At 55.4% G+C, this 114,746-nt stretch carries 102 protein-coding genes, 1 tRNA gene and 1 pseudogene (2 of these 104 cut by a window edge); 68 read left to right on the forward strand and 36 right to left on the reverse strand.

From position 1 onward, the window contains the following. Window positions 1-983 carry the 5' portion of a methyl-accepting chemotaxis protein gene (locus tag ACFIOZ_RS06705; RefSeq protein WP_386082907.1) on the reverse strand. It extends 658 nt beyond the left edge of the window, so 983 of the gene's 1,641 nt are visible here — the first part of the coding sequence; it begins with the start codon at window positions 981-983; its stop codon lies off the left edge, out of view. Between the two features lie 254 nt (window positions 984-1,237). On the opposite strand from ACFIOZ_RS06705, the gene ACFIOZ_RS06710 reads away from it, so the two are divergent. From ACFIOZ_RS06710 to ACFIOZ_RS06735, 6 genes are all read left to right on the forward strand, one after another. After that, window positions 1,238-2,221 carry an ABC transporter ATP-binding protein gene (locus tag ACFIOZ_RS06710; RefSeq protein WP_386082908.1) on the forward strand — a complete coding sequence of 328 codons (984 nt, stop codon included), beginning with the start codon at window positions 1,238-1,240 and terminating at the stop codon, window positions 2,219-2,221. Further along, window positions 2,218-2,991 (forward strand): ABC transporter permease, encoded by a 774-nt coding sequence (locus ACFIOZ_RS06715; protein WP_386082909.1) that lies wholly within the window; start codon window positions 2,218-2,220, stop codon window positions 2,989-2,991. The genes ACFIOZ_RS06710 and ACFIOZ_RS06715 overlap by 4 nt, the downstream gene beginning before the upstream one ends. Before the next feature lie 44 nt (window positions 2,992-3,035). Next, window positions 3,036-3,869, forward strand: a complete 834-nt coding sequence (gene queF, locus ACFIOZ_RS06720; protein ID WP_386082910.1) for an NADPH-dependent 7-cyano-7-deazaguanine reductase QueF — start codon at window positions 3,036-3,038, stop codon at window positions 3,867-3,869. 46 nt (window positions 3,870-3,915) lie between these two features. After that, window positions 3,916-4,476: a nitroreductase family protein gene (locus ACFIOZ_RS06725; RefSeq protein WP_386082911.1), complete on the forward strand. Its 561-nt coding sequence runs from the start codon at window positions 3,916-3,918 to the stop codon at window positions 4,474-4,476. 2 nt (window positions 4,477-4,478) lie between these two features. Then, window positions 4,479-4,988 carry a YiiD C-terminal domain-containing protein gene (locus ACFIOZ_RS06730; RefSeq protein ID WP_386082912.1) on the forward strand — a complete coding sequence of 170 codons (510 nt, stop codon included), beginning with the start codon at window positions 4,479-4,481 and terminating at the stop codon, window positions 4,986-4,988. Between the two features lie 98 nt (window positions 4,989-5,086). Further along, window positions 5,087-5,174, forward strand: a tRNA-Ser gene (locus ACFIOZ_RS06735). A 209-nt stretch (window positions 5,175-5,383) separates the two neighbouring features. Here the strand turns inward: ACFIOZ_RS06735 and ACFIOZ_RS06740 are convergent. Further along, a complete protein-coding gene (locus tag ACFIOZ_RS06740; protein WP_386082913.1) occupies window positions 5,384-5,551 on the reverse strand; it encodes a hypothetical protein in 168 nt (55 codons plus the stop codon). Window positions 5,552-5,638: 87 nt separating this feature from the next. Between ACFIOZ_RS06740 and ACFIOZ_RS06745 the strand changes: the two genes are divergently transcribed. Next, entirely contained in the window at window positions 5,639-5,890 is a 252-nt protein-coding gene (locus ACFIOZ_RS06745; protein WP_386082914.1) for a type II toxin-antitoxin system RelE family toxin, read from the forward strand. 49 nt (window positions 5,891-5,939) lie between these two features. Next, window positions 5,940-6,302: a helix-turn-helix domain-containing protein gene (locus ACFIOZ_RS06750; protein ID WP_386082915.1), complete on the forward strand. Its 363-nt coding sequence runs from the start codon at window positions 5,940-5,942 to the stop codon at window positions 6,300-6,302. A 255-nt stretch (window positions 6,303-6,557) separates the two neighbouring features. On the opposite strand, the gene ACFIOZ_RS06755 is transcribed toward ACFIOZ_RS06750, so the two are convergent. Beyond that, a complete protein-coding gene (locus ACFIOZ_RS06755; protein ID WP_386082916.1) occupies window positions 6,558-7,361 on the reverse strand; it encodes a CLCA_X family protein in 804 nt (267 codons plus the stop codon). Window positions 7,362-7,454: 93 nt separating this feature from the next. Here ACFIOZ_RS06755 and ACFIOZ_RS06760 point away from each other — a divergent pair, with 93 nt between their 5' ends. Beyond that, on the forward strand, window positions 7,455-8,141 hold the full coding sequence (locus ACFIOZ_RS06760) for a type 1 glutamine amidotransferase domain-containing protein (RefSeq protein ID WP_386082917.1): 687 nt from the start codon (window positions 7,455-7,457) through the stop codon (window positions 8,139-8,141). Window positions 8,142-8,215: 74 nt separating this feature from the next. After that, a pseudogene (locus ACFIOZ_RS06765) lies at window positions 8,216-8,529 on the forward strand (glutaredoxin); the annotation flags it as partial. Window positions 8,530-9,517: 988 nt separating this feature from the next. Here ACFIOZ_RS06765 and ACFIOZ_RS06770 read toward each other — a convergent pair. Together ACFIOZ_RS06770 and ACFIOZ_RS06775 are read right to left on the reverse strand one after the other, a co-directional pair. Then, the gene (locus tag ACFIOZ_RS06770; protein ID WP_386082918.1) at window positions 9,518-10,849 is read right to left on the reverse strand and encodes a M20/M25/M40 family metallo-hydrolase; all 1,332 of its coding nucleotides are present in this window, start codon (window positions 10,847-10,849) and stop codon (window positions 9,518-9,520) included. An 80-nt stretch (window positions 10,850-10,929) separates the two neighbouring features. After that, complete coding sequence (locus ACFIOZ_RS06775; RefSeq protein ID WP_386082919.1) at window positions 10,930-11,814, reverse strand: LysR family transcriptional regulator; 885 nt, start codon at window positions 11,812-11,814, stop codon at window positions 10,930-10,932. A 156-nt stretch (window positions 11,815-11,970) separates the two neighbouring features. Here ACFIOZ_RS06775 and ACFIOZ_RS06780 point away from each other — a divergent pair, with 156 nt between their 5' ends. From ACFIOZ_RS06780 to ACFIOZ_RS06805, 6 genes are all read left to right on the forward strand, one after another. Beyond that, window positions 11,971-12,936 carry a TAXI family TRAP transporter solute-binding subunit gene (locus tag ACFIOZ_RS06780; protein ID WP_386082920.1) on the forward strand — a complete coding sequence of 322 codons (966 nt, stop codon included), beginning with the start codon at window positions 11,971-11,973 and terminating at the stop codon, window positions 12,934-12,936. Between the two features lie 21 nt (window positions 12,937-12,957). After that, complete coding sequence (locus ACFIOZ_RS06785) at window positions 12,958-14,868, forward strand: TRAP transporter permease (RefSeq protein ID WP_386082921.1); 1,911 nt, start codon at window positions 12,958-12,960, stop codon at window positions 14,866-14,868. Beyond that, a complete protein-coding gene (locus ACFIOZ_RS06790) occupies window positions 14,865-16,271 on the forward strand; it encodes an acyclic terpene utilization AtuA family protein (RefSeq protein WP_386082922.1) in 1,407 nt (468 codons plus the stop codon). Before ACFIOZ_RS06785 ends, ACFIOZ_RS06790 begins: the two co-directional genes overlap by 4 nt. After that, entirely contained in the window at window positions 16,258-16,614 is a 357-nt protein-coding gene (locus tag ACFIOZ_RS06795; protein ID WP_386082923.1) for a hypothetical protein, read from the forward strand. The genes ACFIOZ_RS06790 and ACFIOZ_RS06795 overlap by 14 nt, the downstream gene beginning before the upstream one ends. Before the next feature lie 151 nt (window positions 16,615-16,765). Then, window positions 16,766-17,989 carry a YbfB/YjiJ family MFS transporter gene (locus tag ACFIOZ_RS06800; RefSeq protein WP_386082924.1) on the forward strand — a complete coding sequence of 408 codons (1,224 nt, stop codon included), beginning with the start codon at window positions 16,766-16,768 and terminating at the stop codon, window positions 17,987-17,989. A gap of 75 nt (window positions 17,990-18,064) precedes the next feature. Next, entirely contained in the window at window positions 18,065-19,528 is a 1,464-nt protein-coding gene (locus ACFIOZ_RS06805) for a sodium-dependent transporter (RefSeq protein ID WP_386082925.1), read from the forward strand. A 4-nt stretch (window positions 19,529-19,532) separates the two neighbouring features. On the opposite strand, the gene ACFIOZ_RS06810 is transcribed toward ACFIOZ_RS06805, so the two are convergent. Genes ACFIOZ_RS06810 through ACFIOZ_RS06820 form a run of 3 tightly spaced genes read right to left on the reverse strand, consistent with a single transcriptional unit; the run spans window position 19,533 to window position 22,491 of the window. Beyond that, window positions 19,533-20,642, reverse strand: a complete 1,110-nt coding sequence (locus tag ACFIOZ_RS06810) for an LBF_2804 family protein (RefSeq protein WP_386082926.1) — start codon at window positions 20,640-20,642, stop codon at window positions 19,533-19,535. 58 nt (window positions 20,643-20,700) lie between these two features. After that, a complete protein-coding gene (locus tag ACFIOZ_RS06815) occupies window positions 20,701-22,002 on the reverse strand; it encodes a Y-family DNA polymerase (protein WP_386082927.1) in 1,302 nt (433 codons plus the stop codon). A gap of 45 nt (window positions 22,003-22,047) precedes the next feature. Continuing rightward, entirely contained in the window at window positions 22,048-22,491 is a 444-nt protein-coding gene (locus tag ACFIOZ_RS06820) for a LexA family protein (RefSeq protein WP_386082928.1), read from the reverse strand. Between the two features lie 170 nt (window positions 22,492-22,661). On the opposite strand from ACFIOZ_RS06820, the gene ACFIOZ_RS06825 reads away from it, so the two are divergent. After that, entirely contained in the window at window positions 22,662-24,065 is a 1,404-nt protein-coding gene (locus ACFIOZ_RS06825) for a hypothetical protein (RefSeq protein ID WP_386082929.1), read from the forward strand. A 170-nt stretch (window positions 24,066-24,235) separates the two neighbouring features. After that, entirely contained in the window at window positions 24,236-25,501 is a 1,266-nt protein-coding gene (gene glyA, locus ACFIOZ_RS06830) for a serine hydroxymethyltransferase (RefSeq protein WP_211593790.1), read from the forward strand. A gap of 154 nt (window positions 25,502-25,655) precedes the next feature. Here the strand turns inward: glyA and ACFIOZ_RS06835 are convergent, their stop codons facing one another. After that, entirely contained in the window at window positions 25,656-26,246 is a 591-nt protein-coding gene (locus ACFIOZ_RS06835; protein WP_386082930.1) for a FlgO family outer membrane protein, read from the reverse strand. A 4-nt stretch (window positions 26,247-26,250) separates the two neighbouring features. Continuing rightward, window positions 26,251-26,916 (reverse strand): hypothetical protein, encoded by a 666-nt coding sequence (locus ACFIOZ_RS06840; RefSeq protein WP_249325070.1) that lies wholly within the window; start codon window positions 26,914-26,916, stop codon window positions 26,251-26,253. A 301-nt stretch (window positions 26,917-27,217) separates the two neighbouring features. Between ACFIOZ_RS06840 and ACFIOZ_RS06845 the strand changes: the two genes are divergently transcribed. The 3 genes from ACFIOZ_RS06845 to ACFIOZ_RS06855 all read left to right on the forward strand — a co-directional run bounded on the left by ACFIOZ_RS06845 (window position 27,218) and on the right by ACFIOZ_RS06855 (window position 30,891). Continuing rightward, window positions 27,218-28,222 (forward strand): OmpA family protein, encoded by a 1,005-nt coding sequence (locus tag ACFIOZ_RS06845; protein ID WP_386082931.1) that lies wholly within the window; start codon window positions 27,218-27,220, stop codon window positions 28,220-28,222. A 439-nt stretch (window positions 28,223-28,661) separates the two neighbouring features. After that, window positions 28,662-29,624, forward strand: coding sequence for an HAD-IIB family hydrolase (locus tag ACFIOZ_RS06850; protein WP_386082932.1), 963 nt, complete (start codon window positions 28,662-28,664; stop codon window positions 29,622-29,624). Window positions 29,625-29,670: 46 nt separating this feature from the next. Further along, window positions 29,671-30,891: a glycosyl transferase gene (locus ACFIOZ_RS06855; RefSeq protein WP_211593760.1), complete on the forward strand. Its 1,221-nt coding sequence runs from the start codon at window positions 29,671-29,673 to the stop codon at window positions 30,889-30,891. Window positions 30,892-31,015: 124 nt separating this feature from the next. Here the strand turns inward: ACFIOZ_RS06855 and ACFIOZ_RS06860 are convergent, their stop codons facing one another. Both ACFIOZ_RS06860 and htc2 read right to left on the reverse strand, forming a co-directional pair. Next, a complete protein-coding gene (locus tag ACFIOZ_RS06860; protein WP_386082933.1) occupies window positions 31,016-32,629 on the reverse strand; it encodes a methyl-accepting chemotaxis protein in 1,614 nt (537 codons plus the stop codon). Between the two features lie 149 nt (window positions 32,630-32,778). Beyond that, window positions 32,779-34,395, reverse strand: coding sequence for a methyl-accepting chemotaxis protein Htc2 (gene htc2 / locus ACFIOZ_RS06865; protein ID WP_386082934.1), 1,617 nt, complete (start codon window positions 34,393-34,395; stop codon window positions 32,779-32,781). Window positions 34,396-34,592: 197 nt separating this feature from the next. Between htc2 and ACFIOZ_RS06870 the strand changes: the two genes are divergently transcribed. The 7 genes from ACFIOZ_RS06870 to ACFIOZ_RS06900 all read left to right on the forward strand — a co-directional run bounded on the left by ACFIOZ_RS06870 (window position 34,593) and on the right by ACFIOZ_RS06900 (window position 40,262). Further along, entirely contained in the window at window positions 34,593-35,459 is an 867-nt protein-coding gene (locus tag ACFIOZ_RS06870; RefSeq protein ID WP_386082935.1) for an MBL fold metallo-hydrolase, read from the forward strand. A gap of 29 nt (window positions 35,460-35,488) precedes the next feature. Next, the gene (locus ACFIOZ_RS06875; protein ID WP_386082936.1) at window positions 35,489-35,953 is read left to right on the forward strand and encodes a YeeE/YedE family protein; all 465 of its coding nucleotides are present in this window, start codon (window positions 35,489-35,491) and stop codon (window positions 35,951-35,953) included. Between the two features lie 11 nt (window positions 35,954-35,964). Further along, complete coding sequence (locus tag ACFIOZ_RS06880) at window positions 35,965-36,411, forward strand: DUF6691 family protein (protein WP_386082937.1); 447 nt, start codon at window positions 35,965-35,967, stop codon at window positions 36,409-36,411. A 127-nt stretch (window positions 36,412-36,538) separates the two neighbouring features. Continuing rightward, a complete protein-coding gene (locus tag ACFIOZ_RS06885) occupies window positions 36,539-37,240 on the forward strand; it encodes a response regulator (RefSeq protein WP_386082938.1) in 702 nt (233 codons plus the stop codon). Then, window positions 37,237-38,556: an ATP-binding protein gene (locus ACFIOZ_RS06890; protein ID WP_386082939.1), complete on the forward strand. Its 1,320-nt coding sequence runs from the start codon at window positions 37,237-37,239 to the stop codon at window positions 38,554-38,556. The genes ACFIOZ_RS06885 and ACFIOZ_RS06890 overlap by 4 nt, the downstream gene beginning before the upstream one ends. A 27-nt stretch (window positions 38,557-38,583) precedes the next feature. Then, the gene (locus ACFIOZ_RS06895; protein WP_386082940.1) at window positions 38,584-39,249 is read left to right on the forward strand and encodes a c-type cytochrome; all 666 of its coding nucleotides are present in this window, start codon (window positions 38,584-38,586) and stop codon (window positions 39,247-39,249) included. Further along, entirely contained in the window at window positions 39,246-40,262 is a 1,017-nt protein-coding gene (locus ACFIOZ_RS06900; protein WP_386082941.1) for a c-type cytochrome, read from the forward strand. Before ACFIOZ_RS06895 ends, ACFIOZ_RS06900 begins: the two co-directional genes overlap by 4 nt. A gap of 55 nt (window positions 40,263-40,317) precedes the next feature. Here ACFIOZ_RS06900 and dsbG read toward each other — a convergent pair whose 3' ends face one another. From dsbG to ACFIOZ_RS06915, 3 genes are all read right to left on the reverse strand, one after another. Continuing rightward, entirely contained in the window at window positions 40,318-41,097 is a 780-nt protein-coding gene (gene dsbG, locus ACFIOZ_RS06905; RefSeq protein ID WP_386082942.1) for a thiol:disulfide interchange protein DsbG, read from the reverse strand. A gap of 80 nt (window positions 41,098-41,177) precedes the next feature. After that, window positions 41,178-41,993 carry a prolipoprotein diacylglyceryl transferase family protein gene (locus ACFIOZ_RS06910; protein WP_386082943.1) on the reverse strand — a complete coding sequence of 272 codons (816 nt, stop codon included), beginning with the start codon at window positions 41,991-41,993 and terminating at the stop codon, window positions 41,178-41,180. A gap of 134 nt (window positions 41,994-42,127) precedes the next feature. After that, window positions 42,128-43,918, reverse strand: coding sequence for a sugar phosphorylase (locus tag ACFIOZ_RS06915; protein ID WP_386082944.1), 1,791 nt, complete (start codon window positions 43,916-43,918; stop codon window positions 42,128-42,130). 210 nt (window positions 43,919-44,128) lie between these two features. Here ACFIOZ_RS06915 and nrdR point away from each other — a divergent pair, with 210 nt between their 5' ends. From nrdR to ACFIOZ_RS06980, 13 genes are all read left to right on the forward strand, one after another. After that, a complete protein-coding gene (nrdR, locus tag ACFIOZ_RS06920) occupies window positions 44,129-44,608 on the forward strand; it encodes a transcriptional regulator NrdR (protein WP_386082945.1) in 480 nt (159 codons plus the stop codon). Further along, complete coding sequence (gene ribD / locus ACFIOZ_RS06925) at window positions 44,605-45,780, forward strand: bifunctional diaminohydroxyphosphoribosylaminopyrimidine deaminase/5-amino-6-(5-phosphoribosylamino)uracil reductase RibD (RefSeq protein WP_386082946.1); 1,176 nt, start codon at window positions 44,605-44,607, stop codon at window positions 45,778-45,780. Before nrdR ends, ribD begins: the two co-directional genes overlap by 4 nt. A 124-nt stretch (window positions 45,781-45,904) precedes the next feature. After that, entirely contained in the window at window positions 45,905-47,071 is a 1,167-nt protein-coding gene (ribBA, locus tag ACFIOZ_RS06930; protein WP_386082947.1) for a bifunctional 3,4-dihydroxy-2-butanone-4-phosphate synthase/GTP cyclohydrolase II, read from the forward strand. A gap of 18 nt (window positions 47,072-47,089) precedes the next feature. Beyond that, window positions 47,090-47,578 carry a 6,7-dimethyl-8-ribityllumazine synthase gene (gene ribE, locus ACFIOZ_RS06935; protein WP_386082948.1) on the forward strand — a complete coding sequence of 163 codons (489 nt, stop codon included), beginning with the start codon at window positions 47,090-47,092 and terminating at the stop codon, window positions 47,576-47,578. After that, window positions 47,575-48,069, forward strand: a complete 495-nt coding sequence (gene nusB / locus ACFIOZ_RS06940) for a transcription antitermination factor NusB (RefSeq protein WP_101145129.1) — start codon at window positions 47,575-47,577, stop codon at window positions 48,067-48,069. The genes ribE and nusB overlap by 4 nt, the downstream gene beginning before the upstream one ends. Before the next feature lie 36 nt (window positions 48,070-48,105). Then, complete coding sequence (gene thiL, locus ACFIOZ_RS06945; protein ID WP_386082949.1) at window positions 48,106-49,095, forward strand: thiamine-phosphate kinase; 990 nt, start codon at window positions 48,106-48,108, stop codon at window positions 49,093-49,095. Next, window positions 49,092-49,565 (forward strand): phosphatidylglycerophosphatase A, encoded by a 474-nt coding sequence (locus ACFIOZ_RS06950; RefSeq protein WP_280111010.1) that lies wholly within the window; start codon window positions 49,092-49,094, stop codon window positions 49,563-49,565. The genes thiL and ACFIOZ_RS06950 overlap by 4 nt, the downstream gene beginning before the upstream one ends. Window positions 49,566-49,702: 137 nt before the next feature. Beyond that, on the forward strand, window positions 49,703-50,959 hold the full coding sequence (locus ACFIOZ_RS06955) for a DUF945 family protein (RefSeq protein WP_386082950.1): 1,257 nt from the start codon (window positions 49,703-49,705) through the stop codon (window positions 50,957-50,959). A gap of 140 nt (window positions 50,960-51,099) precedes the next feature. Next, on the forward strand, window positions 51,100-53,640 hold the full coding sequence (gene lon / locus ACFIOZ_RS06960; protein ID WP_386082951.1) for an endopeptidase La: 2,541 nt from the start codon (window positions 51,100-51,102) through the stop codon (window positions 53,638-53,640). 162 nt (window positions 53,641-53,802) lie between these two features. After that, the gene (locus tag ACFIOZ_RS06965; protein WP_386082953.1) at window positions 53,803-55,971 is read left to right on the forward strand and encodes a methyl-accepting chemotaxis protein; all 2,169 of its coding nucleotides are present in this window, start codon (window positions 53,803-53,805) and stop codon (window positions 55,969-55,971) included. Between the two features lie 169 nt (window positions 55,972-56,140). Then, complete coding sequence (locus ACFIOZ_RS06970; RefSeq protein ID WP_386082955.1) at window positions 56,141-58,300, forward strand: methyl-accepting chemotaxis protein; 2,160 nt, start codon at window positions 56,141-56,143, stop codon at window positions 58,298-58,300. Window positions 58,301-58,502: 202 nt separating this feature from the next. After that, a complete protein-coding gene (gene ilvD, locus ACFIOZ_RS06975; RefSeq protein ID WP_386082957.1) occupies window positions 58,503-60,347 on the forward strand; it encodes a dihydroxy-acid dehydratase in 1,845 nt (614 codons plus the stop codon). 55 nt (window positions 60,348-60,402) lie between these two features. Then, the gene (locus tag ACFIOZ_RS06980; RefSeq protein WP_386082958.1) at window positions 60,403-61,458 is read left to right on the forward strand and encodes an oxidoreductase; all 1,056 of its coding nucleotides are present in this window, start codon (window positions 60,403-60,405) and stop codon (window positions 61,456-61,458) included. Between the two features lie 199 nt (window positions 61,459-61,657). On the opposite strand, the gene ACFIOZ_RS06985 is transcribed toward ACFIOZ_RS06980, so the two are convergent. Together ACFIOZ_RS06985 and nudE are read right to left on the reverse strand one after the other, a co-directional pair. Then, window positions 61,658-61,996 (reverse strand): hypothetical protein, encoded by a 339-nt coding sequence (locus tag ACFIOZ_RS06985; protein ID WP_386082960.1) that lies wholly within the window; start codon window positions 61,994-61,996, stop codon window positions 61,658-61,660. 203 nt (window positions 61,997-62,199) lie between these two features. Further along, window positions 62,200-62,841, reverse strand: coding sequence for an ADP compounds hydrolase NudE (gene nudE / locus ACFIOZ_RS06990; protein WP_386082961.1), 642 nt, complete (start codon window positions 62,839-62,841; stop codon window positions 62,200-62,202). A 77-nt stretch (window positions 62,842-62,918) separates the two neighbouring features. Here nudE and yrfG point away from each other — a divergent pair, with 77 nt between their 5' ends. The 6 genes from yrfG to ACFIOZ_RS07020 all read left to right on the forward strand — a co-directional run bounded on the left by yrfG (window position 62,919) and on the right by ACFIOZ_RS07020 (window position 68,736). After that, window positions 62,919-63,611, forward strand: a complete 693-nt coding sequence (yrfG, locus tag ACFIOZ_RS06995; protein ID WP_386082962.1) for a GMP/IMP nucleotidase — start codon at window positions 62,919-62,921, stop codon at window positions 63,609-63,611. Beyond that, a complete protein-coding gene (gene hslR, locus ACFIOZ_RS07000; RefSeq protein ID WP_386082963.1) occupies window positions 63,608-63,997 on the forward strand; it encodes a ribosome-associated heat shock protein Hsp15 in 390 nt (129 codons plus the stop codon). The genes yrfG and hslR overlap by 4 nt, the downstream gene beginning before the upstream one ends. Before the next feature lie 66 nt (window positions 63,998-64,063). Then, entirely contained in the window at window positions 64,064-64,939 is an 876-nt protein-coding gene (gene hslO, locus ACFIOZ_RS07005) for an Hsp33 family molecular chaperone HslO (RefSeq protein WP_386082964.1), read from the forward strand. Between the two features lie 301 nt (window positions 64,940-65,240). Continuing rightward, window positions 65,241-66,797 carry a phosphoenolpyruvate carboxykinase gene (locus ACFIOZ_RS07010; protein ID WP_386082965.1) on the forward strand — a complete coding sequence of 519 codons (1,557 nt, stop codon included), beginning with the start codon at window positions 65,241-65,243 and terminating at the stop codon, window positions 66,795-66,797. Between the two features lie 153 nt (window positions 66,798-66,950). Further along, entirely contained in the window at window positions 66,951-67,448 is a 498-nt protein-coding gene (gene msrB, locus ACFIOZ_RS07015; RefSeq protein WP_386082966.1) for a peptide-methionine (R)-S-oxide reductase MsrB, read from the forward strand. 52 nt (window positions 67,449-67,500) lie between these two features. Beyond that, the gene (locus tag ACFIOZ_RS07020; RefSeq protein ID WP_386082967.1) at window positions 67,501-68,736 is read left to right on the forward strand and encodes an alpha-hydroxy acid oxidase; all 1,236 of its coding nucleotides are present in this window, start codon (window positions 67,501-67,503) and stop codon (window positions 68,734-68,736) included. 319 nt (window positions 68,737-69,055) lie between these two features. On the opposite strand, the gene ACFIOZ_RS07025 is transcribed toward ACFIOZ_RS07020, so the two are convergent. Further along, window positions 69,056-69,916 carry a LysR substrate-binding domain-containing protein gene (locus ACFIOZ_RS07025; protein WP_386082968.1) on the reverse strand — a complete coding sequence of 287 codons (861 nt, stop codon included), beginning with the start codon at window positions 69,914-69,916 and terminating at the stop codon, window positions 69,056-69,058. Window positions 69,917-70,037: 121 nt separating this feature from the next. Between ACFIOZ_RS07025 and ACFIOZ_RS07030 the strand changes: the two genes are divergently transcribed. From ACFIOZ_RS07030 to ACFIOZ_RS07050, 5 genes are all read left to right on the forward strand, one after another. Continuing rightward, the gene (locus ACFIOZ_RS07030) at window positions 70,038-70,268 is read left to right on the forward strand and encodes a DUF1127 domain-containing protein (RefSeq protein WP_386082969.1); all 231 of its coding nucleotides are present in this window, start codon (window positions 70,038-70,040) and stop codon (window positions 70,266-70,268) included. Window positions 70,269-70,347: 79 nt separating this feature from the next. Further along, window positions 70,348-72,705: a Tex family protein gene (locus ACFIOZ_RS07035; RefSeq protein ID WP_386082970.1), complete on the forward strand. Its 2,358-nt coding sequence runs from the start codon at window positions 70,348-70,350 to the stop codon at window positions 72,703-72,705. Window positions 72,706-72,853: 148 nt separating this feature from the next. Continuing rightward, entirely contained in the window at window positions 72,854-74,497 is a 1,644-nt protein-coding gene (gene gshA, locus ACFIOZ_RS07040) for a glutamate--cysteine ligase (protein ID WP_386082971.1), read from the forward strand. Next, the gene (locus ACFIOZ_RS07045; protein ID WP_386082972.1) at window positions 74,494-74,994 is read left to right on the forward strand and encodes a disulfide bond formation protein B; all 501 of its coding nucleotides are present in this window, start codon (window positions 74,494-74,496) and stop codon (window positions 74,992-74,994) included. The genes gshA and ACFIOZ_RS07045 overlap by 4 nt, the downstream gene beginning before the upstream one ends. A gap of 27 nt (window positions 74,995-75,021) precedes the next feature. After that, window positions 75,022-75,888 carry an alpha/beta hydrolase gene (locus tag ACFIOZ_RS07050; protein ID WP_386082974.1) on the forward strand — a complete coding sequence of 289 codons (867 nt, stop codon included), beginning with the start codon at window positions 75,022-75,024 and terminating at the stop codon, window positions 75,886-75,888. Window positions 75,889-76,090: 202 nt separating this feature from the next. Here the strand turns inward: ACFIOZ_RS07050 and ACFIOZ_RS07055 are convergent, their stop codons facing one another. From ACFIOZ_RS07055 to ACFIOZ_RS07115, 13 genes are all read right to left on the reverse strand, one after another. After that, window positions 76,091-76,504 carry a RidA family protein gene (locus ACFIOZ_RS07055; RefSeq protein WP_211593739.1) on the reverse strand — a complete coding sequence of 138 codons (414 nt, stop codon included), beginning with the start codon at window positions 76,502-76,504 and terminating at the stop codon, window positions 76,091-76,093. Between the two features lie 11 nt (window positions 76,505-76,515). Further along, window positions 76,516-76,923, reverse strand: a complete 408-nt coding sequence (locus tag ACFIOZ_RS07060) for an acyl-CoA thioesterase (protein ID WP_211593738.1) — start codon at window positions 76,921-76,923, stop codon at window positions 76,516-76,518. A gap of 14 nt (window positions 76,924-76,937) precedes the next feature. Beyond that, complete coding sequence (locus ACFIOZ_RS07065; protein WP_386082975.1) at window positions 76,938-77,618, reverse strand: ABC transporter ATP-binding protein; 681 nt, start codon at window positions 77,616-77,618, stop codon at window positions 76,938-76,940. Next, window positions 77,611-78,363 carry an ABC transporter ATP-binding protein gene (locus tag ACFIOZ_RS07070; protein WP_386082976.1) on the reverse strand — a complete coding sequence of 251 codons (753 nt, stop codon included), beginning with the start codon at window positions 78,361-78,363 and terminating at the stop codon, window positions 77,611-77,613. Before ACFIOZ_RS07070 ends, ACFIOZ_RS07065 begins: the two co-directional genes overlap by 8 nt. Beyond that, window positions 78,356-79,420: a branched-chain amino acid ABC transporter permease gene (locus tag ACFIOZ_RS07075; protein ID WP_386082977.1), complete on the reverse strand. Its 1,065-nt coding sequence runs from the start codon at window positions 79,418-79,420 to the stop codon at window positions 78,356-78,358. Before ACFIOZ_RS07075 ends, ACFIOZ_RS07070 begins: the two co-directional genes overlap by 8 nt. Continuing rightward, window positions 79,413-80,333: a branched-chain amino acid ABC transporter permease gene (locus ACFIOZ_RS07080; RefSeq protein ID WP_386082978.1), complete on the reverse strand. Its 921-nt coding sequence runs from the start codon at window positions 80,331-80,333 to the stop codon at window positions 79,413-79,415. The genes ACFIOZ_RS07075 and ACFIOZ_RS07080 overlap by 8 nt, the downstream gene beginning before the upstream one ends. Before the next feature lie 63 nt (window positions 80,334-80,396). Then, entirely contained in the window at window positions 80,397-81,539 is a 1,143-nt protein-coding gene (locus tag ACFIOZ_RS07085; protein ID WP_386082979.1) for an ABC transporter substrate-binding protein, read from the reverse strand. A gap of 41 nt (window positions 81,540-81,580) precedes the next feature. Beyond that, entirely contained in the window at window positions 81,581-83,269 is a 1,689-nt protein-coding gene (locus ACFIOZ_RS07090; protein ID WP_386082980.1) for a benzoate-CoA ligase family protein, read from the reverse strand. A gap of 126 nt (window positions 83,270-83,395) precedes the next feature. Next, a complete protein-coding gene (locus ACFIOZ_RS07095) occupies window positions 83,396-84,529 on the reverse strand; it encodes an acyl-CoA dehydrogenase family protein (protein ID WP_386082981.1) in 1,134 nt (377 codons plus the stop codon). Then, window positions 84,529-85,341, reverse strand: coding sequence for an enoyl-CoA hydratase family protein (locus tag ACFIOZ_RS07100; protein WP_386082982.1), 813 nt, complete (start codon window positions 85,339-85,341; stop codon window positions 84,529-84,531). The genes ACFIOZ_RS07095 and ACFIOZ_RS07100 overlap by 1 nt, the downstream gene beginning before the upstream one ends. A gap of 24 nt (window positions 85,342-85,365) precedes the next feature. Further along, window positions 85,366-85,833 (reverse strand): MarR family winged helix-turn-helix transcriptional regulator, encoded by a 468-nt coding sequence (locus tag ACFIOZ_RS07105; protein ID WP_386082983.1) that lies wholly within the window; start codon window positions 85,831-85,833, stop codon window positions 85,366-85,368. Beyond that, window positions 85,830-86,573 (reverse strand): SDR family NAD(P)-dependent oxidoreductase, encoded by a 744-nt coding sequence (locus tag ACFIOZ_RS07110; RefSeq protein ID WP_386082984.1) that lies wholly within the window; start codon window positions 86,571-86,573, stop codon window positions 85,830-85,832. The genes ACFIOZ_RS07105 and ACFIOZ_RS07110 overlap by 4 nt, the downstream gene beginning before the upstream one ends. After that, window positions 86,570-88,855: a bifunctional salicylyl-CoA 5-hydroxylase/oxidoreductase gene (locus ACFIOZ_RS07115; RefSeq protein WP_386082985.1), complete on the reverse strand. Its 2,286-nt coding sequence runs from the start codon at window positions 88,853-88,855 to the stop codon at window positions 86,570-86,572. The genes ACFIOZ_RS07110 and ACFIOZ_RS07115 overlap by 4 nt, the downstream gene beginning before the upstream one ends. Window positions 88,856-89,245: 390 nt before the next feature. Here ACFIOZ_RS07115 and rsd point away from each other — a divergent pair, with 390 nt between their 5' ends. Then, window positions 89,246-89,734, forward strand: a complete 489-nt coding sequence (gene rsd / locus ACFIOZ_RS07120; RefSeq protein WP_386082986.1) for a sigma D regulator — start codon at window positions 89,246-89,248, stop codon at window positions 89,732-89,734. A 182-nt stretch (window positions 89,735-89,916) separates the two neighbouring features. Next, complete coding sequence (locus ACFIOZ_RS07125; protein ID WP_386082987.1) at window positions 89,917-90,207, forward strand: hypothetical protein; 291 nt, start codon at window positions 89,917-89,919, stop codon at window positions 90,205-90,207. A 125-nt stretch (window positions 90,208-90,332) separates the two neighbouring features. Here ACFIOZ_RS07125 and ACFIOZ_RS07130 read toward each other — a convergent pair whose 3' ends face one another. Next, on the reverse strand, window positions 90,333-93,404 hold the full coding sequence (locus ACFIOZ_RS07130) for an efflux RND transporter permease subunit (RefSeq protein ID WP_386082988.1): 3,072 nt from the start codon (window positions 93,402-93,404) through the stop codon (window positions 90,333-90,335). Then, window positions 93,388-94,506: an efflux RND transporter periplasmic adaptor subunit gene (locus tag ACFIOZ_RS07135; RefSeq protein WP_386082989.1), complete on the reverse strand. Its 1,119-nt coding sequence runs from the start codon at window positions 94,504-94,506 to the stop codon at window positions 93,388-93,390. Before ACFIOZ_RS07135 ends, ACFIOZ_RS07130 begins: the two co-directional genes overlap by 17 nt. 257 nt (window positions 94,507-94,763) lie before the next feature. Between ACFIOZ_RS07135 and ACFIOZ_RS07140 the strand changes: the two genes are divergently transcribed. Next, window positions 94,764-95,738 (forward strand): malate dehydrogenase, encoded by a 975-nt coding sequence (locus tag ACFIOZ_RS07140; RefSeq protein ID WP_008957639.1) that lies wholly within the window; start codon window positions 94,764-94,766, stop codon window positions 95,736-95,738. Window positions 95,739-96,191: 453 nt separating this feature from the next. Here the strand turns inward: ACFIOZ_RS07140 and ACFIOZ_RS07145 are convergent, their stop codons facing one another. Beyond that, window positions 96,192-96,848: an HAD family hydrolase gene (locus ACFIOZ_RS07145; protein ID WP_386082991.1), complete on the reverse strand. Its 657-nt coding sequence runs from the start codon at window positions 96,846-96,848 to the stop codon at window positions 96,192-96,194. A 226-nt stretch (window positions 96,849-97,074) separates the two neighbouring features. Here ACFIOZ_RS07145 and rppH point away from each other — a divergent pair, with 226 nt between their 5' ends. Then, on the forward strand, window positions 97,075-97,566 hold the full coding sequence (gene rppH, locus ACFIOZ_RS07150; protein WP_088701249.1) for an RNA pyrophosphohydrolase: 492 nt from the start codon (window positions 97,075-97,077) through the stop codon (window positions 97,564-97,566). 88 nt (window positions 97,567-97,654) lie between these two features. Beyond that, window positions 97,655-99,916: a phosphoenolpyruvate--protein phosphotransferase gene (gene ptsP, locus ACFIOZ_RS07155; protein WP_386084007.1), complete on the forward strand. Its 2,262-nt coding sequence runs from the start codon at window positions 97,655-97,657 to the stop codon at window positions 99,914-99,916. A gap of 15 nt (window positions 99,917-99,931) precedes the next feature. Here ptsP and ACFIOZ_RS07160 read toward each other — a convergent pair whose 3' ends face one another. Beyond that, window positions 99,932-100,732: an NRDE family protein gene (locus tag ACFIOZ_RS07160; RefSeq protein ID WP_386082992.1), complete on the reverse strand. Its 801-nt coding sequence runs from the start codon at window positions 100,730-100,732 to the stop codon at window positions 99,932-99,934. Between the two features lie 201 nt (window positions 100,733-100,933). Between ACFIOZ_RS07160 and ACFIOZ_RS07165 the strand changes: the two genes are divergently transcribed. From ACFIOZ_RS07165 to ACFIOZ_RS07200, 8 genes are all read left to right on the forward strand, one after another. Next, entirely contained in the window at window positions 100,934-102,190 is a 1,257-nt protein-coding gene (locus tag ACFIOZ_RS07165; RefSeq protein ID WP_386082993.1) for a response regulator, read from the forward strand. Between the two features lie 152 nt (window positions 102,191-102,342). Then, the gene (gene lgt / locus ACFIOZ_RS07170) at window positions 102,343-103,137 is read left to right on the forward strand and encodes a prolipoprotein diacylglyceryl transferase (RefSeq protein WP_386082994.1); all 795 of its coding nucleotides are present in this window, start codon (window positions 102,343-102,345) and stop codon (window positions 103,135-103,137) included. Between the two features lie 470 nt (window positions 103,138-103,607). Next, a complete protein-coding gene (locus ACFIOZ_RS07175; RefSeq protein WP_386082995.1) occupies window positions 103,608-104,426 on the forward strand; it encodes a thymidylate synthase in 819 nt (272 codons plus the stop codon). Further along, complete coding sequence (locus ACFIOZ_RS07180) at window positions 104,423-104,962, forward strand: dihydrofolate reductase (protein ID WP_386082996.1); 540 nt, start codon at window positions 104,423-104,425, stop codon at window positions 104,960-104,962. Before ACFIOZ_RS07175 ends, ACFIOZ_RS07180 begins: the two co-directional genes overlap by 4 nt. A 20-nt stretch (window positions 104,963-104,982) precedes the next feature. After that, a complete protein-coding gene (locus tag ACFIOZ_RS07185; RefSeq protein ID WP_386082997.1) occupies window positions 104,983-105,828 on the forward strand; it encodes a ProQ/FINO family protein in 846 nt (281 codons plus the stop codon). Between the two features lie 264 nt (window positions 105,829-106,092). Continuing rightward, window positions 106,093-107,154, forward strand: coding sequence for a porin (locus ACFIOZ_RS07190; protein ID WP_386082998.1), 1,062 nt, complete (start codon window positions 106,093-106,095; stop codon window positions 107,152-107,154). A 224-nt stretch (window positions 107,155-107,378) separates the two neighbouring features. Continuing rightward, the gene (locus tag ACFIOZ_RS07195; protein ID WP_386082999.1) at window positions 107,379-108,404 is read left to right on the forward strand and encodes a porin; all 1,026 of its coding nucleotides are present in this window, start codon (window positions 107,379-107,381) and stop codon (window positions 108,402-108,404) included. 515 nt (window positions 108,405-108,919) lie between these two features. Beyond that, window positions 108,920-110,251, forward strand: coding sequence for an undecaprenyl-phosphate glucose phosphotransferase (locus tag ACFIOZ_RS07200; protein ID WP_386084009.1), 1,332 nt, complete (start codon window positions 108,920-108,922; stop codon window positions 110,249-110,251). Between the two features lie 41 nt (window positions 110,252-110,292). On the opposite strand, the gene ACFIOZ_RS07205 is transcribed toward ACFIOZ_RS07200, so the two are convergent. Continuing rightward, complete coding sequence (locus tag ACFIOZ_RS07205) at window positions 110,293-111,201, reverse strand: glycosyltransferase (protein ID WP_386083000.1); 909 nt, start codon at window positions 111,199-111,201, stop codon at window positions 110,293-110,295. A gap of 448 nt (window positions 111,202-111,649) precedes the next feature. Between ACFIOZ_RS07205 and ACFIOZ_RS07210 the strand changes: the two genes are divergently transcribed. The 3 genes in view from ACFIOZ_RS07210 to ACFIOZ_RS07220 are tightly spaced (each overlapping or abutting the next) and all read left to right on the forward strand, a layout consistent with a single transcriptional unit that may run on beyond the window. Next, window positions 111,650-112,480, forward strand: a complete 831-nt coding sequence (locus ACFIOZ_RS07210) for an ABC transporter permease (protein WP_386083001.1) — start codon at window positions 111,650-111,652, stop codon at window positions 112,478-112,480. Then, complete coding sequence (locus ACFIOZ_RS07215) at window positions 112,470-113,843, forward strand: ABC transporter ATP-binding protein (RefSeq protein ID WP_386083002.1); 1,374 nt, start codon at window positions 112,470-112,472, stop codon at window positions 113,841-113,843. Before ACFIOZ_RS07210 ends, ACFIOZ_RS07215 begins: the two co-directional genes overlap by 11 nt. Further along, a protein-coding gene (locus tag ACFIOZ_RS07220; RefSeq protein ID WP_386083003.1) for a glycosyltransferase crosses the window boundary here: on the forward strand, window positions 113,840-114,746 show its 5' portion. Its footprint extends 2,672 nt past the window's final position; only the first 907 of its 3,579 coding nucleotides appear in the window; the start codon lies at window positions 113,840-113,842; the stop codon falls past the right edge of the window. Before ACFIOZ_RS07215 ends, ACFIOZ_RS07220 begins: the two co-directional genes overlap by 4 nt.

Below are 114,746 nucleotides of genomic sequence, written 5' to 3' on the forward strand. Positions count from 1 at the left end.
GTTTGTTGCAGCGCAGCTGCTTGTTGCTCCGTGCGTGAAGAAAGCTCCTGGTTGCCTAAGGAAATTTCACCGGCGTTATTGTCAACAGCGCTGCTGGTGGCCTGAATCTCCTGCATGGTTTCGCGTAGCTTGTCGCGCATTACTTGAATATCGTGCAGCAAGCTACTGGTGTCATTTTGGTGGAGGGTGACTGGCGCGGATAAGTCGCCCTGAGCAATACGGCCGACGACGTCCGCAGCATAGCTAGGCTCGCCGCCTAAACGGCGCAAAATTAAAGACACCATGCTCCAGAAAGCAAGGGTGACTAATATGCCCGCCACAATGCCGACTATCACTGTTTCAAGCAGCTCGCTCAGAATAGCGCTGCTAACATCGCCCATAAAAACCCCGCTGGCGATATAGACATCCCAGGGGGTGTAAGCTTCTGAGTAAGTGCGCACTAAAGGCATTGCATCGTTGCCCCGCGCAAAATTAGAGTAGTAATCAGTAATGCCACTGCCTGAACTGCGCGTGTTATCCAGTATGCTGCGAAAAATAAGCTGACCTTCTGGGTCTGTAACCTGGGATACGTCTTCCCCGTATGGGCGACGGGGGTGGGCGAGCATTTTAAGGTCACCGCTAAACGCAAATAGATAATTGTCTTCTTCACCGAAACGCACATCGCGAATGGTGTCAAAAGCGAGGGTTTTAGCTTCACCCAGCGTGATATCACCCTGCTGAGCCAGCATGTCAAAGTGTTCCATGGTAGAAACGGCGATATCCACGGCGGTGACCATGCGTTGCTCGCGTTCGGTGTACAGCAAGGCACGACTTTGCCATGCATTAACGACAATCATGACCGCAAGGATCAGCCAGAGCACAATAACGCCAAGCAGGCGCTGACGGCGTAGTGGTAGGGCGGCTAGGCCTTTCTTGGCTTGGGTTGAAGCGGCCGAACGTGGAGTGGTTAAAGCCATTGGGGGGTGAGTAGTGGTGGCGTTCATTATGTGTATAGTTCTCTTGTGTGTTTTCTTGATTCCCTTGTATGCCAAGCGGTGATTATCCCTACATAGCATGGAGGTAATACTAAAGTATTAGTCAGTGGGCTTCTGCCCTAAAAGCGTGGCGAAGTGTCATTTAATGTATACATGGCTATATATCCATAGCGCGCTAGCTTGAAAAACATACGATTGCCCCGATATCCATCCTTCTAATGCACTTTTCCGTGCTTCTTATTTTTTGCTGACAGGACATATTTATGGCCGAACCGGCATTGTCGATCCGTGGCCTTACCAAGGTGTATGGCAACGGCTTTCAGGCGCTTAAAGGTATTGATTTAGACGTCCAGCAGGGCGATTTTTTTGCTCTTTTAGGGCCCAATGGCGCCGGTAAATCCACCACCTTGGGCGTTGTCTGTTCGCTGGTGCAAAAAACGGCGGGGAAGGTCTCCATTTTTGGCATCGATGTGGATAAAGACTTCGCCAAAGCCAAGTACCAGTTGGGTGTCGTTCCTCAAGAGTTCAACTTCAATCAGTTCGAGAAAGTGCTTGATATCGTGCTGGCTCAGGCAGGTTATTACGGTATGACCAGTCGCGAGGCTTTACCCCGCGCCAAGCAGTTGCTGACCGACCTTGGCCTGTGGGAAAAACGCAACGGCAGCGCGCGGATGCTTTCGGGTGGAATGAAGCGCCGCCTGATGATCGCCAGGGCGCTTATGCATCGCCCCAAATTGTTGATTCTGGATGAGCCAACCGCCGGGGTGGATATTGAGCTAAGGCGCAGTATGTGGGAGTACATGCGGCGCATTAACCAAGACGAAGGCACCACGATTATTCTCACCACTCACTACCTGGAAGAGGCTGAGAGCCTGTGCCGTAATGTGGCGATTATTAATAACGGCGACATCGTGCGTAATACCAGCGTGCGAGAATTACTGGCTGAGCTCGATACCGAGACATTCCTAATCGATTTGGCTGCGCCCGTTTCAGAAGTACCTAACATTGAAGGCTTTGAACTGCGCCAGCTCGAACCTACACAACTTTCGTTAATGGTGCATCGCGGTCAGCGCTTAAATGATGTGTTCAGCGCGTTGAGCGAGCAGGGTGTTCAAGTGGTTTCCATGCGTAACCGTGCCAACCGCCTTGAAGAGATGTTTGTGTCGATGGTGGAAGGTAGTGGGCAAGGCGCGATTGATCAGCGCGAAGCGAGCCCCAGCGTTAAAAGCAAGGAGGCGCGCGCATGAATATGACACAAACGTTGATTGCACTGTGGACGTTAGTGCTTAAAGAAATCAAGCGCTTCACGCGGATTTGGCCGCAAACGCTGCTGCCGCCCTCCATTACCATGGCGATGTACTTCATCATTTTCGGTAATTTGATTGGTTCGCGGATTGGCGATATGGACGGCTTCAGCTACATGGACTTTATTGTTCCTGGGCTGATCATGATGTCAGTGATCACTAATAGTTACTCCAATGTGGCATCGAGTTTTTTCTCGAACAAGTTTCAGCGCTCCATTGAAGAGATGATGGTGTCGCCGATGCCCAATTGGGTGATTTTGTCCGGCTTTATATTAGGCGGTATGGCGCGAGGCTTGGGTGTGGGGCTAATTGTGACGGTGGTTTCGCTATTCTTTACCCGCTTAACCATGGAGCACCCACTACTCACAGTATTAGTTGTCGTGCTCACTTCTGCGTTGTTCTCTATTGGTGGTTTTATTAACGCCTTGCTGGCCAATAAGTTCGACGATATCTCCATCGTGCCGACCTTTATCCTTACCCCGCTGACGTATTTGGGCGGCGTGTTTTACTCGATCTCAATGCTGCCTGATTTCTGGCAGGGCGTTTCCATGCTCAATCCGATTTTGTACATGGTTAACGTCTTCCGCTACGGTTTTCTAGGCGTCTCGGATATTCCCGTCGGTTGGGCGCTCGCTGCTATTTTTGCCTTTATTATCGTGCTATTTGGTATAGCGTTGACGATGCTGGAGCGCGGTAAGGGAATCCGCAGCTAAACCCATGACCGCCAGATTGAGAATAATTAGGGAGTTTTGACGCCATGGCACATCGACCTGATACTTTAGAGCACGCGCCTTTAGGGCGTGATTCCGCCTACCCTGAGCAGTATGACGCAGGGCTGTTATATCCGATTCCCCGTGCGGCCAATCGCACACCTCTGGGGATAGAAGAGGGTGACTTGCCGTTTGTAGGCGAAGACGAGTGGCACGCCTTCGAAGTCTCCTGGTTGAACAGCCGTGGCAAGCCCATTGTGGCGGTAGCACGCTTTCGTTTGCCAGCCGCCTCACCCCACCTGATTGAGTCTAAGTCCTGGAAACTCTATCTCAACAGCTTCAATCAAACTCGTTTCTATAGTCGTGAGGACGTGATGAAAACCCTCGCCCACGACTTAGCCGCTGCAGCGGGTGCCGAGGTGAGCGTTGAGTTGTTTGATGTGGATTCCCCAGAACTTTCAGCACGGCCCCTGCCGGGGGAGTGCCTGGACGATTTAGATATCGCGGTAAGCGATTACACCCCTAGCAGCGCTCATCTAACGGCAGGGAAGGAGATTGTCGAGGAGACACTCTACTCGCACCTGCTGAAATCTAACTGCCCCGTTACTGGCCAGCCAGACTGGGGCAGCGTGCTGGTACGTTATAAAGGGCCTAAAATCGACCGCGAAGGGCTGCTGCGTTACCTCATTGGGTTTCGTCAGCATCAGGATTTTCACGAGCACTGCGTTGAGCACATTTTCAGCGATATTATGGCTCAGGCAAAACCCAGCCAATTACTGGTGCTGGCGCGCTATGTGCGTCGTGGCGGGTTAGATATCAGCCCTTGGCGCGCAACGCCTGGGTTAACGCCTCCCACGCCGCTGCGTCTAGCAAGGCAGTAAATGACTGCGCTACAGTAGCTACACACGATTGGACTTGGAGTCATTAATGGACGCACTCACGCTTCTGCACGAACGCAGCTCAATGGGCAAGTTGATGGAGCCCGCGCCCAGCGCAGAGCAGCTCAGCGCTATTTACCAGGCGGCTTTACGTGCGCCCGACCATAAAGAGCTGCGGCCCTGGCGCTTTATCGAGTTTAGCGGGGAAGGGCGTGAGCGCTTGGGCGAACTATTTGCTGAAGCAGAGTTTCAGGAAGACCCCAGTGCCAATGACGAAACGCTTAACTCTGCCCGCAAAAAGCCACTACGGGCACCGATGATTATTGCCGTGATCGCCAGAGTCACGCCAGAACTGGAAAAAGTGCCCAAAATGGAGCAGGTGATCTCTGCCGGATGTGCCGCTCATGGCATTCTGCTGGCGGCCCACGCCTTAGGATTGGGGGCTATGTGGCGCAGCGGCAAGTACGCTTTTGACCCCGTCGTGCGCAAAGGCTTAAGTTTGGACGAAGATGATGAAGTCGTCGCGTTTATCTACCTGGGTACCCTGGCGGGGCGCCACAAACCCGTGCCGCAGCATAGCGTTGCCGATTTTGTAGAGCGTTGGGATTAGTCATGAAAGTGTTGCGTCAACCTGGTGTGCCGCACCCACGTTTGCCGCTGCCGGTGGGACAGCCGGAAGACTTGGCTGCTTTTCAGCAGTGGCTGAGTGACGCCATCCCCATGGTGGGATCGCTGGGCATTAACGAGGTATCCCGCCAAGGTGATGCACTCACTTGGGAGCTATCATTACAGCCTAACCTTAACGACAAAGGCACCGGCTTCGGGGGCGCGCTCACAGCGCAAACAACGCTGCAAGGCTGGTGCTGGGCAACGTTATGGTTGCGTGAACAAGGCATCAACCGGGATGTCGTCGTGGCTGAGGCCACTCAGCGCTTTCTTGCGCCGGTAACAAGGGACTACCGCTTGGTATGCACCCCATCGGTACCGGAAGCTCCCGCCCAGCTTGCCCACACGCTCGCTGAGCGAGGAAAAGGACGCATAGCGCTAACCCAGCAGCTCTATTGTGGTGAAACACTCTGTTTGGAAGCAAATGGTAGTTACGCCGTTTTGGCGGCGCCTTAGCTGTAAGGCCTGAAAAGGCTTGCTATTTCGAGGCTTAGCCAATAGTATATGCGCCGTTCTGTCGCGAAAGGTTCAGCCTTTCAACAGCGCCAAAACGCGGAGGGGTGTCCGAGTGGTCGAAGGAGCACGCCTGGAAAGTGTGTAAGCCGCAAGGCTTCGAGGGTTCGAATCCCTCCCCCTCCGCCACAGAATTTTAAAGGCCGTCAAGCACTTAGCTCGACGGCCTTTTTCGTTTTTGGCTCTCAGGGACTAGCTTCGGGAATGCTCCAGGTCTAATTGCTTCTCAATTGCGTTGGAAATATCTGAGCCGTGGCTGCGAATTCACTTACCATAACGCTGTTGGATCATGATGATCGTCGCGTGGCCAACGTGGTTAGAGATCCAGTGCAGCGGTACTACTCCCAGGGAAAGCAGTTGGCTGATGAGAGTGTCCCGGCACTGGTGGGGCCGCGGTAGCGAACGCCGGTGTATTGCAGGTGGGTTCTCCAGAAGCGCTCGCGGATAGCGTTCTCGTAGAAGGGCGAGCTATTGGATCCAACTGGCGAGTTAGCCTCACTGCTCATCTATGGCGATATTGACCTTCTTTGGGGTTTCTTAGCTTATAGCTACAAAGATTCGATATTTATTCGCTGTTGGCTATAATGCTAATAATGAAGACGATCACCTACCGTAAAAGTGCGCTAAAGGTGCTGCAGCGAATGCCGCGGCCTGAGTCGAAGCGCATACAAGGTAAAATCAAGGCCTACGCGGAGAACCCTGAAAGCCAACGCAATAATGTGAAGGCGTTGAAGGGGAGCGATTATATTCGCCTGCGGGTAGGCGATTGGCGGGTGATCATCGACGAGCGTGGCGATGTGTTGGACATCATTAACATCGGTGCCCGTGGTGCTATCTATCAATAAAGCATCAGTAAAGCATCAATAACGCACCCGACAATGAACAGGAGGCTACATGAGCGTACCTCAGATTATTCAAACGCCCACTGGCGAGCGGCTGGTGGTACTGCCCGAGCAGGAGTACCACGCACTGCTTGCGCGGTTGGAAGACCAGGACGATATCGACGCTGCCAACGCGGTGATGGCTCGTAGGGAAGAGTCATTTCCCGAAGCGATTGTAGATGCGCTGCTCGACGGCGTGGCACCCGTGAAAGTGTACCGTGAATACCGTGGCCTGCGCGCAGGTGAACTGGCGGAAAAAGCAGGGATCAGCCAGGGGTACCTTTCTGAAATAGAGTCAGGAAAGAAGAGAGGCTCGTTGAGTGTGCTGACCCGCCTTGCTGCCGCGTTGAGTGTGGAGTTGAGTGACCTTGCATAAACGCCACAGAATTTAAAAGGCCGTCAAGCACTTAGCTCGACGGCCTTTTCGTTTTTGGCTCTCAGGGATTGTCTTGGAAAAAGTGAGGGAAGCTGTTTAAAAAGGCAATACGCCGCTGAAGCCGACACCGAGTACGGCAACGATAACAACAACGATAACGACGATAGTGGTAGTAGACATATTCTCTTCCTTTGAGTAGTGAACGTTGCTATAGCGTAGTCACGATTGTGCTTTTTCGCACATGGCTGTTGGTAATCAGTTCCGAAAACAACTTTCTGATGAAGCTTTAGCTGCCAACGCCTTCCCCAGCCCACTAAAATAGTCACTGAACGCTGTATTGATCTGTTCCCGTTGTGGGCCCCGTGGGTAAAGACCTCTTTCCGCTTCAGGAGAGGCCTTGGTGCCTTTGACTAAGAAATGGTTGGTAATAGTTGCATCTTGCACAAAGGCCTCGAAAGCGCGGGCGCAGAGCTCTTCGGGTTTGCTGTAGTAGAGCTGACCGAGTTTTTTATCCACTTGCGCCGAGCGCTGGAACAGCTCGCTGGGCTGATCGCCTGTTGGCTGCAGCAGAATAGCCTTGAAGCACTCCATCAATAATTGATTAAGCGGGAGGGGGATGGGCGCCGCATCGGCGAGCCAGGCGGTAGAGGCGAACATGCCGACTGGTGTGTCGCGAAAACACTTACTGGTGATGTAGTGATCGAAAGCATGAAACCACTCATGAGCGATGCTGCCGGGGCCAGCGTTTTTAGCCAGCGCAAAACTGCGTTGGCTGGGGTCGTAGTGTGCAGAAACACCCGGTCGGCCACCGCTGCCGTACTGCAGCGCGATTGAGCCGCGCAGGGAAATCAACGCCTCTGTTCCCTGTAGTATCACCATGAGATCGCACAGTGCATCATGAAACAGCTCTGCGGCCCGGTCACGCTCAGCGTTGGTGACCCAGCGGCCAATCTCAATAGAGCGAAAATCAAACTGACGCCGGATCAGAGCAAAACTGCTGGCTTGCCCCTGACGATGGTCAGGGCCAGAGCGATAAAAATCCCGCGCTTCAATGCTCACTTGTCGTTTCTCCTTGTATTCCGCCATCCAGACCCCCACTAACTAACCGTAACGCATTTTAATTGCTTCAATTTCCACCGCCAGGAGAGAGATATGAGCAAGCGTATTTTAGTGGTATTGACGTCTCACGATCAGTTGGGCGATACCGGCAATAAAACCGGTTTTTGGCTTGAAGAGCTGGCAGCCCCTTATTATGTCTTTAAAGATGCGGGTGCTGAAGTCATCTTGGCATCACCCAAGGGTGGTCAGCCGCCGCTGGATCCTAAAAGTGACGCAGACGATAGCCAAACCGATGAAACGCGCCGCTTTAAGCAAGATGAAAAAGCTAACGCGGAGCTTGCCGCTACCCATTGCTTGAGCGACATGAAGGCCGATGATTTCGATGCGGTATTCTACCCTGGGGGCCACGGCCCGCTATGGGATCTCGTTGACGATGTGGACTCTATTCGCTTGATCGAAACCTTTATCGCCCAAGGCAAGCCGGTTGCCACGGTTTGTCACGCGCCGATTGTCCTGGTTAATGCCAAAGACAGCGCTGGCGAGCCGTTAGTAAAAGGCCGACAAGTAACGGGCTTTACCAACGGCGAAGAAGAGGCCGTTGGCTTGACCAATATCGTGCCGCACCTGGTTGAAGATGCCTTGCAAAAGCGCGGTGGGATTTATAGCAAAGCAGATGATTTTACTCCTTACGTACGTGAGGATGGCCAACTGATTACCGGCCAAAACCCGCCTTCCTCAACGCTGACGGCTGAGACGCTGATGGCGTGGCTCTCGAAATAACGCTCCGCTATGACTAACGCGTTTGATGACAACGGCGAGGTTTTCTTCGCCGTTTCTATTTTGGGGCTGGTGAAATGTTCCTTAACTACGACCTGCTGGCTCAGTGCTATGTCCCTCACCGCTATGTATACCCCTAGTCAGAAACCCTGGCAGGGGTACTAATGCTAGCTGGTACATGCTTTGGCTAGCAGCTCCGCTGCGCTGTTTATCGGCGCGGTGGGCGTTAAAGCCGTGTATGTGGATAAGTGTGAGTTGAAATGCGTCTGCGTTGGTGGAAGCAGCAATGTGCCCCTAGGGGGGCGCTGACAAAAATATCGTCATGGTATTGATGGTGCGGTGGATGCCACTAAAATGTGGTTGTAAAAAATGTTGTAAAAAAATTGCCTAGCTAAAAGGCTGTTTAAGATCCAAAAAAACTTTTAAAAACAATTTATTTTCTGCTACATATCACAGGTTAGATAAACGCTCTGCTATAAAGCGCACTGTGTGCACACAGCGAAAGGAACTCGCGATAGGGAAGAACAAGCAAGGATTGCTTGTATAGCACAAGGATGCACAAACAGGATGTTTGTGGTGCAAGATCAGGGATGACCTGATGAAAACCCGGCCAAGGATTGGCCGGGTTTTTTTTGACATCAATGACAGTTTAATTAAACTCTTATAAAGCTTTTATTAATTTTTTTATGCTTGTGGTGCATGCTAGTGATGATAGAAAGTCTGTGTTACAAACAACTACTCCTTTCTATAATAGGGTCGTCTGCATGAAAACGCTTCCTTCAACAAGCATAGTGATAATAAAGCGAGCTTAATTCATTCATGGGTGTTTCAACTGCCGTTTGGCAGTTTAGGCAGCGTATGGTGGCGCTGTTCTTGCCGGTGCCTTCCAAGCGGAAGCGATTAAAAAACGGGTTTTTGGGTGACTCTGAGTTACCGCAATGACGACAGATGACATCCAGTCCGTTGACTTTGTTGATAATTATAATGTCGCGCACGCTGACCTCCTATCAGTAGGTTGTTGATGGTTCAGGCGTGGTAACGTCCGTGTAGAGCAGTATCGTTACCGATACTTATAAAAGTATAGCGCTGCTGAGCATAAGCGCCATATAAATATATCGAATATATGTGGGTTAAATTAGTGTATTTAATCTAAGTAAAAAAAGATAATTTTTTTCGTTTTGATAACATAGGTTAGATAAATAAAGTGTTTTAAGGTTCACTGTGGGTGCACATCATAAGGAAGTGGCAACAGGGAAGATCGAGCTAGGAAGGCTTACGCTCATGGAAGCACAAACAGGATGTTTGTGAAGACGAATCAAGGAAGGTTTGATAAAGCCCCAGCCAGGGAATGGCCGGGGCTTCTTTTTTATACGCTTGTTTTAGTTTTTGCCTTTCTTCTTGTTTTTCTTGCTGTGATTGCTTTGGTTACTTGTTTGGCTCTCGCTACTCTCGTCGTTATTACTATCATCCTCACTGTCAGGTTTGTCGCTGCCTTGGTGAGTGAGCGGGCTCGCCTGGTCTAAGCGCGGGTGGTTATCCAGGAATTCACGCTGTAGGTCAGGTATGGCATCCAAGGCTTGCAAGGTATGGGTGAGGGCGTGAATAGCCGCCAGCACGTCCTGGGTATGGCCTGTTTCTGAGATAGTGTGCATATTGCGGATGGGAAACCCAATCGAGGTGGCAGCACTGTCGATAGAGGCCAGTACGCCCGCCATGCCATCGGTGCCCGTATCAACACCCACAATATCGCGCTGTAGCGGAATATCCTGCTCTTTAGCGGCAGTGGCGATAATGCGGTTGAGCTGTTCGCTGGCAATAGAGCCCACCGCCATGGTGAAGCCTTTGCCCATCTCTAGCGGCTGCATGCGCTTATCGCCAATACCGGGCGCAGCCACATAGTCGTGGTTTACGTCCACGCCAATCAAGGCATCCGGCTTCATTTCACCCGCCATCACGCGGCTGCCGAAACGGCCAATCTCTTCGTAGCTGGCAATAGCAAACAGCACGCGGACATTCTTGGTGCCGCCTGCTTCGGCGATCAAACGCGCTACTTCAGCCGCTACAAAACAGCCCAGGCCGTTATCCAGGTAAGCGCCGTAGAAAGTATTGGGACTAAAGCCCGGACGAATAGGGCGGTCAAAGATAATTGAGTCGCCGGGGCGAACACCCAGGTTCAACACCTGCTGCTTTTTATTGTCGCCGTGGATCTGGAGGTCCAGGTAGATCTGCTCTTTTTTCAGGCCTTTGCTACCATCGCGCTGGGCAGGGTCAGAAAAGTGGATCGCACCCAGGGCTTCTACCGTGCCGCCTTCAATGCAGCGATAGCTGCCGGGCGCGTCGGGGTCTTCGCTAAATAGCTTCACTTCATGGCCGATAAGCACGGTGGGCAGAAAGGAGTCTGTATTGATCCAGATCTTGCCGTCTTCGCCAATTGAGCGCACCTGCATACGGATTTTGTCCGCATGGCCGATGATCATGACCTTGAACATATCGTCCCGGTCAGGGTGGGTGTCCAACACAACGCCCGCGTTGCCCTTAAACTGGTGAAGGTGCCAGCCTTTAGGGGCGAAAGATTCGAAATGTGGCTTCAGCACGCCATATGTCATCGCGGCTTCGAGCCCTACTGGGCTGGGAGCTGCAAGGATTTCGCGCATTAGTTTGAACTGCGCGTCGGGCATCGGCTGTGTCCAGGGTTTTGCACTATCGCTCATCGTTGTCGCTCACTCATTTGAGGTGGATGTTAATCACCTCTAGTCTGCCAGATTCCTATCTCTTGTGTAGAGAAAACCCCTCAGGGGTGATCATGTATCAGTTGACGCAGAGCACTCGTTGCGGCGGAAGGAGGATGGCGTCGACTTAATATAATACCCAGCTCACGGCGTATGGTTGGCTCGACCAGAGGGCGGTGTTCAATGCCGTCGGCGGCGATCTGACGAAAACTGAGAGAGGGCAGCACGCTAATGCCTAACCCTGCCGCTACCATCCGGCCTACCGTGGCGATCTGGCGCGCATCGCATAAAATATCCAGCCGCTCTCCCACGCTCTGCATAATACGGTCAATATCCTGGCGTGAGCTGGAAAGGCGATTAATGCCAATAAATGGATACTCAGCCAGCTCTCTCCAGGCCACTGTCGATTGTGCCAGCAGCGGATGCCCGCTGGGGCAAACGGCCACATAGCTATCTTCAAGAACGGGTTCAAACGTCAGGTCATCTGCATCGCTTGGCGGCACTGAAAGCCCCAGGTCAGCTCGGCCTTCGCGCACCATTTGATTGATCTGTTCGGCCAACACATCGTGCAGGCTGAGGTTGATACGTGGATAGGCTTCATGAAAACGCTTAATAACTCGAGGAAACAGACCCGCTGCAAGGGTGGGCAGGGCGGCGATAGTCACCTTGCCACGCTGTTTTGAAAACTGGTCGTTAAGATCCTCAAAAGCTTCATTCCAATCATTCAATAGCCGCACGGCGACCGGCAGAAAGGCTTCGCCTTCCGGTGTCAGGGCAAGCTGGCGGGTAGTGCGAGCAAACAGCGCACCGCCCACACTCTCCTCAAGTTTGCGTAACGCGATGGAGATCGCCGGTTGGGAAAGATGTATCCGCTCGCTAGCCTCTGCAAGGCTGCGGGAATGGGCGACGGCTACAAAAACACGCAACTGCTGGATGCTTGGATTCATTTAGAAAGTAAAACATAAATTAAAAACTATTCAATATACAAAACATAAAAGGCAGACCATGCTTGTTTTGTCGCATGCAAACAGTGTCGCCATCACTGTTTTTAAGAAAGTCGACCTACAACAACAATAGTTCGCTGAGCGAGCTTTGGAGACACAATGAAAACGCTACTTACTGCCATGGTGGCCAGCGCCGCGGTGCTAGCCGCTGCTACCTCTAATGCCGATGAGCGCCTGTTGATTGGCTCTACCTCAAGCTCATCCAGCCACTACAGCTATTTTGTCGCGGTTAATCAGATTATTAATAACCAAGTGGAAGGGATCAGCTCTTCGGTTGCCGAAACCGGTGCCACAGTGGATAACCTGCGCCGTTTAGGGCGTGATCAAATTGATATGGGGCTGGTAACCACCAACACCGGCTATCACGCCTACGCCGGTGAGGAAGATTTTGAAGGTCGCCCCGTCGATAACCGCCTACTGTGGGTCTACACCGTGGCGCCGCAGAATGCCGTAATGCGCCAGGATGCAGGGGTGGAAACCTTCGCTGACTTAAACGGTGTGCGCTTCAATCCAGGCATTACAGGGTCAGCCACCGAGAAAACCACCGAAGCGGTAATGCGCGCACTTGGCATCGAACCGGATTATGTACGTGGATCCACCACCGATATGGTCGACGCCATGAAAGATGGCCGAGTGATGGGGTCGGTAAAATCGGGGGTCGGAGAACGCCTGGATGGCTCCTCCATGGATATTGCCACTTTCACACCGATAAGCGTGCTGTCGCTTGATCAAGAACAGGCCGACACACTGCGCAGCGAAATGCCCGACGTAGCCATTGTCGATGTCCCTGAAGGGGCAGCAGAGGGTCTTCCCGCTTACACCACTTGGGCCTTTGGGGTTGCCGTGCACGCCCATCCGGATATGGATGAAGAGACCGCCTATCAAATCGTCAAAGCCGTAATGGAAAATCCAGAGCCTCAGGTTAATGCGTTTGCGGCCATGCAGGATGCGGATATGGCGAAGATGACGTTGGAGGTCGGCACTGTGCCACTTCACGCCGGTGCTGCGCGTTATTTCGAAGAGCAGGGGTATGACATCCCCGATGCCTTGCAGCCTGTTCAGTAAGGCCAGTCGGAGAAGATGATCATGCGTGAGACACTCACCAAAGGTTTAGCGCTCCTGCTGGGTGGGCTAATCCTTTATACCTCCGCCACTGGGCCGTTCGAGAGCTTGATTCAGCGGAGCCTCTTTCTCGCGCTGGTCATCCTGCTAGGGCTTGCCGTTTATCCATTAGGGCAAGGCAAGCGCTGGCGACCGCTTGGCATCGCTATTGATACCTTGTTGGCGGTTGGCGTGGTAGTCGCCTGCAGCTATGTGGCGTTCAATCACGAACAAATTCTGGTTGAGCTTCCTTGGGCAACACACCGCGATATGCTACTGACCGGCGTACTCCTAGTGGCCATTCTGGAGCTGTCACGGCGCGCCATCGGCGTGATCTTTCCACTGTTGGTGTTAGTAGGGTTGGCTTATGCGTGGCTGGGGGCGGCAATCCCAGGGCCGCTTGGTCACCGGGGCTTCGATCTTTATTACATGACCGAAACCATCTACCTCGGTGACTTAGGCGTTTGGGGCATGCTGGTGGGCGTTGCCGCGACGACCATTGCCGCTTTCGTACTGTTCGGTTGTTTGCTGCTGCACACGGGGGGCGGTAATACCTTTATGGATCTGGCGCTGCGTATTAGCGGCCACTCGCCGGGCGGTGCTGCCAAAGTGGCCACCGTGGCCTCCGGGCTATTCGGTATGGTCAGCGGCAGTGCGGTGGCCAATGTCGCCACCACGGGCAACTTCACCATTCCCATGATGAAGCGCTTGAACTACCCACGTCCCTTCGCGGCTGGAGTAGAAGCGGTGGCCTCGACCGGCGGTCAAATCGCACCGCCGATCCTGGGCGCTGCGGCATTTATCATGGCGGAAATCCTCGGTGAGAGTTACCTGCGTATCGCCTTGGCGGCTTTGTTGCCAGCGATTCTTTTCTATCTCGGCGTGTTTGTCACTATCCACTTGGTCGCCAAGCGCCGCCAACTGCAGGTTGTGCCCGATGATGAGCTGCCAAGCTGGTCAGATGTGATACGCCCTGAACGTATCATTCCCATTCTGGCTGCATTAGGCGGGCTGTTTTACGGCGTGCTTAGTGGCCGCTCGATTCAAATGTCGGCGTTCTACGGCATCTTGATGACCGTGCTAACGTTCGTGCCTTTTGCGCTCATGGCAAAGATGCCGCTGTGCGAGATCCTCGGCAAGCTGGTGGCAGGCTTAGTCGATGCAGGTAAAGGCATGGTGATTATCGGCGTGCTATTGGCCGGGGCGCAGATTCTGGTGGCGATGATTGGTATGACCGGCATCGGTGTGACCTTAGCCAGCTTGATCGTCACGGTGGGCGGAGAGTCGCTGTTCCTGGTCGCCTTTATCGTCGGCGGCGTGTGCCTGATTTTGGGCATGGGGATTCCTACCACGGCAGCGTATGTTCTGGTGGCATCAGTACTGGCGCCTGCGCTCACCACCATCGGCGTTGAGCCGTTGATTGCCCACCTGTTCGTTTTCTACTTCGCCACCCTGTCGGTGATTACTCCGCCCGTATGTATTGCGGTGTTCGTGGCCTCAGGTATTGCCGACACCAACTGGCTGCCTGCGGCGGTTGAATCAGTGCGCTTGGCGGCGGCTATCTATGTCATTCCCTTCCTACTGCTTATCTACCCGGCCTTGGCGGGGTTTGGTTCTGCCCTGGATGTCGTCCTGGCCAGCTGCCAAGGGGTCGTGTTTGTGATGGCGTTTGCCGCACTGATGTCCCGGGTAGCCATGACGGGTAAGCGCGTGGTCGATGTCGTGGGGCTGATCGCGGTGATTGGACTTGCGCTGACACCCGGCTGGCTCACCACGCTGGCGGCGCTAGTCCTGATCATTGGGCTATTTATACGCCGCCGCTCGCTGCTGAGAGACGAGCTGGAGTCTGTCGCGGGCGACCACCCCTCTCTTCAAGCCAAGGAGACCCAGCTATGAGCTTTCTATTAGGCAGTGGGGCGGGCTTTTCCGGTGACCGTACCGATGCGGCCGTGGCGGTGGTGGCAGAGTTGATCAAGCGACAGCAGCCCTCCGCTTTAGTATTTGAAACCCTGGGCGAACGGACATTAGCGGCAGCTCACCGCGCGATGCGTGATGATCCCGAAAGCGGGTTTGAACCGCTGTTAGACGAGCTGCTGGCGCCGGTGCTGCGCGACTGCCTGGATCACGACATTAAGATTTTAGGCAACTTTGGTGCGGCGAACCCTAGTGGTGCTTGTCAGGTAATTACTGACTTGGCTAAGCAGCTTGGGCGCGCGAATGTCCGCATTGCCCAGGTGCACGGTGACGATATCCGCCAGCAGCTACATAGCTTGGACTTACAGCGCTGGGAGGCCGAGCGGCTGGATATGCCGCACGAGGACGCCTTGATCTCCGCCAATGTCTACCTGGGTGCCAAAGCGCTGGCTGAGGCGTTAGTCATGCAGGCGGATGTAGTGGTCACCGGCCGTGTTGCTGACCCAGCGCTGTTTTTAGCGCCGCTGATGCACCACTTCGATTGGCGTTGGGACGATTGGGATCGCCTGGCTTGCGGCATGATGGCGGGGCATTTAGCAGAGTGTGGCGCCCAGGTGAGCGGCGGCTATTTTGCTGATCCGGGTTTCAAAGACGTCCCTGGGCTCGCCACGGTGGGCTATCCGATTATTGAAGTGGAGCAGGATGGCAGCCTAATGATTACCAAGCCCGCCAACACCGGCGGCTGTGTTACCGAGCAGACGGTGAAAGAGCAACTGCTTTATGAAGTGCATGATCCGGCGAATTATCTAACGCCGGATGTCACGGTGGATCTTTCCCACGCCGAGGTGCGTCAGTTGTCACCCAACCGCGTGGCGGTGACGGGAATTCGCGGCAAGCCTGCGCCCGAGCGACTCAAAACCACCGTGTGCTATGAAGGCGGCTGGCAGGGCGAGGCTGAGATCTCCTATGCCGGCCCCAACGCCTTGGCAAGGGCACAGCTTGCTGCCCAGGTACTGCGTGAACGGTTGGCGTTTCGCGCCCCTGCCGAGCTACGCACTCGCTTGGATATCATTGGCTTGGCTAGCGTATTTGATAGCGATAGCGGTGAGCTTCAGCTTAGCGCATCAGCGTCTGCCTGTGGTGATTATCGGCTGCGGCTGGCGGCCGAGCACAGCGAGCGGCGCTGGGTAGCCCGCGCCACCCAGGAGCTATTGGCGCTGTATTGTGCCGGGCCCGCGGGTGGAGGCGGCGTGCGGCGCCAGTTCCAAAGGCGGGTGTTTACCGCCTCTTATTTGGTAAAGCGTAGCGATATTCATCCCCATGCCAGCCTGTTTGAATCACCGCCCTTCGGGGAACGCAGGAGTGAACGCTATGTTGCACGCTAAACCAACGCAAACAGCGATGCACCCGCCTGCCTCTGTCTCTCTTCACCAACTCGCCCATGCGCGTGCCGGGGATAAGGGGGAGCGTCTTAATGTGGCACTGTTTGCCTATGATCCCGACGACTACACGACCCTGCTGGAACAAGTAACCGAGGAGCGCGTGCTGGCGCTGTTTGCCCACCGCGGTGCCAGCCGAGTGAGGCGCTACCCCTTGCCTAATTTGGCGGGCATGAACTTCGTGATTGATGACGTTCTGCAGGGCGGTGTTAATGGCGCGCTCAATTTGGATGGGCATGGCAAAACACTATCGTTTTTGCTGCTAAGCATGGAGGTTCATGCGAGCTAGACCTTTTTAACCTTGCCCCTCGACTTAGGTGGTCATGACCCGCTGCCCGAAAGGCCTTACTATGACGATAAAATACGCACGCTAATTAACATAACGTCCGCTGAGCCGTCGTTAAAGAGCCGTCATTAAAGAGCCGTTCGGGAGCAGCCCCATGACCGTAGCAACGCTAGGTGCCCAGCGCTTCAAAGTGCTGTTGGCGGGCGTTTTTAGCCAAATACTATGTGTAGGCATTGCGCGCTTTGCCTATACCCCATTGTTACCGGTGATGCAGCAGCAGACCTGGATGGGGGATGCTGATGGCGGCTGGCTGGCCGCGGTTAACTACGCGGGCTATATGCTGGGGGCAGTGCTGGCCGCCTCTATTCACACTGTTTATATCAAAGACACACTATTTCGCTGTGGGCTAATCCTGGCTGTCATCACGACGGCGGGTATGGCGCTTACCGAGAACTTCTGGGTTTGGGCGGGGTTGCGCTTTCTAGCGGGGCTTTCAAGCAGTGCGGCCATGCTATTAGCGTCAGGGCTGATTCTTCACTGGTTAATCCAACATCGCCAGCGCGGCGAGCTGGGAATTCATTTTGCCGGCTTGGGGTTAGGCATGGTGGTCGCGGCGGTGGCCGTGGAGATGATGCTCCAGCTCTCCTTTAGCTGGCAGACTCAGTGGTGGGGGTTTAGCCTGCTGGGTGCCGTGCTGCTGGTGCCTGCCTGGCGCTGGCTGCCGCGGCCGGAAAAGCCACTAGCGGGGGCTCACACGGCCACTGGCCGAACCGCTACACCGCCAACGCGCACGTTTATGCGCTGGATGCTCGCCGCCTACTTCTGCGCCGGTTACGGCTACGTCATCAGCGCTACCTTCTTAGTGGCTATTGTCGAGCGTGAACCACTGCTGGCGGGGATGGGCAACTGGACGTTTGCCCTGGCCGGTTTAGCCGCCGCTCCTGCTGTCATGCTATGGGATTTAATCGCCCGTCGGGTGGGCTATTTAGGGGCGTTGATGATCGCTATGGGTATTCAAGTCGTAGGGATTGTGCTTCCCGCCATTACCGCGAACGCAGCGGTAGTGCTACTAAGCGCGGTACTTTATGGCGGCACCTTCCTTGGCTGCGTCAGCTTGGTGCTGACAATGGCGGGCAGGCTCTATCCCGCTAGTCCTGCGCGGTTAATGGGGAAAATGACGCTGGCATACGGTGCCGCCCAGATATGCGCCCCGGCGTTAACCGGTATGTTGGCGGAAGCCTCTGGCCATTATGGCGTTGGACTATGGCTGGCGGGCGGTTTTGTAACGCTTGGCGTCGTGCTGCTGGCCTGCTTGCGCCGGGTTGATCAAACCGCTCAGCGCTTGGATGCCGCGGCCAAAGCCACGGTCTACGCTTAGAAGTTGGGGCTTAGTGGGCTTTGGCCGCAAAATCCTCTAGGATAGGCGGCTTTTTCAGACAGGATAACTGCGCAAATGACCACTTCTGGGCAACCTCGCACCCAGTGGCTAGGCCGCTGGGGATTTATATTGGCAGCCACCGGCTCGGCGGTGGGGCTGGGCAATATCTGGAAATTTCCCTATATGACGGGGGAGTACGGTGGCGGCGCCTTCGTACTGGTTTATCTGGTATGCATCCTGGTCGTAGGGGTGCCGATCATGATGGCTGAAATCGCTTTTGGACGGCGTGGCCGCGGTAGCCCAATCGATGCTGTCCGCCGAGTAGTGAACGAGTCCGGACGTTCATCGGCCTGGTCGCTGTTTGGTTGGATGTCCATGTTGTGTGGCTTTATGATCCTGTCGTTTTACGTGGTCGTGGCGGGCTGGTCATTCTCCTACCTCTGGAAAATGCTCACCGGCGGCTTAAGCGGAGGCACTGTGGAGGAACTGGCGGCCGTGTTTGGCGCCAATAATGCCAACCCCTGGAATCTCGGTTTCTGGAGCTCGCTGGTAACGCTAGCAACCATGGTCATTGTCGGTAAAGGTGTGCAGGAGGGGATTGAGAAAAACGTCCGTTGGATGATGCCAGGGCTGGTGATCATGCTGGTGGTGCTGATTCTGTTTGGCGCATTCTCCGGTGGTTTTGGCGACGCCTTTGCGTTTCTGTTCTCGTTTAACACGGGCAGCCTATCCAGCGAGGGGATGCTGGCCGCGTTGGGACATGCGTTTTTTACGCTTTCGCTGGCTGCTGGCGCGATCATGACGTACGGCAGCTACTTGCCCAAAGACGCTTCCATTGCCCGTACGACGCTCGGGGTTGCCTTGGCGGACACGGTGGTTGCGCTCATGGCGGGGCTGGCTATTTTCCCGGTTATTTTTGCTAATGGCATGGATCCAGGGGAAGGCCCTGGGCTTATCTTTATGAGTCTGCCCATTGCGTTTCAAGCGATGCCGCTGGGCACGCTGTTTGGCATTCTTTTCTTTATCATGCTCTCTATGGCTGCGCTCACCTCGTCGATATCCATGGTCGAAGCGACCATTTCATGGCTATGCGATAACAAAGGCTTCTCGCGGCGTTCGGCGGCGTGGAGCACAGGCATTGTGCTGTGGTTGATCAGCACTGCGGCGATGCTCTCGTTTAATGTGGGCGCCGACTGGACGTTGGCGGGTAAGACGTTCTTTGACTGGCTGGACTACCTGACGTCGCGCTGGCTGATGCCGCTGGGTGGTCTGGGCACGGTCGTGATGGCGGGCTTTGTGCTCAACATCAATATCATGCGCGATGAGCTTGGCCTTAACCTGCGCCTTTATGCGCTATGGCTGCTGATGGCTCGCTATGTCAGCCCGCTCGGTATTCTGGTGATTTTTGCCAACGTGCTAGGGCTTTATAGCGTGACGTTTTCAGTGCACTGGCCTTGGCTCTTGGCGATTCTGGTCGCCATGGTGGTGCTGGGCGAAACGTTAAGCCCGCGGCTGCGCCAAGCGCTGAAAACAGCGTAATACGCTACGGCACTTGCCCCGATAACAAACGCTGCTGCTGAGCTTTGACCTCATCGCTGCGCAGCGGCGTTTGGCAGGTTGCAAACACCTCTGTTAAGAACCGCTTGCGTGAGCCTTTGTAGGTGCCGCTCAGTAGCGTCGCCTGGGTAAGTGCATTAATCAGCGCTTTACGTGACTCGCCCGTAAGTTGCGCGTAGTCCTGTAGCGCGGCTGGCCAATCAACGTCGATCGCCTGTGGTTTATCAGGCAGGCTATTCAGCAGGCGAGCCAATAGCAGCACCAGGTTGGGGTGGGGGTGTTGGTTGCGCATAATAAGCTCGCCAACCCCCTGGGCCACTAGGCGTCGGGTGTGTTCATCGCTGTTTGTTAGCGTTTCCATCAAGTGCTTAACCAGTGCGGGGCCACGGGCCTGTAAATAAGCTTCTTGAATAATGCGTGCGGCAATCCAGGCGTTCCATACGGCGTATAGCGGCCCGGTTAATAGGGGTAAAAAACCGCGCAGCGTGAGTCGCCCCAATAGTCGACGCAGTAGTAAACGCAGTAGAAAGCTACTTAAGCTGATTTTTAAGCGATATAGCAGTGCTCTAAGTGTTAGCTTCCAGCCATGCAGGTAGGCGTGGGGGTCTACGCCATAAATAAGACTACCAGGGCTGGGGTACTCCAGCGCCGACCGAGAAACGCCGTGAACGGTCAACTGAATATCGGGTTCAAGAGTATCTGTTTGACCGTAGCGTAGTCCCGCCAAACGGGTAATGCTCGCCACGCCGCGCAGCGCATTCCAGTATAAAAAGCCGATTTCCAGAGCGGTAATCAAGCCTGCAACGGCCAGATAGCCGCCCCAGTAGGGGAGTTGCTCCCTAAGGCTCATGGCTTCCCAGTGGTTAGTGGCAAACTCACGCATCCACCATTCGGCGCTGCCAATCAGCGTGCCGGAAATCAAACCAGCGAGCGCTGCCCAGGCAATGATCCAGCGCCGTGCCCGCTTCAAGGCCTGAGGGTCGGGGGAGTCAAGTGCCGGGTGGCGGGATAAATAGCCCTGTACATAGCGGCTAGCCCAGCGCTGCGCTAGGTCGGGGGATGGGGCGTACTCTTTATCTGGCCGAGTGAGAGACATGAAAAAAAGCGCTTCCTGCGTTGGCGTCCGTTAAATCCGATAAACGCTAGGGTAACGGTTACGTACGCGAACTACACGCATCGATAGCGCCTGGGTGAGTGCCTACTTTCATAAGTTCATCCCAGCGCGTGGTATAGCGGTCTGAGCGATGGGCGCAGCGTAACTGCCAGGCGGCTGGCGCATTTGTCATGCCAAAGCTGATTGTGCCCTGCCCCAAGCGCTGGTTGATTTGATCAATGGTTGCCATCAGCACCGGGTGGCGATCACGGGCAGGTTGATGCAGTAACGACATTTGGTACTGTTCGGCATCTACTAAATCCAGCAGCATCACACCGGCCTTCATAAATTGGTAGCGGGGGCGATGAATCAGCTCAAGACCTTGGCGGACAGCATCAAGGATCACCCGGGTGTCGTCGCTGGGTGAGGGCAGGGCGATCAGCTTCTGCGGGAAGTATTGCAACTGATCGCGACGATGGCGGTTAGTGTTGAGAAATACCATCACCGCACGGGCTAAACTGCGCTGCTCGCGAAGTTTTTCAGCGCTGCGCTGGGCGTGACGGCGCAGCGCGTTACGCACCTCTGCAAACACACCGGTTGGTTGGCCGAAAGAGCGGGAGGTCATAATGCGCTCTCGGGGCTTGTCTAGCGCGTTCATCGCCAAACAGGGTACGCCGCGTAACTCAAGCGCCGTACGCGCTAGTACCACCGAGAAGCGTTTGCGGAGCTGTTTTTCATTGCTTTCACGCAAGTCCCAGGCGGTGTTAACGCCGCCAATGGCCAAACGCTCGGCAAGCCTGTGGCCGACGCCCCATACGCTGCCTACCGGTGTACGTCTGAGCAACGCCTCCGTGGTGTGATCCTGCCCATTAAGTAAGCAAACGCCTTGGTAGAGAGGGTCTTTTTTGGCAAGATGATTGGCCAGTTTGGCGAGCGTATGGGTGGGTGCCAGCCCAATGCACACCGGCAAGCCCAAGTGGCGGCGTATACGCTGGCGCAGGTGTCGCCCCAGTGCCTCACACTGCTTGCGGGTAAAGCCTTCTAAATAGACGAACATCTCATCTATCGAGTAGGGGGCCACCTCCGGGCAGGCATCGCGTAGTAGTTGAGTCAGCCGCCTAGACATATCGCCGTAGAGCTCGTAGTTGGATGAAAGCAGGTGAATCTCTCCGCGCTGGCGTAGCCCTTCAAGCTTAAAGGCTGGCGTGCCCATGGGAATATCCAGCGCTTTCAACTCCGCTGAACGGGCGATCACGCAGCCGTCGTTGTTTGACATCACCCCAACAGGCCTGCCTTCCAGTGCGGGCTGAAAAACCCGCTCGCAGCTTACGTAGAAGTTGTTGGCATCGATTAGACCGATCATCGCCACCCCTCATCTCAAATAGGCCAGTTAGCGCAAAGAAGCGTGTCAACGTACATATTCGTGCACAACGGCACGCACTACGCCCCAAAGCTGGCAGTCGCTGCTTTCAAGGGGCAGCGGGGGGTAGTTTGGGTGACTCGAACAGAGGTGCGGTGTGCCCCGGTAAAGCGCGTAGCGTTTAACCAACGCCTCGCCCTCCAGCATAGCGACCAAAATATGCCCCAGGCGCGGCTCAATACTGCGGTCAACAATCAGCAGGTCGCCTTCAAAAATACCCCAGCCTTCCATGCTGTCGCCGGTGGCGGTGACATAAAACGTCGCAGTGGGGTTTTTAACCAGGCGTGTATTGAGATCCAGCGTGCAGGGCTCGTAATCCTGAGCAGGCGAAGGAAAGCCGCTAAAACCAGCGCGGCCCATAAAGGTTAAATAAGGCAGCGGCTGAGAGCTTAACGGCAAGGCTGGCGTAAAGTGAGTTGACTGGCCCGGCATCGTCGGCATCCTGATTCTTAAGATATTGTATAAATATACAGTATTTTGGGAGGCGAAGGAAAATGCAAAGTAAGCAAGGGGCTTTAACGAAGCCTCCGAACAACTCGCTTGGTAACTCACTTTTATTAGCTTAATGATATGCTTAAGGTATCTTACAAGGAGATCATGGCATGCATTCCTTCGGTGATTCCCGGTGCCTTATCATCGGGCTTTCGACTCTTTTGCTTTCGGGCATGGTGAATGCGTCGCCCGAGCAACTTGAGGCGGATCTTCGTGAACGCATGATCGGCGAGGGCGATAGGCTCACTTTTAGCCGTATTTATGAAGACAGTGAACAGCAACGCTATATTGCCGAGGATGTAGCCATTACTCACGCCAACGGCGATGTGATTACCCTCGAGCGCTATAGCGTCGAGGGAGCTTATGAGCACCCCGACCAAGTAGTGATGGAGAGCATAGCCTTGATAGAAGCCGGGCAAGCCGCTCCACTATTCAGTATCGCAACGTTAGTGTTGCCCCAGCCATCCCGGGCGGTGTTCTCTTCTGAAGATTTTGATCAGGCGGTGGAGAGTGTCTCTTTCAACGCCGTGACGGCTAGCGATATCACGCTACGGATAGAAGACGGTGCGGCAGAGAGTGCTTTAACAGAGATTAGTCATACTCCTCTGGAAGGTTATATTCACATTGATGACGTCACTCTGGAAGGGTTGAGTCGCAGCACTTTAGAGCTTTTGGACATAAAGGGGATCAGTGCAGAATTCAAGGATCTAGAGAGAGACATCACCTCTGAGCTCGCGCTAACGAATCTTCGCATTGAACAACTGGTCGGGCTAGACAACCCAGGGACAGAGAGTATCGAGCACGCTGAGCTGAACGGCTTTAGCCTGACGGGCGACAACTGGCAAGTACTGCTTGAGCGGCTCTGGGTTAACGGCAGCAGCTATACCGGCGATGCGGGCTTTGAGGGGGCTTATTTCGATGTGGCCGAACTGATTCACCTTGTGCCCTCTGCCGAGCGCGAAGCGATTCAGAGTCTGAACAATGTACTCACAGGCGGCACTGGGCAGCTACGGGCAGAAGGGCGCAGCCACTCCCACTGGGAAGAGGCGGATGAGGGCAACCGGCTGATATCAGACGGATCCTTGACGTTAAGCGGTGCTGCCGGGCTTGAGTTCACCATGAACCTTCCTGTCACGCTACCGAAAGGGGCGACTATCGAGCAGGCAACACGCAACCCCGAACTGTTAGAGTCGGCAACATTGCATGGCGGCAACGTAGTTATTGCTTACTCCGATGAAGGAATGTTGCCGCGCTTAACCGCTGAAATAGCTGCCCAGCAGCGCATTACCGAAGAGCGGGTGATCTCCCAGGCCGTGGCCCAAGCCCAGCAGTTTGGCCAACTGCTAGGCCCGCAAGTCACCAAATTAATGACCGGTATGGTTGATATCATGGCGGGATATTCCCAACAGCTAACCGTCAACTTGGCGCTACCCAACCCGTTTACCCTTGATCAACTGATTATGAATCCTATGGGCAGTGCTGAGCAGCTGAGATTTACTTTCCAATTAGAGTAGCTCTTCTGTCAGCCTGGTTGTCCACTTGGTCAGTATTTAATGGCCAGGGCAACATGAAGCACACTCATGTACGACCTGACGCGGATGCGATGAAAGTCGCGTCAGGCTGCGTTATGATAGCGCCCTCGCTTCTCCCATGATGATCCTTTCTCGTTACGAGGTTCCCGCCGATGTTCAGCCGTGATATGACAATTGCCGGATTCGATGATGTGCTGTTTGATGCCATGCAGAAAGAGGTGGCGCGCCAGGAAGCCCATATCGAACTGATCGCTTCCGAAAACTACGCCAGCCCCCGCGTACTTGAAGCTCAGGGCAGCCAACTGACCAACAAATACGCCGAAGGTTATCCTGGTAAGCGCTACTACGGAGGTTGTGAATTCGTTGATATCGCTGAGAACCTGGCCATCGATTACGCCAAAGAACTATTCGGCGCTACCTACGTAAACGTTCAGCCCCACTCGGGTTCGCAAGCTAACAGCGCGGTGTTCCAGGCGCTCGTTAAGCCCGGCGATACGATTTTAGGTATGAGCCTGGATGCAGGTGGCCACCTAACCCACGGTGCCAAACCTAATTTCTCGGGCAAGCACTACAATGCCATTCAGTATGGCTTGAATGAGCAAGAGCTGATCGATTACGAGCAAGTGGCCCAGCTTGCCCGTGAGCACAAACCCAAAATGATCATCGCCGGCTTCTCAGCCTATTCACAAATCGTTGATTGGGCCAAGTTCCGCGAAATCGCCGATGAAGTGGGTGCTTACTTACTAGTCGATATGGCTCACGTCTCAGGTCTGGTTGCTGCGGGCGTTTACCCCAGCCCCTTGCCCCATGCCCACGTGGTCACCTCCACTACGCATAAAACTCTGCGCGGCCCCCGCAGCGGCGTGATTCTCTCAGCGGAAAACGACGCAGATATTGAGAAAAAGCTGCAGTCAGCGGTTTTCCCCGGTGGTCAGGGCGGCCCCTTGATGCACGTCATTGCCGCTAAGGCAATCTGCTTTAAAGAAGCCATGGCGCCAGAGTTTAAAACCTACCAGCAGCAGGTAGTTAAAAACGCCAAAGCCATGGCCAAAGTGTTTATTGACCGCGGTTACGACATCGTCTCTGGTGGCACCGAAGACCACCTTTTCCTGCTTTCACTGATTAAGCAGGGCGTAACGGGTAAAGATGCGGATGCGGCGCTGGGTCGCGCCCATATCACCGTGAACAAGAATGCTGTGCCTAACGACCCGCAAAGCCCGTTTGTTACCTCCGGCCTGCGCATTGGCACCCCAGCGGTGACCACTCGCGGCTTCGGTGAGCAGGAGTGCACCGAGCTAGCCGGCTGGATCTGTGACATTCTTGATGTACTGGCCAAAGGCGAAGATACCAGCACCGTCGAAGCCCAGGTGCTGGATAAAGTTGCCGAGGTCTGCGCGAAACTGCCGGTTTATAAGTAAATTGGTTGTTAGCTAATTTTAAGAAGGCCCTGTGAATTGCAGGGCCTTCTTTATTTGAATTCAGCTTTCACAGCGATAAATTTGAGTATTGCGTTAAAAATACCAAGCAGCCAATAACACTACTGGCTGTATAGTAGGGGCACGCTAGGGAGTATCACCACCCCCCTTGGCCCTCTAACAAGCTGCGGGTGTTGTTATTGAGCGGCAGCCGGAAATCGGCGCTGCCGAGTACCATCGCATCACCTGCACGCACGACCCGAGCACTTACATAGACGTAGTCCTGACCCTGAGCATAGGTGCCCATTAAAATTGAGCGGGCGTTGTGCTGAGCGGTTAAACGCTGAACTTGCCGTGAAAGAATCAGTTCCCCCACGCTCTCTTCGATAAACATGCTGTCGCGCATTTTGACTTCGCGTACCTGCATACCCTGGCGAGCCAGTGCTGAGGCCATAATTTCAGAGCTGATACGCCCAAGCGTAGATGACTGACTTAGATTGTCGATGCTCACAAAGGTGGCAGCAATCATGGGGCTATAGCGCGTGAGCTCTGGGTTGCTGGCAACCATCTGTTCAGCAGCGGCATGAACCAATTCGGAGAGATCGGGTTCCGGTTCGACCGCTCGGTTGTTAGCATTACCCAGCGTACTGCAGCCAGCCAATAAAAGTAGCGCCATAACCATGGCCACTCCACGGGCAGCATGGTTGATAGAGCGAGCGCGCCAAGTAGCTAAAAGTGTCATCAGCATGAAGTTACCACGTATCAGTAAGGGGAACGGAGGGTGTGGTAGGTGCCTGAGGCACACGGTGAGGGGCATATTGACGACGATCACCGGCATTGATGTAGTAAATGTTGGATGAAGAGTAGAGAATTCGTTCGCCATCGATGATTTGTGTGGTCACGATGATCTCTTCGTCACCGGTGTGCGTCCAGCTGCCGCTGGTGGTATCGGCAAGCATGCCTGCTGGGATTAACCCAAGAGCAGGTTCGGCCCACTGGTTATAGGGAATGGTGGCCACGGCGATACCCGCGGTGAGAGCGGTAAAAGCACCGACGGGGGGGCGGATAAAACCACGATCTCGGTGTTCGACGACTTCTACATCAAAGGTAATGTTGGCACTGTTCGCAGTCGGGACGGTGGTGAGGTTTGCGCCCCGTGAGACCAGCTCGCTGGTCAGTAGCGCGCGAAAGCCGCGGCCAAATTCACCGCCGCTGTAGGCGTGCAGTGCTTCACTGTTGGGCTCGCTAATGTGCAAGTCGCGATTGCGAACACGCTCGCGTTGCAAAATGCTGGTAGCTTCATGGCGGGCCAGCACATCCCAGTGGTGAGCAGCCTGCATACGCTGCTGTTCAGTATAGGGGTAGGTCGTGGCGATCGGCGCTTGAGAGGTGTTGGCATAAAAGCAGCCGCTGAGCATTAAGCTTGCCAGCCCCAAGCTTACAGGGCGAATGCAAATGGATAATGGAAATAATTTGGGACGAGTACGCACCTGCTGGTTCCTTTTTCGCTACAAAACGGCTTTTGATAGACTGTTCGCCATGCTTAGCTTGCCACGCCTAATTCGACGTACTTTGTTCAGCGTACTTAATTTTGACGTACCTAGCTCTATGTGACTAATTATAAGCACTTGATTGGGCATGACTAGCTGGATAAGCCTAGTTCGTCATATTTAGCTAGATCGGCCACGAGGTTAAAAACTTTAATGAGCGATAATACCAATGCTTGAAGATCATCGCGGCGGCCCGCGCCACGATTCGTTAATGTCGGCCTATTATGAAAGTGATAGTGGTAGTGGTTGGATGATCAGCTATCTCGATATCATGACCTTGTTGGTGGCTCTCTTTGTGGTCATTATCGCCGCTGCTGGGCCGATTATCCCTCAGTTGAACCAGGCGGAAAGTGTGAGTGAGGACGCTGTCACATTATCGTCTACTTTGGGAGTACCCTTGCCTGACTCTTTGGCTCAAGTAAATCAGGAGCGTGCGAGCATCCCTGGGTGGAGTGGGGCAGGGTTGAGTCCCATGGCCGTTAGTGCAGCACTCGGTGTGGCTGGCTTGCCAACATTGGCTGATCTTCCACGACGCGTCAGTGTCGGTGTTCCACCGCTTTTGGCAGCACCACTGCCGCCCGCTGAGCCGATTATTACTTTACCAAAACTATTGATGCCCGCGGGCAGCGATGATTTTACATCCCCCTTAGCTGACTACATGGTGGTGTTGACTGACCGTCCCCCGGTGAATGTAGAAGCAGTGAGCGATGAGTCAGTCTCGGGGGCACTTGCGCTAAATCAGGCGCTTTCAGAACGCGTAGAAGAGTCTGCCTATCTGCCCGATCTTGAAGGGGTTGAAGTCTCACGGGTGGCCGAGGGGATCAGCCTTCGTGTGCAGGATCAACTGCTGTTTCCTTCGGCAACGGCTGAACTAACCGATGACGGGTCATCACTAGTGGGCAGTTTGCTGGAAACTATTCAGCGCTATGATGGCGAAGTGTGGGTTGAGGGCCATTCTGATAGCCAGACGATTAGTACCGATGAGTTCTCGTCTAACTGGGCATTATCTAGCGCCCGCGCGATTGCCATTGTGGAAGCACTGGAGGCCGCGGGAGTCGATGCCGAGCGACTACGCGCCGTAGGACTGGCGGCCACAAAGCCACTTGAAAGCAATGCTACTGCGGAAGGCCGTGCGCGTAACCGGCGGGTTGAGGTGGTGATTCACGTCGAGTAACCCATATTGATGTACCTCCATAGCCATCAAATAAAAAAGCCCGCCGGGGGAGGCGGGCATCAAAGGGCTTGGCTCACTGCAGCCCACTGGCATCAGGTGAGGGGTGTACAGGATCACCAGTGGGTACAATTTCAGTATAGCTATTTATGAGGCGTTGCCAAGGGCTGTAACGTTTTTTTATCGCTTTATTTTCTCTTCTTTGATCTCTCCTGCACTTATTTGGTGCACTTAGGCTGCCTCTTTTTGGTGCTTGAGAATATTCGGGGTTATTTATCCCTTAAAAGGGCCTGTAACCCCCTGTTGAGTTGACACTTCTCTTTTTTGGCTTATGAATTGCTATGCTTTCTATAGTCGACACTGGCTAGCTATAGCTATAGCTATTGAGGTGTTTGAGACATGACGTTTTAACGAAATGTTAAGGCCGAAGAGAGGAAGTGCCATGCCTGAATCCGCCCGTCTTTCCCCATCAACGCTTTCGGCAGCGTCAACCCCTTCAGTTGATCCCGCTCTGCAGCCACGGCTAATAGTGACCGATTTGGATGGTTCGCTGCTCGATCACCACAGTTACGATTTCAGCCCCGCTGCTCCCTGGCTTGCCCGCTTAAAGCAGATGGGGGTGCCGGTGATTCCGGTAACCAGTAAAACCCGTGCCGAATTGATACCACTGCGCGAAGCTTTAGGCCTCACGGCAACCCCCTTTATTGCGGAAAACGGTGCGGTGATTGGGCTGCCGCCAGGCTGGTGTCATGCACGCTTAGACCGCCCAGGAAGTGGTCGTGATGGCGTCGTTATCAAACATCCAGGTGTGGATATTGGCTTTATTCGTGCTCGACTGAAAGTGTGGCGAGAGCGTCTAAATATTCGCTTTACCCGCATGGGTGAGCTAAGTGTGCCAGAGGTGATGGAGCTTACCGGGCTTGACGCGGTTCGCGCCCGGGATGCACGGCAGCGTGAAGGCAGTGAGCCTTTGCTGTGGCATGACAGCGAGGTGGCGCTGGCCTCGTTTCGCGCCGCTCTGGAAGGAGATGGTCTACAGCTTACTCAAGGCGGACGTTTTTGGCATGTGATGGGACTCTCCGCGGATAAAGGCAGTGCCGTCGAGTGGCTGGTTAAACGTTTTACGGCATTGAGGGGGCGAACGCCTATTTCGCTAGGATTGGGGGATGGGCCAAACGATATCACTATGCTTGAAGCCGTCGATCAAGCGGTCGTCATCCGTGGTTGCCACGAACTAGCCGTAGAGCCCCACAACGCTTCCCTCTATCGCACGGACGCAACAGGGCCGACCGGCTGGGCTGAGGGGGTGGCCTACTGGTGGGGGCGAGATGACCGCCGTTTAGCGACGGCGGAGAAAGGGGCTACTGTGTTCTCGGGATCCAGTTCTTTGAGTACAGCTCTTTAAATGTAGCTCTTTAAATACAGCTCTTTGAATCCAGGGAGGTAAGCGCATGAGTGACTTTCATCAAAATGGAATTATTACCGATTTTCACAACCTAACCCGGCGCTCGGTGGAGGCGCTTGAACAGGAACTGTGCCAGTTTGCTCGACGACGCCCCATGGGACTGATTCTGCCGTCGCTGTTTTCGGAGCTGGAAGGGCCCGCACTGTCGGCGATCGTCGATGAGCTGGTGAAAGTCCCCTATCTCAATGAAATCGTCATTGGCTTGGATCGAGCCGATCGCGAGCAGTTTTTACATGCTCGGGAGTTTTTCTCACGGCTGCCTCAGCACACGCGCATCTTATGGAACGACGGTCCACGGCTGCGTGCCCTGGATGCGGAGCTGGAAGAGCACGGTTTAGGCGCGCTAGAACCTGGTAAAGGGCGCAATGTGTGGTACTGCGCTGGCTATATGCTGTCATCAGGGCGATCAAAAGTAGTGGGTCTGCATGATTGCGATATTTTGACCTATGAGCGGGGGCTGCTGGCACGCTTGATGTATCCGGTGGCACATCCCAATTTTAACTACAGTTTCTGCAAAGGCTATTACCCGCGCATTGCCGAGGGCAAGCTGAATGGCCGCGTCTCTAGGCTGTTGGTGACGCCGCTACTGCGGGCGCTTAAAACGGTCTGCGGGCCGATGCCGTACCTCGATTACCTGGATAGCTTTCGTTATCCACTCTCGGGAGAGTTTGCGATGCGTAGCGAAGTACTTGAGGGAATTCGTATGCCGGCAGACTGGGGCCTGGAGATAGGTGTGTTATCAGAATTACAGCGTAACTACTCACTGCGCCAGCTGTGTCAGGTAGATATTGCCGATGCCTATGACCACAAGCACCAGCCGGTTAGCGAAGATGACCCAGACAGTGGTTTGAACCGCATGAGCCTGGATATTTCAAAAGCCCTCTACCGTAAATTAGCTACCCAGGGGGTGACGTTTAGCAGCGAAGACTTCCGCACGCTCAAAGCTACCTACTATCGTTTCGCGCTGGATTTGATAGAAGCCTATGACCACGATGCGACGATGAATGGCCTGAGCCTTGACCGTCACAGTGAAGAGCAAGCCGTGGAGCTGTTTGCCAGTAACCTGCTCGAAGCAGGCAATCTGTTTATAGATAACCCTCGCGAGCGGCCTTTTATTCCTAGCTGGAATCGGGTGCAGGCTGCGGTACCGGATCTGCTCACACGCATGCACGAGGCGGTCGAACTGGATAATCAGGGAAAAGTTTAACGGCGCTGGTTATTAATTAATCATTTCTTGCGCAAAGCGTTTTATCCAGTTAAAAGGCCAGCTGCCCTAGGGGGAGCTGGCCTTTTCTTAGCCCTTGATGTTTAACACTTGGCTTTTGCTAGTGCTAAAAATCGCTGTGCTGGTGAGCGACCCGCGGGGCAGGAGAGGAGGCGGGCAGTGTATGTGTATGCTCCATGCTCTGGTTAATACGGAAGTGGGCTACCAGTTGGCGAAGCTCGGCGCTGAGCTGCGCGAGGGCTTGGGTGGCGTGATTGCTCTCTTGCACCAAACCGGCATTTTGCTGAGTCATTTGATCCATTTGGGTTACCGCCTGGTTGACCTGCTCAATGCCGCTGCTCTGCTCAATGGTGGCCGCAGAAATTTCCTGAACCAGTGTGCTGAGCTGTTTGATGTCATCGACCATCCCATTGATCACATCCCCGGTGTCACTCACTTGGCGGCTGCCTTCCGTCACTTTGCTGTCAGACGCTTCGATTAAGGTTTTGATCTCCTGGGCGGCGGCGGCCGAGCGGCTGGCCAGTTGGCGAACCTCATTGGCGACAACGGCAAAACCACGCCCCTGTTCGCCGGCGCGTGCAGCTTCCACTGAGGCGTTAAGGGCCAGGATGTTGGTTTGGAAAGCAATGCCGTCAATGGTGTTAACGATACTGCTCATTTGTGTGGCGCTTTCGTTAATCGTCGCCATGGTGGAGATCACCGTTGCCATAGAGTCACTACCGCGCTGAGCGCTTTCAGCGGTGCGCGTGGCAAGCGTACGGGCGTGATCGGCGTGCTCGGCATTTTGCTTAACCGTAGCGGTGAGCTGCTCCATACTCGAAGCGGTTTCGGCCAACGAGGCAGCCTGCTCTTCGGTACGGGTGGAAAGCTCTTCATTAACACCTACAATCTGATTTACGCCGCTGTTAACCTGATTCGCCCCTTGGTGAATGTCGCCAATCGTATGGGCCAGGGTTTCACGCATACGGTTAATATCAAAGAGTAGACTCTGCTGATCATTCGCCGAAAGCTGAGTGGTTTGGGTTAGGTCGCCATCAGCGATATGCCGTACTACGCTAGCGGCATAGCGCGGGTCGCCCCCCAACCGGCGTGCGACATCACGAATGACCAAGCCCATCAACAGCGTTACCGGGAGACCAATGATCAGCAGTATGACGACCGAACGAATCAAACCGGCAATAAACGCTTCATTAATATCGTCCACATAAACGCCTGCCGCGAGCGACCACTGCCACTCAGGAAGGTAGGCCACGTAACTGATTTTCGGTACCTGCTCATCCCCGGTAATGCGGCGGGAGTAGTAGTCAACGTGCCCACCACCGGCTTTGGCTGCCTCTCTAAAAGCGGCGTAAAGATCCATGCCGCTAGCATCCTTGTACGCGCTCATGTCTTCACCGCGAGGGCGATTAGGGTGGGAGACAATCTTTAGATCGTCATCAAAGGAGAAAATATACTCCCCGCCGCCAAAGCTTACGCTGGACATATTATCGATAGCGCGCTGCTGGGCTTCTTCCAGGCCAAGCTCTCCGGCGGCTACCCGTTCTTGCAAAGCTGCAAGCTGTCCATGAACGCTTTCCACCACATACTGGATGCTGTCGCGTCGTTCGCTCTCGATCGTCTGGCGATTTTCCCAGGCTAACCAGCCAACCAAGAGCAGCATGGCAATCCAGATAATGCCCAGTGTTCCCCAGAGTTTTTGTGTCGTCGTTAAGCGTGTCATGTTTTTCCTAGCCGATGAAAGTAAGCAACGTTGCTTCTTATCGGCTTAAGGCGCTAATACCTTAGCGAAATTTAAAGTAAATGCCGCCGCGGCAAAATCGCTTGCCGCGGCGGCATAACCCTATGTTGTTTCGCTAGTGAGAACAGGCGTTAAAAATCGCTGTGCTGATGAGTTGCTCTTGGGGCGGGCGAGGAGGCGGGTAAGGCCTGGGTATGCTCCATGTTCTGTTGGTTAATGCGGAAGTGGGCAACCAGTTGACGCAGCTGGGCGCTGAGCTGTGCAAGGGTTTGGGTGGCGTGGTTGCTCTCTTGTACCAGGCTGGCATTTTGCTGGGTCATTTGATCCATTTGGGTTACCGCCTGATTGACCTGCTCAATACCGCTGCTCTGCTCAATGGTGGCCGCAGAAATTTCCTGAACCAGGGTGCTGAGCTGTTTGATGTCATCGACCATGCCATTGATCACATCCCCGGTATCACGCACTTGACGGCTGCCTTCCACCACTTTGCTATCCGACGCTTCGATCAAGGTTTTGATCTCTTGGGCGGCGGCGGCTGAACGGCTGGCTAGTTGGCGAACCTCATTGGCTACAACGGCAAACCCACGCCCTTGATCGCCGGCTCTTGCGGCTTCCACAGAAGCATTAAGGGCCAAAATGTTGGTTTGAAAGGCAATGCCATCAATGGTGTTAACGATACTGCTCATCTGGGTGGCGCTTTCGTTTATTGTGGCCATGGTTGTAATTACTGTCGACATTGAGTCACTGCCGCGCTGGGCACTATCCGCCGCTCGGGTGGCAAGCGTACGGGCGTGATCGGCGTGCTCGGCATTTTGCTTAACCGTGGCGGTGAGCTGCTCCATGCTTGAAGCGGTTTCGGCCAATGAAGCAGCCTGCTCCTCGGTGCGGGTGGAGAGCTCTTCATTAACGCCCACAATCTGCTCTACGCCACTATTGACCTGGCTCGCGCCGAGGTGGATGTCGCCAATTGTCTCAGCGAGTGCTTCACGCATACGATTGATATGAAACAGTAAGCTTTGTTGATCCTTGGGTGAAAGCTGAGTGACTTGGGTCAGGTCGCCATCAGCGATGTGCCGTACTACGTTGGCAGCGTAGCGTGGGTCACCGCCTAAACGACGAGAAACATCACGAATAACCCAGCCCATCAGCAGCGTTACTGGAAGGCCAATGATCAGCAGTATCCCAATTGAGCGAATCAAGCCAGTAATAAAGGCGGCGTTAATATCATCTACATAAACGCCTGTCGCCAATGACCACTCCCATTCGGGAAGGTGCGCGACATAGCTGGTTTTTGGCAGCTGCTCGTCGCCACCCGCACGGGTTGAGTAGTAGTTAACGTGGCCGCCCCCCGCCTGGGCAACACGCAGCAACTCGGGGTATAGCGCCATACCGCTGGCGTCTTGATAGTTGGTCATGTCAGTGCCTGGGTCACGACTTGGGTGCGAAATGATAAGTAAGTCGTTGTTAAAAGAGAAGATATACTCCCCCGCCCCAAAGCTAACGCTAGACATATTGTCGATTGCACGCTGTTGGGCTTCTTCCAGGCTGAGTTCGCCGGCGGCGACCCGTTCTTGCAATGCTTCAATTTGGTTTTGCACGCTCTCCACTACGTACTGAATGCTGTCGCGGCGTTCGCTCTCAATCGTCTGGCGATTCTCCCAGGCAAGCCAGCCAACCAAAAGCAGCATGGCGATCCAGATAATACCCAGTGTTCCCCAGAGTTTTTGTGTGGTTGTTAAGTGAGTCATGTTCTTCCTAGTTGTTGTAATTGAGTAACTCTTTATCTATCGGCCTAAACAGGGCAGACCTTAGCAAAAATAGCCTTGAACACTCTTTTAAGGTAGTACTGCTCTTTTATTGTAAAATGGTCTAAGCATAGAACCTTATTTAAGCTATGCTGTCTCTGCAGGATCAGAATGAAATTACCACTCTATGGGAGGCTGCGATGCAACGCCCAATCGTGACGCACTTTTTTGATGAGCCTACGAATACCTTTAGCTATGTCGTTCAGGATCCCGATAGCCGTGCCTGCGCGATTATAGATTCGGTGCTCGACTTTGATTACGCCGCTGGTCGAACCGACGTGCGATCCGCTGACAATATCATCGCCTTTATTCGTGAACACGACCTTAACGTTACCTGGATTTTGGAAACCCATGTGCATGCCGACCACCTTTCGGCGGCGCCATACCTGCATGAGCAGCTAGGCGGCAAAACCGGCATTGGCGCCAATATAGTGGCAGTGCAGGAGATATTCGGTAAGGCGTTTAATGCGGGCAGTGAGTTTGCTCGAGATGGCAGCCAATTTGATGCGCTGTTTGAAGAAGGGGATACGTTTGCGATTGGTCAATTGAAGGGCCATGTGCTGCATACCCCAGGCCATACTCCCGCCTGTTTAACCTACGTTGTGGGAGATGCGGCCTTTGTTGGCGATACGCTATTTATGCCGGATTATGGCACCGCGCGTTGCGACTTCCCGGGCGGCAATGCGCGCACTCTTTATCGCTCTATTCAAAAAGTGCTAACGCTCCCCGAGCAGACGCGGCTGTTTCTTTGCCACGACTACAAAGCCCCTGGTCGTGAGACTTTCCAGCATGAAACCAGTGTGGCTGAGCAGATAAACGGTAATGTTCACGTACATAAAGGTATCAGCGAAGACGAGTTTGTAAAAATGCGTACTGAGCGCGATGCCACCTTGGGCATGCCACGGCTCATCATTCCATCGGTGCAGGTCAATATGCGCGCTGGGGAGATGCCTCCGGCGGAAGAGAATGGCACCGTCTATCTCAAAGTGCCGCTCAATTTTTTCTAACTGATTAAGTGCTATTTAGGGAGTAACCAGTGGATTGGATAGCAGGGTTACAAGGGCTTGTTGGAGGGGTGTTGATCGGCCTTTCCGCTACCTGGCTGATGGCCACGCTGGGTCGAATCGCGGGTATCAGTGGCATCGCGGGAAACTTGATTACGCAGCGGCCCAAGGGCGATAGCGCTTGGCGAGTAGCTTTTTTGTTAGGGCTAATCAGTGGGCCGTTAGTGCTCATAGCGTTAGGTGGTGGTTTAGGTAATGTCGCCGGTAGCCCGGGTGAGGTAATCGGTGCACCAGCAGGCGGCGTAGGGTTAATGCTGGTGGCCGGTTTGTTGGTGGGCGTAGGCACGGGGCTGGGCAGTGGCTGTACCAGCGGCCATGGCGTGTGCGGGTTGGCGCGCTTGGCCCCACGCTCCATGGCAGCCACCGGCATGTTTCTAGTGACAGCGCTGGTGACCGTTTATATCTCCCGTCACTTGCTAGGTTTAGGCAGCCTCTAATGAATAATCCAATGAATGAATCAGGTCAACGACGTTGGCTGAAAACAGCGGCGGGCTATGCGGCTGGGCTGCTTTTCGGCCTTGGCCTGGCTATTTCAGGTATGACCGACCCCGCGCGAGTAGTGGGGTTTCTAGACGTGGCGGGTGTCTGGGATCCAACGCTGATGTTTGTATTGGGCGGGGCCGTCATCACCACCTTTATCGGCTATCGGCTGGTATTGAAGCGCCCGGCACCCTTGTTGGGTGGCGTGTTTCAGTTGCCTACCAAGCGGGAGTTAGACGCGAAGTTGTTAGGGGGCGCTGCTCTGTTTGGCATCGGCTGGGGGCTTTCTGGCTACTGTCCAGGGCCGGCGATTGCCTCTATTGGCGGTCTTTCGTTACCGCTATTGGCCATGCTGGTGACGATGGTATTGGGTTGGTTTGTTGCGAGGCGTTTTGCTACTAAGCGTCTCGCCTAGCCATTCGTCCTTATTCGGCGATTGCCATGCCCACGCCCTTGCCATCACAGCAAGGGCGTTTTTATTTGTCTTAACGCTGGGTTAATGCCCGTCAGCCATGCTGATGGGTAATAAATAGGAAACCGCTATGCACGTCTTGTTGATTGAAGATGACCCGCTGGTTGCTTCGGGTATTCGCGCAGGATTAATGACTTTCGATTTTGTAGTAGATCACGTCTACACGGTGAGCGCTGCCCGTCAGGCGATGCGAACGGTGGCCAGTGATGTGGTCATTCTTGATCGCGGATTACCCGATGGCGATGGTCTTCAATTGTTGGCCGAGTGGCGCGAGCAGGGCAACGACGTTCCCGTGCTGGTGTTAACCGCTAGGGATGCGGTGCGTGACCGCGTGGATGGGCTGCAGGGCGGCGCCGATGACTACTTGGTGAAACCGTTTGATTTAGATGAGTTGGTAGCGCGTTTGCATGCTTTGCTTCGCCGAGTAGCAGGGCGCAGCAGCGGCCTGATTGCCCACGGAGCACTCTGCTTAGATCCGACGGCTCGGGAGGTCTACATCGGTGAACAGCTGATTATGCTGTCTCGCCGAGAGCTGGTGCTGCTTGAGACCTTCCTGCAATCGCCACGCAGCGTCCTTTCAGCCGACCAGCTCAAAGATAGCCTTTATGGTCTGAACGATGATGTGGAGAGCAATGCGCTGAATGTGCATATCCACCACCTGCGCCGCAAGCTGGGTAGCGGCGTGATTGAGACAGTGCGAGGGCTTGGCTATCGGTTGGGCAAACCCGAATCGGTACATGCGGCTGGTACGCCCTACAAGGGGCAGCTATGAGTTTACGTGCGCGCTTGCTGCTGACTCTGGGATTAACGCTGGCACTGCTCTGGGGTGTTGCGGCGGCGTGGCTGATGCGCGACCTGGAAGAGAAGTTTGTGGAAACCCTGGATCAGCGCTTAGCGCAGTCGGCTAGAATGGTGGCCGGGTTAGTCCTGCAGCTGCCGTTTGACGTATGGGAGGATGCCGAACACCCGGTGCTGTCTATTCCACCCATTGAGGGGCTGGCCTGCCAAGTGCACTCGCCCCAGGGTGAGGTCATAGCGCGTACCCATGCCGATATGGACGCTATTCTCGCTCCGGGAGAGGGCGGTCACACTTATCGTCAGGCAGGCGACGTGACTTGGCGGGTATTTACCTACGAGCGCGGTGGCATCGTGATTACCACCGCTGATCGTATGGATGAGCGCGATATGCTGCTCAGCGGCGTTATACGCATGACCGTGGTGCCCTTTGTCGTAGCGTTGGTAGGCAGCATGTTGGCGCTTTGGTTGGGGGTTTGGCGTGGCTTAGCACCGCTAACACGGCTGCGTGAATCGCTGGCCAATCGCCACCCCGATGCGCTGGCACCTGTCGCTACCTACGGCCTGCCTAAAGAGATTCGTCCGCTAATTGAAACCTTAAATACGCTTCTTGAGCGTGTGCAGCAGACCATTATTCGTGAGCAGCGCTTTACCAACGATGCCGCCCACGAACTGCGAACACCGCTTACTGCGATCAAGACCCACCTGCAAGTGGCTCGCCGGGTCGAAGGTCAGGCCGCAATAACATCGCTCAACTATGCTGAAGAGGGTGTGGTGCGGTTGAGCTCAACCCTTGACCAGCTGCTCACGCTGGCTCGCGTAGAGGGGCGTGTGCGTTTTGATGATGGGGAGGCTAGCCGCGTTGTGGATGTAGCCGAACACGCCCTGTCGGATAGCCAACACGACAAATCAACCCGCTTTATAGTCCCGCCCCACTGGCCCGATGTCGCCCTTGCGATACCCCGCGAATTGGCCATCACCGCGCTGCGTAATTTGCTCGATAACGCTATTAATCATGGGTCCGCCGATGCCCCCGTTACCTTTGATGCGCAGTGGGAGCCAGGAGAGCGTCATCTTACCTTTAGCGTTAGCGACCAAGGCTCAGGTGTTGATGGCGCGACGCTTGAACAATTAACGCAACGATTCTGGCGCGCCAGTAAACAGCAGGGCAGTGGACTGGGGTTAGCCATTGTGGCTGCTATAGCCGAACGCTTTGGTGGCGAAGTGACGTTTGTCAGCCCTGCTGAAGGTGGTTTTACCGCCCGCCTGGTTGTGCCAGTGGCGGGTAGCTAACAGCGATAATGCAAGGGAGAAACCGAGATGAATAAAAAATGCTTAAGCAGGTTTGGCCTGCTGATAGGGATTGGCTTAGTCACTGGAGGCGCGCTGGCGCAGCAGGGTGACGCGGAGCGAGGCCAGGCAGCAGCGGCGACCTGCACAGCCTGTCATCAGGCCAATGGCAGCGGTATGAATGTGCCCAATGGTGAGTCATGGCCGCGCTTAGCGGGGCTGAATGCGGACTATATCGCTAAGCAGTTGCACGACTTTAAAGCCGGGCAGCGTCAAAACGCGACCATGGTGACGTTTGCCAATATGCTCGACGATCAGCAAATAGCCGATGTTGCCGAATACTATAGCCAAATGCCGGTAACGCCGGGGCAAGGCGGCGATGAGGCCGACGAAGCGCTGCTGGCGCGGGGTCAACAGCTTGCCGAACGCGGCGATTGGAACGCTTACATTGTGTCCTGCCAAAGCTGCCATGGGCCCGGTGGTACGGGCGTTGGCAGCACCTTCCCAGGTGTCGCCAGCCAGCATGCTGGCTATATCAGCGCTCAGTTGACGGCGTGGAAAAACGAGACACGCAGCAACGACCCACAGAATCTCATGGGGGCCATTGCCAAACGCATGAGCGATAACGACATTAAGGCGGTGTCTGCCTGGTATGCCACGCAACCCGGTTCAGAAGAACAGGAGACAGCACAATGACCATCTGCCGTCGCTCCCTTGTCATAACCCTGACCGGCTGCTCGCTTGCGTTCGGTGCCGTCTATACAGCCACGGTTTTTGCCCAGCCAGAAGAGCGACCAGATGCTGCGCTGAATATGCTGGTACACGAGCCCCCCACCATGGAAGACCTTGAGAATTCCGAACTTCATCCGGAGCTGAAGAAAGTCATCCGCTATGGGCATGATCTCTTCACCAATACGCAGCAGTTGCGTGGTGAGAACGTGTTCAATGATATGAACTGCTCTAGCTGTCATTTGGGCGAAGGGCGGGTGCCGTTCAGTGCGCCAGTGTGGGCCGCGGCTATCACGCTGCCGGATTTTCGTGGTAAGAACCAGCATGTGAATAACCTGGAAGAGCGTATCGCAGGTTGCTTTGCTTATTCCATGAATGGCGTGCCACCGGAGTATGGCAGCGATGAAATGCTGGCGCTGAGCGCCTACCATCAGTGGCTGGCCACCGGTGCGCCGATGTATCCAGACAAACCGATTTATGGGCGTGGCTTCCCCGCGCCGGATGAGCCAGCTGAAGAGCCCGACTATGCTAGAGGTGAAGCGGCTTACCAGGAAAACTGTTCGATATGCCATCAAAGCGATGGCTCTGGCCACTACGAAAACGGCGAATACGTATTTCCAGCCCCTTGGGGCGACGGCTCTAATAATTGGGGCGCGGGAATCGCGCGAGTAGAAACCATGGCGGGCTTTATTTACCAAAATATGCCGCTTGGTCAGCCGCGGTCGCTCAGCGATCAAGACGCCTGGGATATTGCTTACTTCATAAGCAGCCAAGAGCGACCCCAAGACCCCCGCTACACGGGCGATGTCGCCGAAACAGCCGAGCGCTTTGGCCCGACCTTCCATAACCGCTCACTGTACGGGCAAACCCGCGAACACGACGGCCATGTACTCGGTGACCACGACAACTTCGGGGAGAAGGGCAACCTTAAGCCCTGGAATGTCGGCATGCCGCGGTTTGAAAACCTTTCCGAGGAGTGAGGTGGGGGAAAACGGAAGCATTAAGGAGGCCGCTTTGGCGGCCTCCAGCAGCCATCTATGGCGCTTCGCTGCCCATCATGTCGATTAGTCGCTCATCACTGGGCATACCCTGAATGCGGTCGAGGCGCACGTTCCCGTTCTCTGTTTCCCGCTGAAAAACCGAGGTGGGGGTGGCATACAGCCCTAACTCCTCGAACAGCTGGTTATTGGTATACACCTGTTCTTCAATTTCCCTTGGTTGGGCGCTGGCTTCGATTTCCTGCTGGCCACTTTCATGGGCATGCAGCGTCGCTGCCGGGTCGTCGGCTCCGAGCATGGCGGCTGCTTTTCCAGGGCTGTCGGGAGCTAAAATACCGACCATGATATGACGTAGCTGCGCCTCACCTGCTTCCACCCAGGGACGAACGGCTTGCCACAGCTCGCGGCAGTAGGGGCAGTTGGCGTCCGTGAAGGTGTAAATCACCCGCGGAGCGTCAACGTTGCCATCTTGAATCCAGTGGCTTTCGCTTAATAGCTGCCAGGTTTGTGCCTCTAGCGGTGCCCGTACATGCTCATCCAACTGCGCTTCAGTAAGGTCATTACCCTCGCTATCCATTAGCGTGCCCACCACGGCGTGCTCGCCATCTGGCGTCAGGTAAATCGCCATGTCCTGGCCCTGCACGCTGGCGCCGTAGCCGCGCAACCCGCCGGGGGCATCGAATTGACCATGAATCTCCAAGCCTTGGTCGGCGAGTGCCTGAATAGGAGCGGGGAGCTCGTCGGCAATGCTCGCAGAGGTGCCCATCAATCCTGCCAGTAACAAAAAGCCGCTAATGGTGTTTCGGGTTAATTGCATTACAACGTCCTGTTTTAATGAGATGGCGTTAGAAAAATGGTGTGGAAAAAGTAGCCGAAGGCGATTGATCAGAGTGCGGGTCAGCGCAAACGTTCTAACCCACGCTGCAGCGTCGCGCTGGAAAGCTCGCCAAAGTGCGTATTCACCAGCTGCCCATTGGCATCATAAAAGAGCGTGGTTGGCATGGCGTGAACTCCGGTGGCTTGTCCAACCGCATTGCGGGGGTCAAGCCATACGTTGTCCAGTGAGAAGCCGTGTTCGCTCATAAACGCCTCAATGTGGGCAGGCGACTCCCCTTGATTAATGAAGATAAAGGTGATGTCGGTTGCATTAGTTTGCGCCTGTTCAAAAACCGGCATTTCGCGGATACACGGCGGGCACCAACTGGCCCATAGGTTGACTACTATAGGTTGTTGGCTCTGTCGTGACATTTGCGGTAAATCGATGGCTTCACCTGCGCGAGTGGTCAGTGTGATATCCGGTAACGGGCGAGTTTGGCGTTCTATCAAGGTAGCGCTACCTGCGGCGAGCCCCCACACCAGGCCGCCGGTCAACAGTGCCCCCGTCAGTGGAAATCGCTGGCGTGGTGAGCGCCATAAAACCCAACTGGCATATGCCAGGCCGATAACAATGCCGCCAACAATGTCAAAGCCGCCATCGCGAATATTCAGGCGCGAAACTAGGCCATCGTATTCGCTCCAGTAGCGCACTACGAAGACCATACGGGCGCCAATAAAAGCTATAAACAGCAGGGTAAATAGCGTATCGCTGACGGGCACCCTATGGCGCCGACCCAGCAGCGCACCGGCAAACAACGCTAATAAGAACGCCAAGCCGATCAAGAGTTGGTGGATACTAAAGCCCATTGGGCCTAGGGCGACACTCTGTTGCAACATAAGAAAAAATAACCCCTAAGATAATGCAGTGCTGACATTGTCGCAGCACGACATTATTTAGGGATTATGCGCGGTATATCTGGGGCGATATGTCGCAACTAACAGTTTTTGAAAATTGAGTCTTCTCAATGGTATTAGCGATCGGCCACTAACCAGCGTACCGCATAGGGCGGTAGCGTACCTTCTGCGACCCAAGGGTTGCTGGGATCCAGCCCTTGCCAAGCGTGTTTTTCCAGTGCCTGGGTCACCGCTTCTCCTACGTTTTCTAAAGGAAGTGGTAGATCGGTGACGTTGTACAGCGCCAATAAACGGCGGCCATCATGGAGCGGGCCGCGCTCTACCGCCAACAGTTCCGGTGCTGAGACCACAACCCGCTGGGCGGCATTGGGGTGGAAGCAGGGCTCCTGACGGCGCTGGTCTAATAGCCGGTTTAAGGCGTGGAAAACATCGTGGGTCGGCGTTGAAGGGCTATCGAGCAGGAGGTCAAGCTCGCGACGCTGCCAGCGCCGGCGGTTGATCGAGCGCAGGCGCCCGCTGCGCTCAACGCCTTCCACATCATTGAGCGTGCCCGTCAGGGTGTGAATATACAGCGCGGGTATACCCTGTAAGCTGAGCATAATCGCTTGGCTGCATAGGAATCGGGCGATCTGCCACGGGTCGGGGCCGCGGCGGGTGCCGCGCATGGCCTCAAACCAGGTAATATTGATTTCGTAAGGCGTGTCGCTGCCATCCGGGTTGCTGCGCATGCTGACAAAACCGCCAAACTTGTGCATCAGTTCCAACAGTGCATCTCGCTCGTGGTCAGGCAGTAAGCCTTCCAGGGGGCGTACGCCAATGCCGTCGTGACTGGCGGTAAAGTTGAGGTAGGTGCAGTGGTCGGGCAAAACGGGAAGGCTGGCAAGCCAGGTTTGCAGGGTGCTCGCTTCACCACGAGTGAGGGTATGCAACAGCAGAGGGGGCAGAGCAAATTGATACACCATATGGGCTTCGTCGGGCGCCCCCTCGGGCAGCCGATTTAAACCAAAATAACTGATGTTTTCCTGGTGTGGCACATTGGTTTCGGTGATCAGCAGGGTGCCGGGTGCCACGTGATCCACAATCGCCCGCAGCAGCCGCACCACGGTGTGGGTCTCTGGCAGGTGAATGCAGGCGGTGCCTAGTTTCTTCCATAGAAAGGCCACCGCATCCAAGCGCACAATCCGCGTCCCCTGCTCCAGGTAGAACAGTAAAATACCCACGAACTCCAGCAGCACATCAGGATTTTCAAAGTTCAGGTCAAGCTGGTCTTCGGAGAACGTTGCCCACAGGTAGCGGGTACCGCGACGAGTGGATATAGGGACTAACAAGGGACTACTGCGCGGACGTACCACTTGAGATACATCGGTATCTGGATCGACTTCGATAAAGTAGTCGCGGCCAGGCAGGCTGCCGCTCAGGTAGTCCACAAACCAAAGAGACTCCCGTGAAACGTGGTTGAGCACCAGGTCGGCCATTAAGTCGTAATGGCTGGCCAGTTCTCGGATATGCGACCAGTCGCCAAGGTCGGGGTTAACTTCCCGGTAGTGGATGACCGAGAAACCGTCGTCACTGCTCCAGGGGAAGAAGGGCAGTACGTGTACGCCGCTGATACGATCACCTAACCGCTGCTGAAGAAAATCGCTAAGTACGGCCAGCGGCGGCACACTATCTTCGATAATGGAGTCACCGTAGCTGATCACCCACTGGTCTTTTTCGCTCCAGGAAGGTGCGTTATTAGCGTTGGCTCCTACGGTGTTGGATGAAAATGGGGCAAGCGACTGGAAATGCGCCAGGTGCTGGTTCAAGCGGCGCTGTACTTCGCTTGCCCGGGGCCCGTAAAGGTGGGTGAGGTAGTCATGAACGGTATTTGAAAATTTGTCGTGAACGGTCTGCTCAAAGCGGGGCATGGGTGACTCCTGATAAACAATCTGCCACAAACGCTGCAGCTTGTGTGCCAAATCGTTACAATACGAGTTGATACCGCGTTTAAACGCTAAGGTACATTAGCTTATGGCAGTGGGTACTGCTAAAACGCTATTAATAGCACACACATTGACAGGTTATAACACGCTAACTCGTGCGGCACGCTGACACGAGCTGACAACAGGTTGACCGCTATGCATTGCCCTTTTTGTGGTGCAAACGATACTCGAGTGACCGATTCGCGGTTGGTCGCTGATGGTGACCAGGTGCGCCGTCGCCGCCAGTGTGCGAGCTGCCAAGAGCGCTTTACCACCTATGAAACCGCTGAATTAGTCATGCCGCGGGTGGTGAAGTCCGACGGCTCCCGTGAGAGCTTTAATGAAGCCAAGCTGCGGGCTGGTATGCTGCGCGCGTTGGAAAAGCGCCCGGTCAGCGCTGAAGCCATTGAGGCAGCGGTCGAGCGCATTCGTCAAACCCTGCGTGCTCGAGGCGATCGTGAAATCAACGCTCGTGATATCGGCGAAGCGGTTATGCAAACGCTTAAGACTCTCGATCATGTGGCCTATATCCGCTTCGCGTCGGTGTATCGCAAGTTCCAGGATCTGGATGAGTTTCGCGCAGAGATTGACCGGCTTTCCCAAGAGCCCTCAGACAAGAGCGTGCCGTCAAAATGAGCGGCAATTTTAGCCAAGCTGACCACCGCTACATGGCCCGGGCGCTGCAACTGGCGCAAAAGGGCTTATACACCACGGATCCTAACCCGCGTGTAGGCTGCGTCATTGTGCGCGATGAGGAGATAGTTGGCGAAGGCTTTCACCTGCGTGCCGGTGAACCTCATGCTGAGATCCACGCTTTAAACGCCGCAGGAGCGCGCGCCCAGGGGGGCACCGCCTACGTCACCCTGGAGCCCTGCTCTCACACTGGGCGCACCGGCCCCTGCGCAGTAGCGCTTCGAGAAGCTCGGGTCTCGCGGGTCGTCATGGCGATGATAGACCCAAACCCGCAGGTCAGCGGCCGAGGTATTCAGATACTCGAACAGGCCGGTATCGACGTCGCGGTGGGCTTGCTGGAAAGCGAAGCGCGCACGTTGAACCCCGGCTTTATTAAGCGCATGGCCCTGAAACGCCCCTTTGTGCGCCTGAAAATGGCGATGAGTTTGGATGGTCGTACCGCCATGGGGTCAGGGGAGTCCCAGTGGATCACCGGGCCTGAAGCGCGCACCCAAGTGCAGCGGTTACGGGCACGTTCCAGCGCAATATTGAGCGGCGTCGAGTCGCTGATCATGGACGACTCTCGGCTAACGATACGGGCAGAGCAGCTCCAGCTCGATAACGCTGACGACGTGATTCGCCGCCAGCCGTTGCGGGTGATTTTAGATACGCATTTGCGTTTACCCCTGGCGGCGGCCTGTTTACGCGAGCCGGGGCGTACGCTAGTGCTCACCACACCAGGCCATGCGGAAGAGAAGCGCCATCGGCTAACTCAGGCGGGTGCCGAAGTGCTGGTACTACCTGCCGGTAGCGATGGGCGGATCGATCTGGTCGCAATGCTCCAGTGGTTAGCCGAAAATGAGCAGGTTAACGAACTGTTAGTGGAAACCGGCGCGACCCTGGCGGGCGCTATGCTTGACGCGGCGCTGATTGATGAACTGCAGCTATTTGTTGCCCCCACGCTGTTAGGCGGTGAAGCGCGGCCGCTTTTTGCGCTGCCAGGCCTCTCACGTATGGCGGATCAACGGCGGTTAACCATTCACGATATGCGAGCGGTGGGGCGTGATTGGCGTATTATTGCTACCTCTCAGCCGATGAGTGCATCTGGCGCATTCAGCGAGAGCAAGGTACCCTGACGCGCAAAACCGTGACTAACTGACGCGACCTTTTTCGTGAAAAATGTCACGAAAACCGTTCGTGATAAACGTTCGTGACAACTGCTTGTGACAACCGCTTGCAAAAACATAAATTGGAGACTCCATGGCGCACCCCACCTCTAGAGGCTTAGCCCCTATCGCCGAGCTGGTGGACGATATCCGCCAGGGCAAAATGGTGATTCTCATGGATGACGAGGATCGCGAAAATGAAGGTGATATCATCATGGCCGCCGAAAAGGTGCAGGCCGAACATATCAACTTTATGGCCCGTTTCGCCCGTGGTTTGATCTGTATGCCGATGACCCGCGCCCGCTGCGAGCAGCTTAATTTGCCGCTGATGGTGCGCGATAACGGCTCCGGTTTTGGTACCAAATTTACGCTTTCGATTGAGGCAACCGAAGGGGTTACGACCGGCATTTCCGCAGCAGATCGAGCGCGCACAGTACAGGCAGCGGTAGCGCCCCATGCAAAGCCCTCCGATATCGTTCAGCCAGGGCATATCTTTCCGTTGATGGCTGAGCCGGGTGGCGTGCTGCGCCGTGCTGGTCACACTGAAGCGGCTTGCGACCTGGCTGCATTGGCAGGCTGTGACCCTAGCGGTGTGATCTGCGAAATCATGAACGATGATGGCAGCATGGCGCGTCGTCCGGAACTGGAAGCTTTTGCCCAGGAGCACGGCATTAAAATCGGCACCATCGCGGATCTGATCCACTACCGTATCGTCAATGAGCAAACCATCGATCATCTGGAAGCGTCAACGGTAATGACCTCCCATGGCGAGCTCACACTACATGTTTTCCGTGATCGTATTCAGGGCGCTCATCATTTGGCGCTGGTCAATGGCCAGCCAACTCCAGAGCAGGCTACCACGGTGCGCGTGCATCTTAGCGATACGCTGCGTGATGTGATGGGCTTAATGAAAGACGAGCAGTGCCGCTGGGATGCTCACCGCGCGCTGGAAGAGATTGCCGGTGCCGCGCCTGGTGTGTTTGTGTTGATCGACGACGGACGCCCGCATCAGGATTTAAAAGATCAGCTAGATATCTTTTTGGATCGCGTGCGTCAGCCGCGTACCAGCGATTCCGACGGCGCCGGTAACTACTTAACCATCGGCACCGGTTCGCAGATTCTGCGCTATTTAGGCGTGGGTAAAATGCGCTTACTGAGTTCACCGTGGAAGTTCTCCGCGCTGTCCGGCTTTGACCTTGAAGTCGTCGAACGCCTGGGGCCTAACGACGCGGCGTATGAGCCAACTTCTCCGCAAGACTAATTTAGCAGGAATAAATTGATGCACTCCCTCACTCAAGTTGAAGGTACTTTTGTTGACGTCGATGGCCACTATGTCATTGTGGTCGGTCGTTTTAACCATCACGTGGTGGATAGCCTGGTAGAGGGCGCCGTCGACAGCTTGACCCGCCACGGCGTCGATGCCGAGCATATTCACATTGTTCACGTGCCAGGTGCCTGGGAACTGCCGTTAGCGGTGAAGCGCGTGCTGAAGGTGATGAAACCCGATGCAGTGATTGCCCTGGGCGCGGTCATCCGCGGCGGAACGCCTCACTTTGAATACGTAGCAGGTGGCTGCAATACGGCGATCAATCATTTACAGCTTGAGTTTGATACCCCGGTAGCTAACGGCGTATTAACCGTTGAGAGCATCGAACAAGCGATTGAGCGTGCGGGCACCAAAGCTGGCAACAAAGGCACCGAAGCGGCCATGGCGGCCATGGAAATGGTCTCTCTGCTTCGCGCGCTGCCGTCAGGAGATACCCAATGAGCGAGCGTAAACCCTCTGCTGCTCAGCAGGGCCGCCACGCGGCGCGCGAGTTAACCGTGCAGGGGCTTTATCAGTGGCAGATGACGGGTAAGTCCATCACCACCATTGAAGCCGAGTTTCGTAGCCAAGTGGCTGACGATGACCTGGAAGATCATGAAAACTGGGTAAAGGTAATGGAGATCGCCGATAAGGCGCTGTTTCACGAACTCCTCCACAATACCGTGCGTTTCAAGGCGGAGTTGGATCGTGAAATCTCTCCCCTGCTAGACCGCCGTCTGGAAGATCTCGATGCGGTCGAGCTGGCCATTTTGCGGTTAGGCGCTTATGAGCTTTCCCGCCGCATGGAAGTACCCTATCGTGTAGTGATTAACGAAGGCGTTGAGCTGGCTAAGTCATTTGGCGCCACCGACGGCCATAAATACGTGAACGGCATTCTCGACAAGCTGGCGATACGCTTGCGTAGTGCCGAGGTCAGCGCTCGTCGTCTCTGAACGCGAGCGGTATGACAATGCGTTTAAGGGGCCTTTGTGCTTGCCGAATTTGATTTGATTCGACGCTATTTTATGTCGTCGCAGGAGGCGTCGACCGCGTCAAATGGCGTCACACTAGGATGTGGAGACGATGCCACGCTGCTGCTACCGCAAGCAGGCCAACAGCTGTCTGTGAGCGTTGATACCTCGGTAGTGGATGTACACTTTCCCCGCGAAGCCCCGGCATTTGCGGTAGGTCACCGTGCCTTGGCCGTTGCGCTGAGCGATTTGGCTGCCATGGGGGCGACGTCACGCTGGTGTTTAATGGCGTTGACCCTGGATCAGCGCCAATTTGCCGATGACGAAGCTGCCCATGCTTGGCTGGCAGACTATGCGCGTGGCTTTCATGCCCTTAGCCAGCAGCACGCCACAACGCTGGTAGGGGGCGATGTCACGTCTGGTGCGCTCTCCATAGGTGTTACCGTCATGGGCGAAGTGCCGGTAGGCGAAGCCCTGACCCGTGGCGGTGCCCAGGCAGGCGATGTGATCGCGGTAACCGGTGCGCTCGGTGGCGGGGCTGGTGGGCTGGCGCTTTGGCAGCAGGGCGAGCGCGATCTGGCGCATCCGCTGCTAAGTCGCTATCTATTGCCACAGCCTCGCTTAGCGGCGGGCTTGGCATTGCGTGGTTTAGCCACCGCTGCGCTGGATATTTCCGATGGGCTACTGGCTGACTTGGCGCATATTCGCGACGCCTCGCAGGTGGGAGCCGTCATCGCGTTAGACGCCTTACCCCTGGCCGATGCGCTGGAAAGCTCCCTAGGCCGGGAAGCTGCGCTAAAGGCGGCACTTTCCGGTGGGGATGATTACGAATTACTGGTTACCCTCGGCGCTGACGATGTCGCAGAGGCGCAACAGCGTTTAGCGCCATTGGGTCTCTCGCTAACCGTCATCGGCCACTGTTGTGAAGCACTAGGTGTTAGTGCCTCTGACCAGAGTGACCTCAGTGACTACGCCGGTTGGCAGCATTTTAGTGGGGAAGCGCCATGAATCGTGCACCAAAAAGTGTCTGGCGTCGCCCAACGCATTTTTTTGCCTTTGGTTTAGGTAGTGGTACGGTGCCTTGGGCACCGGGCACCTTTGGTACGCTAGCGGCAATTCCGTTTTACTGGATGATGGCGGAATTGCCCCTGGGATGGTACCTGAGCATCTGTTTTGTCACTTTCGTGGTGGGGGTTTGGTTGTGCGACAAAACCTCTCACGACTTAGGTGTCCATGACCACTCCGGCATCGTCTGGGATGAGTTTGTCGGTTATTGGCTGACCATGGCGGCGGTGCCTTTTTCGTGGGAAGCTGCGTTGTGGGGCTTTATTGTATTCCGCATCTTCGATGTCTTTAAACCGTGGCCGATACGTTGGGCAGATCGCCGTGTAGCGGGCGGTTTTGGCATTATGATCGATGATGTGATGGCAGGGGTCTACGCCTGGAGTACTATGCACCTGTGGTTCTGGCTGCACTAAGCTGATTGAGTGGTGAGTGGTGAGTGGTGAGTGGTGAGTGGTGAGTGGTGAGTGGTGAGTGGTAAATAGAGCTCAGGAGCGGTTGATAACTTTTTTCGAGTGCATTGGCTGCAAGGCGTTGGCTTCAAGGAGGTAGCATGCGCAAGGAACGTCTGATTGTCCCTACACTGGCGATCATCGCCATCGTGTGGGCGGCAGCGCAGCTGCTCTCAAGTGTGCTTTTTGAGCGAAGCTTGCGCCAAGCGCTTGAGGATCTGGAAGCGCGGGGGGAGTGGCGCGTCAACCGTACTGAGAACCACCAAGGCTGGTTAAGTTCCCAGGGCAGGTTAATTCTGTCACCACTGCTGGGTCGCCCCTGGCGGCTGGAACTCACCTATAGCGCACGCCACGGTATTTTAAGCACGGATGTCGAAGGCACGGTACTGCCTCGCCTTGATACCGTGTTGCAGCAAGCGGTGGGTGAAGTCACCGCACCCTCTGTGCCGCGCTGGCAAGGGCGCTACCATACCCTTAGCGGCCATAGCGAGGTGCGCCTTGCCCTTGCTCCCTTTGTTATCCAACAAAATGGTCGCGAGTTAGCCGTCCGCGGCGGTCGGCTGCGCCTGGAAGGTGTTTTTGGTGATTGGCGACTCCGTGCGCTGTTTGACCAGCTCACCCTGATGGATGGTATGGCCCAGCTCGCACTAGGTCCCACGGAGCTGGAGAGCCGCTATACTTATATCGATGATGCTTACCACTTTGCCCAACGCGACCACCTGCATATTGAAACGCTGACGTTGAGCTACCCCTCCTACGATATCCAGCTGTCGCCCCTCGACTTGAATAGTCACATGGTGCTGGATGAGAGCGAGCTGCGTATTAAAGGCGACCTGGCAATAGGCGACGTGATGGTACCTTCTGAAGCGCCGGACATGCCGCTGCTCAATGGTCGCATAGCGTTGGAGCTCTCCCGACTGAATGCCGATGCGGTGCGTAACGTGATCCGTCGTTTGCGCCAGGAAGCTGCCTGGGGAGACGCGACTCTACCCATGGCGGAAGGATTGCTAGCCCGCCTAGAGCCGGATTTGCGCAAAGTACTTAGCGACTCACCGCGTTTAGATGTCACGACCGTTGCTATCGATAGCCCGCTGTTGGGTATTCGCCTGGATGCGGATGGCGCGCTGTTTTTTGATGCCCGTCAGTTGGATGAGCTTAGCGTGATTCATCTTGATAAAGAGAAAGAGCAGGCGAAATGGCTGGAGCGTATTGATGGCGACTTTACCTGGCATGAGGCTCCCACCGTCGCCGCGCTATGGTTAGGGCTGCCGCTGGGCACGCGGGAGTTGCAGTTTGATGTGGTACGCGGCGTATGGCGAGTCAATGGCCGCCCAATGCCCGAGCTCTGGCCTCAATAACGTTAAAGGCGTAAGGCGGTCAGGAACTCTGTTAAATCGACTGTTCTATTTGCGAAGGGTTGAAGTTTTAGCTCACTGCCCGCATTCCATGGACAACACTTGGCGGTGTTCACCGCCGGTATCGGTTCATTGGAGGACGCATGAGCGACCAGGATTACGAACACGACGCTGAACATCTTGATTGGCAACTTGACGATGAACAGTCATCAATCAGTGATGATGCTCCCGGTAGTGAAGAGAGTAACGAACATAGTAGTAAAGAGCGTCGCGAAAAGAGCGCTCATAAGCAGGCTGGCCAGCCGGAGGGTAGTGATTACCGCTCCGACGGCGAGCGGGTAAACTCTCTGGTGCCGGCCAGCGAAATGCTGCCAGAGCGCATCTACCTTCTCCCTATTCACAACCGTCCTTTTTTCCCTGCCCAGGTGCAGCCGTTGGTGGTTAACCGCGAACGCTGGGAAGAGACCATGCGCCGTGTGGGTAACACGCCGCACCACACGCTGGGTGTTGCTTTTGTGGGGGAGCAGGGTGTCACTTCCCTTGATCACGAAGGTTTTCCAGAGATCGGCACCGCGGTTAAAGTGCATAAACTCAAGGGTGAAGACGACCAGATCCAGTTTATCGCCCAAGGGCTTCAGCGCTTCAAGATTACCCGCTGGCTCTCTAAAGAGCCGCCCTACCTTGTTGAAGTGACTTACCCTAAAGAGCCGGTGGATGCGGAAAACGAAGAGACCCGCGCCTACGCCATGGCGATTATCAACGGCATTAAAGAGCTGCTGCCGATCAATCCGCTGTATGGGGAAGAGCTCAAGCACTACCTCAACCGCTTTAGTCCGCATCAGCCGGGGCCGTTGACCGATTTTGCCGCTGCCATTACCTCTGCCAAAGGCCCTGAGCTGCAGGATGTGCTGGCCACCCTGTCGGTGGAGGAGCGGATGCAGAAAGTTCTGCCGCTGCTGCGTAAAGAGATCGATGTAGCGCTGCTGCAGGGCGAGATCAGCGAGCAGGTCAACGCGCAAATGCAGGATCGACAGCGCGAGTTCTTCCTGCGGGAACAGCTAAAGGTCATTCAGCGTGAGCTGGGTATCTCCAAAGATGATCGTGAAAACGATGTGGATACTTTTAGGGCGCGCTTGGAATCGCTGGTGGTGCCTGAACGTGTTCAATCGCGTATTGACGACGAACTCAATAAACTCAGTGTGTTGGAAACCGGCTCGCCGGAGTATGGCACCACGCGTAACTACCTGGATTGGCTAACATCTCTGCCCTGGGGAGTGACCAGCCAGGATCAGTTGGACTTACCCCATGCGCGCCAAGTGCTGGATCGTGACCACGACGGCCTGAAAGACGTGAAAGAGCGCATTATCGAATTTCTCGCCGAGGGCACTTTTAAAGGCGACGTAGGCGGCTCGATTGTGCTGTTGGTAGGCCCGCCAGGGGTAGGTAAAACCTCCATCGGCCGTTCGATCGCCGAAGCTCTGGGGCGTCAGTTCTACCGCTTCTCGGTCGGTGGTATGCGCGACGAAGCGGAAATTAAGGGGCATCGTCGTACCTATGTCGGCGCTATGCCCGGCAAACTGGTACAAGCCTTTAAGGAAGTCGAGGTCGAAAACCCCGTTATCATGTTGGATGAGATCGACAAGCTGGGACAATCCTTCCAGGGCGACCCTGCCTCGGCGCTGCTGGAAGTGCTTGATCCAGAGCAGAACGTTGATTTCCTCGATCACTATCTTGATGTGCGCATGGATCTCTCCAAGGTGCTGTTTATTTGCACCGCCAACACCCTGGATTCAATTCCTGGGCCGCTGTTGGATCGTATGGAGCAGATCCGCCTCTCCGGTTATATCGCTGAAGAGAAACTGGCGATTGCTAAACACCACCTGTGGCCAAAGTTGCTCAAGCGCGACAACCTGACCAAAAAACGCATTAGTCTTTCTGATGCTGCCTTAAAACAGGTGATAGAAGGCTACGCCCGGGAAGCCGGGGTGCGGCAGTTGGAGAAACAGCTTCACCGTATTGTGCGTAAGTCGGCGGTTAAGCTGCTGGAAGAGGAGGCCGAAACCGTCAAGATATCGGTTAAAAATCTTGAAGAGTTCCTGGGAGCGCCGATTTTCCGTAAAGAGAAAGTGCTTACCGGGGAGGGGGTGGTGACAGGCCTGGCGTGGACATCCATGGGCGGGGCAACGCTGCCCATTGAAGCGGGCAAAGTGCACTCGCTGGATCGCGGCTTTAAGCTTACCGGCAAGCTTGGTGAGGTGATGCAGGAGTCTGCCAATATCGCCTACAGCTATACCCTGGGTCACCTACAGGAGTATGGCGCCGATGCGGACTTCTTCGACTCAGCGTTTGTGCATTTACATGTGCCCGAGGGTGCTACGCCCAAAGATGGTCCTTCGGCCGGTGTCACCATGACCACCGCGCTGCTGTCACTGGCCAAGCATCAGGCGATTGACCGACCTTTGGCGATGACCGGCGAATTAACCTTGACCGGCCAAGTGCTCCCCGTTGGTGGAATTCGTGAAAAAGTGATTGCCGCGCGGCGCAGTGATATTTTTGAATTGATTCTGCCCGACGCCAATAAGCGCGACTATGAAGAGTTGCCGGACTATCTGAAAGAGGGTATGACGGTGCACTTTGCCAAACGCTACCGTGATGTATCAGATATCGTTTTCGGTCGAAAATAGAGCGTTGATTTTATTTGCAGCAACGGCTGTTTAACCTTTTAAAGCGTCTTACGAGAGTAAGGCGCTTTTTTTACACTTGTTCACTGGTTTGCTGAGATTATCTATAGCGATAATGACCTCTGCTTTAATAAAAATTAAGAATATCTAATTCTCGGAGAACTAATGCGCAATAATCAGCCGGTCACCCAGCGCGAGTATGTCCTGAGCGAGGAGACAGTCCTTATCTCTCGCTCGGATTTAAAGGGTAATGTGACCTATGCCAACTCCACCTTTGTTGAGGTCAGCGGCTACAGTCGCGACGAGCTGATCGGCGCGCCCCACAACCTCCTTCGTCACCCTGATATGCCTGAAGCTGCTTACGCAGATTTCTGGAAAACCATCCAAGCCGGGGAAACCTGGCAAGGTGTGGTCAAAAACCGTCGTAAAAATGGCGACCACTACTGGGTGCATGCCACGGTCGCCCCGCTGCGGGACGGGGAGCGTATCGTTGGCTATACCTCTGTGCGTCGTAAAGCTGCTGGGCAAGCAGTGGCCCGTGCAGAAAAAATCTACGCTGAAATTCGTGAAAAAGGCAAATCCCGCCACTACGCGCTAGCCCACGGCACGCTGCGGCGTAAAGGCTTGACCGGCATACTGTCGCGCTTTCAGTTCTCCAGTCTTAAAGCCAAGCTCATCAGTATGGTGGTGGTCTCTTTGCTACTGCTCTGCTTTTCGGGCGGGTTGGGGGTGTACGCGGTGATGGTCTCCGGCGAGCGGCTGGAAACACTTAATCGATCAGGGTTGAGTGACGTTGCTTCGCTGCAGCATATCGAGCGCTACATGGGGCAAACGGTTGAGACACTTGAGCCTGCGGTACGCAGTCCCCGCCGGGCTGACCTTGAGGCCGTCAATGCAGAGATTGGCCAATATACTAATGCCATGCAAACCCTGTGGGCGGATTACTACGTCGATGATGCCGTCAATGTTGAAGCTGCCCAGTCCTTTGATAATGCGTTGACTACCTGGACAACCGGGGTACAAACCAGCTTGGTGGCGATTGAGGAGGGGAATGGATTCGCGGCCTTTGAGGCCTTTAATGACGTGGTGGTGCCGACCACTGACTCACTGCGCGAGATGAATAGCACCCTGGTCGAGCTGGTGCGCGCTGATGCCGAAGCACTGGTCACCCAAGCGCAAGGCGGGCGTCAACAGCTGCTAATAGCCCAGTTGGTGTTACTGGCTATTGGCTTTTTGGTCATGATTGGTCTGAGCGTGATGATTCTAAAGTCGGTGTTTCGCAGCCTGTCGGGCGCGCGGTATATCACTTTCCAAATTGCGGCGGGCAACCTGGCCGCCCGTGAGCGGCGCCAAACCCGCGACGAGTTTGGCGAGCTGCTTTACTCGCTGGACACCATGCGCTTTAGTCTATCCAGCATCGTGGGCGATGTGGAGAGCCGCGTTTCTGTAGTCACTCCAGCCATTCAACAGATCGCTGCTGAAAACGAAGAGCTCTCTTCGCGTACAGAGCAGCAGGCATCTTCGCTTCAACAGACTGCTTCCAGTATGGAGGAGATGACCTCGACGGTTCAGCAGAACACCGATAATGCCCGCCAAGCCACCGACCTGGCGGTACAAAATGCGACCAGCACTCGGGAAACAGGCAAGCAGATGCAGCAGTTGGTCGAGCGTATGCAGCGTATCGCCCAGAGTGCTGAAAAGATGACCGAGATGATCAGTGTGATCGACGGTATTGCTTTTCAAACCAATATTTTGGCACTCAACGCTTCAGTAGAGGCTGCCCGCGCGGGTGAGCATGGCCGTGGCTTTGCGGTTGTGGCCAGTGAAGTGCGCAATCTGGCCGGTCGCAGCGCAGATGCCGCCCAGGAAATCCGTAAGATGATTGATAGTACCACCCAGGAAGTGAGCGGCGGTCGAAGTGCGGTGGATCAGGCTGAACGGGCGATCAAGGAGGTCTCACAGCAGGTGAGCCGGGTCAGTGAGCTGATGGAGTCGATCAGCACAGCGTCCAGCGAACAGAGTAGCGGGATCGGTCAAATTAACTCGGCGATTGCCGAAATGGATACTGTGACCCAGCAGAACGCCTCCAAAGTGCAGTCAATTGCGGCCTCAGCGGATAACCTCTCCCTTGAAGCCTTTGAACTCGCCAATGTGGTCGATGCGTTCCGTTTGGAGGGGGCTCAAGATGAGAGCATTAAAGAGGCGCGGGCGAAGTTGCAACGTGCTAACCACGCACTCAGCAAAGCCGCCCAGCGTTTACCTGCGCCGACTGAGTCGCGTGCTAAGTCAGCCTCAATACAGTCACGCCCGGCTGACCAGTGGGAAGCGTTCTAGGCCGCTAGGCAACGCCTTAGGTTCTTGATTTGCCTCTGTTCGTTTTAATTATATGCCACCCTTTGGGGTGGCATATTTAATGCATTACCTCTAATTGAAAAGGTTTAGCGATAGGGAGCCGCTAAGCCTAAAGATGGCGCAAGCCTTCAATAAAAAGTAGGGGGTCTATATGCATAATACCGAACAAGCAGCAAATGCTGTTTATGAGTTAGCTGACGACGAAGTGCTGATCTCACGCTCTGATCTTCAGGGCAGAATCACCTATGCCAACCAGATATTTGTGGAGGTAAGCGGCTACTCTTTAGACGAGATAATGGGTGAACCCCATAGCCTGTTCCGCCACCCCAGCATGCCCAAAGCGCTCTTTGAGAACTTATGGGAAACCATTGAAGCGGGTAAAACCTGGCAGGGTCTTATCAAAAATCGTCGCCAAACGGGCGAAGCGTATTGGATGCATACCACGATTGCACCGCTGCTCGATGGTGACCGCGTAGTAGGCTATACCTCCATCCGGCGCAAAGCCTCGGCTAAGGCGATTACCCGGGCAGAGCGCGTATACGCTGCTATGCAACAGGGCAAAATGCGTGGCTTTAAGCTTCATTATGGTGCGTTACGTCGCACTGGGTTACGTGGGTGGGTGCAACGCTTTAGTTTCAGTAGCATCCAGGCCAAGCTCATCGGGATGGTGTTGGCGTCCATTATCTTATTGGTGATGGCGGCAGCGGCGGGGGTTTACGGCTTAACCAGTTCCGCAGAACGTCTGCGAACGCTCAATCAAACTGGCCTGGAAGGGGTTTCCGACCTGCAACAGATTGATCAGCGGGTGAGTCAAGCGATCCAGGCGTTAGAGCCAGCGGTGCGAAACCCACGTCGGGCTGATCTGGAGGCTCTTGAAAGCCAACTCACCACCATGAGTGCCGACATCGAACACTCCTGGCAGGAGTACACTGAGCTGCGCACAACGGGCGGCGGCGTTCAGGAAGGTCTAGCGGCGCACCTCGACAACTTCATAGCGGCTTCAGATACCGCGTTTGTAGCTATTCGCGATGGCAACGGCTTCGCGGCGTTCGAAGCGTTCAATGATATCGTGCAGCCTACTTCTGCGAGCATTAGTGCCACGATTAATCTGCTCGTTGAGCAAGAGCGTGCAGCAGCGCATATATTGATGGAGAACGCCGAGCAGCAGCAGAAAGTAATGCTATACGGTCAACTAGGTGTGCTGCTACTGGGTATCGTGCTGATGGTTGGGTTAAGCATGGCGGTACTCAAATCGCTGATTAAATCGCTTAATGAAGCGCGTCGGGTGACGTTCCAAATTGCCGCGGGCAACTTGGCCAATCGGGTAACGTTAAAGCGTGATGATGAACTGGGTGAACTTCTTAATTCACTGGAAACGATGCGTTCGAGCTTATCGGGGCTAATCACCGAGGTTGGCAATAAGGTGGATGTGGTGACCCCCGCCTCTGAACATATCAAACGGCAGAATGAAGACTTGGCGTCACGCACAGAGCAGCAGGCATCTTCGCTACAGCAAACGGCTTCTAGCATGGATCAGATGACCGCCACCGTGCAGCAAAACAGTGAAAACGCCCGTCAGGCTAATCAATTAGCCATGCAAAACGCTAATACAAGCCGTGAAACCGGCGAGCACATGCAGGCGCTGGTAGAGCGTATGGAACGTATTGCTGCCAGTGCCGATAAGATGACTGATATTATCAGTGTCATTGACAGCATCGCTTTTCAAACCAATATTTTGGCACTTAACGCCTCCGTTGAGGCCGCACGGGCTGGCGAGCAGGGGCGTGGTTTTGCCGTGGTGGCGAATGAGGTACGCAATTTGGCCGGGCGCAGCGCTGACGCCGCTGGCGAGATCCGCCGCTTAATTGATGCTTCCTCCCAGGAGATTGCCGGTGGTGCCCAGGCGGTAAGAGAGGCCGAAACGGCTATTGAACAGGTGGTTACTCAGGTGATGAGAGTCAGCGATATTATGGAGGAGATAAGCATCGCATCAGATGAGCAGAGCAGCGGTATCGCGCAGATCAATACCGCCGTCTCTGAGATGGATCATGTGACTCAGCAGAATGCTTCCAAGGTGCAGTCTATTTCCAGTGCTGCTCAAGACCTTACCCGTGAAGCGTTGAGCCTGGCCAACGTTATTGCTGCTTTCCGCTTAGAGGGGGCGGCAGATGAGAGCAGCGAGAAGGCTCGTGAGCGCTTACTCAAACAGGCAGGGATGGCGCCCATGCCATCATTATCCTCACCATCCCAGGCGTTAGCTTCGCCCCAAATTCGCCCATCGCTATCTGCAACGCTTGCACAGCCAGCCTAAACGGCAGGGCAGCCAGGGATGAATGCGCGCCATGGAGGGCGCCCCTCTCTCATTACACCTAACCTCTTCACCTAATCCTGCATCTAGTCTCTACGCATCGCTCATGCCACAATCTATGGCCGCTGGATTTGCACCAGCCCACGCCTTTTATGTGGTGGGCTGATAAATAATAGACAGAAAAAAGTAGAGAGTAGAGGAAGCCATGCCAGAGTATCGCTCACGTACCACCACCGCTGGACGCAATATGGCCGGTGCCCGCGCGCTATGGCGCGCAACGGGTATGCAGGACGGCGACTTTCAAAAGCCGATTATTGCGGTCGCCAACTCCTTCACCCAGTTTGTGCCGGGCCATGTCCACTTAAAAGATATGGGCCAACTGGTGGCGCGTGAGATAGAGAAAGCCGGAGGCGTTGCCAAAGAGTTCAACACCATCGCGGTGGACGATGGTATCGCCATGGGCCACGACGGCATGCTCTACTCACTGCCCAGCCGTGATCTGATCGCCGACAGTGTCGAGTATATGTGTAACGCCCACTGCGCTGATGCGCTGGTATGTATTTCCAACTGTGACAAAATCACACCAGGAATGCTGATGGCCGCTTTACGCCTCAATATTCCGGTTATTTTTGTTTCCGGTGGCCCCATGGAGGCAGGTAAAACCAAGCTGCTAAACCACGGGCTGGATCTCGTCGATGCCATGGTGATGGCTGCCGACGACAGCGTAGACGATGAAACCCTGGCGGAAGTCGAGCGCAGCGCCTGCCCCACCTGTGGCAGTTGTTCGGGGATGTTTACCGCCAACTCAATGAACTGCCTGACTGAAGCGCTGGGGCTGGCGCTGCCCGGCAACGGCACTGTGCTGGCCACTCACGCAGATCGCCGTCGCCTGTTTGAAACGGCGGGGCACCGCATCGTTGAGTTAGCCAAGCGCTACTACGAAGGCAACGAGACGCACTTGCTACCCCGCGCCATTGCCTCCAAGGCGGCGTTTAAAAACGCCATGACCCTGGATATCGCCATGGGCGGTTCCACCAACACCATCCTGCACTTCCTGGCGGCGGCCCAGGAAGCCGAGGTCGACTTCACCATGGAGGATATCGACCGCCTCTCCCGTGAAGTGCCCCAACTGTGCAAAGTGGCGCCCAATACCCAGAAGTACCATATCGAAGACGTTCACCGAGCAGGCGGCATCATGGCCATTCTCGGTGAACTGGACCGTGCCCGAGTGCTGGATACCTCGGTGCCCACGGTGTATGGCGACAGCCTGAAAGCTGCGCTGGATGAGTGGGATATTATGCGCTCGCCAAGCGCTGAAGTGGTCGAATTCTTTAAAGCCGGGCCAGGCGGCATCCCGACCCAAACGGCGTTCTCCCAAAGTGCCCGATGGCCGAGCCTGGATGGTGACCGTGCTACCGGCTGTATTCGTGACCTTGAGCACGCCTTCTCCCAGCAGGGCGGCTTGGCTGTGCTTTACGGCAATATCGCGCTGGATGGCTGCGTCGTCAAAACGGCCGGGGTCGATGACTCGATCCTGGTGTTTGAAGGCCCCGCCCATGTGGTGGAGTCTCAGGATCAGGCCGTCGCCGATGTGCTGGCTGACAAGGTTAAAGAGGGCGATGTGGTCGTGATTCGCTACGAAGGCCCCAAAGGCGGTCCCGGCATGCAGGAGATGCTCTACCCCACCTCCTACCTAAAATCCAAAGGGCTAGGCAAAGCCTGCGCACTGCTGACCGATGGGCGCTTCTCGGGGGGCACCTCAGGGCTCTCTATTGGCCATGTCTCGCCAGAGGCGGCGGCAGGTGGCGCCATTGGGTTGATCGAGCAGGGTGACCTGATCTGCATTGATATCCCCAACCGGTCAATCAACGTCAAACTGACGGATGCCGAACTGGCGGCTCGCCGGGTAGCGATGGAAGCCAAGGGCGCCTCGGCCTGGAAGCCAGTCGAACAGCGCCCCCGCAAGATCACCCCAGCACTTAAGGCCTATGCGCTGTTGGCGACCTCCGCCGACAAAGGAGCTGTTCGGGATCTAAGCAAGCTTGATTGATACTCGCAGCTGATACACGCAATCGACATTCGCAACAGTCCAAGTAAGGAATCAAATGAAGGCGATTATAAACGTTGGATTAGTTGGCTACGGTTTCGCTAGCCAAACTTTCCACGCACCGCTCATCCAGGCCACGGAAGGCCTGGACTTAGTCGCAGTCTCTTCTAGTGATGCAGCCAAGGTGCAGGCGTCACTGCCTGAGGTTGAGGTAGAAGTTAAGGCATTAGCGCTGTGTCAGCGTAGTGATATTGATTTGATCGTTATCCCCACGCCTAACGATACACACTTCTCGATTGCTAAAGCGGCACTCTCGGCGGGTAAACACGTGGTGGTCGATAAGCCCTTTACGGTCACACTGTCAGAAGCCAAGCTGCTCAAAAAGTTGGCAGACGACAAAGAGTGCCTATTGTCGGTGTTTCACAACCGCCGCTGGGATAGCGATTTTTTGACCGTTAAAGCGCTTCTTGAGGCGGGCACACTTGGGCGACTGGTTAATGTTGAATCCCATTTTGACCGCTTCCGCCCGGAAGTGCGCGACCGCTGGCGCGAGAAAGCTACCCCCGGTGGTGGTATCTGGTACGACCTGGGCCCACACCTGCTAGATCAAGCCTGCGAGCTGTTCGGCATGCCCCACGCTATTCTGCTGGAGCTTGGCACATGGCGAGATGGTGCCAAAGCCGACGATGATTTTCTGGCACTGCTCGATTACGAAAGCTTTCGCGTTACCCTGGCAGCGGGCACGCTGGTGGCGGAACCGACACCGCGCTTCCGGATCAATGGCACCCAAGGCAGCTTCATTAAATACGGATTAGACCCTCAAGAGGATCGCCTGAAAGCCGGCGAAGTGCCCACATCCCTGTGGGGTGAAGACGCCCAGCATGGCACCCTGACGCTGCGTGAAGGGGATGGGGAAAACGCACCGCTAACGCGCCGTGAGCTCCCGACCCTGCCGGGGGACTACCTGGCCTATTACCAAGGCATTGCCGCTGCTATCCGTGATAAAGCACCGCTCCCGGTAAGTGTCGACGACGCCCTGCGCTCAATGGCCCTGCTGGAAGCCGGCCTGGACAGCCATCGTCAACGGCGCTGGATCGCATTGAAGAACCATTGATGTGAGGGGTGAGGGGTGAGGGGTGAGGGGTGAGTGGGTTTTCGTAGCGCGGCGTAAGCGTCAGCGCACCCGCAGCGGCGGCCCGGCGCGGAAGCAGCGCGAAGCGGTGCCGGGGTTGGTGTTGTGCCATCAGGCGTCGTTCCGCCGCCTCCCGCGGGTGCCTCATTCGCTAGTGCCTCGCGAGATTCGTTACCACGCGCTACGGTACGTGCTCGAAGCTAGATCGATGGTTTTCGTAGCGCGTGGTAAGCCTAAGGCGCACCCGCAGCGGCGGCCCGGCGCGGAAACAGGGCGAAGCGGTGCCAGGGTTTGGTGCGGTGCCATCAGGCGTCGTTCCGACGCCTCCCGCGGGTGCCTCATTCGCTCGTGCCTCGCGAGATTCGTTACCACGCGCTACGGTATGTGCTCGAAGCTGAAACTTTGGGTTTTCGTAGCGCGGCGTAAGCGTCAGCGCACCCGCGGAAGCAGCGCGAAGCGGTGCCAGGGGGTGGTGCGGTGCCATCAGGCGTCGTTCCGGCGCCTCCCGCGGGTGCCTCATTCGCTCGTGCCTCGCGAGATTCGTTACCACGCGCTACGGTATGTGCACGAAGTTGGATCGATGGGTTTTCGTAGCGCGGCGTAAGCGTCATCGCACCCGCGGGAGCAGCGCGAAGCGGTGCCGGGGTTGGTGTGGCAAGGTCACTGGGCGGCTTGCTACCCCACGCACTATTCACTCTTTTCTTCTCACGCTTCACCACCCAATCAAAGCAAATCCGTCGCGCTATTGCGCCTCTCTTCTCGCAACCGGTCCCGGGCGATATAGAGCGCGGCGATGGCGCGGGCTTCGTGAAAATCCTCGCGCAGTAGCAGGGCGGGTAGCTCTTCAATGGCGTGAGTCTCCACAATTAATGGCTCGGGCTCATCCCCGGGTAGTCGCTTGGGGTAAAGATCCGTGGCGAGCAGTACCTGCATCCGGTGGCGCATATAGTTGGGCGCCAACGAAAGCTCGACGAGCGGCTCAATACGGTGCGCGCCAACCCCACACTCCTCCATCAGCTCGCGGTTAGCCGCGGTAAGGATATCTTCGCCGGGGTCGACCAACCCCTTTGGAAGAGTAAGCACATAATCTTCAAACCCAGCGGCGTATTCGCGGATCAGCAGCACGTGGTCGGGGTCGGGCATCGCCACCATCATCACCGCACCGCGGTCAGCGCCGGTCAAGCGCTCAAATTGACGCTCCTCGCCGTTAGAAAAGCGCAAATCAAGCGACTCAACCTGAAATAAACGGCTTTGGGCAACGCACTTACGCGCCAAAATTTGTGGTTTTTGCTGATAATTAGAGCGCTTAGCACTGGTACCCTCAGGGTGATTGAAGGTGTCATGCGTAGGGGGAGAGGTAGACATAAAAGAGGGCCTCCATGGCTGGAAAAAGGCGGTTACGCTACAATAGCACGCTTACTCCTAACGTGACTGGAGCGGCAATGATTGATTGGCGCGAGATAGATACCGTCCTCCTGGATATGGACGGCACGCTGTTGGATTTACACTTCGACAGCCACTTTTGGCTCGAGCACTTGCCAAGGCGCTACCGCGAACTGCACCAACTGGATGAGGCCTCCCAGGAAGCCCTGCGCGCGCGCATTCTCGGCGAGCAGGGCACCTTAAACTGGTACAGCTTAGCGTACTGGAGCCGTGAGCTGGGCGTGGATATTGTTGCTTTAAAGCGCGAAGTCCAGCACCTGATTGGCCTGCGTAGCGACGCGCTGGATTTTCTCAAATGGCTAAAACAGGCGCATCCAAGGGTCGTGCTGGCCACTAACGCGGATCGTGCGAGTCTTGCCCTAAAGCTGCCGCTCACCGGTTTGGAAGGTTATCTAGACGCAATCGTCTCTTCCGAGGACGTGGGCGCCGCCAAAGAGGAGCAGGCATTTTGGTTTGCGCTACAAGAGATCGAAGCTTTTAATCCTGCGCGCACGCTGTTTATCGATGACAACGCCCGCGTGCTCGAGAGCGCTCGTGAGTTTGGAATTAAGCATTTGCTGGGTATTAAACAGCCCGATAGTCAGCGGCCTGAAAAAGAGCTGCAAGAATTTATTGCCCTCGACCGCTTTGCCCACCTGCTGCCCGAACAGCTTCCTGAACAGGTGTCAGCAACCCAAGGAGTGCCTAAATGAGCGACAGTGTACGCTTGGACAAATGGCTCTGGGCCGCGCGTTTTTTTAAGACCCGCGCACTGGCTAAAAAAGCCATCGAAGGCGGGAAAGTCAATTACAACGGCGGTCGCGCTAAAACCAGTAAGCAGGTGGAAGTCGGTGCGCTTATTCGCGTGCCTCAAGGTTGGGAGGTATTGGAGGTAGAAGTATTATCCCTCTCAGATCAACGACGTGGCGCGCCGGAAGCGCGCACGCTCTATGCGGAAACCGAAGAGAGCGTGCAGCGTCGTGCGAAAGAGGCCGAAGCAAGACGCCTCACTAACGAGGCGATGCAGCATCCGCTCAAGCGCCCTGATAAAAAGCAGCGCCGCGATATCCAGCGCTTTCAGCGCCATCAGGGCGAGTAGTTCTTCGCCATTAAGTCCTCGCCCTCTTTAACTACTTGCCGTTCTAAAATACTAGGTTACGAAATTATGTCCGATCAAATTCAACGCTTTATGTTCGATCACACCAATGTCCGCGGCGAGATCGTTACCCTGGCGGCCGCCTACCACGAAGTGTTGGATCGCCACGCCTATCCACCGGCGGTGAATGAGCTGCTAGGCGAGCTGTTAGCCGCCGTGGCACTGCTTACCGACACCGTTAAGCTGGATGGCACGCTGAGTATCGAAGTGCGTGGACGCGGTGTTCTGAACCTGTTAATGGCCGAATCCAACCCCGGTGGTGAACTGCGCGCGATTGCACGCATAGCAGAAGACGCCGACCTGCCCAGCGAGCACGCCAGCTTCCGCGAACTGGTGGGCGAAGGCCAGATCGTGATTACCCTCGATCCTCGTGAAGGCCATCGCTATCAAGGCATCGTAGCGTTGGATCAAGAGTCTCTGGGCGGCTGTTTGGAAGCCTATTTCAGCCAATCCGAGCAGTTGCCAACTCGCCTCTGGCTGGCCGCTGATGAGAAACGGGCGGGTGGGTTGCTGCTTCAGCGGTTACCAGAAGAGTCACAAAACCAGGATGTGGATGCCTGGGATCGCAGCGTACAGCTAGCCGATACGATCAAAACTGAAGAGCTGCTCGGCCTGGAGCAGCGCGAGGTACTGCATCGGCTCTACCACGAAGAGACCGTACGCGTTTTTGAACCCAAGGCGCTGCGCTTTGGCTGCACCTGCTCCCGAGAGCGTATGAGCTACGCACTGCACTCTCTGGGCAAGGAGGAGCTGCGCGATATTTTGCACGAGCAGGGGGCTATTGATACCCAATGCCACTTTTGCCACACGAAATATCACTACACAGCAGCGGATATTGAAACTTTGTTGGACGACCCCGAAGCCCCATCGCCCACTATTCACTAACTATGTAGTCGAAAGCGTATGCCAGGGCGACTAACAGTCGTACTAGGAGCGTCATTGTATTCAATGATTTTGACGGTTCTTGCAAACGGCTGTTTGAAATCTTACTGCGCTGCAACACAAAATGTAGTGTCTTTGTAGTAGTTTAACTACAAGATATTTGATCTTCGCCCCCGTTTCCTGGGGGCTTTCTTTTTGCCATAATGCGCCGGACTTCAGCGCGCCCAGCCGGTTTTTCAGTGGTTGGGATGAACATTAAGGCGTCGGTGACGCCCGGTAAATCGAGAGAAGCCCAGGAATCGACATGACCACGACTCAAGCCGCCCCCCAATCCCACGTTAATCTCAGCAGCGCCGAACTCGTTGAGCGCGCAGTGGCACGTGGCGAAGGCCGCCTCTCAGCCAACGGCGCCTTGGTAGTCAATACCGGCCTGCGTACCGGCCGTTCACCGAAAGATCGTTATATCGTCGACGAGCCCTCCACGAGCAGCCAAATCGATTGGGGTAACGTTAACCAGCCCTTCGACGCAGGCAAGTTCAATGCCTTGTGGGAGCGGGTCAATGAATACTTGGCCAGTCAGGAGCATTTTGTTTCTGAACTGCACGTGGGCAGTGATTCCACTCACTACCTACCGGTACGCGTCACCACTGAAACCGCATGGCAAAACCTGTTTGGCCGTACCATGTTTGTGCGCCCGCAGGCCTATAATTCAGCGGTTAAAGACGAGTGGACAATTCTCAACGCTGCGGGCTTTGAGTGTGATCCTGCTCGCGATGGCACCAACTCTGATGGCTGTGTGATCATCAACTTCGCCGACAAAAAAGTGCTGATCGCGGGCATGCGCTACGCCGGCGAAATGAAAAAAGCCATGTTCTCGGTGCAGAACTTCCTGCTGCCAGCCGCCGACGTACTGCCGATGCACTGCTCGGCGAACGTAGGGGAAGATGGTGAAACCTGCCTCTTCTTCGGTCTCTCTGGCACCGGTAAAACCACACTTTCTGCGGACCAGGCGCGCTTCTTGATCGGCGATGACGAGCACGCTTGGGGCGACGGCATTGTCTTCAATATGGAAGGCGGCTGCTACGCCAAGTGTATCGACCTCTCCGAGAAGAACGAGCCGGTCATCTGGAACGCCATCAAGTTTGGCACCGTGCTGGAAAACGTAGTGCTGGATGACCGCCGTGAGCCTGACTACGCTGACGATAGCCTGACCCAGAACTCCCGCGCCGCTTACCCGCTAGAGCACGTTGAGAAGCGCGTAGCGGAGAATCTGGCTGGCGAGCCGAATGCCATCGTATTCCTGACCTGCGATATGTCCGGCGTACTGCCCCCAGTGTCGATTCTTTCCAAGGAAGCCGCGGCGTACCACTTCCTATCAGGCTACACCGCCAAGGTGGGCTCTACTGAAATGGGCTCCTCTGAAGGCCTGGCCGCCACATTCTCTACCTGCTTTGGCGCGCCGTTCTTCCCACGCCCGGCCCGTGAGTATGCTGACCTGCTGATCAAGCGCGTCGAGAAGAAAGACGCCCAGGTATACCTGGTTAACACCGGCTGGACAGGTGGTGCTTATGGCGAAGGCGGCGCACGCTTCTCCATTCCGACCACCCGCGCCATCATTAGCGCCATTCAGTCCGGCGTACTGCGTGACATCGATACTAAACACATCGAAGGTCTTAATCTGCAAGTACCGGTAGCCGTGCCAGGCGTTGACTCAAGCCTGCTCGACCCACGAGAGACCTGGCAAGACCGTGACGCCTATGACCGTCACCTCAAAGAGCTGGCGACCAAATTCGTCGATAACTTCAAGAAGTTTGAAGGGGTCAACGAAGCGATCATCAAAGCGGGCCCTCAGCTAAGCTAAACGTTAGCGGATGTAAAAGATGGACGCTGATGTAAGGAATCGAATGCAGGGGCGACAAAGACGTTAGCACCGATAGCAGTCAGAATGGGACAGTGCTCAGGCACTGTCCCATTTTTATTGGCTATTTTTGCCAATTCCGACGGGAGCGACACCATGAAAAGACGTCAATTTTTAGGCCTAGCAGGGCTCACTAGCATAGTAGGGGCAATGCCCGGTTTGTCGTTTGGGTTTCCACGCTTAGACCTTGAGGCTGCCCCTGGATTGGAAACACTGAACCTGAGTGAAGCTGAGTGGCGTGAACGGCTCTCTGAGGAGGCCTTTAATGTGCTCCGCAAGCACGGGACTGAACCTGCCTTTTCAAGCCCCTTGGATAAAGAGTGGGGAGAGGGCGAATACCCTTGCGCTGGTTGTGATCTATTACTTTTCACCAGTGAAATGAAATATGATTCTGGCACTGGTTGGCCAAGCTTTTTTGAGCATGTAGAAGGACATCTGCTGACAGAGCTGGATTTCAAACTGGTTTGGCCTCGCACCGAATACCACTGCGCCCGTTGTGGCGGTCATCAAGGCCATGTATTTGAAGATGGTCCTGATCCTACCGGCCTGCGCTGGTGTAATAACGGAGTAGCCCTGCGCTTTGTGCCTGCTTGAATAGGCGAGCCTGAGAACCGGAGCGATATAAAACAATGATTAGGAGCGCTTTGTGAAAGGATGGTTTCAACGACTGAGTACTCAAAATAAACTCGCCAGCATCCATAACTTGCACGATGTTGAGCGGCTCGCTCGGCGCAAACTGCCCAGGCCAATTTTTGGCTACATCGACCATGTGGCCGAGGATGGGCGTACCCAGCGCGCGAATCTGAGTGCTTTTGATGAGTACCACTTTTTGCCCAAAGCGTTTGTTAACGTTGCGCAAATTGATCTGCACACTGAACTGTATGGCAAACGCTACGCCGTGCCTTTCGGTATCGCCCCCATGGGGATCAGCGCGCTCTCGACTTACCAGGGGGACTTAGTGCTGGCGCGGGCAGCGGCGAGGCGCAACCTGCCAATGATTATGAGCGGTTCATCGCTGGTGCCCATGGAGGAAGTGGCCAAGGTGGAGGGCGCCGACTGGTTTCAGGCGTATCTGCCGGGAACCCCGGAAGGTATCGAAGCCCTGCTGGCAAGGATCCAACGGGCTGGTTTTAAAAAACTAGTGGTAACACTCGATTACCCCGTACCCCCCAATCCGGATAATTTCCGCCGTTCGGGGTTTTCCTCACCGCTAGAGCCAAGCCTGCGCCTAGCCTTCGATGGCTTGATGCGTCCAGGCTGGCTGTGTAATACCTTCCTACGCACGCTGTGGAAGCATGGCATGCCGCATTTTGAAAATAACCATGCCGAGCGAGGGGCACCAGTGATCTCCCGTGAAGCCGCGCGAGACTTCTCCGGGCGCAGCCATTTTGACTGGGGCTATCTCGACTTGGTGCGGCGCCTATGGCCCGACACCTTGATCGTTAAAGGAGTGCTCAACCCTGATGATGCGGTACGTGCTCAGCAGGCGGGGGTTGAAGGCATTATTCTTTCCAATCATGGCGCTCGCCAATTGGATTGCACTATCTCCCCGCTCCAGGTACTACCAGAGATTAAGCGCCGGGTCAGTGATATTCCGATAATGATCGACAGCGGCTTCCGACGTGGCACGGACGTGATCAAGGCGCTGTCCCTGGGGGCTGACTTTGTCTTTGTCGGGCGCCCCTTCAACTACGCCGCCGCCTGCGCGGGGCAGGCTGGCGTAGAGCATATTGCCGATCTTCTACAGCGTGAAGTTGAACGCAATATGGCGCTGCTGGGGCTGATCAGCCTCTCGCAGCTAGACCGTACCTGCCTCTACCAACCAACAGCCGGTGAAGTACCGCAGTCATTGTCGCCCATGCACAAAAGCATCAGCGGATGAAACTGAACCAAGGTGTAGATCCGTACAACCCCCATTTTTAGTGCCACCGGGCGTCGTGCCGACGCCTCCCGCGGGTGCCTCATTCGCTCGTGCCTCGCGAGATTCGTTACCACGCGCTACGGTACGTGCTCGAAGCTGAACCTTTGGGTTTTCGTAGCGCGGCGTAAGCGTCAGCGCACCCGCGGAAGCAGCGCGCAGCGGTGCCGGGGGTTGGCTGAAGTGCCAACGGGCGTCGTACTGCCGCCTCCCGCGGGTGCTTCAAACGCTCGCTGAGCTCACGTTCTCGTTATCACGCGCTACGGGATGTGCATCTGTCTCATCAAAGCCTAAACCCTTCAACAATATGCTCAGCTAAACTATCAATAATGGGTGATTGTGTAGAGGCGGTGCGCAATAGCACGATGGAGGATTCGGGTAATTCGGGAAAGCCCTCTTTTACACCCAGTATCTGCATATCAGCGGTCACTAAGCTGCGCATCCAGGCAGAAACGGCCAACCCCGCCCCAACAACGGCTTGCAGCGTTGCCAGGCTGGGGCTGCTGTAAGCAATTCGATAAGCTCGGTCTGCGCGGTCAAGCGCGTTGCAGGCATGGCGACGACAGAAGCAGGGGGCCTCAAACAGCGCAAGTGGCACCGGCGTCTGTAGATGAGTGCAGTGACTCTCAGCTGATACCCATACGGTAGCTTCACGCCTTAAAATCGTGCCAATCTCGTCGCCTATCTCCCGCGTCATAATAATTAGATCCAGGCTGCCTTGCGGCTGCTGGGATAGCACTGACGAGGGAGCGCAGTGGACATCCACGTCCACCAGCGGCCACGCCTGGGAAAAGGTTTTCAGAATGCCGGGCAAAAAGCGCATCACATAGTCATCTGGCACGCCCAGGCGCACGCGGCCCACCATATCGGGCTGGCGCAACAACGTTAGGGCTTCCCCCTGCAGCGATAGAATCTTGCGCGCATAGCCAAGTAGCGTATGACCTTCACTGGTCAATAGCAGTTGGCGGTTTTGGCGTACAAACAGCGGGCGCTGAATAACATCCTCTTCCAGCCGCTTAATTTGCATACTCACAGCCGATTGAGTGCGGTTCACCGTTTGGGCGGCACGGGTGAAGCCGCCTTGATCGACAATCGCAACAAAGGTACGCAGTAGCTCGTGATCGATGGTGGGTAGCGTGGCCATAGATATCAATCTTTTTGATGTTTGTCATAAGGACTATTCGTTGGATTGATTTTAGGTGCTGCTCAATACTTCCTTCAACACTTATTTACGACGCCGTTTCTGGCGGCGCAGGGAGGTTGAAATGGATCGCTCGCTACACTGCTTGCAAAACCAACAGTGCCAGGTGGTTGAGGCGCCGCAATCAAGGGTCACCTGGCGGGAAAGGTTTTATCGCTGGCGCCAGCTTAATCGTGAGCGCAATGCCCTGCGTCATTTAAGCGATGACATGCTAAAAGATATTGGCATGAGCCGCGACGCTGTTCAGCGTGAGTCGCGCCGGCCGTTTTGGGATGACCGGGGATGGCGGCGCTAACGCCTAAGTCATGCCAGCCATGACGGGTTTGTGATACCTTGTTGGCACTAAAAAATGCTGCATGAGTTAGTTGCAATTTATGGATGTCAATCAGCGTATTATTTCCCGCTTAGCCACTGAGCTAGGCGTACGACCCGAGCAAGTATCCGCCACGGTGGAGCTACTGGACGGTGGCGCCACCGTGCCGTTTATTGCCCGCTACCGTAAAGAAGTCACTGGCGCGCTGGACGATATTCAACTGCGCCAGCTAGATGAACGCCTGCGCTACCTGCGCGAGTTAGAAGAGCGGCGCGTAGCAGTACTTGCCGCCATTGAGGAGCAGGGCAAACTCGATGCCACGCTAAAAGCCAGCATTGACGCTGCTGAAACCAAGCAGCGGCTGGAAGATTTATACCTGCCGTTTAAGAAAAAACGCCGCACCAAAGCGCAAATTGCTCGCGAAGCAGGGCTGGAGCCGCTGGCGGATGCGCTGCTGGCTGATCCCTCCCTTGATCCTGACAGCGAAGCGGCGAACTATCTGCGCCCGGCAGAGGGCGATATCCCCGCCATTGACGATGCCAAGGCTGCCCTGGATGGCGCCAAGCAGATCTTGATGGAGCGCTTTGCCGAAGACCCGGAGCTGATTGGCCAACTGCGCGAACGGCTATGGCAAGAGGGCGAACTGAGTGCCCGCGTGCTGGAAGGCAAGCAGCAGGAGGGCGCCAAGTTCTCCGACTACTTTGAGCACGATGAGAAACTCGCCAAAGCGCCGTCACACCGTGCGCTGGCCATGTTCAGGGCGCGTAACGAAGGTGTACTGAGCCTCTCGATCCGCCTACCCGGCGAAGAGGAAGCCCCTGTCCATCCCGCTCAAGTCGCGATTGCCAAGCAGTTTGGTATCAGCGATCAGGGCCGCCCGGCGGATAAATGGTTAGCCGAAGTGGTGCGCTGGACCTGGCGGGTGAAGCTTTACACAGCCCTGGAGACCGAGCTGCTGGGGCGTCTGCGGGAACAGGCCGAATTGACCGCGATAGAGGTGTTTGCGGCCAACCTAAAAGACCTGCTGCTGGCCGCACCGGCGGGGCAGAAAGTGACCCTTGCCATCGACCCCGGCCAGCGCACCGGCTGTAAGGTTGCGGTGATCGATGCCACCGGGCAATTTGTCGATCACACCACTATCTATCCCCATGCGCCGCAAAACCAGTGGAATGAAGCCCTGAGTGTGCTGGCTAAGCTGGTAAAACAGCACGGCGTAGAGCTGATTGCGGTGGGCAACGGCACCGCCAGTCGCGAAACCGATAAGCTAGCGGGTGAACTACTCAAAGCACTGGCCCCCGCACACCGCTTAAGCAAAGTGATGGTCTCTGAGGCGGGCGCTTCGGTCTACTCCGCCTCTGAGTACGCCTCACGGGAAATGCCCGATTTAGATGTCACCGTACGCGGCGCGGTCTCCATCGGCCGCCGCCTGCAGGATCCGCTGGCCGAACTGGTGAAAATCGAGCCCAAGTCGATTGGCGTGGGCCAGTACCAGCACGATGTCTCCCAGGTGCAGCTCTCCCGCAGCCTGGAAGTGGTGATAGAGGACTGTGTTAACGCCGTAGGCGTCGATCTCAATACTGCCTCCAGCGCACTGCTTTCACGAGTGGCTGGCCTTAGCACGGCCTTGGCGGAAAATATCGTTGCCCAGCGCAACGTCAAAGGCGCCTTTAAAAGCCGTAAAGAGCTGCTGGAAGTCAGCCGCCTTGGTGCCAAAACTTTCGAGCAGTGCGCGGGCTTCCTGCGTATCCACAATGCTGACAACCCCTTGGATGCCAGCGCCGTGCACCCGGAAGCCTACCCACTGGTAGAGCGTATCGCCAAGCAGAGCGGGCGTGAAGTACGCGGCTTGATTGGCGACAGCGTCGCGTTGAAAGCGTTAAAGCCCGCCGATTTTGCCGATGAACGTTTCGGCGTGCCCACCGTCAGCGATATCCTCAAAGAACTGGATAAGCCGGGCCGCGATCCTCGGCCTGAGTTTAAAGCGGCCGAGTTTCGTGAAGGTGTCGAAACCCTTAATGATCTCAAGCTTTCTATGGTGCTCGAAGGTACAGTCACCAACGTGACCCACTTCGGCGCTTTTGTGGATATCGGCGTTCATCAGGATGGCTTGGTACATATCTCGGCGCTGTCTGATCGCTTTATCGATGACCCCCGCAGCGTGGTGAAGGCAGGTGATATCGTCACCGTTAAAGTGATGAGCATCGATATCCCTCGCAAACGGGTAGGTCTATCGATGCGCTTGGATGACCAGCCTGAGGCTGAAAACGGTGCCAATAAGCACAGTGGCTCGCCTAAAGATCAACACAGTGGTGCCCGTAAACCGGCTCGAAACCAGCGCAGCAACGCCAATAAAGCGGAAGCGCCGGAGCCTATGGGTGCGCTGGGCGCCGCGTTGTTGAAAGCGCGTGGCGGCAAATAGTCGCGTGCCCTGGATGCGAAGGTGTCTTGAAAAAACGATCGTTGCCGCCATATCCTGTTTTCTGTTTTTGAATCAGCGATGATGGCGATGCCACCTGACTACACCAAGGCCCGCTCACGGCGGGCTTTACTGACAAGGAGTGTTCACCTTGCCTGAACCACTCACTGTGCCATCCGCGCTGACCGCGCAAGTCGAGCGCCTGATCCCCAGTGCGCGCCTTGGACGGTTGGGCCGCCTGCGGCGTGGACTTGAAAAAGAGGGGCTGCGGGTTGATGCCAATGGCCACATCGCCCAAACGCCGCACCCGCATGCCCTGGGCTCCAAGTTAACCCACCCGCATATCACCACGGACTATTCAGAGTCACTGTTAGAGTACATTACGCCGGTTTACTCTCAGCCGGGCGAAGCGCTCTGTTTTCTGTCTGATCTGCACACCTTTACCTACCACCACTTGGAAAACGAGTGGATCTGGCCCGGCAGCATGCCATCAAGGCTCTCTGGCAATGACAGCGTGCCAATTGCCGACTATGGCACCTCCAATGTCGGCACCATGAAGCATGTCTACCGCAAAGGGTTGGACATGCGCTATGGCCGCATCATGCAAGCAATTGCCGGTGTTCATTACAATGTATCGCTGCCGGATGATATGTGGCACGCCTTGCGAGAGCTTGAGAAAGCCACCAATATCCCGTTCAACGATTACCGCTCCACCCGCTATTTCGGCATGATTCGCCACTTCCGCCGCCATAGCTGGCTGCTGCTCTACCTGTTTGGCGCTTCCCCGGCCATTGATAAGAGCTTTTTGCCTGACGGGCAGAAAGTGCCCGAAAAGCTGCAGTCGCTTAGTGACGATACGTACTTTGCCCCCTATGCAACGACGCTACGTATGTCGGATCTGGGTTATCAAAACAAAGTACAGTCACAGCTTAAAATCTGTTTTAACTCGCTCTCTAACTACGTGAACACCCTCCGTCACGCCATCTCTTCCCCGTGGCCCGACTATGAAAAAATGGGTGTTAACGTGGATGGCGAGTGGCGTCAGTTAAACGCCAATATTCTGCAGATCGAAAACGAGTACTACAGCGATATTCGCCCCAAGCGAGTCGCCAAGCACAACGAAACCCCCAGCCAGGCCCTTGAAGCCCGCGGCGTGGAGTACATCGAAGTGCGCTGTTTGGACTTGAATCCCTTCGATCCTCTCGGCGTCACTGAAGATCAAATGCGTTTTGTAGACACTTTCTTGATGTGGTGTCTACTTAGCGACAGCCCTTGGATCTCCGACGAAGAGTGTGACCGTCTGGATGACAACCGTCGCTGGGTGGTTGAGCGTGGCCGCGATCCGGAACTGCAGTTATTCAACCACGGTGAAACCACCTCGGTGCGTGAGTGGGGCGAACAGATATTTGCCGAGATGGGCGAGGTTGCCCGCCTGCTGGACGCAGTCGAAGAGGGCACACCCCATGCCGATGCACTGGCAAGCCTAGCGCCACGTTTGGCTGACCCTTCGCTCACGCCATCAGCCCAGGTACTCGAGCGTCTAAAAGCGAACGGTGGATCACTCAGCGATTTGATGCTTAGCCTGGCCAAAGAGCAGGAGGCGCAGTTAAAAGCTGCCCCCATGCAGCGCTGTCGGGAAGCACTGTTAGCCCAGTTGATTGAGACCTCCCACCAACAGCAGCACGATATCGAAGCCGCTGACCAAGAGACCTTTGAAGAATTTTTACAGGTCTACTTCACCAAAGCTCGTGAGTCCCGCGCTCTTTCAGCGCTGCCATCTGAGGTTCGTCAATGATTCTGCACTCCTTTCGCTCGGTGGCGCTAGCCGGTTTAGCCTTCTGCGTTCTAATGATGGCGGTAGCCCTGGGCTTAGAGCATATCGGCGGTTATGAACCCTGCCCGCTGTGTATCTTTCAGCGCGTAGCGGTGATCGCTGCGGGTATCGTATTCGCCATAGCCGCTATCCATAGCCCGGCAGGGCGAGGTGGTAAAGTTGTTTATGGGCTGCTTGCGTTGGTCGCGGTGGGAACTGGGGCCTTTATCGCCGGCCGCCATGTGTGGTTGCAGGGCTTGCCCGCCGATGAAGTGCCTTCCTGTGGCCCTGGGCTGGATTACATGATGGATATTCTGCCCATGCAGGACGTCGTTGCCATGGTGCTAACGGGGTCTGGCGAGTGCGCCAATATCGATTTCTCCTTGCTAGGTCTCTCACTACCTGCCTGGACGTTGATCGGTTTTGCCATTCTGGCAATCGCCCCGCTGCGTATGCTGTTGATGAAAAGCCGGGGTTAGTAGGGCATCAGCGATAAGGAGCGTGCCATGCTTTATCAACATTTTGCGACTCAGGAAGAGATCGACCGCGCCTACGACCCGATGATGGGGCGAGACCCGGCGGTGTTGGTAAAGGCATGGCGTGAGCGTAGCGAGACTTCTCGCGCGCGCCACCGGGTAAGTCTAGATGTCCCTTACGGGCCTTCGCTTACTGAACGGATGGATATCTTTCATGCCGATGCGCCTGATACCGATAACCCACAAGCCCCCGTGCACGTATTTTTCCACGGCGGCTACTGGCGCTCACTGAGTCACCGTGAATTTAGCTTTATCGTCGATGATTTGGTCAAATCCGGTATCACGGTGGCAGTGGTTAATTACGCACTCTGCCCCCAGGTTCGTTTTAGTGAGCTAGTGCGTCAGGCGCAGGCAGCCGTGGCCTATGTTTATCGCCATGCCGCTGAGCTAGGCGTTGACCCGGAGCAGTTGAGTATTTCGGGGCATTCGGCGGGTGGGCATCTCTGTGCCATGCTGATGTCAACGGATTGGCAAGGCATCTTTGGCTTACCGAACCAACTGATTCGCGGCGCGCTATGTGTGAGCGGGCTCTACGACTTGCGACCCTTTCCCTGGTCGTGGCTGCAACCCAAGCTTCAGTTAACGGGCCGCGATGTACAGGATTTCAGTCCGCTATGGCAGCCGTGCCGAGTGGCTGCACCGATAAAGTTGGTAGCAGGGGCCTTAGAGTCAGAAGAGTTTGCGCGGCAGATGAGTTGCTATGCTGAGCATGTGAGCGAGCAAAGCCAAACGGTCACCCAGCAGCTACTCCCCAACGACGATCACTTCTCGATTCTTGAGCACTATCTTAATGATGGTTGTTTTGTTGAGTGGATCAAAGGGTTTCATGGGTTATAAGAACACGCCTTAGTTCTGAGTGGAACGCAATAGCCTTCCGCGGGGGCGCTGTGAACCCATCCCTGGGCGCTACTTTCGCCATCTGACCGCCATGGATGGCGGAAATGCCGGAATTGTCGGGAACACTTTCCGGCCATGGCGAAAGACCCCCGCTACAGGCTATTCCGTTCTTGTGCTTAGAGTTATCTCTCAGTAAGCAAGTTTATACAGCCGGAATAACCGCCGTCGCTTCGATTTCCACCTTAGCCTGATCCTCCACAAGCCCCGCTACCTGCACCATGGTCATCGCCGGGAAATGCTTGCCAAGTACCTCGCGATAAGCGCCGCCCACCTCCTTAAGCCGGGCCAAATACTCCCGCTTGTCGGTCACATACCAGGTTAAGCGGACGATATGCTCAGGGCCTGCACTGGCCTCTTTCAAGATCGCTACGATATTCTGCAGCGCCTGGTTCACTTGAACGACAAAGTCATCGCTTTCAAATACCTGGTCGGCATTCCAACCAATCTGGCCGCCGACAAAAACCGTCTGGCCTGAAGCTAGCACGCCGTTAGCGTAGCCGATGGCTGGTTTCCAGTGGGAAGGGTGAAGAAGCTGATGAAAGTTGGCGTCACTCATGATGGCTATCCTTATAGGTTATCAACGGTAATATGCTGGCGTATTGCCTCTGTCCATGGCATCGGCTTACCGCTACTTAAATCCACAAATACCAAGGTTGAATCACTGGTTAGGCGCTTCTGCTCACCGCAGTAAGCGACAATCTGCAGCGTTACACTGCTGCGCCCCATAGACTGCACCCTTAACTCAAAGGTCAGCCGTTCACCCAGCCTGCTAGGTGCGTGAAACTGGGTGTCGATAGCGGCAGTGGGCACGCCCGTGCCGGTCTCCACATGCAGTTGGTTAAAGTCGTGGTGCACAACCTCCTCAAACCAATCCTCCACCACGGAGTTAATCATCTCGAAATAGCGGGGATAAAAAACGATCCCCGCTGGATCACAGTGCTGAAAACGCACCTTCCGCTGAGTGGTAAAGGCCACTACTTTTCTCCTCGCTAAACACCCAGGTAACGGTCACGCACCGAACTGTCCAGTGCCGCTGGAGCCCCAACCCACACGGTGCTGCCCTTCTCAAGAATGGTGCAGCGATCAGCGATAGGCAGAATTTCACTTAACGACTTATCCACCAGCAGCGTGGATTGCCCCTGCTCCTTAAATAGCCGAATCGCCCGCCAAATTTCCTGGCGAATGACCGGTGCCAAGCCTTCGGTCGCCTCATCGAGCACCAGCAGGCGTGGGTTGGTCATCAGCGCCCGGCCAATGGCCAACATCTGCTGCTCACCGCCAGAGAGGGTTTTAGCCAGTTGCGCCCGGCGCTCCTCCAAGCGCGGAAATAGCGTTTCCACTTTTTCCAGTGTCCACTCACCAGGGCGAGCGGTGACCAGCAGGTTTTCGCGGACAGATAAATTGGGAAAACAGCGTCGCCCCTCCGGCACCAAACCCAGCCCCGCTTTAGCAATGCGGTAGGCGGGCAGGCGGCGCAGATTATGGGACTCAAACTCAATGGTGCCGCGGCTGGCTGGGGTAAGGCCAAATATCGAGCGAATGGTAGTGGTTTTACCCATCCCGTTGCGGCCCATTAACGCCACCATTTCTCCGGCGTTTACTTCAAGGTTCACGCCAAATAGCGCCTGGGAGGGGCCATAGAACGTCTCAATGTCAGCAACCTTAAGCATCGGAATCTCCCAGGTAGGCTTCACGGACACGCGGATCCTGCCGAATCGTTTGGCTATCGCCATGTGCAATAACACTGCCGGAGACCAACACAGAAATACGATCAGCAAGGCGGAACACGGCCTCCATATCGTGCTCAATCAGCAAAATGGGCACTTCCCGCTTGAGCGCTTCTAGTAACTCGGTCAGCTTCGCCGAACCCTCAGGGCCCAAGCCCGCCATGGGTTCATCCAGCAGTAGGGCGCGTGGCTTGAGCGCCAGTGCGCAGGCCACTTCGACCTGACGGCGCTCCCCATGGGAAAGCTCGGATACCGGTGTCCAGGCGCGGTGGCTAAGCTGCATGCGCTCCAGCGCTTGGTAAGCAGGTTCAAGCAACTGCTGGTCCCGGGCGACGGGTCTCCAGAAACGAAAGCTGTGACTCTGCAGTGCTTGAACGCCCATCATCACATTACGCATCACCGAAAGGGGCTCCGCCAGCGATGAGACCTGAAAACTACGACCCAGCCCCAATCGGGCGCGCTGGGCAATACTCATGCCGGTGATGTCGGTGTCTGCTAGAAAAACACTGCCCTCATCCGGGCGTATGCTACCGGCAATTTGCCCGATCAGGGTCGACTTGCCTGCGCCATTGGGGCCAATCAGGGCGTGGATTTCGCCCTGCTGAAGATCCAGTGAAACATCCTGGGTGGCCTGCAGCGCGCCAAAGCGTTTATGCAGCTGTTGCAGCGAGAGGACGATATCACTCATTGCGCTCCCTCCCCGCTAGCCAACCCATCACCCCATGTTTGGCAAATAGCACCACCCCAAGCAGCACCAAGCCTAAAAAGAGCTGCCAGTACTGAGTAATACCACCCAACAGGGTCTCCATCATGACAAATAGAACTGCCCCGGCCAGGGGGCCATAAAGGCGCCCCACGCCGCCCAAAATCACAATCACCATCAGTTCACCGGAGAAGTGCCAACTGAGCATGTTGGGGCTAACAAAACCATTTAGATCCGCATAGAGCGCTCCGGCAAGGCCGGTGATCGCTGCAGAAATCACAAAGGCCACCAGGCGAATGGGGTAAGGGCTAATACCGGCGGTGGCCAAACGCACGTCGTTAAGCCGTGCCATGGTGAGGGCGGCGCCAAAGCGGGATTTCATCAGCCGCGAGGTGATCGCCATGGCGAGTACCAGCCCGGTGAAGCAGATCAAAAAATAGGTCAATGAGTGGCTACTATCCACCAGCGGTAGCGTATTGCGTATATAAATGGGTAGGCCATCCTCGCCACCATAGGTTGGCCAGGAGTTGGCAAAGTAGTAAATCATCTGCGCAAAGGCGAGGGTGATCATAATGAAATAGACCCCCGTGGTACGCAGCGAGATCGCGCCGATCACCAGTGCCAGCAGTGCACACAGCAGGGCAGCCACCAGCCACACCACCAGCAGGCTATCGCTGCCCGGCACGCTAAAAGGCCAGGTCATAAACGGCGAGTAATCAAAAGCGTGGTATGCGCTGATGCCCGCTACATAGCCGCCTAAGCCGAAATAGGCGGCATGTCCAAAGCTCACCATGCCCCCATAGCCAATCGCCAGATTAAGGCCCACAGCGGCCATGGCAATGATCGTCATCCGCGAGGCTAGATTGACGTAGTAGATATGGCCCAGTAGGTAAGCCGCCACCGGCACCAAGAGCAGCAGGCCGAGCAGTGCCATCTGTACCAGCCCTTTGCGGTCAAAGTGGCTGCCAGTTTTGGGCGCAAGTGCCGTGTCGGCGGTGCTGGCTTGCGGGGCACCATTAGTCAGGGAAGTGTTATTAGTCATGGGCAGAGAACAGTCCCTTAGGCTTGAAGGCGAGAATGACGGCCATGAGGATATAGATCAGCATGGCGGCTAGCGCCGCACCGACCCCGGTCGCCTCAGAGGGCGGCATAAAGGCGCGGAAAAAGATCGGCAAATAGACCCGCCCCAATGTGTCGACCACACCCACCAACAGGGCACCCAGTAGTGCCCCTTTAATCGAGCCGATACCGCCAATGACGATCACCACGAAGGCCAAAATCAGCACAGGCTCGCCCATGCCGACCTGTACAGATTGCAGTGCACCCACTAACGCACCGGCCAAGCCTGCCAACCCCGCACCCAAAGCAAACACGACGGTATACAGCTTGGAAATATTGACTCCCAGCGCACCAATCATTTCGCGGTCGCTCTCACCCGCACGGATACGCATGCCCAAGCGAGTTCTGGAGATCAAAAAGTAGAGGGCGATCGAAATGACAATCCCCACGCCAATCAGCATTAGCCGGTAGATGGGGTAGCGTGTGTCGCCGGGCAGGGTGACAAAGCCGGTTAACCAGGAAGGCGGGCTAAGGCGCATGGGCGACGAGCCGAATATCCAGCGCGTGCCTTCGGAAAAAATCAAAATAAGCGCAAAGGTCGCCAACACCTGATCAAGGTGGGGGCGGTGATAGAGCCGGCGAATCACCAGTAGCTCCACCAAGGCGCCGACCATTGCCGCAGCTGCCATACCTGCGCCCAACCCAATCAGAAAAGAGCCGGTTGAAGCAGTTACGGCGGCGGTGGCATAGGCACCCACCATATAAAAGGAGCCGTGGGCAAGATTGATCAACCCCATGACCCCGAATACCAGGGTAAGGCCGCTAGCCATCAGAAACAGCATGGTGCCAAGCTGCACGCCGTTGAGAAGTTGCTCTATTAGCAGAGTAACGGACACGTTAGGCATCCTTAACAAAGGAAGAAAGCAAAGGCTGGGTGATGACACCCAGCCACGACGACATTACATCTGGCACTGCTCAAAATAGATGTCCTGGATATCTTCCACCGCGATACCAATCAGACGATTGGTAGGCTCGCCATCGTCACCCTCCACGACTTCACGTACGTAGATGTCCTGAATAGGGTGGTGGTTAGGGCCAAAGCGGAATTCGCCGCGCACGCTATCAAAGTCGGCGGCCCGCAGCGCTTCGCGGAAAGCGTCTTTGTCATCGGGGTGGGCGGTTTCAAGCGCACTAAGGATCAGGTTAGCGGTGTCGTAACCCTGCGCTGCATAAAGCGTCGGCATGCGGTCATAAGCGGCTTGGAAGCCCTCGACAAAGCGATCGTTAGCGTCGTTTTCTAGATCATAAGCCCACAGCGAGGTATTGCGTGCGCCAATGGCGGCACTGCCTACCGCTTTGATAAGAATCTCGTCAAACGAGAAGGCGGCGCCAAAGATTGGCATATCTACACCGGAGCTCTCCCACTGCTTCATAAACGAAATACCCATCCCGCCGGGCAGGAAGAAGAACAAGCTATCGGCATCGCTGGCGCGAATCTGGGCAATTTCAGCGGCGTAGTCGGTCTGGCCCATTTGGGTATAAAGTTCGCCGACCACTTCCCCTTCATAAAGGTGCTTAAAGCCCGCTAACGCATCGGTGCCTGCGGGGTAGTTGGGGGCCATGATAATCGGGCGCTCATACCCCTCTTCACGCATATAGGCCCCCATGGCGCCGTGCAGGTTGTCATTTTGATACGCCACGTTGAAGTAATTCTCGTGGCACATGCGTCCGGCTAGATCGGAAGGGCCAGCATTGGGGGAGAGATAGAAGGTGCCCTGGCGCGTCACGGAGGGCACCACCGCCATGGCCAGGTTGGACCATATGATACCGGTCAGGATGTCCACCTCATCGCGCTGCATAAACTCATTGGCCAGACTGCGCGCCAGATCCGGGCGGTTGGCGTCGTCTTGAATCAGCACTTCCACATCGTCACGACCCGACTGCTCAAGCGCCAGCATAAAGCCGTCGCGAACGTCCACACCCAGGTGGGAGCCGCCGCCTGAAAGGGTGGTGATCATGCCAATTTTAACGTCATCGGCATGAGCCGTTACCAGGCTGGAGGAGAGCAGTAAGCCAAGGCCAAAGCGGGATATCGTCTTCATGGATCATTCCTCATTTTTTAATCGTTTTATTGCTGAGAGGGTCATACATTAGTTTTAGTGAAACTAGCATTGGTACTATGGGTATAAGCGCCTGAAGAATCAGCGCTAGGGTAGTGTTCCTGGCTCAGCCGAAAGCGCTGAACCTTACCCGTGGATGTTTTAGGCAGTTCCTCGATAAATCGTAGGGAGCGAGGGTACTTATACGGCGCGATGGTTTGTTTCACGAAGTCCTGCAACATTTGCTGACACTCTTCATCTTGCTGAAAACCATCGTTTAGAACAACAAAAGCCTCGACAATTTGGCCGCGCTCTTCGCTTGGCGCACCTATCACCGCGCACTCTTTAACGGCGGGGTGGGCCAGCAGTGCTGCCTCTACCTCAGGGCCTGCAATGTTGTAGCCCGCTGAGACAATCATGTCGTCGTTGCGGGCAGCGAAATGGAAGTAGCCCTCTTCGTCCTGATAAAACGCATCGCCGGTGATATTCCAGCCCTCTTTTACATATTTCTGCTGGCGCTTATCGGCTAGGTAGCGGCAGCCGGTGGGGCCGCGCACGGCCAGCTTGCCCACCGTGCCCCGGGGAACATCATTCATCTCGTCATCCACAATACGCGCTTCGTAACCGGTCACCGGTTTGCCGGTACAGCTGGGGCGATGGTCATCCAGCCGGTTAGAGATAAAGATATGCAGCATTTCAGTGGCGCCGATCCCGTCGAGGATGGGAGTGCCAGTTTGCTGGATCCAGTCATGATAAATCGGTGCGGGCAGCGTTTCGCCAGCGGAGACAGCCACGCGTAGGCTGCTTAAATCCTCATGGCGTGTGGGTGCTGAAAGCATCGCTCGGTAAGCCGTGGGGGCGGTAAATACCACCGTGGCCTGATACTCGCGGATAATGTCCATCATATTGGGCGGGGAGGCGTGTTCGAGTAGCACAGCGGTAGCGCCGAAGCGCAGCGGAAAGATGGCCAGCCCACCCAGGCCAAAGGTGAACGCCAGCGGTGGCGAACCGACGAAGACATCCTCTGGCGTCACCTGCAGCACCTCCTTGGCGTAGCCATCGGCGATCACCAGTAGGTCGCGGTGAAAGTGCATGGTGGCTTTGGGCGAGCCGGTGGTGCCCGAGGTAAAGCCGAGCAGCGCTACATCATCGGCGGCGGTATCGACGGCTTCAAACGTAGCGGGCTTGCTCAGTGCCAGGCGGTCAAGTTCCGCATCATGATTGGCAGTGCCGTCAAAACCGACAATACGCGTGAGGGTTGGGCTTAACGTCTGGCATTCACTCAGTTCATCGAGTAGGCGGGTATCGCAGAGGGCGAGGCTGATTTCCGCTTTATCGATTACCTGGCATAGCTCTTTGGTGCGCAGCATTGGCATGGTGTTGACCACCACGGCGCCCGTTTTCGTAGCGGCCAGCCAGCAGGCCACCATGGCCGGGTTGTTGGCCGAGCGGATCAGCACCCGCTGGCCGGGAATCACGCCCAGGTCTTCCACCAGCACATGGGCAAGGCGGTTGGTCCACTCGGTGAGTTCTTGATAAGTACGCCGTCGGCCATTACCCGCTAAGGCAATGCGTTCGCCGTGGCCTTGGTCAAGCAACCGGTCGCAAAGCTCAACGCCGGCGTTAATTCGCTCAGGGTAATCGGAGCCCGCGAGCAGAAACTCGGGCTGACTATCAATGGGTGGCAGGTTATCCCGCGCAAAAGTATCAGCATGGGCCGACTGGATATACATGACCAACCTCCGTATTTGGTGTCGTTGTTTATTGCTGCCCAAGGCTCAAATGAGGCGCGGGCAGGGATACGGTGTCTGGCGTTGTGTTTTATTGTTTTGGTGATTTGCTATACGGCTTTTTGCTGCTTACTCCTCCGCGAGCATACTGCGGGCGATGACCACTTTCTGGACGTCTGAAGCGCCTTCATAAATACGCAGCGCGCGAATTTCCCGGTAGAGGCTTTCGATGATGTGACCCTTACGAACACCGTCACCGCCGTGAAGCTGAACCGCCTGGTCGATCACCTGCTGGGCCTGATCGGTGGCAAACAGTTTGGCCATCGCGGCTTCGCGAGTGACACGCTCGGCGCCTTGATCCTTCGTCCAGGCGGCGCGGTAGACCAGCAGGGCGGCGGCATCCACATTGAGCGCCATATCGGCCAAGTGACCCTGCACCATTTGCAGATCGGAAAGGGTGGCGCCAAACAGCTCACGAGAGCGGCTGCGGGAGAGCGACTCCTCCAGTGCACGGCGGGCGAACCCCAGTGCTGCCGCGCCTACCGTGGAGCGGAAAACGTCCAGCACTGACATGGCAATCCGAAACCCCTGGCCCGGTTGGCCGATCAAGGCGCTGGCAGGCAGCACCATATCGTTAAAGCCCAGCCGTGCTAGCGGGTGGGGCGCCACCGACTCCAGGCGTTCACGAATTTCCAGCCCAGGCGTATCAGCGGGGACTAAAAACACGGAAAGCCCCTTGGCGCCGGGGCCTTCACCGGTGCGAGCGAAGAGGGTGTAAATATCGGCAATGCCGCCGTTAGAGATCCAGGTCTTCTCACCATTTATACGGTAGCTGTCGCCGTCGCGCTCGGCGGTAGTGTCCAGTTGGGCCACATCGGAGCCCGAGCGGGGCTCGCTCAGGGCAAAGGCGGAAATGGCTTCACCACGGCGGGTTTTGTCCAGCCACTGCTTCTGCTCATCGCTGCCATATAGGCTAATCGCACCAGTACCCAGCCCCTGCATGGCAAAGGCGAAATCGGCCAAGCCGTCGTGGCGGGCGAGGGTTTCGCGAATCAGGCACAGGCTGCGTACATCGATATGTTCGCCCGCAGTGCCTTCCAAAAAGCCGGCCTTGCCCAAATCGCGAACCAACTGCATACAGGTGGCATCCACATCGCTGTGGTCACGGGGTAGTTCAGCCCGGCACCACGCTTCGAGCTGCTCGGAGAGTTCGCGATGTTTAGCCTCAAAGAAGGGCCACGCTAGAAAGCTTTTGTCGCTCATTAGTCCCCCTTAAACTCAGGTTTTTGTTTGGCGACAAAGGCGTGGTAGGCGCGTGTAAAATCGTTGGTCTGCATGCAGATCGCTTGGGCCTGGGCTTCAGATTCGATAGCCTGCTCCAGGCTCATTGACCACTCCTGATTTAGCTGGGTCTTGGTAATGCTGTGGGCAAAGGTGGGCCCACTGGCCAGCCGGGTGGCGTAGGCGATGGCTTCTTCTTCAAGAGCGTCTGGCTCAACCACGCGGTTGTAGAAGCCCCACTGGAATCCCTCTTCGGCACTCATGCTGCGGCCGCTGTAGAGCAGGTCGGCGGCTCGGCCCTGACCGATAATGCGCGGCAGCATTGCGCAGGCGCCCATGTCACAGCCTGCCAAGCCCACCCGGGTAAACAGAAATGCCGTGCTGGCGCGGGGGGTGGCAAAGCGAATATCCGAGGACATGGCGATAATTGCCCCGGCGCCTACGCAGATGCCGTCGACGGCAGCAATAATCGGCTTGCCGCAGTTGAGCATGGCCTTGACCAGATCCCCGGTCATGCGGGTGAATTCCAGCAAACCCTTCATATCCTTGCCCACCAGGGGGCCGATAATTTCATGCACATCGCCGCCGGAGCAGAAGTTCTCACCGTTGGCGGTAAACACCACGGCGTTCACATCATCGGCGTAGGCTAGATCACGAAAGGCATCGCGCAACTCGGCGTAGCTCTCAAAGGTCAGCGGGTTTTTACGCTCTGGGCGATTGAGCCGAATAACGGCGACTCCGCCTCGCATTTCCCAGATAAAGTGCTCGGGGGTTAAGCCAGCCATGCTCTTCATATTGTTGTTCTCGCCTGTCGGTGATTAATGGGCATCGTTAGGAGAAGCGGGTAAGCGATGGAGCAACTCGCCGATATGATGGGCGCCCTCTTCGCTCACCCCCTCAAATAGCGCATTGATCCAGCGCTCATGCTCAACGGCCATTCCTCTAAAGGTTTCTCTCCCCGCAACGGTTAGGCAGACCCGTGTGGCGCGACGGTCGCCCTCAATGGCAATGCGCTCCACGGCGCCATCCTCCACCAAGCGATCAATAATCCCGGTGACGTTGCCGTTGGAAACTCGCAGCCGTTTGGAGAGCTCGTTCATTTTCAGGCCCTCCTCAGCGGCATACAGGGCGGCCATCACATCAAAGCGCGGCAGCGTAGAGTCGTGCTCGGTACGCAGGCGTTCGCGCAGTTCGGACTCCACCTGGCGGGTAACACGCAGCATGCGCAGCCATAGGCGCAGGCGCTCCTTGCTTAAGCTGTTTTTTCCTAGACCCTCGGCTGTCATACCTCTCCTCCTGAGATTGAAATCGCCTGGCCATTAATCGCGCCGCTGTTAGGGCCGCATAGCCATAGGGCAGTAGCGGTCACCTCGGCAGGTGTCACTAAGCGCCCGGTGGGGTTGGTAGATTCAAAATGAGAGGTCGCCTGTTCGGTGGACTGGCCGGTTTTGGCCACAATGTTGTCGACGCTGGCGGCCAGTAAGGGGGTGTCGGTGAAACCAGGGCAGAGCGCATTGACGGTAATATTGCGTGTGGCTGTCTCGGCCGCCAGCGAACGAACCAACCCCACCACTCCATGCTTAGCCGCGCAGTAAGCGCCCACATAGGCGTAGCCTTTAAGCCCCGCGGTGGAGGCCACGGCGATCAGCCGTCCGCCCTCGTTCAACTGCTTTAAGCCTTCACGCAGGGTTAGAAATACACCGCTTAAATTAACGTTGAGCATGCGCTGCCACTGCTCAAACGAGGTCTTGGCAAAAGGCGCGCTCTCTGCGGCGCCTGCGTTGGCGATGACGATATCGACCCTGCCCATTCTTTCGAACAGCGCCACCATGGCGGCCTCATCGGTAACGTCGACCACGGCGAAATCAAGCTGACGGTGCTGATCTGCCACCGCTTGAAGGGCAGCTTCCCGGCGACCGGTAATCGTGACCTTGGCGCCTGCTTCGGCAAAGGCCATGGCCATATCGGCACCGATACCGCTGCCACCGCCGGTAATCACCACGCGCTTATCTGTGAGCTGCGTCATACCCACCCCTCGCCACGTTCAGCCAGGCGCTGCAACTGATCCGCGCCTGCCCGGTAGGGCGCAGGCCACTCTACCTCACGATCACCCAAGCCTGCGGCAACGTGCAGCGTCCAGTAAGGGTCAGCCAGGTGGGGGCGGGCAATGCAGACCAAGTCAGCGCGCCCAGCCATTAGAATCGAGTTCACATGGTCGGCTTGATAGATATTGCCCACCGCCATGGTGGCAATCGCTGCTTCGTTACGGATCCGGTCAGAGAAGGGCGTTTGGAACATGCGCCCATACACCGGTTTGGCCTGGGTGGAGGTTTGCCCGGCAGAGACATCTACAATATCTACCTCTGCTTTACGCAGTCGTTTGGCGATCTCCACCGCATCGTCGGGGGTGATGCCTTCATCGCCGCACCAGTCGTTGGCAGAAATACGCACCGAAAGCGGTTTGTGGGCGGGCCAAACCCGGCGTACGGCATTGATCACTTCAAGCGGGTAGCGCAGCCGGTTCTCCAGCGAGCCACCATACTCATCGTCACGGTGGTTGGACAGGGGGGTAATAAACGATGAGAGCAGGTAACCGTGGGCGGCGTGAATCTCGATCATATCGAAGCCTGCACGGTCGGCCATCTGCGCCGCCCTGACAAATTCATCGCGGACACGATCCATATCGCGCCGATCCATGGCCTTGGGCACTTGATTGCGTGCTGACCAGGGCATATCAGAGGCTGCCATTATCGGCCAGTTGCCCTCGGCAAGGGGGGCGTCCATCTCCTGCCAGCCCAGCTGGGTAGAGCCCTTTGCGCCGGAGTGGCCGATTTGGGCGCACAGCTTGGCGTTGGTTTCCGTATGCACGAAATCACATAGCCGCTTCCAGGCTGCTTCATGCTCTGGAGCGTACAGTCCTGGGCAACCGGGGGTGATCCGCCCAGTGGGACTCACGCAGGTCATTTCGGTATACACCAGTCCTGCGCCGCCTTTGGCCCGCTCGGCGTAGTGGCTAAAGTGCCAATCGGTAGGGCAGCCATCCACGGCTTTATACTGCGCCATAGGCGAGACCACCACGCGATTAACCAGCGTCATATCGCGCAGTTGATAAGGGGCAAACATGGGTGCGCGGGCGCTGCCCGAATTACCCGCCTGGGTTTGGAACCAGCGCTCGGCGCTCTCCAGCCACGCTGGGTCGCGCACCCGTAAGTTTTCGTGGCTAATGCGCTGGGAGCGGGTGAGTAAGGAGTAGTTAAACTGCACCGGATCGAGATCCAGGTAGCGCTCCACCTGCTCAAACCACTCAGTGGAGTTGCGCGCCGCCGACTGTAAACGTAGCACTTCGAAACGGCGATCCTGTTCGTAGCGGGCGATGGCGGCTTCCATGCTGGATTCACTATGTAGGACGTTAGCCAGCGAGATTGCGCTTTCCAGGGCGAGTTTGGAGCCCGAACCAATAGAGAAGTGGGCGGTAGCGGCAGCATCGCCCATCAGCACTACATTCTCATAGCTCCAGCGCTCGCAAAGCACTCGTGGAAAGTTGATCCACGCCGAGCCGCGAATGTGGTTGGCGTTGGTCATCAAGGCATGACCATCCAGATGCTTGGAAAAGATGCGCTCGCAAACCGTGATTGATTCCTGTTGGTTCATTTCGCCAAAGCCAAACGCCTGCCAGGTGGCCTCACTGCACTCGACGATAAAGGTCGCCGTATCCTTATCGAACTGATACGCATGAGCCCACACCCAGCCGTGCTCAGTCTTCTCGAAAATAAAGGTAAAGGCGTCGTTGAAAGTCTGGTGTGTGCCTAGCCAAACGAACTTGCATGCACGCACGTCAATATCGGGTTTGAAGTGTTCGGCATAGGTTTGGCGGGTGCGGGAGTTGAGCCCATCGGCGGCCAGTACCAGGTCATACTCATGTCGGTACTGCTCAATGGAGGCTTCCGTTATATCGGTTTCAAAGCGCATCTCGACGCCCAGCTCGCGCGCGCGCTCCTGTAGCAGAATCAGCAGTTGGCGGCGGCCAATGCCGCAGAAGCCGTGGCCGGTAGAGACCGTCTTTACGCCTTTATGAACAACGGCAATGTCATCCCAATAGGCGAAATGCTCACGAATACGCTCTGCACTGACCGGGTCGTTGGCTGCCAGGTTGTCGAGAGTCTCGTCTGACAGCACCACGCCCCAGCCGAAGGTGTCGTCTGCACGGTTGCGCTCAATCACCACCATCTCGTGGGAAGGGTCGTGTAGCTTCATGCTGATGGCAAAATAGAGGCCGGCAGGCCCTCCACCCAGGCAGGCGATTCTCATTATTGTTCTCCACGGGAAAATACACTCTTTTCTGAAGATAGGTGAGGTATCTATTAAATTCAAGCTTAAAATGTTTAAGTTTAAAATAAATTATCAGAGGCCTTTTCGGGCTGTCGTCGCCTTTACTCACAGCGGCTATCAGAAGAAATGAACATAAATATAATTAAATTGATTGAGTCGCTCGCCGCCGGAGGTCAGTGTTTATGCGGCGTCCTCAAAGGCGCTATGAGCGGCGAATGATAAGTACCAAAGAAACCGTACCCGCTGGGATTGACAGAGGTAGGAGGAGGCGCGAACCTAGGCCTATTGTTGTTTTAAGCGGCTAAACAAGTCGAAAGTTGCGCAGTTAATGTTGCGTAGTCAAAAGGTGAGTTTTAAGGAGAAAGCCCCATGCTCGAAGATTGCAAAAATGCCCTGGAGCGCTGGGGTGGCGTGCACACGTTGATCGACCGCTGGCTGGATCAGCGTCGTCAGCTATTGATTAGCTTTATCGAGCTAAAGGAAGCGTGCGATGCTGAGCTGGAAGCCGTTAGCAAAGCGCCTATCGATACCTTCAGTGAAAAGTTAATGGACTACATCAGCGCAGGCCACTTTGAGATTTATCCCCAGCTGTCGGAAGAGGCGAAAGCCTTTGAGGATGAAAGCGCGCTGGCGATCGCGGCTAAACTGCTTGAGCGTTTAGAAATGTCCACCGAGATGGTGCTGGAGTTTGATACCGATTTTGGCTCCACGCTCAGCTGCGAGCAAAATATCGCCCGGCTGCCTGCCTGGATCGACCGCTTAGCCCGCGGCCTTACCGAACGCTTTGCGCTGGAAGACCAGTTGATTGCACGTCTACACGCCGCTCACAGCCCGCAGCACATTAAATCCCCCGCATAGACCTTACGAACCAGGCGCCGCTAGACGGCGCTTTTGCCCTTGATGATGGACCCAATCCCCGGCACCGCTTCGCGCTGCTTTCGCGGGTGCGCTGACGCTTACGCCGCGCTACGAAAACCCATCGATCCAGCTTCGTACGCATCCCGTAGCGCGTGGTAACGAATCTCGCGAGGCACGAGCGAATGAGGCTCCCGCGGGAGGCATCGGCACGACGCCCAGTGGCAATGCACCAACCCCCGGCACCGCTGCGCGCTGCTCCCGCGGGTGCGCTGACGCTTACGCCGCGCTACGAAAACCCATCGATCCAGCTTCGTACGCATCCCGTAGCGCGTGGTAACGAATCTCGCGAGGCACGAGCGAATGAGGCACCCGCGGGAGGTGTCGGTACGACGCCCAGTGGCACTGCAGCCAAACCCCGGCACCGCTGCGCGCTGCTCCCGCGGGTGCGCCTTAGGCTTACCACGCGCTACTAAATCCTGCGTGCACATAAATCGACGGATGCCCAAGAATCGATTCACACCTCACACCTCACACCTCACACCTCACACCTCACACCTCACACCTCACACCTCACACCTCACACCTCACACCTCACCCTTCACCTATCACGCCGTAACTTCCCGCCTATCACCAACATACAAGGGGTAAGCAGCAGCGTAAGCGCGGTGGCGAAGGTGAGCCCGCCAGCGATGGCGCTCGACATCTGTGTCCACCACTGGGCGGAGGGGGCATTAAAGCCCAGGGCAGGGGTGAAGAGGTCGACATTGATCCCCAGTACCATCGGCATCAACCCCAGCACCGTGGTAATCGCTGTAAGCAGCACCGGGCGCAGGCGCAAACAGCCTGCTTCAAGCGCGGCCTCGCCGGGTGTCATACCCTGGCCGCGCAGCTCGTTGTAGGTATCGATCAACACGATATTGTTATTGACCACAATGCCCGCCAGGGCAATCACGCCCATGCCCACCATCACAATGCCGAAAGCCTGACCGGTAATCAGCAGCCCCATCAAAACCCCCGCGGTGGAGAACACTATCGCCGAGAGCACCAAGCCCGCCTGATAGAAGCTATTGAACTGCGTGACCAGAATCAGCGCCATCAAGCCGATAGCAATCAAGAACGCGCTAGCCAAGAACTGCATCGACTCCTGCTGATCCTCCTGCTCACCCGCCACATTGACCATTAGACCGTCAGGCAGGCTGTCGCTCCCCGCCGCCATCAGGGCGCCGAGGCGCTCATCGGCGAGGTAGCCGGGGGCAAGGTCTGCATCAATAGTAATCGCCCGGCGGCCATCGATACGGTTAAGAGTGCCCACCTTGGGCGCCGGTTCAAGCGTCACAAAATGCGATATCGGTACCTGACCCCGCTGGGTATTGATGGTCAACCGCTCAAGCTGATCCAGCGAGCGCCAATTTTCTGGGAGACGCACGCGGATATCCACTTCATCGCTCACTTCCGGCGGGCGATAGCTCGCCACCTGAAGGCCGGTGGTGAGCAGTTGTACTGCGCTACCAATGGTCGTCACATCGGTGCCCATGCGCGCCGCGGCTTCACGATCCACGTTAACCCGCCACTCCACGCCTGGCAGGCTGCGGTTATCCTGAATATCAGTAAAGCCGCCCAGCTCGCGCATCAGTTGGGTTAGCTGGTTCACGCCCGCATCGGCGACGTCGGGGTTAGTGGCGCTCACTTCGAGCACGATCGGCTTACCGCCACCGGGGCCCATCTCCTGCTCCTGAAACTCCAGCGTGATGCCGGGGATATCCCCTGCGCGCTCGGCCATATCGTCCAAAATGGCCTGGGCAGGGCGGCGCTCATGCCAGTCGATAAACTGGAACTGCAGCATGCCAATCACATCGTTACCCATCTGCTCGTTAGGCACGGCAAAGGAGCGAGCATACAGCGCCCGCACTTCGCTCATGCCAGACAGTTTGGCTTCTACTCGCTGCACGATGGCATCCGTCTCCACGGCGGAAAAGTCGCCCCGGGCACGCACCAATACTTGAGCGCTATCGGGCTCCACATTAGGGAAAAAGTCGACGCCATGATTGAAACGGGCATAGCCGGTATACAGCAGTGCCATTAGCAGTACTGTCACCAGCAGAACCCAGGCCGGGTGCATCAGTAGCCGTGCCAGCAGGTGACGATAGCCGCGACCAAAGGCAGTCGTGGCATCGTCATGATGGGCATTTGATTGCTTGGCATCGCTGCGGGTAAACAAGCGCCCCAGCGTGGGCAAAAACACCAGCGCCATGGCAAGCGACGCTAGCAGGCACAGAATGACCGTGGCCGGCAGGTACTTCATAAACTGGCCGACCACGCCGGGCCAGAACAGCAGAGGAATAAACACCGCCAGCGTAGTGGCCGTCGAGGCAATGACGGGCCAGCTCATGCGGGAGGCGGCGTTAAGCCAAGCTTCGTGGGACGTTTGACCATCCCGCAAATGGCGATCGGCCAGTTCACTGACCACGATGGCACCGTCAACCAGCATGCCCGCCACCAGAATCAGCGCAAACAACACCACAATATTGAGCGTAAAGCCAAATGCCCACACCAGCAGGATACCGGTTAAAAAGGCCCCAGGAATGGTCAGCCCCACCAGCAGCGCCATGCGCCAGCCCATCACCGCAACCACCACAATCAGCACCAGCACCACGGCGGTCAGTACGTTGTTGAGTAGCTCAGAGAGCATATTCTCAACGGTGGTCGACTCATCCAGAATGGTCGTGAAGCGGAGCTGCTCAGGGAGCAAGTCATCAGCTTCCGCCAAGCGCTCACGGACAGCGCCAATGGTGGCGATGATATTGGCACCAGCACGCTTGGAAATTTCCAGCACCACCGCTGGCTGGCCATCAATGCGGGCAAAGCCCTCCGGCTCTTTATAGGTGGGGTGAATCCAAGCCACATCGCCAAAGGTGACCACGCGATCCTCATCCACCTTGACCGGCATGTTCATGACGTCTTCAAGGGACTCAATAATGCCGGGGACTTTTAACGCCAGGCGTCCGGCGCCAGTATCCAGACTGCCTGCGGCTACCAAGCGGTTATTGCGTGATACCTGATTAAACAGCGCGTCAAAATCGACGCCATAGCTCTCCAGCACCAGCGGATCAACGACAATTTCCAGCAGGTCTTCCCGCTCACCGGCAATGTCGACTTCCAGCACATCGGCGATGCCCTCGATCTCCTCCTGCAAGCGTCGGGCAATGGTCATGCGTTCACGGGTATCCAATTGTCCGGAGAGGCCAATAGTCAATACCGGAAATTCCGAGACGTTGACCTCCATTACGCGGGGCTCATCGGCTTCCGAAGGCAGCTCACTGCGGGCAATATCCACCCGGTCACGGACGTCGGTTAGCGCGGTATCCGGATCAAAGCCAGGGTCGAATTCCAGCGTGATCGAGCCATGCCCCTCGCTGGATTGGGCGGTAAATTTACGCAGCCCCTCAATACCGCGCAGTTCCTGCTCCATGGGGCGGATCAATAGCCGCTCGCCATCCTCGGGGCTAACGCCCTCCAGCGACAGCGAGACATAAATCATCGGGATGGTGACGTCGGGGTTGGCCTCTTTAGGAATCATCTGCCAGGCGGCGATACCCGCCAGTAGCAGGCTTACCAACAGCAGTAACGTCGTACGGGTATGGGCTAGCGCCGCATTAATCAACTGGCGCATGAACGCTATCCTGTTCCGCCGGCTGCGAAATGATGGCTTCCTCCACGGGCACCGGTGTGACCGTTTCGCCGGTGTCTACCATACCGGCACCCAGCGTAATCAAACGCAACGGATCAGGCAGGCCGGTGACATAGGCGCGTTGGATATCGGCGCTAACGAGTTCAACAGCGGTCTGCTGTACCTGATCATTATCATCCAGATGCTTGACCGCCAGCTCTCCTTCGCTGTTCAAGCTCAGCAGCGCGGGCGAAAGGGTATGCACCTGACGGGGCGGCAGGGTAATGGTCAATTCAGCGCTGCCGCCCGCCAAGCGTTTACTGGCGGGGTTAGCCAGCGTGGCTTCTATATAGAAGCTACGCGTTGCCTCTTCGGCGCGGTGGCTGATAAAGGTCAGCTCGCCCTCTAAATGGTCACCATTCAGCAGCCGGGCGGTCACTGGCAAGCCCACGCTTAAATCACCCACCTGCTGCTGAGAGACCCAGGCGGCACCTTTCAGACGTCGGTCATCCACCAACTGCCCCCACTCTTCGCCGGGCTGTAGTAGATCGCCTAGCTCCACCTGAACGCGGTTTAGTACGCCATCAAATGGCGCGGTGGGGCGGCTGTCGTCCAGTTGCTTCTGCAGTCGTGCCACCGAAGCGGCGCTGGCGCTTAGGGCACTCTGCAGGCGCAGTAGCTCCGGCTGGGAGATCAGTTCCCGCTGGCGCAGATTGCGCGCCCCGGCATACTCCGCCTCGGCCACCGCCAGCTCATCGCGGGCCTGCTGCAACTGCTCGGGTAGGGCGTCGTTATCCAGCACCAGCAGCGTATCACCTGCATTCACACGGCTGCCTTGGGCGACAGGCTTCTCCGCCACAAAGCCCGCTACATTGGCGCGCAGGGTGGTTTCGCGCTCTGCCGTCAGTTGGCCCTGGACAATTTGCTGAGGAATAAACGGGGTGCTCTGCTGTACGACAATTTCTACCCGCGAGCCTGCTTCGTTACTTGTCTGGGCGTCTGGGGGTGTCGTTTGAAAGCGCTGAAAATTGCCAAAAGCGAGCCATATCACCAGTGCCAGCACCAGCAGGCTAGCCAAGGCATAAGAGAACGGGATTCTTCGCATGGAGCGTCCGTGTCCTTAGCAAAACAAGAAAAGGAGGGCATAAAACCGAAGATACCATAGCGCAACTCGACCTTTTCAGCGAGTCGGACGCTATTGGGTGGACAGTACGCGGCTCACAGGGGGGTGCGTTAAATAGCAAGTAGTCTCATGTCTGATTGAGTTTTTGCCCGGCTGGGCATACCATCTTTGCGTCTTGAGTTCTGTTAAGCCACCCTCAGGCGAGAACCATCCCTAGGCGAACCAATCAAGGAGCAATGATGAAAGATCCAGTACGTATTGCGATTACCGGCGGCGCCGGTCAGATCAGCTACTCTCTCATTTTCCGCATCGCCGCTGGCGACATGCTGGGGCCGGATCAACCCGTCATTCTCCAGTTGCTGGAAATTCCCCAGGCAATGGACGCCCTGAACGGCGTGGTGATGGAAGTTAACGACTGTGCCTTCCCGTTGGTGCAAGACATTGTTGCCACTGACGACCCGAATGTCGCGTTCAAAGACGCTGACTTCGCTCTGCTGGTAGGCGCGCGTCCGCGTGGCCCCGGTATGGAGCGTAAAGACCTGCTGGAAGCCAACGCAGCCATCTTCTCCGTGCAAGGTAAGGCGCTGAACGACCACGCCAGCCGTGATGTAAAAGTGCTGGTGGTCGGTAACCCAGCCAACACCAACGCGCTGATTGCTTCCTGCAACGCGCCGGATCTAGACGCAGGGCAGTTCACCGCCATGACCCGTCTGGATCACAACCGTGCCCTGACCCAACTGGCTCAGAAAACCGGCAAGCACGTCACTGACGTTGAAAACATGATCATCTGGGGCAACCACAGTGCCACCCAGTATCCTGATCTGGCCCAGTGCAAAGTCGACGGCAAAGCAGCCTTTGATCTGGTTGAGCGCGACTGGTACGAAAACGACTTCATCCCCACCGTGCAGCAGCGCGGCGCGGCGATCATCAAAGCACGTGGCGCCTCTTCAGCCGCTTCTGCTGCTTCTTCCGCCATCGACCACATGCACGACTGGGCGCTGGGCTCCAAAGGCATCGTCAGCATGGCGATCCCGTCTGACGGCAGCTACGGCATCGAAGAAGGCATCATCTACTCCTACCCGGTACGCTGCCAGGGTGGCAAGTATGAAATCGTTCAAGGCTTCGAAATTGACGAATTCAGCCAAGAGAAGATGAAAGCCACTGAGAAAGAACTGCGCGAAGAGCGTGCAGCCGTCGAGCACCTGCTCGGCTAAACGCGCCCGCTGGGGCTTTAGATAAATGCCAGTCAACGCCAAACCCCGCAAGCGTGATGCTTGCGGGGTTTTTTTATGGGTGGTTGAAAATATTTAACGGATGGATTTTCGTAGCGCGGCGTAAGCGTCAGCGCACCCGCGGAAGCAGCGCGAAGCGGTGCCGGGGTTGGCTTGTGTGGGCAGTGTGGGTTGGTTGCCACTGGGCGTCGTTCCGCCGCCTTCCGCGGGTGCCTTCAACGCTCGCTGAACTCGCGTTTTCGTTACCACGCGCTACGGGGACGTGCACTCACTCGATTTCGGTGGCGTGATTACGTACCACGACCATATGCATAATGTGCACACACCCTTGGAATCCCCGGCTTCAAGAGCAGGCGTGATTTAGTAGCGCGTGGTAAGCCTAAGGCGCACCCGCGGGAGCAGCGCGAAGCGGTGCCGGGGTTCGCCTTCACCAACTCAATCCCGCAAACTCATAATCCGCCATTGGCGCTCTTCAGCGACCTGGCGCAGGGTATCGTCGGGGTCGACGGCGACGGGGTGCTCGACTATTTCTAGCAGCGGCAAATCATTGTGCGAGTCGCTGTAAAACCAGGCGCCTTCCATTGTCTGGTCTTGATCTTCCAGCCACTTTTCCAACCGAGTGACTTTGCCTTCGCGGTAGCTGGGGATGCCCGAAACGCGGCCCGTGTAGCGGCCATTCTTGACCTCCGGATTCACCGCGATTAAATGATCCACCCCCAGGCGTTCGGCAATGGGAGCGGTAATAAAGCGGTTAGTGGCGGTAATAATCAGCAGTGTGTCGCCTTTGGTGCGGTGGCGCGCGAGTAGCTCTTCGGCTTTAGGCAGAATATTGGGCTCGATTTTGCTGACCATAAACTGCTGGTGCCACGCAGAAAGCTGCTCAGGGGAGTTGTCGGCCAGTGGCTTAAGCGCCATTTCCAAAAACGCCGCCATATCCAGGGTGCCTGCGTTGTAATCGGCCATAAAACGCTCATTGGCTTCCCGGTAAGCGACCGGATCAACGGCCCCTTGTTCGAGTAGAAACTCGCCCCAGGCATGATCGCTGTCGATGGATAGCAGCGTATTATCCAAATCGAAAATGGCCAGACTCACGGCGCTCCCCTTTTTTTAGTCAGTGAAAGTTGAAGGACAGTAGTGCTGTCCGAGACGCTAGTAAGGCAAATAGCGGACGCGGATTATCGCAGAGTCGCCCGACCATTCCCACCAGCACTCAGGCTAATACCAAGTAACCATTCATGACTTAGCGTTATATTGTATTGATACGCTTGTCTCCCTTGTGGAAAAATGGGGACAACTGAAAATTTATAAGGTGAAGTCCGTGATCGACGCTGACGGCTTTCGCCCCAATGTTGGCATCATCATTGCCAATAGCCAGGGGCAACTGCTTTGGGCACGTCGGGTAGGACAAAATGCGTGGCAATTTCCCCAGGGGGGCATCAATGCAAGCGAGACGCCACAACAAGCACTTTTTCGTGAGCTTTACGAAGAGATCGGCTTAACCGCCGACGATGTTGATATTGTTGCCTGCACCCGGGGCTGGCTACGCTACCGTCTGCCACGACGTATGATTCGCACACATTCGCGTCCGGTCTGTATAGGCCAGAAGCAGAAGTGGTTTTTACTTAAAATCCGTTGCCAGGAAAGCCAGATCTGTATGACGGCAACCCCAACCCCCGAATTCGATGGGTGGCGGTGGGTGAGCTACTGGTACCCGCTAGGGCAGGTAGTGCCTTTCAAGCGAGAGGTATATCGGCGCGCGCTGCGAGAGCTATCTCCCCGCGTTCAGCGCCTGGCACAGGATGAAGATTAGGGCAACGCGCCGCTGCCCAACATAGGGCGGCAGCAGTTTGCCAGGAAATTCCTCAGCGAGGCAAATAATAGTGAAAAGTAAAACGTCCATGCTTGAGGTGCTGCGCCGGGTAATCCAGGAGGTGAATGGCGCGCGCAACCTCGACGCCGCGCTGTCCACGATGGTACGCCGAATTCGTAAAGCGATGCAGACCGATGTGTGCTCCTTCTACCTTTACGATAAGGAGCTTGAGTCGCTGGTATTGATGGAGACCATCGGTCTGCGCACTCAAGCAGTCGGGCGCGTCGTACTGCCGTTAGGCGAAGGCCTGGTGGGCTTGGTGGCCAAGCGCAGCGAGCCGCTTAACCTCGAGGACGCCCAGACCCACCCGCAGTTCCGCTATTTTGAAGCGACCGGAGAAGAGCGCTACTCCAGTTTTCTGGGTGTGCCGATTATTCACCAGCGCCATATGCTGGGCGTATTGGTTGTCCAGCAAGCCGAAAAGCGCCGCTACGATGATGAAGATGAAGCCTTCCTGGTTACCATGGCGGCGCAATTGGCGGGAGTGCTAGCTCACGCCTTAGCGACAGGCAACCTGCTGCGCCCGGCGCTTGCCGGTGGGCAAGCGATGTTTAAAGGCGTTGCGGCCTCGCCAGGTATGGCCATGGGTGAGGCGGTGGTCATTACCCCTCCCTCCGACCTTAATAGCGTGCCTGACCTCATTCCAAGCGATCAAGACTACGAGGTGGCGCGCTTAAAGGAGGCCATTGGCAAAACCCGCAGCGAAATTCGCGCGGCGGCCGAGCGCTTGGCAAGCCGTATCTCCGCCCAGGAGCTGGCGCTGTTTGATGTCTACCAACAGATGCTTGGCGAAGCCGCGCTGGCCGATGAGGTAGAGAAGCGTATTCGCGAAGGCCAGTGGGCGCCCGGCGCCTTGGCCGACGTAGTGCGCCGTCACGTCCAGTACCTAGAGCGGGTAGATGATAACTACCTGCGCGAGAGGGCGGCGGATATACGCGACCTGGGCCGCCGGGTGCTGGCGCATCTGCAGGAAGATACCCCGTCAACGCCGGAAACCTATCCCGATAACGCGATTTTGGTCGGTGATGAGATCAGCGTAGCCATGCTGGGCGAAGTGCCCCGCGACAAGCTTAAAGGGCTGGTCTCGGTACGCGGCTCCAGCACCTCTCACGTGGCAATCGTCGCTCGCGCCATGGGCATTCCGACGGTGTTGGGCATGGTGGACTTGCCGCTGCCACGCCTCGGCGGTGCGCCGGTGGTGCTGGATGGCCACCGAGGCCGCCTGTTTGTACGCCCGGCACCTGAACTTACGGCAAGGTATGAGAGTCTGATCGCCGAAGAAGAGGCGCTCAGCGAACTGCTTGAGCACGAGCAGGATCTGCCCAGCGCCACGCCCGACGGCCGCACCATGCCGCTTATGGTCAATACCGGCTTAGCGGTAGATGCCACCGCGCTGCTGAAAAGCCGCATTGGTGGGGTGGGGCTCTACCGAACCGAAGTGCCGTTTATGATTACCGAACGCTTCCCCGGCGAAAAAGAGCAAACCAAGCTGTACCGTGAGCAGCTTGAAGGCTTTGCCCCGTTGCCGGTGGTCATGCGCACATTGGATATCGGCGGTGACAAAGACCTGCCCTATTTTCCCATTGAAGAGGCCAATCCGTTCCTTGGTTGGCGTGGGATGCGTGTCACCCTGGATCATCCGGAAGTATTGATGGTGCAGCTGCGCGCCATGCTCAAAGCCTCCATTGACCTGGATAACCTCTACGTCCTCTTCCCGATGATCACCAACGTCGAAGAGGTCGATGAAGCGCTGCGCCTGCTGGATCGCGCCATTCTAGAGCTGGGCGAAGAGGGCATCACGGTTGTCAGGCCCCAGGTGGGCGTGATGATTGAAGTGCCGGCTACTATCTACCAAATGGACGCACTGTCGAAGCGAGTCGACTTCTTCTCCGTAGGCAGCAACGACCTAACCCAGTACTTGCTGGCAGTGGATCGCAACAACCCCCGGGTCTCCAGCCTCTACGACGCCATGCACCCGGCGCTGCTAGGTGCGCTGCTGGAACTGGCCGCCGATGCCTCGCGGCTCAATAAACCCATTTCGCTATGTGGGGAACTGGCCGGTGACCCGGCCGGGGCGCTACTGCTGATGGCCATGGGCTTTACAAGCCTCTCTATGAACGCGCCAAGCCTGCCCAAAGTGCGTGCGGCAATTCGCCGAGTACCGTTTAGCGATGCCGAACAACTGCTTAAAGAAGTGATGGAGCTGGATACACCTGCCCAGGTACATACTCATTTAGAGAAGCGTATGGAAGAGTGGCAGTTGACGCATCTAATGCCGCCCCGTGACTAGGTTTTTCATAAAACCTTAGGAAGTAGAAGCAAGTGAGTCGCTGGATAGCGCCAGGGTGGTTTCACCCTCAAAGCGGCCCAGCGACCCAAAGCGCTGCTCGGTCATTTCAATCTGCCCGCGGCTATCCATCGTAAGCCACGAGGTGGCGCGGGTGCCGTAGTGCTCGCCGACAATAAACGCCGCCGAAAGCTGGCGCTCCAGTTCAAGCCCCACGCCGGTATCCGGCAACGCCTCGTCAGCCGCTTGTTGCGGATCTTGCATTGCGCGCTTCACGGTGCTGGGCCAGGTCTTCAAAGCGCCTACAGGTAATAAACTCTGCTCAAGCGCATCGCGAACCTGTAAAAGCTTTGGCCAAGGTGAGTTGAGGTCAGCGTTGGAGAGGCCATGCACGCCGGGAGAGACTTCGCTGAGAGCCAGACGATCCCGACCCCGGTGAAGGTGCCAAAGCCGCTGCGGCGTTGCGACTAATAAATTAAACCCGGCGTAGCGTAGTGCCTCGCCCTCGTTGAGTGCGGACAGCCACCCTTCAATATCGTCACTCTGCAACGCATTGGCGACCAGCTCTCCCCGGCTTGGGGCGCCGGCAGGCACGCTTAGCTGCAGGTCTCGCACATTGGTTAAAGCGGCCAAGACGCCACCACGCTTGGCAGCCAGCCACGAGCCACCGGCCTCCAAGTCACGCCCGCCGATAACGTCGGGGCTGTCTTGCCACTCACCCAGCGGCGCGGTGGGGCGCGCATAAAACTCATCACGGTTACCCATCAGCCGCAAAGGCGTAGGTGTGCCGGGTTGCCAAGCAAACGATATTAAGCACATAGCAAACTCGTAGGTGAAAGGGTGGAAAACGTTCAACGCAAGAGCCGCATGACAGTAACGAAGCGTAGACGTACACTTACATCAGTATCATGTTTGTAGCATAAAACTCCACACGGTTGGGTGTGAGTGTTGGCAGGCAGCCTGGGTTTTAAACAGCGGTCACGTTATTAGCGGCCATTTGGCCAATAGGAAGGCGAGATCATGCAACGCTATGAAAGGGAACACTTTTGGAACGGCATTGTTTGGCCTCTGCTGTGGCCCCTCCTGCTTGTACAAGCAGCATTAGTCGTACTTTGTTTGGTGGTTGGCGCCATGATGTGGTGGATATCGCCAAGCAGCGCCTCCTGGAGCACCATGCTGTGGTTGGTGGCGGCACTGCTCATTGGCACTAGTCTGAACGTCAGCGTCTTCCTCATGCTGGTAAAAACCCGTGCTCGGCACAAAGACGCGCGGTTTATGCAAGAACTCAGCGAACTGGAACGGCATAGCCAAGCACTCTGCACCACCGCGGCGCGTGCACTACCCGAGCATAAATGCGCCCCGCCGGATGCCGCCGACGAATCTCACCTGCCGCTTCAGCGGTTGGCCAGCGTTAACGAAGTGCTAGCCGGTCTTGAACGCTGCATGCACTGCTCCCAAGTAGCCAATGCCGCCACCAAGAACACCCGGCAGGAGCATGAGCAAACCCTACTGGATGACCTTCAGCATCAACAGCGCCAGCTCAAGCATTTGATGGCGGGCCGTGAAAGAGCGCGGGAAGAGTCGCGTTTGAAGTCAGGCTATCTAACGCTGCTGCAACATGAAACCGACAACTTGTTAGCCCACTTAGACACCATGGCGAATAAAGAGATTACCGATAAATGTCGGCAAAATGTCATGGAAGTATACGAACACGTGTCGGATATACGCGCACTCCTGTCCAATCTCATTCAACAGGATTCCGATGGGCAGAGCCCTGGGCAAGGTTCTGGAAATCGTTTTGATAACCGTTTTGGAAACAGTAGTGGAATGGGTGAGGTGGGAAGTGATGGCGCGCCCGCCGCTTCGCAGCGCAATTTGCGGGTATTAGTCGTCGACGATGGCCCGGTTAATTTGATGCTCGCCCGGCAGATGCTGGAAACCCAAGGCCTGCAGGTAGAGGGTGTTAGTAGTGGTGAGCAGGCGCTGGAGCGCCAAAAAAGCGTCAACTTTGATCTGGTGTTCATGGATATTTTTATGCCCACCCTGGACGGTCTTGAAACCACCAGGCGCTGGCGCGAGTCCGAGCGTAACCGGGGCGGTAATCAAAGCGTGCTGGTCGCGCTAACCGCCAACGCCGACAATGCCGGGCGCGATGCCTGCCTAGCCGCCGGAATGGACGACCTGCTCGCAAAGCCGTATCAGCCCGAAACCCTGCTTAATATGATTACCCACTGGTTTCCCGGTGCGATTAAAACAATGCCGCCTGAAGAACGATAAAGGTGGCTTTCTGAGTAAGCAGACTTATCATTGCACTCGTAACATTGGTGTACTGCTCGCGATGGCGTCCAGGTATGGCGACAGTAGCTTTGCTACACGCCAACGACCGTGAGCAGGCATCAATATTTTTTGGTCAGCATTAGAGAGTGTAAATGATTAATTACCCGACGATTGACCCAGTGGCTATCTCCTTGGGGCCCCTGCAAGTCCATTGGTATGGCCTGATGTACGTAGTGGGATTTGTCGCAGCTTGGTGGCTTGGCTGTCGACGTGCATCACGGATTGGCCTCAATAATGACGACATCGGTGATTTACTCTTCTACTGTGCGATTGGTGTTGTCGCCGGTGGGCGGCTAGGGTATGCACTGTTTTACGGGCTAGGGCAGTGGACAGCCGACCCACTCTGGATTTTCCGCGTATGGGATGGCGGTATGAGCTTCCATGGCGGCCTACTCGGTGTATTGCTGGCCGCCTGGATATTCGCCCGGCGTAAGCAGCTGGCATTTTTGACCCTCACCGATTTTATCGCCCCGTTAGTGCCGATTGGCTTAGGCGCCGGGCGAATCGGTAACTTTATCAACCATGAGCTACCGGGCCGCTTGACCTCGTTACCCTGGGGCATGCCGTTTCCTGGCATGGGGCCTGAACCACGCCACCCGTCAGCGCTTTATGAGGCGCTGTTAGAGGGTGTTGTGTTGTTCGCTATTCTCTGGTGGGTCTCGGCTAAACCGACATCGCGGGGCTTTTTATCCGGCCTATTCTTGGTCTGCTACGGCGTGTTCCGTTTTATGGTCGAATTTGTTCGTATGCCTGATGCCCACATCGGCTTTATCGCCTTCGGCTGGGTGACCATGGGTATGCTGCTAACGCTCCCCATGATCGCGCTGGGCCTCATCATTATTGCCTGGTCACGCTCCCAGCCAGTAGATATAAAAGTCGTAAGCTAAGATTAAACGCCGTAAACATAGGTTTTCGTAGCGCGTGGTAAGCCTACGGCGCACACGCAGCGGCGGCCCGGCACGAAAGCAGCGCGAAGCGGTGCCGGGTTTTGGCTTGTGTGGGGATTGTTGTTTGGTTGCCACTGGGCGTCGTATCGCCGCCTCCCGCGGGTGCCTACAAACGCTCGCTGAACTCGCGTTCTTCGTTACCACGCGCTACAGGTATGTGCACTCACTCGCTTTCGGTGGTGTAATTACGTGCCGCGGCCATATGCATAACGTGCACACTACATAGGAATCCCACATTACATGTGCATGCGAGATTTAGTAGCGCGTGGTAAGCCTACGGCGCACCCGCGAAAGCAGCGCGAAGCGGTGCCGGGGTTAACTGCATAACGCTAACACGCCGGCACCGCTAGACCGGGCCGCTATGGGCGCCTAGAATAAACCGCTACATCGCCTGTTAATTTGGAAATTCTGTGACTGCTACAACGCCCGCGCTTGAGCAACCCTATTTAGACTTGATGCAAACCGTTCTGGAGCATGGCGTTGATCGCCACGACCGCACAGGTGTTGGCACGCGCTCCGTGTTTGGCCATCAAATGCGCTTCGACTTATCGCGTGGTTTTCCGCTACTGACCACCAAAAAACTCCACCTGCGCTCTATCATTCACGAACTACTCTGGTTCCTGAAAGGCGACACCAACATTGCCTACCTAAAAGAGAACGGCGTGCGGATTTGGGATGAGTGGGCAGATGAAAACGGCGACCTGGGCCCCGTTTATGGCTACCAGTGGCGCAGCTGGCCCGATCCTAAAGGGGGGAGCGTTGACCAAATTGCCAAGGTGCTCAATCAAATTCGCACCTCGCCCCAGTCGCGCCGCCTAATTGTCTCTGCCTGGAACCCGGCTCAGGTCGATGACATGCAGCTTCCGCCTTGCCACTGCCTGTTCCAGTTCTACGTCGCCAATGGAAAACTGTCGTGCCAGCTCTATCAGCGCAGTGCCGATATTTTCCTTGGTGTGCCATTCAATATCGCCAGCTACGCCCTGTTGCTGACCATGGTGGCCCAAGTAACAGGACTGCAGCCGGGGGAATTTATCCACACCCTAGGCGATGCACACCTCTACAGTAACCACCTTGAACAGGCCAAAGAGCAGCTGTCGCGCACGCCCAAGTCAGCGCCGAAGCTAGTGCTTAATCCAGCGATCGATGACCTGTTCGCATTCCGTTTTGAAGACATTCACATTGACGCTTACGAGGCGCACCCGCACATCAAAGCCGAGGTAGCGGTATGAGTCAGCAGAAAGATACCTTCGACTCGTTAGTGCCAGTGGCCATGATCGTTGCCATGGCTAAAAATCGAGTAATAGGTGTAGACGGCAAGCTACCCTGGTACTTGCCCGAAGATTTAAAGTTCTTCAAGCGTATTACCCAGGCAAAACCGCTGGTCATGGGGCGTAAAACCTACGCCTCTATTGGCAAGCCGCTGCCCAACCGGCTTAATGTCGTGGTCACCCGCAACGCCGAGTTTTCACATGAAGGCGTGCGCGTTTGCCACGATCTGCCCGCAGCGCTAGACCTGGCCGACCAGCACGCCACCATAGAGGCGGCAGAAGAGATCATGGTAATGGGAGGCGGAGAAATTTACCGCCAGGCGTTACCCTTTGCCCAACGGCTGTACATAACGGAAGTGGACATTGACGTAGAAGGCGACGCAACGTTTCCTGACTTCGACCCCAACGAGTGGCAGGAAGTGCAGCGCGTAGCGGGGCAGCCAGCAGAAGGGCAGCCAAACTATGATTTCGTAGTCTATGAGCGCATCGCCGACTGAACAGGGTAAAGGAGAAGGCTATGGCCGCCAGCTTAATGAACATGTTAGATGATTTAGAAGCGCGTCTGGAACGCACACAAGCTGAGCTACAAGCCCTGCGTGAAGAAAACCAGCGGCTAAAGCAGCAATTGGCGCAGCAAGACGCCCAAGAGCAAAGCGTGCCAAGCCCAGAACCCGTCACTGCAGTAGGCGCTGATGTACCCAGCGAAGCAGCTTTCGATACAAAAAACCTCGACGCAGAGACCCATGACGCGAACAGACTCGACGTCAAGGCGCCTGAAAAGAGTGTATCTACTGAAGCTGCTCCTGTGGAAGCAGCCCCCCCTGCAACAGAAACAGCAACAGCAGCAGAAGAAAAAGCTGAAACATCGGCTAGCCATGAAGCGGCCAAGACACCTTCACCGCACGCCCTTCTTAACCAGTGGTACGAGCGTTACCCCAAAGCCTTCTTCAAGGGGCATACCAAACCGCTTAAAGTAGGTATTCACCAAGACCTTGTAGAGCGTGAAGAGTGGCCCAGTAAGTTGATTCGCCGCGCCTTGGCCAACTACGTGAACCTTCCCCGCTATATAAAAGCCGTGCGAGAAGGCGCCGAACGGGTAGATCTGGATGGTCAGCCCGCAGGAAAGGTCGATAAAGAAGCGGCACTTCATGCATCAGCCAAACGTGGTGATCAGAAAGAGGTAAAGCCGCCAGAAAAAACGCCATCCAAACAATCCAAATCAGCGTCTGCTACTAAACACACTCGCCGAGAAGCCCCTAAACAGCCTGATTTAGCGCCGGAAGCAAAAAAAGGTGAGTCGCGTAAGCCGCTTAGCATGGAAGACAAATTGTTAGACTTGCAGCAGAAATTCAAAGGCCGCTGAGACCAGGCTTGTAGGCGTGGGTTCCATAAAAAAACACAAATAGTAAGAAAACACTGTTTTTTTCTATTGCGTTCACTGGAGTCCCGGTATAAAGTTTGTCCTGCGAGCATTGGACTATAACAAGGCTTAGTTGAGGACATGCCGCATACCACCGGGAAAAACCGGCGGATGGCAAAAGAGCATGGCCCGCAAAAGCCAACTGCCAGCTTATTAAGAGCTGAGCAGCAACGATCGAAACAGTATACGAGTTAAGGAACTTACATCATGAAAAAAACACTTTTAGCGACTGCTATCGTTGGTGCCCTGGGCGCCTCTGCTGCAGCACAAGCAGCAACTGTTTATGACCAAGACGGCACCAAGCTGGACATCTACGGCCGTATCGCCATGGGTATCGCTGGTGGCGGCCCTGAGTTCAACAACGCTGGTCAAGAAATCGATGACGGCGCTGAATTCGTAGACGTTTATTCACGTCTTGGCCTGCGCATGAGCCACGAAGTTTCTCGCGACCTGACTGCTTTCGGTCGTCTCGAGTGGCGTTTCAGCGGTGACGAGCGCAACACTGACCAAGGTTTCAACGAAATCCGTCAGAGCTACCTCGGTCTGCAAAGCGACCAGTTCGGTACTTTCCAAGCTGGTAACTTCGACAGCTTCTACAACCAGTTCGTTTCACTGCCGTTCGATGTTTACATCGACCGTGGTTTTGAATTCGCTGGTCACCCGAAGCAGTCACGTGGTGACTCTATCGGTTACTACACGCCTGACCTGAGCGGCTTCACTGCATTCTTGCAAGCTAAGCACTACAGCGAGCGTGGCGAAGTTGAAGGCGTAGGCACTACTGAAGAAGGTGCTGTAGTTGCACCGCAAGGTGGTGTTCGTTACGCACAAGGCCCGATCACCATCGGTCTAGGCTTTGTTGAAGATGTTCAGCGTGGCGGCGGTAACGGCGAAATGCTGTACGGCTTGATCGGTTCTTACGACTTCACTGACCAGTTCTCTGCACGTCTGGGCTATGAAACTCGTGACAACAACGACAGCTACGCGCTTCGTGGTGCAAACGACGAAAACGGCTACGATAAAGTCGGCCTGGGTGGTACTTTCACTACTGGTCCTTGGGCATTCACTGCTGACTACTACAACGTAGATCGTGACGGTGGCCTGGATGACAGCAACGCATGGGCGTTTGGTTCTTACTACAACGTTTCCAGCAACTTCGACGTATTCCTAGAGCTGGCTGACGGCGACGCGCCGACTGTTGATCGTGACGTTACCCTTGGTGACCTGACCGACGACGTATACTGGCTGACAGGCGCTCGTTACCACTTCTAAGCTTGGTTTAATTACCACGTTTGAAGGGTTAACAGCCTAGCAGAACCAATAGAACCGACCTCTTAGAGGTCGGTTTTTTTTTGCTCATAATTTGCTTTTAGGCGGCAATACAAATAAGAACGATTTTTCTTTAATAATGGCTTGATATTGTATAACATTATCTGGCTGTGCAGCTGAGAAGCTAAAGCAGCCAATAAAATTAGCGTATCAAGGGATTATTTATAATGCAGAAGAAGCAGTTGGCGGTAGCGGTCGCAAGCCTGTTAAGTATCTCCTCGGTTCAAGCCACAACGCTATATGATCAAGAAGGCACGAAGCTCGATGTTTATGGGCGTATCGCAATGGGGGTTGCGGGTGGTGGCCCTGAGTTTGATAGCGCTGGGAATAAAGTCGATGATGGGGCGGAGTTCGTTGATGTTTACTCCCGCTTAGGGTTTCGAATGAGTCATGCCGTTACATCTGATCTAAACGCCTTTGGGCGCTTAGAGTGGCGATTTACCGGCGATGAACGTAATACTGACCAAGGCTTCAATGAAATCCGTCAGAGCTATATCGGCTTGGCGAGCAAACAGTACGGCACACTGCAAGCAGGTAACTTCGATAGCCTCTACTACCAATTTGTATCGGCGCCCTTTGATGTCTACCTCGACCGTGGCCTGCTCTTCAATTCAACCGGGTTACAGTCACGCGGCGATTCAATTGGCTACTACACCCCCGAGCTGAACGGCTTCACCTCTTTTCTCCAGGTTAAGCACTACAGCGAGCGCGGATTAACGGCTGCTGAACAGAGCGGTGAAGGCGAAGTCGTTGCTGCTCAAGGTGGTATTCGTTACCAGCAGGGGCCGTTTAAAATCGGTTTTGGCGCGGTGGAGAACGTGGTTCGTGGTGGCGGCAGCGGTAACGGCGAAATGCTTTATGGCCTTATCGGCGCATATTCGGTCACTGATCAGCTCTCCATGCGCTTGGGGGTTGAAACCCAGGATAATAACGATACCTACGGCGGTGGTTTCGATACGGTTGGCCTGGGCGGTACCTACTCCATAGGGCAGTGGGCATTTACCGCGGATTACTACAACGTCGACCCTGACGGAAGAGAAGAGAGCAACGCCTGGGCAGCCGGGGCTTACTACAAAGTTTCCAGCGCATTCGATGTTTTTGTAGAGCTGGCTGACGGCGATGCGCCTAGTGCACGCAAAGAGAGCACGGCAGACAGAACGTATTGGCTCACTGGAGCGCGCTATCACTTTTAATAAGTTCGTAAGCAACAAAATCTAAGCGCATTACCCTACAAAAAAGCCCTCTTCACCAAGTAGAGGGCTTTTTTTTGCATCCTTCTGTACGGGCTCGTCTACAATAGGGGCTTGGCAATCCTGTTGGCTTAAGGAGCCGTGCCTGTGCGAAGCGTATTGAAAGCAGTCTTCAGGATGAGGCGAGGTGCGCGTTGTTCTGTTATGATTGGGTCAAAGGAAAGGCGGTGAGAGTGAACTGTTGCTAGTAGGAGTTTTGTGTCTTATTAATTTAATTTTTATATTAAATCCTTTTAAAATATTTTTTGATTATTAATTGTTGTGTGCTTGGCTCAAGGTTAAAAATGTAATATTTAACATCATATAGAGGGTAGCAGTGAAAACTATTAGCCAAATTTTAGTGAATACTGCCTGCTATCTTAACGAAAACATAATGCAATAGTGAATTGCAAACAATACTGTGACTCATGGATAGACGATCAATAGGAATTGTAGAACGCTATCCGGCTCAGCTTATAATGCCGGGAGTGGATATATTTGCACTTGTAGTAGGTGGGCTGCTCGCACACTGTGTGCGCTTTCAATCTCTACAACTGCACGACAGGTATTGGCTTGCAATAGTGGTAATGGCTTCATTAATCTTGATGATTAATACATTGCACGGCGGTTATATACGCTGGCGTATCAGTAAAATATCAACACTATTAGTAAAGCTGAGTATGGTATGGTTGGCTGTTGCCATATTAGTAGCTTCACTCATCTTTTTTGCACATGCTGCCGGTAGCTATTCTCGTTTGTGGATCGGCTATACGCTGTTCTTTTCGTTTATTATTGCGGCCGGGTTAAGAGTCGCTGCACAGTTACTGCTTAAATATGCAAGAAAGCTGGGTAAAGCTAAGCGTCCGGTCTTCTTGGTAGGGCCCTCATTGCAAGTGATTCATGTGGGCAAAGGGATGCGTGATGCCCCCTTTGAAGGTTACTGCATCGCAGGTATCGAGCGGTTGCAAGAAAAGCCGGATGAGCTCTTCTATGAACGCTTGATCAGGCGAGTCACCGAGTCAGGTGCGCGCGAAGTGTGGATCTGTGTGCCGCTGGAAATGGGCGGGCTGGTTCGTTCCATTTTCTACGAGCTTCGCTATCATACTGCCGAGGTTCGTTTCATACCCGACTTTGAAGGTATGCAACTGCTCAACCACCGCATGAGTGAAGTGGCAGGCCACTTGGCAGTCGATCTTAGTGTTTCACCACTGGATGGAGTGACGAGGATCGTCAAGCGCATGGAGGATCTAGTGCTGGGGGCTATCATCAGCCTGCTCATACTGCCGCTTTGCTTACTGATTGCAATCTGCATTAAAGCGACTTCACCTGGACCTGTGTTGTTCAAACAGTACCGCACCGGGGCCAATGGCAAGTTTTTCAAGGTGTATAAGTTTAGAACCATGTACGTACACCAGGAGCCAGAAGGGTGGGTGACTCAAGCATGCCCAGGTGATGAAAGAATAACCCCTATTGGTGCTTTCCTGAGGAGAAGCTCCTTCGATGAGCTGCCGCAGTTTTATAACGTATTGCAGGGTCGCATGTCGATTGTTGGGCCAAGGCCACATGCACTGGCGCATAACGAATATTACAAAGACATTGTTGAATCTTATATGAAGCGGCACAAAGTAAAGCCCGGAATTACCGGGTGGGCGCAAGTGAACGGCCACAGAGGCGGCACCGATACCATCGAGAAAATGGAAAAACGTGTCGCGCATGATTTGTGGTATATCGACAGTTGGTCATTGGGCCTGGATTTAAAGATTATTTTTCTTACCATTATCAAAGGTTTTTTTAACAAAAATGCCTACTGATGCTGCATAAAACTATCCCATGGAAACGGCATTAGGAGTGCTCAGCGCCAGAACCGAGCATGCATTGAAAGCCGTTTTTTAAGGCGAGTAGGCAACTGCCTCTCATGGCGCCCAAGTCTATAGCCCACGTATTTCGAAAACGTGCGCAGAAGGGCGCTGGGAAGTGCCAGGGGGGCGTGTTTTAGCAGGTATTTCGCCTCAGAGCGAATAAAGCGTAAGCCTTCACCTTCAGCGCTGCCCAGCCATTCAATTAACCACGCCTCCTGAGAGTGAAAGGCGCCTATATCAAAGTAGCGTTTGAACTCCTCAGAAATTGAATAGTTATGCGAATGATAGACACAGGCATCAGCATTATAAGCCAGCTTCCAACCCTGCTTGAGCAGTCTGGCGCCCGCCACCATATCTTCAGAAAGAATCACATGGTCGGGAAATCCGCCGACCTCTATCAGCGCTTGCCGACGATAGGCCGCAAAGGAGTTGGAGAGAAAGGCGGTTTTTATGCCCAGCCTGGGAATATCCGTTTGGCTGACCACTCGTGAAGATGCAGGGTAGTTGAACAGGCGTGCATGGGCTGCAATCGGCGTGGCATCCAGGTGTGGCAACTGCCTGCCGAAAGCGGCGCCCACCTTGGGATCTTCAAATTCGGAGACTAGTCGGAACAGCGCTTCGGAGTCGGCCACCAATGCGTCCTGAGTGAGAAAAACCACGATGTCGCAATCACTCAAGTGATGCAGCGCACTATGGCGGGTGGCGCCATGATTAAACGTCTCACGGCTGATTTCCAGCGTTTCAAAGCCCGCATCGCGCGCGGCTTCGGCGGTACCGTCGATAGAACAAGAGTCCACCACCAATACGCGGAATCCATCTGCGGCAAGAGCGGTTCGTTTCAGCCACTCATGCCACAAGGTACCAGCATTCAATGTTGGTACACATAGGCCTACGCTATTCACTAAGCTCTCTCATTATCTGTTGGTGGACACAAGCATTACAATAAATCCAAATAAAATAGCATATTTTTAACGAGTTACTGATATAGAAAACCTAGATTGTAATAATTGTCATTTGCTTTTGTTGGTAATAAGGCTCAAAAGGCATCTACCTTATCGTGGCTTTTAGGGAGCCAAAGAGCCTCAGAATTCTCAAAAAACCTCCGCTGCTGTATAGTAGCCACCTGCCAGTATTGGCCAAACCCTAAGATGTATTAATTTTCACCACGGACGGCGTATGAAAACCTATTTGCTCAACTGCCTTCTCGCGAAAAAGAAACAGAAAGAAAACGCTAATATAGATGATTTTGTACAACAGCTGATAAAAAGATATTAGTCATTACGTGTTGATCTTGTTCTAGTCTTATATAAATGATGGCGAAAATTGCCTGAAAGATAATCCGAGGAATTGATGAACCCCCATTCTGATCAACCAATATCATTCAAGTCGTTGCTAAAAAGTTTATGGCAGCATCGTGACCTTATTATAACGATGACTAAGCGCGATGTCGCCGGCCGTTATAGAGGGTCAGTGTTAGGACTATTCTGGTCATTCCTAAACCCTGTTTTCATGCTGTTAGTGTATACCTTTGTTTTCTCGGTGGTGTTCAATGCCCGCTGGGGCGTAGGTGAAGACGAAACTAGCACTCAGTTTGCGGTTGTTCTGTTTGCAGGCTTGGTGGTGCATAGCTTTTTTGCAGAAGTGTTGAGTAAAGCACCTGGCTTGGTGCTGGGGAGTTCCAACTATGTCAAGAAGGTGGTGTTTCCTCTGGAAATACTGCCCGCCATTGCATTAGGTAGCGCCATTTTCCACACTGCTATTAGCCTTCTGGTGCTCCAGTTCGCCTATATCGTATTTACCGGCATTCCTCCCTGGACCATTATCCTATCGCCTATTGTCTTCTTCCCACTGGCTGTATTGTCGTTAGGCGTGGCCTGGATGCTGGCCGCATTGGGGGTGTTCCTGCGTGATATCGGCCAGTTCATCGGCGTCATAGTCACCGTGCTGTTATTCCTGTCACCGATCTTCTTTCCTATCGATCGACTTCCAGAAGAGTATCAGATATTGATATTGCTAAACCCTTTAACCTTTATTATCGAGCAAGCACGAGAAGTCCTAATCTGGGGGCGTTTACCTGATTGGGTAGGGTTGGGAGTGTATACATTCTTTTCTACCGTTTTCGCTTGGTTAGGATATGCATGGTTTCAGAAAACCAGAAAGGGATTTGCTGATGTCCTCTAATGAAACGATAATTAAAGTAGATAATATTCATAAATATTATCAGGTTTATGATAAGCCTAATGATCGATTGAAGCAGTTTGTTGTTCCGCGTTTGAAAAAACTGATGGGCGCAGGGCACACAAACTACTTTAAAGAATTCAGGGCGCTTCATGACGTTTCATTCGAGGTAAAACAAGGTGAAACGGTCGGTATCATTGGTCGTAACGGTTCGGGGAAATCAACGCTGCTACAGATGATCTGCGGCACGCTGACACCCACCCAGGGCCAGATTGAGACCCGTGGTCGGATTGCAGCGCTGCTGGAGCTTGGTTCCGGTTTTAACCCAGAGTTCACGGGGCGTGAAAACGTCTATATGAACGCTACTGTGCTGGGCCTGACCACTGAAGAAGTGAGCGATCGCTTCGACAGCATCGTAGAGTTTGCCGATATCGGTGACTTCATTGACCAGCCAATCAAGACATACTCAAGCGGCATGGCGGTTCGCCTAGCGTTCGCAGTAATTGCACACGTAGATGCCGACATCCTCGTCATTGATGAAGCATTATCGGTAGGTGACGCTTTTTTTGTGCAGAAATGCATGCGCTTTCTGCGCAAGTTCATGGAACACGGCACTGTTCTGTTTGTGAGTCACGACACAGGCGCCATTATCAACCTTTGTCAGCGAGTGGTATGGCTAGACAAGGGCGAAATCAAGATGATCGGAGAGCCGAAAGACATATCCAAGGCGTATCTGGCTGCCATGTACATCTCGCAGCAGGATGGCACCGCGCCCATGACAGTCAATAAGGATGAAAAGAGCGACAGTTCCGATCAAGAAGAGACTGTCGAAGACGTTCGAGACATGCGGCTGGACTTCATCAACACGACCCAGTATCGCAACGACATCGAAATAGTGAAGTTTGATGAAAACTCGGAAGGCTTCGGCAGTGGTGGGGCCGTTATCGACTCGGCGCACCTGCTGGATGAAAACGGTCAACGCCTGGCCTGGGTAGTGGGTGGTGAAAACGTCACGGTAAGAATCGAGTGCACCGCCAAGGCTTACCTGACCAGCCCAATTGTCGGCTTCCTTGTCAAAGACAGGCTGGGTCAGCACCTGTTTGGTGACAACACTTACCTCACCTATGTAGAAGAGCCGGTTCACATTGCTGAAGGCGAAACCTTCGTGGCCAATTTCCAATTCAGGATGCCGGTTTTGCCGATGGGGGATTACTCAATGACGGTAGCGATCGCTGAAGGCAGCCAGCAAGGGCATGTCCAGCACCACTGGATGCACGACGCCATCGTATTGAAGTCGCATAGCAGCAGTGTCAGTACTGGGCTAGTAGGCGTACCTATGAAAAAGATTGAGATGACCAGCTTATGAATATTTATCAGCAGATGTTGAAGTCTTCGTTTGTTTCGAAAGAACCCTCGAAGTTTCCCAGTGCATGGCTTGGTCACATCCCCTTTGGTGCGTGGCTGGTTGAAACCTTGAAGCCAGACTGTCTGGTGGAGCTGGGTACGCACTACGGGCACTCCTACTTCTCCTTTTGTGAAAGTATCGACAAAAACAAACTGCCTACCCGATGCTATGCGGTAGACACCTGGGAAGGGGATGAGCACGCAGGTTTGTACTCTGAACACGTGTTTGATGTGGTCAGAAAGCATCACGATGAGCACTATAAAGATTTCTCTAAACTGCTGAGAATGACCTTTGATGAAGCAGTAGAGAACTTTGCTGATGGCGATGTCGATTTTCTACACATAGATGGTCTTCACAGCTACGAAGCGGTTAAACACGATTTTGAAACGTGGCTGCCGAAGCTCTCCGAAAAGGGCGTTGTACTGTTTCACGATACCAACGTACGTGAGCGCGGCTTTGGCGTTTGGAAGCTATGGAGCGAGTTAAAAGAGCACTACCCGCACATCATTTTTGAGCACTCGTTTGGCCTGGGCGTGCTGTTTGTCGGTAAAGAGCAGCCAGAAGAAGTACTGGAACTGGTCAACGAGTGGTCGCAGCCCGAAGGGCACGCGCTCATACGTAAGTATTTTTCCAAGCTTGGTGAGGTCATTGAGCGGCAGTGGGACATTACCCAGCTACACGAAGCGGTTGCCAATGCCAATCAGGAAATAGCTAAACGAGACGATCTAGTTAAAGCGCTTAATCATGATATTCAAGATACTCAGGCGAAGTTAGCCGAGAGGGATCGAGAGCACGCACTGCTCAATGCAAACATTGGCGAGCGTGATACATCGCTGCTAGAGCGAAGTGAGAACCTAGCTGAAA

Source organism: Vreelandella sp. F11 (assembly GCF_042466685.1).
Taxonomy (GTDB): domain Bacteria; phylum Pseudomonadota; class Gammaproteobacteria; order Pseudomonadales; family Halomonadaceae; genus Vreelandella.

What these genes read in the sequence shown, in the direction of transcription:
- ACFIOZ_RS06710 (WP_386082908.1), top strand. Translation starts at nt 1,238, where the DNA reads ATGGCCGAACCGGCATTGTCGATCCGTGGCCTTACCAAGGTGTATGGC.
- ACFIOZ_RS06715 (WP_386082909.1), top strand. Translation starts at nt 2,218, where the DNA reads ATGAATATGACACAAACGTTGATTGCACTGTGGACGTTAGTGCTTAAA.
- queF (WP_386082910.1), top strand. Translation starts at nt 3,036, where the DNA reads ATGGCACATCGACCTGATACTTTAGAGCACGCGCCTTTAGGGCGTGAT.
- ACFIOZ_RS06725 (WP_386082911.1), top strand. Translation starts at nt 3,916, where the DNA reads ATGGACGCACTCACGCTTCTGCACGAACGCAGCTCAATGGGCAAGTTG.
- ACFIOZ_RS06730 (WP_386082912.1), top strand. Translation starts at nt 4,479, where the DNA reads ATGAAAGTGTTGCGTCAACCTGGTGTGCCGCACCCACGTTTGCCGCTG.
- ACFIOZ_RS06740 (WP_386082913.1), bottom strand. Translation starts at nt 5,551, where the DNA reads ATGAGCAGTGAGGCTAACTCGCCAGTTGGATCCAATAGCTCGCCCTTC.
- ACFIOZ_RS06745 (WP_386082914.1), top strand. Translation starts at nt 5,639, where the DNA reads ATGAAGACGATCACCTACCGTAAAAGTGCGCTAAAGGTGCTGCAGCGA.
- ACFIOZ_RS06750 (WP_386082915.1), top strand. Translation starts at nt 5,940, where the DNA reads ATGAGCGTACCTCAGATTATTCAAACGCCCACTGGCGAGCGGCTGGTG.
- ACFIOZ_RS06760 (WP_386082917.1), top strand. Translation starts at nt 7,455, where the DNA reads ATGAGCAAGCGTATTTTAGTGGTATTGACGTCTCACGATCAGTTGGGC.
- ACFIOZ_RS06770 (WP_386082918.1), bottom strand. Translation starts at nt 10,849, where the DNA reads ATGAGCGATAGTGCAAAACCCTGGACACAGCCGATGCCCGACGCGCAG.
- ACFIOZ_RS06775 (WP_386082919.1), bottom strand. Translation starts at nt 11,814, where the DNA reads ATGAATCCAAGCATCCAGCAGTTGCGTGTTTTTGTAGCCGTCGCCCAT.
- ACFIOZ_RS06780 (WP_386082920.1), top strand. Translation starts at nt 11,971, where the DNA reads ATGAAAACGCTACTTACTGCCATGGTGGCCAGCGCCGCGGTGCTAGCC.
- ACFIOZ_RS06785 (WP_386082921.1), top strand. Translation starts at nt 12,958, where the DNA reads ATGCGTGAGACACTCACCAAAGGTTTAGCGCTCCTGCTGGGTGGGCTA.
- ACFIOZ_RS06790 (WP_386082922.1), top strand. Translation starts at nt 14,865, where the DNA reads ATGAGCTTTCTATTAGGCAGTGGGGCGGGCTTTTCCGGTGACCGTACC.
- ACFIOZ_RS06795 (WP_386082923.1), top strand. Translation starts at nt 16,258, where the DNA reads ATGTTGCACGCTAAACCAACGCAAACAGCGATGCACCCGCCTGCCTCT.
- ACFIOZ_RS06800 (WP_386082924.1), top strand. Translation starts at nt 16,766, where the DNA reads ATGACCGTAGCAACGCTAGGTGCCCAGCGCTTCAAAGTGCTGTTGGCG.
- ACFIOZ_RS06805 (WP_386082925.1), top strand. Translation starts at nt 18,065, where the DNA reads ATGACCACTTCTGGGCAACCTCGCACCCAGTGGCTAGGCCGCTGGGGA.
- ACFIOZ_RS06810 (WP_386082926.1), bottom strand. Translation starts at nt 20,642, where the DNA reads ATGTCTCTCACTCGGCCAGATAAAGAGTACGCCCCATCCCCCGACCTA.
- ACFIOZ_RS06815 (WP_386082927.1), bottom strand. Translation starts at nt 22,002, where the DNA reads ATGATCGGTCTAATCGATGCCAACAACTTCTACGTAAGCTGCGAGCGG.
- ACFIOZ_RS06820 (WP_386082928.1), bottom strand. Translation starts at nt 22,491, where the DNA reads ATGCCGGGCCAGTCAACTCACTTTACGCCAGCCTTGCCGTTAAGCTCT.
- ACFIOZ_RS06825 (WP_386082929.1), top strand. Translation starts at nt 22,662, where the DNA reads ATGCATTCCTTCGGTGATTCCCGGTGCCTTATCATCGGGCTTTCGACT.
- glyA (WP_211593790.1), top strand. Translation starts at nt 24,236, where the DNA reads ATGTTCAGCCGTGATATGACAATTGCCGGATTCGATGATGTGCTGTTT.
- ACFIOZ_RS06835 (WP_386082930.1), bottom strand. Translation starts at nt 26,246, where the DNA reads ATGCTGATGACACTTTTAGCTACTTGGCGCGCTCGCTCTATCAACCAT.
- ACFIOZ_RS06840 (WP_249325070.1), bottom strand. Translation starts at nt 26,916, where the DNA reads ATGCTCAGCGGCTGCTTTTATGCCAACACCTCTCAAGCGCCGATCGCC.
- ACFIOZ_RS06845 (WP_386082931.1), top strand. Translation starts at nt 27,218, where the DNA reads ATGCTTGAAGATCATCGCGGCGGCCCGCGCCACGATTCGTTAATGTCG.
- ACFIOZ_RS06850 (WP_386082932.1), top strand. Translation starts at nt 28,662, where the DNA reads ATGCCTGAATCCGCCCGTCTTTCCCCATCAACGCTTTCGGCAGCGTCA.
- ACFIOZ_RS06855 (WP_211593760.1), top strand. Translation starts at nt 29,671, where the DNA reads ATGAGTGACTTTCATCAAAATGGAATTATTACCGATTTTCACAACCTA.
- ACFIOZ_RS06860 (WP_386082933.1), bottom strand. Translation starts at nt 32,629, where the DNA reads ATGACACGCTTAACGACGACACAAAAACTCTGGGGAACACTGGGCATT.
- htc2 (WP_386082934.1), bottom strand. Translation starts at nt 34,395, where the DNA reads ATGACTCACTTAACAACCACACAAAAACTCTGGGGAACACTGGGTATT.
- ACFIOZ_RS06870 (WP_386082935.1), top strand. Translation starts at nt 34,593, where the DNA reads ATGCAACGCCCAATCGTGACGCACTTTTTTGATGAGCCTACGAATACC.
- ACFIOZ_RS06880 (WP_386082937.1), top strand. Translation starts at nt 35,965, where the DNA reads ATGAATGAATCAGGTCAACGACGTTGGCTGAAAACAGCGGCGGGCTAT.
- ACFIOZ_RS06885 (WP_386082938.1), top strand. Translation starts at nt 36,539, where the DNA reads ATGCACGTCTTGTTGATTGAAGATGACCCGCTGGTTGCTTCGGGTATT.
- ACFIOZ_RS06890 (WP_386082939.1), top strand. Translation starts at nt 37,237, where the DNA reads ATGAGTTTACGTGCGCGCTTGCTGCTGACTCTGGGATTAACGCTGGCA.
- ACFIOZ_RS06895 (WP_386082940.1), top strand. Translation starts at nt 38,584, where the DNA reads ATGAATAAAAAATGCTTAAGCAGGTTTGGCCTGCTGATAGGGATTGGC.
- ACFIOZ_RS06900 (WP_386082941.1), top strand. Translation starts at nt 39,246, where the DNA reads ATGACCATCTGCCGTCGCTCCCTTGTCATAACCCTGACCGGCTGCTCG.
- dsbG (WP_386082942.1), bottom strand. Translation starts at nt 41,097, where the DNA reads ATGCAATTAACCCGAAACACCATTAGCGGCTTTTTGTTACTGGCAGGA.
- ACFIOZ_RS06910 (WP_386082943.1), bottom strand. Translation starts at nt 41,993, where the DNA reads ATGTTGCAACAGAGTGTCGCCCTAGGCCCAATGGGCTTTAGTATCCAC.
- ACFIOZ_RS06915 (WP_386082944.1), bottom strand. Translation starts at nt 43,918, where the DNA reads ATGCCCCGCTTTGAGCAGACCGTTCACGACAAATTTTCAAATACCGTT.
- nrdR (WP_386082945.1), top strand. Translation starts at nt 44,129, where the DNA reads ATGCATTGCCCTTTTTGTGGTGCAAACGATACTCGAGTGACCGATTCG.
- ribD (WP_386082946.1), top strand. Translation starts at nt 44,605, where the DNA reads ATGAGCGGCAATTTTAGCCAAGCTGACCACCGCTACATGGCCCGGGCG.
- ribBA (WP_386082947.1), top strand. Translation starts at nt 45,905, where the DNA reads ATGGCGCACCCCACCTCTAGAGGCTTAGCCCCTATCGCCGAGCTGGTG.
- ribE (WP_386082948.1), top strand. Translation starts at nt 47,090, where the DNA reads ATGCACTCCCTCACTCAAGTTGAAGGTACTTTTGTTGACGTCGATGGC.
- nusB (WP_101145129.1), top strand. Translation starts at nt 47,575, where the DNA reads ATGAGCGAGCGTAAACCCTCTGCTGCTCAGCAGGGCCGCCACGCGGCG.
- ACFIOZ_RS06950 (WP_280111010.1), top strand. Translation starts at nt 49,092, where the DNA reads ATGAATCGTGCACCAAAAAGTGTCTGGCGTCGCCCAACGCATTTTTTT.
- ACFIOZ_RS06955 (WP_386082950.1), top strand. Translation starts at nt 49,703, where the DNA reads ATGCGCAAGGAACGTCTGATTGTCCCTACACTGGCGATCATCGCCATC.
- lon (WP_386082951.1), top strand. Translation starts at nt 51,100, where the DNA reads ATGAGCGACCAGGATTACGAACACGACGCTGAACATCTTGATTGGCAA.
- ACFIOZ_RS06965 (WP_386082953.1), top strand. Translation starts at nt 53,803, where the DNA reads ATGCGCAATAATCAGCCGGTCACCCAGCGCGAGTATGTCCTGAGCGAG.
- ACFIOZ_RS06970 (WP_386082955.1), top strand. Translation starts at nt 56,141, where the DNA reads ATGCATAATACCGAACAAGCAGCAAATGCTGTTTATGAGTTAGCTGAC.
- ilvD (WP_386082957.1), top strand. Translation starts at nt 58,503, where the DNA reads ATGCCAGAGTATCGCTCACGTACCACCACCGCTGGACGCAATATGGCC.
- ACFIOZ_RS06980 (WP_386082958.1), top strand. Translation starts at nt 60,403, where the DNA reads ATGAAGGCGATTATAAACGTTGGATTAGTTGGCTACGGTTTCGCTAGC.
- ACFIOZ_RS06985 (WP_386082960.1), bottom strand. Translation starts at nt 61,996, where the DNA reads ATGAGGCACCCGCGGGAGGCGCCGGAACGACGCCTGATGGCACCGCAC.
- nudE (WP_386082961.1), bottom strand. Translation starts at nt 62,841, where the DNA reads ATGTCTACCTCTCCCCCTACGCATGACACCTTCAATCACCCTGAGGGT.
- yrfG (WP_386082962.1), top strand. Translation starts at nt 62,919, where the DNA reads ATGATTGATTGGCGCGAGATAGATACCGTCCTCCTGGATATGGACGGC.
- hslR (WP_386082963.1), top strand. Translation starts at nt 63,608, where the DNA reads ATGAGCGACAGTGTACGCTTGGACAAATGGCTCTGGGCCGCGCGTTTT.
- hslO (WP_386082964.1), top strand. Translation starts at nt 64,064, where the DNA reads ATGTCCGATCAAATTCAACGCTTTATGTTCGATCACACCAATGTCCGC.
- ACFIOZ_RS07010 (WP_386082965.1), top strand. Translation starts at nt 65,241, where the DNA reads ATGACCACGACTCAAGCCGCCCCCCAATCCCACGTTAATCTCAGCAGC.
- msrB (WP_386082966.1), top strand. Translation starts at nt 66,951, where the DNA reads ATGAAAAGACGTCAATTTTTAGGCCTAGCAGGGCTCACTAGCATAGTA.
- ACFIOZ_RS07025 (WP_386082968.1), bottom strand. Translation starts at nt 69,916, where the DNA reads ATGGCCACGCTACCCACCATCGATCACGAGCTACTGCGTACCTTTGTT.
- ACFIOZ_RS07030 (WP_386082969.1), top strand. Translation starts at nt 70,038, where the DNA reads ATGGATCGCTCGCTACACTGCTTGCAAAACCAACAGTGCCAGGTGGTT.
- ACFIOZ_RS07035 (WP_386082970.1), top strand. Translation starts at nt 70,348, where the DNA reads ATGGATGTCAATCAGCGTATTATTTCCCGCTTAGCCACTGAGCTAGGC.
- ACFIOZ_RS07045 (WP_386082972.1), top strand. Translation starts at nt 74,494, where the DNA reads ATGATTCTGCACTCCTTTCGCTCGGTGGCGCTAGCCGGTTTAGCCTTC.
- ACFIOZ_RS07050 (WP_386082974.1), top strand. Translation starts at nt 75,022, where the DNA reads ATGCTTTATCAACATTTTGCGACTCAGGAAGAGATCGACCGCGCCTAC.
- ACFIOZ_RS07055 (WP_211593739.1), bottom strand. Translation starts at nt 76,504, where the DNA reads ATGAGTGACGCCAACTTTCATCAGCTTCTTCACCCTTCCCACTGGAAA.
- ACFIOZ_RS07065 (WP_386082975.1), bottom strand. Translation starts at nt 77,618, where the DNA reads ATGCTTAAGGTTGCTGACATTGAGACGTTCTATGGCCCCTCCCAGGCG.
- ACFIOZ_RS07070 (WP_386082976.1), bottom strand. Translation starts at nt 78,363, where the DNA reads ATGAGTGATATCGTCCTCTCGCTGCAACAGCTGCATAAACGCTTTGGC.
- ACFIOZ_RS07075 (WP_386082977.1), bottom strand. Translation starts at nt 79,420, where the DNA reads ATGACTAATAACACTTCCCTGACTAATGGTGCCCCGCAAGCCAGCACC.
- ACFIOZ_RS07085 (WP_386082979.1), bottom strand. Translation starts at nt 81,539, where the DNA reads ATGAAGACGATATCCCGCTTTGGCCTTGGCTTACTGCTCTCCTCCAGC.
- ACFIOZ_RS07090 (WP_386082980.1), bottom strand. Translation starts at nt 83,269, where the DNA reads ATGTATATCCAGTCGGCCCATGCTGATACTTTTGCGCGGGATAACCTG.
- ACFIOZ_RS07095 (WP_386082981.1), bottom strand. Translation starts at nt 84,529, where the DNA reads ATGAGCGACAAAAGCTTTCTAGCGTGGCCCTTCTTTGAGGCTAAACAT.
- ACFIOZ_RS07100 (WP_386082982.1), bottom strand. Translation starts at nt 85,341, where the DNA reads ATGAAGAGCATGGCTGGCTTAACCCCCGAGCACTTTATCTGGGAAATG.
- ACFIOZ_RS07105 (WP_386082983.1), bottom strand. Translation starts at nt 85,833, where the DNA reads ATGACAGCCGAGGGTCTAGGAAAAAACAGCTTAAGCAAGGAGCGCCTG.
- ACFIOZ_RS07110 (WP_386082984.1), bottom strand. Translation starts at nt 86,573, where the DNA reads ATGACGCAGCTCACAGATAAGCGCGTGGTGATTACCGGCGGTGGCAGC.
- ACFIOZ_RS07115 (WP_386082985.1), bottom strand. Translation starts at nt 88,855, where the DNA reads ATGAGAATCGCCTGCCTGGGTGGAGGGCCTGCCGGCCTCTATTTTGCC.
- rsd (WP_386082986.1), top strand. Translation starts at nt 89,246, where the DNA reads ATGCTCGAAGATTGCAAAAATGCCCTGGAGCGCTGGGGTGGCGTGCAC.
- ACFIOZ_RS07125 (WP_386082987.1), top strand. Translation starts at nt 89,917, where the DNA reads ATGAGGCTCCCGCGGGAGGCATCGGCACGACGCCCAGTGGCAATGCAC.
- ACFIOZ_RS07130 (WP_386082988.1), bottom strand. Translation starts at nt 93,404, where the DNA reads ATGCGCCAGTTGATTAATGCGGCGCTAGCCCATACCCGTACGACGTTA.
- ACFIOZ_RS07135 (WP_386082989.1), bottom strand. Translation starts at nt 94,506, where the DNA reads ATGCGAAGAATCCCGTTCTCTTATGCCTTGGCTAGCCTGCTGGTGCTG.
- ACFIOZ_RS07140 (WP_008957639.1), top strand. Translation starts at nt 94,764, where the DNA reads ATGAAAGATCCAGTACGTATTGCGATTACCGGCGGCGCCGGTCAGATC.
- ptsP (WP_386084007.1), top strand. Translation starts at nt 97,655, where the DNA reads ATGCTTGAGGTGCTGCGCCGGGTAATCCAGGAGGTGAATGGCGCGCGC.
- ACFIOZ_RS07160 (WP_386082992.1), bottom strand. Translation starts at nt 100,732, where the DNA reads ATGTGCTTAATATCGTTTGCTTGGCAACCCGGCACACCTACGCCTTTG.
- ACFIOZ_RS07165 (WP_386082993.1), top strand. Translation starts at nt 100,934, where the DNA reads ATGCAACGCTATGAAAGGGAACACTTTTGGAACGGCATTGTTTGGCCT.
- lgt (WP_386082994.1), top strand. Translation starts at nt 102,343, where the DNA reads ATGATTAATTACCCGACGATTGACCCAGTGGCTATCTCCTTGGGGCCC.
- ACFIOZ_RS07180 (WP_386082996.1), top strand. Translation starts at nt 104,423, where the DNA reads ATGAGTCAGCAGAAAGATACCTTCGACTCGTTAGTGCCAGTGGCCATG.
- ACFIOZ_RS07185 (WP_386082997.1), top strand. Translation starts at nt 104,983, where the DNA reads ATGGCCGCCAGCTTAATGAACATGTTAGATGATTTAGAAGCGCGTCTG.
- ACFIOZ_RS07190 (WP_386082998.1), top strand. Translation starts at nt 106,093, where the DNA reads ATGAAAAAAACACTTTTAGCGACTGCTATCGTTGGTGCCCTGGGCGCC.
- ACFIOZ_RS07195 (WP_386082999.1), top strand. Translation starts at nt 107,379, where the DNA reads ATGCAGAAGAAGCAGTTGGCGGTAGCGGTCGCAAGCCTGTTAAGTATC.
- ACFIOZ_RS07200 (WP_386084009.1), top strand. Translation starts at nt 108,920, where the DNA reads ATGCCGGGAGTGGATATATTTGCACTTGTAGTAGGTGGGCTGCTCGCA.
- ACFIOZ_RS07210 (WP_386083001.1), top strand. Translation starts at nt 111,650, where the DNA reads ATGAACCCCCATTCTGATCAACCAATATCATTCAAGTCGTTGCTAAAA.
- ACFIOZ_RS07215 (WP_386083002.1), top strand. Translation starts at nt 112,470, where the DNA reads ATGTCCTCTAATGAAACGATAATTAAAGTAGATAATATTCATAAATAT.